The 109,324-nt window shown below is 64.7% G+C and carries 114 protein-coding genes, 3 tRNA genes and 1 pseudogene (2 of these 118 only partly in view); 61 read left to right on the forward strand and 57 right to left on the reverse strand.

Annotation, left to right across the window (positions count from 1 at the left end; genetic code table 11):
* Together lon and hupB are read left to right on the forward strand one after the other, a co-directional pair.
* A protein-coding gene (gene lon, locus FGU64_RS00565; protein ID WP_139950473.1) for an endopeptidase La crosses the window boundary here: on the forward strand, positions 1-1,001 show its end. Its footprint begins 1,411 nt before the window's first position; the window shows 1,001 of its 2,412 coding nt (coding positions 1,412-2,412); its start codon lies off the left edge, out of view; its stop codon occupies positions 999-1,001.
* A gap of 199 nt (positions 1,002-1,200) precedes the next feature.
* Entirely contained in the window at positions 1,201-1,473 is a 273-nt protein-coding gene (hupB, locus tag FGU64_RS00570) for a DNA-binding protein HupB (RefSeq protein WP_136358200.1), read from the forward strand.
* Between the two features lie 270 nt (positions 1,474-1,743).
* On the opposite strand, the gene FGU64_RS00575 is transcribed toward hupB, so the two are convergent.
* Positions 1,744-1,819, reverse strand: a tRNA-Val gene (locus FGU64_RS00575).
* 270 nt (positions 1,820-2,089) lie between these two features.
* Between FGU64_RS00575 and FGU64_RS00580 the strand changes: the two genes are divergently transcribed.
* Positions 2,090-2,166: transfer RNA gene (locus FGU64_RS00580), tRNA-Asp, on the forward strand.
* A 140-nt stretch (positions 2,167-2,306) separates the two neighbouring features.
* Here FGU64_RS00580 and FGU64_RS00585 read toward each other — a convergent pair.
* Both FGU64_RS00585 and FGU64_RS00590 read right to left on the reverse strand, forming a co-directional pair.
* A complete protein-coding gene (locus FGU64_RS00585) occupies positions 2,307-3,602 on the reverse strand; it encodes a M23 family metallopeptidase (RefSeq protein ID WP_139950474.1) in 1,296 nt (431 codons plus the stop codon).
* Positions 3,603-3,717: 115 nt separating this feature from the next.
* The gene (locus FGU64_RS00590) at positions 3,718-4,191 is read right to left on the reverse strand and encodes a peroxiredoxin (protein ID WP_139950475.1); all 474 of its coding nucleotides are present in this window, start codon (positions 4,189-4,191) and stop codon (positions 3,718-3,720) included.
* 112 nt (positions 4,192-4,303) lie between these two features.
* Between FGU64_RS00590 and FGU64_RS00595 the strand changes: the two genes are divergently transcribed.
* A complete protein-coding gene (locus FGU64_RS00595) occupies positions 4,304-7,705 on the forward strand; it encodes a DUF3971 domain-containing protein (RefSeq protein ID WP_139950476.1) in 3,402 nt (1,133 codons plus the stop codon).
* A gap of 147 nt (positions 7,706-7,852) precedes the next feature.
* Here FGU64_RS00595 and tyrS read toward each other — a convergent pair whose 3' ends face one another.
* Entirely contained in the window at positions 7,853-9,106 is a 1,254-nt protein-coding gene (gene tyrS / locus FGU64_RS00600) for a tyrosine--tRNA ligase (RefSeq protein WP_139950477.1), read from the reverse strand.
* A 100-nt stretch (positions 9,107-9,206) separates the two neighbouring features.
* Between tyrS and FGU64_RS00605 the strand changes: the two genes are divergently transcribed.
* Entirely contained in the window at positions 9,207-10,334 is a 1,128-nt protein-coding gene (locus FGU64_RS00605) for an anhydro-N-acetylmuramic acid kinase (RefSeq protein ID WP_139950478.1), read from the forward strand.
* A 47-nt stretch (positions 10,335-10,381) separates the two neighbouring features.
* Here FGU64_RS00605 and FGU64_RS00610 read toward each other — a convergent pair whose 3' ends face one another.
* Complete coding sequence (locus tag FGU64_RS00610) at positions 10,382-11,038, reverse strand: FMN-binding negative transcriptional regulator (protein ID WP_139950479.1); 657 nt, start codon at positions 11,036-11,038, stop codon at positions 10,382-10,384.
* Positions 11,039-11,128: 90 nt separating this feature from the next.
* On the reverse strand, positions 11,129-11,803 hold the full coding sequence (locus FGU64_RS00615; RefSeq protein ID WP_139950480.1) for an alpha/beta hydrolase: 675 nt from the start codon (positions 11,801-11,803) through the stop codon (positions 11,129-11,131).
* Between the two features lie 243 nt (positions 11,804-12,046).
* Here FGU64_RS00615 and FGU64_RS00620 point away from each other — a divergent pair, with 243 nt between their 5' ends.
* From FGU64_RS00620 to FGU64_RS00650, 7 genes are all read left to right on the forward strand, one after another.
* The gene (locus FGU64_RS00620) at positions 12,047-13,204 is read left to right on the forward strand and encodes a cysteine desulfurase family protein (protein ID WP_139950481.1); all 1,158 of its coding nucleotides are present in this window, start codon (positions 12,047-12,049) and stop codon (positions 13,202-13,204) included.
* A 198-nt stretch (positions 13,205-13,402) separates the two neighbouring features.
* Positions 13,403-14,938: a Fe-S cluster assembly protein SufB gene (sufB, locus tag FGU64_RS00625; RefSeq protein ID WP_136360135.1), complete on the forward strand. Its 1,536-nt coding sequence runs from the start codon at positions 13,403-13,405 to the stop codon at positions 14,936-14,938.
* Positions 14,939-14,962: 24 nt separating this feature from the next.
* Positions 14,963-15,718, forward strand: coding sequence for a Fe-S cluster assembly ATPase SufC (gene sufC / locus FGU64_RS00630; protein WP_139950482.1), 756 nt, complete (start codon positions 14,963-14,965; stop codon positions 15,716-15,718).
* A 4-nt stretch (positions 15,719-15,722) separates the two neighbouring features.
* Positions 15,723-16,988 carry a Fe-S cluster assembly protein SufD gene (sufD, locus tag FGU64_RS00635; RefSeq protein WP_139950483.1) on the forward strand — a complete coding sequence of 422 codons (1,266 nt, stop codon included), beginning with the start codon at positions 15,723-15,725 and terminating at the stop codon, positions 16,986-16,988.
* The gene (locus FGU64_RS00640; protein ID WP_139950484.1) at positions 16,981-17,373 is read left to right on the forward strand and encodes a VOC family protein; all 393 of its coding nucleotides are present in this window, start codon (positions 16,981-16,983) and stop codon (positions 17,371-17,373) included. The genes sufD and FGU64_RS00640 overlap by 8 nt, the downstream gene beginning before the upstream one ends.
* On the forward strand, positions 17,366-18,607 hold the full coding sequence (locus tag FGU64_RS00645) for a cysteine desulfurase (protein WP_139950485.1): 1,242 nt from the start codon (positions 17,366-17,368) through the stop codon (positions 18,605-18,607). Before FGU64_RS00640 ends, FGU64_RS00645 begins: the two co-directional genes overlap by 8 nt.
* A 5-nt stretch (positions 18,608-18,612) precedes the next feature.
* Positions 18,613-18,993: an SUF system Fe-S cluster assembly protein gene (locus FGU64_RS00650; RefSeq protein WP_136360130.1), complete on the forward strand. Its 381-nt coding sequence runs from the start codon at positions 18,613-18,615 to the stop codon at positions 18,991-18,993.
* Between the two features lie 51 nt (positions 18,994-19,044).
* Here the strand turns inward: FGU64_RS00650 and FGU64_RS00655 are convergent, their stop codons facing one another.
* On the reverse strand, positions 19,045-19,356 hold the full coding sequence (locus FGU64_RS00655; RefSeq protein WP_230978895.1) for a DUF1236 domain-containing protein: 312 nt from the start codon (positions 19,354-19,356) through the stop codon (positions 19,045-19,047).
* A 181-nt stretch (positions 19,357-19,537) separates the two neighbouring features.
* Here FGU64_RS00655 and sufA point away from each other — a divergent pair, with 181 nt between their 5' ends.
* The gene (sufA, locus tag FGU64_RS00660; RefSeq protein WP_139950486.1) at positions 19,538-19,939 is read left to right on the forward strand and encodes a Fe-S cluster assembly scaffold SufA; all 402 of its coding nucleotides are present in this window, start codon (positions 19,538-19,540) and stop codon (positions 19,937-19,939) included.
* A gap of 10 nt (positions 19,940-19,949) precedes the next feature.
* Entirely contained in the window at positions 19,950-20,477 is a 528-nt protein-coding gene (locus FGU64_RS00665; protein WP_139950487.1) for a DUF2199 domain-containing protein, read from the forward strand.
* Positions 20,478-20,483: 6 nt separating this feature from the next.
* Here FGU64_RS00665 and FGU64_RS00670 read toward each other — a convergent pair whose 3' ends face one another.
* Complete coding sequence (locus FGU64_RS00670) at positions 20,484-20,981, reverse strand: GFA family protein (protein ID WP_139950488.1); 498 nt, start codon at positions 20,979-20,981, stop codon at positions 20,484-20,486.
* Between the two features lie 113 nt (positions 20,982-21,094).
* Between FGU64_RS00670 and FGU64_RS00675 the strand changes: the two genes are divergently transcribed.
* The gene (locus FGU64_RS00675) at positions 21,095-21,418 is read left to right on the forward strand and encodes a TfoX/Sxy family protein (RefSeq protein WP_139950489.1); all 324 of its coding nucleotides are present in this window, start codon (positions 21,095-21,097) and stop codon (positions 21,416-21,418) included.
* Between the two features lie 201 nt (positions 21,419-21,619).
* Here the strand turns inward: FGU64_RS00675 and FGU64_RS00680 are convergent, their stop codons facing one another.
* Positions 21,620-22,534, reverse strand: a complete 915-nt coding sequence (locus FGU64_RS00680; protein WP_139950490.1) for a pseudouridine-5'-phosphate glycosidase — start codon at positions 22,532-22,534, stop codon at positions 21,620-21,622.
* Positions 22,535-22,585: 51 nt separating this feature from the next.
* Positions 22,586-23,530, reverse strand: a complete 945-nt coding sequence (locus FGU64_RS00685) for a carbohydrate kinase family protein (RefSeq protein WP_139950491.1) — start codon at positions 23,528-23,530, stop codon at positions 22,586-22,588.
* 253 nt (positions 23,531-23,783) lie between these two features.
* On the opposite strand from FGU64_RS00685, the gene recA reads away from it, so the two are divergent.
* Complete coding sequence (gene recA, locus FGU64_RS00690) at positions 23,784-24,869, forward strand: recombinase RecA (RefSeq protein ID WP_139950492.1); 1,086 nt, start codon at positions 23,784-23,786, stop codon at positions 24,867-24,869.
* Positions 24,870-25,091: 222 nt separating this feature from the next.
* On the forward strand, positions 25,092-27,758 hold the full coding sequence (alaS, locus tag FGU64_RS00695; RefSeq protein ID WP_139950493.1) for an alanine--tRNA ligase: 2,667 nt from the start codon (positions 25,092-25,094) through the stop codon (positions 27,756-27,758).
* 87 nt (positions 27,759-27,845) lie between these two features.
* Here the strand turns inward: alaS and FGU64_RS00700 are convergent, their stop codons facing one another.
* The 4 genes from FGU64_RS00700 to FGU64_RS00715 all read right to left on the reverse strand — a co-directional run bounded on the left by FGU64_RS00700 (position 27,846) and on the right by FGU64_RS00715 (position 31,409).
* Positions 27,846-28,814, reverse strand: coding sequence for a glycerophosphodiester phosphodiesterase family protein (locus FGU64_RS00700; protein WP_139950494.1), 969 nt, complete (start codon positions 28,812-28,814; stop codon positions 27,846-27,848).
* A gap of 83 nt (positions 28,815-28,897) precedes the next feature.
* Positions 28,898-29,524: a glutathione S-transferase family protein gene (locus tag FGU64_RS00705; protein ID WP_139950495.1), complete on the reverse strand. Its 627-nt coding sequence runs from the start codon at positions 29,522-29,524 to the stop codon at positions 28,898-28,900.
* A 6-nt stretch (positions 29,525-29,530) separates the two neighbouring features.
* Positions 29,531-30,742, reverse strand: a complete 1,212-nt coding sequence (locus tag FGU64_RS00710) for an NADP-dependent isocitrate dehydrogenase (protein ID WP_139950496.1) — start codon at positions 30,740-30,742, stop codon at positions 29,531-29,533.
* A gap of 130 nt (positions 30,743-30,872) precedes the next feature.
* Positions 30,873-31,409, reverse strand: a complete 537-nt coding sequence (locus tag FGU64_RS00715) for an ATP-binding protein (protein ID WP_139955216.1) — start codon at positions 31,407-31,409, stop codon at positions 30,873-30,875.
* 98 nt (positions 31,410-31,507) lie between these two features.
* On the opposite strand from FGU64_RS00715, the gene FGU64_RS00720 reads away from it, so the two are divergent.
* Genes FGU64_RS00720 through FGU64_RS00730 form a run of 3 tightly spaced genes read left to right on the forward strand, consistent with a single transcriptional unit; the run spans position 31,508 to position 33,469 of the window.
* Positions 31,508-32,395, forward strand: a complete 888-nt coding sequence (locus tag FGU64_RS00720) for an RNA methyltransferase (protein ID WP_139950497.1) — start codon at positions 31,508-31,510, stop codon at positions 32,393-32,395.
* On the forward strand, positions 32,388-33,236 hold the full coding sequence (gene murI / locus FGU64_RS00725; protein WP_139950498.1) for a glutamate racemase: 849 nt from the start codon (positions 32,388-32,390) through the stop codon (positions 33,234-33,236). Before FGU64_RS00720 ends, murI begins: the two co-directional genes overlap by 8 nt.
* Before the next feature lie 44 nt (positions 33,237-33,280).
* Positions 33,281-33,469 (forward strand): DUF3008 family protein, encoded by a 189-nt coding sequence (locus tag FGU64_RS00730; protein ID WP_136360116.1) that lies wholly within the window; start codon positions 33,281-33,283, stop codon positions 33,467-33,469.
* A 147-nt stretch (positions 33,470-33,616) separates the two neighbouring features.
* Here FGU64_RS00730 and FGU64_RS00735 read toward each other — a convergent pair whose 3' ends face one another.
* Positions 33,617-34,255, reverse strand: a complete 639-nt coding sequence (locus FGU64_RS00735) for an NAD(P)-dependent oxidoreductase (protein WP_139950499.1) — start codon at positions 34,253-34,255, stop codon at positions 33,617-33,619.
* A gap of 144 nt (positions 34,256-34,399) precedes the next feature.
* On the opposite strand from FGU64_RS00735, the gene FGU64_RS00740 reads away from it, so the two are divergent.
* From FGU64_RS00740 to ttcA, 6 genes are all read left to right on the forward strand, one after another.
* Positions 34,400-34,819 (forward strand): helix-turn-helix domain-containing protein, encoded by a 420-nt coding sequence (locus FGU64_RS00740; protein ID WP_139950500.1) that lies wholly within the window; start codon positions 34,400-34,402, stop codon positions 34,817-34,819.
* A 103-nt stretch (positions 34,820-34,922) separates the two neighbouring features.
* Positions 34,923-35,267 carry a metalloregulator ArsR/SmtB family transcription factor gene (locus FGU64_RS00745; protein WP_139950501.1) on the forward strand — a complete coding sequence of 115 codons (345 nt, stop codon included), beginning with the start codon at positions 34,923-34,925 and terminating at the stop codon, positions 35,265-35,267.
* Positions 35,251-35,742, forward strand: a complete 492-nt coding sequence (locus FGU64_RS00750; protein WP_139950502.1) for an SRPBCC domain-containing protein — start codon at positions 35,251-35,253, stop codon at positions 35,740-35,742. The genes FGU64_RS00745 and FGU64_RS00750 overlap by 17 nt, the downstream gene beginning before the upstream one ends.
* A gap of 121 nt (positions 35,743-35,863) precedes the next feature.
* Positions 35,864-36,160 carry a hypothetical protein gene (locus FGU64_RS00755; RefSeq protein ID WP_246671205.1) on the forward strand — a complete coding sequence of 99 codons (297 nt, stop codon included), beginning with the start codon at positions 35,864-35,866 and terminating at the stop codon, positions 36,158-36,160.
* 238 nt (positions 36,161-36,398) lie between these two features.
* Positions 36,399-37,016, forward strand: coding sequence for a 30S ribosomal protein S4 (gene rpsD / locus FGU64_RS00760; RefSeq protein ID WP_136360110.1), 618 nt, complete (start codon positions 36,399-36,401; stop codon positions 37,014-37,016).
* A gap of 103 nt (positions 37,017-37,119) precedes the next feature.
* Complete coding sequence (ttcA, locus tag FGU64_RS00765; protein ID WP_139950504.1) at positions 37,120-37,974, forward strand: tRNA 2-thiocytidine(32) synthetase TtcA; 855 nt, start codon at positions 37,120-37,122, stop codon at positions 37,972-37,974.
* 129 nt (positions 37,975-38,103) lie between these two features.
* On the opposite strand, the gene FGU64_RS00770 is transcribed toward ttcA, so the two are convergent.
* Positions 38,104-39,378: a multidrug effflux MFS transporter gene (locus FGU64_RS00770; protein WP_139950505.1), complete on the reverse strand. Its 1,275-nt coding sequence runs from the start codon at positions 39,376-39,378 to the stop codon at positions 38,104-38,106.
* Between the two features lie 117 nt (positions 39,379-39,495).
* Positions 39,496-39,831 carry a Grx4 family monothiol glutaredoxin gene (gene grxD / locus FGU64_RS00775; RefSeq protein WP_136360107.1) on the reverse strand — a complete coding sequence of 112 codons (336 nt, stop codon included), beginning with the start codon at positions 39,829-39,831 and terminating at the stop codon, positions 39,496-39,498.
* 191 nt (positions 39,832-40,022) lie between these two features.
* Here grxD and FGU64_RS00780 point away from each other — a divergent pair, with 191 nt between their 5' ends.
* On the forward strand, positions 40,023-40,814 hold the full coding sequence (locus tag FGU64_RS00780) for a phosphodiester glycosidase family protein (RefSeq protein WP_246671206.1): 792 nt from the start codon (positions 40,023-40,025) through the stop codon (positions 40,812-40,814).
* A gap of 157 nt (positions 40,815-40,971) precedes the next feature.
* Here FGU64_RS00780 and FGU64_RS00785 read toward each other — a convergent pair whose 3' ends face one another.
* From FGU64_RS00785 to FGU64_RS00795, 3 genes are all read right to left on the reverse strand, one after another.
* A complete protein-coding gene (locus FGU64_RS00785) occupies positions 40,972-41,205 on the reverse strand; it encodes a BolA family transcriptional regulator (protein ID WP_136360105.1) in 234 nt (77 codons plus the stop codon).
* A 14-nt stretch (positions 41,206-41,219) separates the two neighbouring features.
* Positions 41,220-43,445 (reverse strand): phosphoribosylformylglycinamidine synthase subunit PurL, encoded by a 2,226-nt coding sequence (purL, locus tag FGU64_RS00790; protein WP_139950507.1) that lies wholly within the window; start codon positions 43,443-43,445, stop codon positions 41,220-41,222.
* Between the two features lie 113 nt (positions 43,446-43,558).
* Positions 43,559-44,971, reverse strand: a complete 1,413-nt coding sequence (locus FGU64_RS00795) for a PLP-dependent aminotransferase family protein (protein ID WP_139950508.1) — start codon at positions 44,969-44,971, stop codon at positions 43,559-43,561.
* Positions 44,972-45,055: 84 nt separating this feature from the next.
* Here FGU64_RS00795 and FGU64_RS00800 point away from each other — a divergent pair, with 84 nt between their 5' ends.
* A complete protein-coding gene (locus FGU64_RS00800; RefSeq protein ID WP_139950509.1) occupies positions 45,056-45,295 on the forward strand; it encodes a DUF1127 domain-containing protein in 240 nt (79 codons plus the stop codon).
* Positions 45,296-45,311: 16 nt separating this feature from the next.
* Here the strand turns inward: FGU64_RS00800 and FGU64_RS00805 are convergent, their stop codons facing one another.
* The 6 genes from FGU64_RS00805 to FGU64_RS23155 form a co-directional block, all read right to left on the reverse strand.
* The gene (locus FGU64_RS00805) at positions 45,312-45,728 is read right to left on the reverse strand and encodes a hypothetical protein (RefSeq protein ID WP_139950510.1); all 417 of its coding nucleotides are present in this window, start codon (positions 45,726-45,728) and stop codon (positions 45,312-45,314) included.
* Positions 45,729-45,811: 83 nt separating this feature from the next.
* Positions 45,812-46,480 (reverse strand): phosphoribosylformylglycinamidine synthase subunit PurQ, encoded by a 669-nt coding sequence (gene purQ / locus FGU64_RS00810; RefSeq protein ID WP_139950511.1) that lies wholly within the window; start codon positions 46,478-46,480, stop codon positions 45,812-45,814.
* On the reverse strand, positions 46,477-46,737 hold the full coding sequence (locus FGU64_RS00815; protein ID WP_136360099.1) for a hypothetical protein: 261 nt from the start codon (positions 46,735-46,737) through the stop codon (positions 46,477-46,479). The genes purQ and FGU64_RS00815 overlap by 4 nt, the downstream gene beginning before the upstream one ends.
* Before the next feature lie 19 nt (positions 46,738-46,756).
* Positions 46,757-46,999, reverse strand: coding sequence for a phosphoribosylformylglycinamidine synthase subunit PurS (gene purS, locus FGU64_RS00820; RefSeq protein WP_139950512.1), 243 nt, complete (start codon positions 46,997-46,999; stop codon positions 46,757-46,759).
* Positions 47,000-47,010: 11 nt separating this feature from the next.
* Positions 47,011-47,802: a phosphoribosylaminoimidazolesuccinocarboxamide synthase gene (gene purC / locus FGU64_RS00825; protein WP_139950513.1), complete on the reverse strand. Its 792-nt coding sequence runs from the start codon at positions 47,800-47,802 to the stop codon at positions 47,011-47,013.
* Positions 47,803-47,915: 113 nt separating this feature from the next.
* Positions 47,916-48,080, reverse strand: coding sequence for a hypothetical protein (locus FGU64_RS23155; protein WP_168734607.1), 165 nt, complete (start codon positions 48,078-48,080; stop codon positions 47,916-47,918).
* On the opposite strand from FGU64_RS23155, the gene FGU64_RS00830 reads away from it, so the two are divergent.
* Complete coding sequence (locus FGU64_RS00830) at positions 48,070-48,393, forward strand: DUF1476 domain-containing protein (RefSeq protein ID WP_139950514.1); 324 nt, start codon at positions 48,070-48,072, stop codon at positions 48,391-48,393. The genes FGU64_RS23155 and FGU64_RS00830 overlap by 11 nt on opposite strands.
* A 108-nt stretch (positions 48,394-48,501) precedes the next feature.
* Positions 48,502-49,275, forward strand: a complete 774-nt coding sequence (locus FGU64_RS00835; protein WP_139950515.1) for an HpcH/HpaI aldolase/citrate lyase family protein — start codon at positions 48,502-48,504, stop codon at positions 49,273-49,275.
* Between the two features lie 42 nt (positions 49,276-49,317).
* On the opposite strand, the gene FGU64_RS00840 is transcribed toward FGU64_RS00835, so the two are convergent.
* Positions 49,318-49,866, reverse strand: a complete 549-nt coding sequence (locus FGU64_RS00840) for an alpha/beta hydrolase (RefSeq protein ID WP_139955217.1) — start codon at positions 49,864-49,866, stop codon at positions 49,318-49,320.
* Positions 49,867-50,065: 199 nt separating this feature from the next.
* On the opposite strand from FGU64_RS00840, the gene FGU64_RS00845 reads away from it, so the two are divergent.
* Positions 50,066-50,893, forward strand: coding sequence for a VOC family protein (locus FGU64_RS00845; protein ID WP_139950516.1), 828 nt, complete (start codon positions 50,066-50,068; stop codon positions 50,891-50,893).
* A 15-nt stretch (positions 50,894-50,908) separates the two neighbouring features.
* Here FGU64_RS00845 and FGU64_RS00850 read toward each other — a convergent pair whose 3' ends face one another.
* The 4 genes from FGU64_RS00850 to FGU64_RS00865 all read right to left on the reverse strand — a co-directional run bounded on the left by FGU64_RS00850 (position 50,909) and on the right by FGU64_RS00865 (position 53,810).
* Positions 50,909-51,097: a hypothetical protein gene (locus FGU64_RS00850; protein ID WP_139950517.1), complete on the reverse strand. Its 189-nt coding sequence runs from the start codon at positions 51,095-51,097 to the stop codon at positions 50,909-50,911.
* 74 nt (positions 51,098-51,171) lie between these two features.
* The gene (gene purB, locus FGU64_RS00855) at positions 51,172-52,479 is read right to left on the reverse strand and encodes an adenylosuccinate lyase (RefSeq protein ID WP_139950518.1); all 1,308 of its coding nucleotides are present in this window, start codon (positions 52,477-52,479) and stop codon (positions 51,172-51,174) included.
* A 60-nt stretch (positions 52,480-52,539) separates the two neighbouring features.
* Entirely contained in the window at positions 52,540-52,962 is a 423-nt protein-coding gene (locus FGU64_RS00860) for a hypothetical protein (protein ID WP_139955218.1), read from the reverse strand.
* A 116-nt stretch (positions 52,963-53,078) separates the two neighbouring features.
* On the reverse strand, positions 53,079-53,810 hold the full coding sequence (locus tag FGU64_RS00865; protein ID WP_139950519.1) for a DUF2259 domain-containing protein: 732 nt from the start codon (positions 53,808-53,810) through the stop codon (positions 53,079-53,081).
* A 125-nt stretch (positions 53,811-53,935) separates the two neighbouring features.
* Here FGU64_RS00865 and FGU64_RS00870 point away from each other — a divergent pair, with 125 nt between their 5' ends.
* Positions 53,936-54,187: a DUF2171 domain-containing protein gene (locus FGU64_RS00870; RefSeq protein ID WP_136360090.1), complete on the forward strand. Its 252-nt coding sequence runs from the start codon at positions 53,936-53,938 to the stop codon at positions 54,185-54,187.
* Between the two features lie 21 nt (positions 54,188-54,208).
* On the opposite strand, the gene FGU64_RS00875 is transcribed toward FGU64_RS00870, so the two are convergent.
* Positions 54,209-55,210 (reverse strand): P1 family peptidase, encoded by a 1,002-nt coding sequence (locus FGU64_RS00875; protein ID WP_139950520.1) that lies wholly within the window; start codon positions 55,208-55,210, stop codon positions 54,209-54,211.
* On the reverse strand, positions 55,210-56,286 hold the full coding sequence (locus tag FGU64_RS00880) for a branched-chain amino acid ABC transporter substrate-binding protein (RefSeq protein WP_139950521.1): 1,077 nt from the start codon (positions 56,284-56,286) through the stop codon (positions 55,210-55,212). Before FGU64_RS00880 ends, FGU64_RS00875 begins: the two co-directional genes overlap by 1 nt.
* 199 nt (positions 56,287-56,485) lie before the next feature.
* Between FGU64_RS00880 and FGU64_RS00885 the strand changes: the two genes are divergently transcribed.
* The 7 genes from FGU64_RS00885 (at position 56,486) to FGU64_RS00915 (ending at position 62,851) form a co-directional block, all read left to right on the forward strand.
* On the forward strand, positions 56,486-56,980 hold the full coding sequence (locus tag FGU64_RS00885) for a flavin reductase (protein ID WP_139950522.1): 495 nt from the start codon (positions 56,486-56,488) through the stop codon (positions 56,978-56,980).
* 29 nt (positions 56,981-57,009) lie between these two features.
* A complete protein-coding gene (locus FGU64_RS00890; RefSeq protein WP_139950523.1) occupies positions 57,010-57,939 on the forward strand; it encodes a MoxR family ATPase in 930 nt (309 codons plus the stop codon).
* Between the two features lie 31 nt (positions 57,940-57,970).
* The gene (locus FGU64_RS00895) at positions 57,971-59,194 is read left to right on the forward strand and encodes a VWA domain-containing protein (RefSeq protein WP_139955219.1); all 1,224 of its coding nucleotides are present in this window, start codon (positions 57,971-57,973) and stop codon (positions 59,192-59,194) included.
* A gap of 63 nt (positions 59,195-59,257) precedes the next feature.
* On the forward strand, positions 59,258-59,596 hold the full coding sequence (locus FGU64_RS00900) for an XdhC family protein (RefSeq protein WP_139950524.1): 339 nt from the start codon (positions 59,258-59,260) through the stop codon (positions 59,594-59,596).
* A 3-nt stretch (positions 59,597-59,599) separates the two neighbouring features.
* Positions 59,600-60,304, forward strand: a complete 705-nt coding sequence (locus FGU64_RS00905) for an XdhC family protein (RefSeq protein WP_139950525.1) — start codon at positions 59,600-59,602, stop codon at positions 60,302-60,304.
* Positions 60,301-61,914, forward strand: a complete 1,614-nt coding sequence (locus FGU64_RS00910; RefSeq protein WP_139950526.1) for a molybdopterin-binding/glycosyltransferase family 2 protein — start codon at positions 60,301-60,303, stop codon at positions 61,912-61,914. The genes FGU64_RS00905 and FGU64_RS00910 overlap by 4 nt, the downstream gene beginning before the upstream one ends.
* A 46-nt stretch (positions 61,915-61,960) precedes the next feature.
* Positions 61,961-62,851, forward strand: a complete 891-nt coding sequence (locus tag FGU64_RS00915) for an alpha/beta hydrolase (RefSeq protein WP_139950527.1) — start codon at positions 61,961-61,963, stop codon at positions 62,849-62,851.
* A gap of 7 nt (positions 62,852-62,858) precedes the next feature.
* On the opposite strand, the gene FGU64_RS00920 is transcribed toward FGU64_RS00915, so the two are convergent.
* The gene (locus tag FGU64_RS00920; RefSeq protein ID WP_139950528.1) at positions 62,859-63,899 is read right to left on the reverse strand and encodes a DUF1176 domain-containing protein; all 1,041 of its coding nucleotides are present in this window, start codon (positions 63,897-63,899) and stop codon (positions 62,859-62,861) included.
* Between the two features lie 115 nt (positions 63,900-64,014).
* Between FGU64_RS00920 and FGU64_RS00925 the strand changes: the two genes are divergently transcribed.
* Positions 64,015-64,521, forward strand: coding sequence for a DUF1993 family protein (locus FGU64_RS00925; protein ID WP_139950529.1), 507 nt, complete (start codon positions 64,015-64,017; stop codon positions 64,519-64,521).
* A gap of 30 nt (positions 64,522-64,551) precedes the next feature.
* Here the strand turns inward: FGU64_RS00925 and FGU64_RS23160 are convergent, their stop codons facing one another.
* Positions 64,552-64,716: a hypothetical protein gene (locus tag FGU64_RS23160; protein ID WP_168734606.1), complete on the reverse strand. Its 165-nt coding sequence runs from the start codon at positions 64,714-64,716 to the stop codon at positions 64,552-64,554.
* 194 nt (positions 64,717-64,910) lie between these two features.
* Here FGU64_RS23160 and FGU64_RS00930 point away from each other — a divergent pair, with 194 nt between their 5' ends.
* Both FGU64_RS00930 and FGU64_RS00935 read left to right on the forward strand, forming a co-directional pair.
* Positions 64,911-65,420, forward strand: a complete 510-nt coding sequence (locus FGU64_RS00930; RefSeq protein WP_246671207.1) for a hypothetical protein — start codon at positions 64,911-64,913, stop codon at positions 65,418-65,420.
* A 103-nt stretch (positions 65,421-65,523) separates the two neighbouring features.
* Positions 65,524-66,588: an aldo/keto reductase gene (locus tag FGU64_RS00935; RefSeq protein ID WP_139950530.1), complete on the forward strand. Its 1,065-nt coding sequence runs from the start codon at positions 65,524-65,526 to the stop codon at positions 66,586-66,588.
* A gap of 234 nt (positions 66,589-66,822) precedes the next feature.
* On the opposite strand, the gene FGU64_RS00940 is transcribed toward FGU64_RS00935, so the two are convergent.
* Genes FGU64_RS00940 through FGU64_RS00960 form a run of 5 tightly spaced genes read right to left on the reverse strand, consistent with a single transcriptional unit; the run spans position 66,823 to position 72,310 of the window.
* On the reverse strand, positions 66,823-67,857 hold the full coding sequence (locus FGU64_RS00940) for a histone deacetylase family protein (RefSeq protein WP_139950531.1): 1,035 nt from the start codon (positions 67,855-67,857) through the stop codon (positions 66,823-66,825).
* Positions 67,854-68,354, reverse strand: coding sequence for a GNAT family N-acetyltransferase (locus FGU64_RS00945; RefSeq protein WP_246671208.1), 501 nt, complete (start codon positions 68,352-68,354; stop codon positions 67,854-67,856). Before FGU64_RS00945 ends, FGU64_RS00940 begins: the two co-directional genes overlap by 4 nt.
* Entirely contained in the window at positions 68,351-69,286 is a 936-nt protein-coding gene (locus FGU64_RS00950; protein WP_139950532.1) for a 3-keto-5-aminohexanoate cleavage protein, read from the reverse strand. The genes FGU64_RS00945 and FGU64_RS00950 overlap by 4 nt, the downstream gene beginning before the upstream one ends.
* Before the next feature lie 25 nt (positions 69,287-69,311).
* Positions 69,312-70,658, reverse strand: a complete 1,347-nt coding sequence (locus FGU64_RS00955; protein WP_139950533.1) for an aspartate aminotransferase family protein — start codon at positions 70,656-70,658, stop codon at positions 69,312-69,314.
* Between the two features lie 11 nt (positions 70,659-70,669).
* A complete protein-coding gene (locus FGU64_RS00960; RefSeq protein ID WP_139950534.1) occupies positions 70,670-72,310 on the reverse strand; it encodes a N,N-dimethylformamidase beta subunit family domain-containing protein in 1,641 nt (546 codons plus the stop codon).
* 142 nt (positions 72,311-72,452) lie between these two features.
* On the opposite strand from FGU64_RS00960, the gene FGU64_RS00965 reads away from it, so the two are divergent.
* From FGU64_RS00965 to FGU64_RS00980, 4 genes are all read left to right on the forward strand, one after another.
* Positions 72,453-72,701, forward strand: a complete 249-nt coding sequence (locus tag FGU64_RS00965) for a ParB N-terminal domain-containing protein (protein WP_136360073.1) — start codon at positions 72,453-72,455, stop codon at positions 72,699-72,701.
* Between the two features lie 149 nt (positions 72,702-72,850).
* Complete coding sequence (locus FGU64_RS00970; protein ID WP_139950535.1) at positions 72,851-73,339, forward strand: SRPBCC family protein; 489 nt, start codon at positions 72,851-72,853, stop codon at positions 73,337-73,339.
* A gap of 172 nt (positions 73,340-73,511) precedes the next feature.
* Entirely contained in the window at positions 73,512-73,706 is a 195-nt protein-coding gene (locus FGU64_RS00975) for a hypothetical protein (RefSeq protein ID WP_139950536.1), read from the forward strand.
* A 281-nt stretch (positions 73,707-73,987) separates the two neighbouring features.
* A complete protein-coding gene (locus tag FGU64_RS00980) occupies positions 73,988-75,040 on the forward strand; it encodes a GH25 family lysozyme (protein WP_139950537.1) in 1,053 nt (350 codons plus the stop codon).
* Between the two features lie 36 nt (positions 75,041-75,076).
* On the opposite strand, the gene FGU64_RS00985 is transcribed toward FGU64_RS00980, so the two are convergent.
* Complete coding sequence (locus FGU64_RS00985) at positions 75,077-75,526, reverse strand: hypothetical protein (protein ID WP_139950538.1); 450 nt, start codon at positions 75,524-75,526, stop codon at positions 75,077-75,079.
* Positions 75,527-75,749: 223 nt separating this feature from the next.
* Between FGU64_RS00985 and yghU the strand changes: the two genes are divergently transcribed.
* Positions 75,750-76,622 carry a glutathione-dependent disulfide-bond oxidoreductase gene (gene yghU, locus FGU64_RS00990; protein WP_139955222.1) on the forward strand — a complete coding sequence of 291 codons (873 nt, stop codon included), beginning with the start codon at positions 75,750-75,752 and terminating at the stop codon, positions 76,620-76,622.
* 808 nt (positions 76,623-77,430) lie between these two features.
* Here yghU and FGU64_RS00995 read toward each other — a convergent pair.
* The 7 genes from FGU64_RS00995 to FGU64_RS01020 all read right to left on the reverse strand — a co-directional run bounded on the left by FGU64_RS00995 (position 77,431) and on the right by FGU64_RS01020 (position 85,277).
* Positions 77,431-78,192 carry a hypothetical protein gene (locus tag FGU64_RS00995; protein ID WP_139950539.1) on the reverse strand — a complete coding sequence of 254 codons (762 nt, stop codon included), beginning with the start codon at positions 78,190-78,192 and terminating at the stop codon, positions 77,431-77,433.
* On the reverse strand, positions 78,189-78,416 hold the full coding sequence (locus tag FGU64_RS23405; RefSeq protein WP_210239055.1) for a helix-turn-helix transcriptional regulator: 228 nt from the start codon (positions 78,414-78,416) through the stop codon (positions 78,189-78,191). The genes FGU64_RS00995 and FGU64_RS23405 overlap by 4 nt, the downstream gene beginning before the upstream one ends.
* A gap of 810 nt (positions 78,417-79,226) precedes the next feature.
* Positions 79,227-81,071: a TniQ family protein gene (locus FGU64_RS01000; RefSeq protein WP_139950540.1), complete on the reverse strand. Its 1,845-nt coding sequence runs from the start codon at positions 81,069-81,071 to the stop codon at positions 79,227-79,229.
* Between the two features lie 61 nt (positions 81,072-81,132).
* Positions 81,133-81,618 carry a hypothetical protein gene (locus FGU64_RS01005; protein ID WP_139950541.1) on the reverse strand — a complete coding sequence of 162 codons (486 nt, stop codon included), beginning with the start codon at positions 81,616-81,618 and terminating at the stop codon, positions 81,133-81,135.
* Between the two features lie 122 nt (positions 81,619-81,740).
* Positions 81,741-83,609, reverse strand: coding sequence for a DUF262 domain-containing protein (locus FGU64_RS01010; protein WP_180375602.1), 1,869 nt, complete (start codon positions 83,607-83,609; stop codon positions 81,741-81,743).
* A complete protein-coding gene (locus tag FGU64_RS01015; RefSeq protein WP_139950543.1) occupies positions 83,602-84,348 on the reverse strand; it encodes a hypothetical protein in 747 nt (248 codons plus the stop codon). Before FGU64_RS01015 ends, FGU64_RS01010 begins: the two co-directional genes overlap by 8 nt.
* A complete protein-coding gene (locus FGU64_RS01020; RefSeq protein ID WP_139950544.1) occupies positions 84,231-85,277 on the reverse strand; it encodes a hypothetical protein in 1,047 nt (348 codons plus the stop codon). Before FGU64_RS01020 ends, FGU64_RS01015 begins: the two co-directional genes overlap by 118 nt.
* Before the next feature lie 29 nt (positions 85,278-85,306).
* On the opposite strand from FGU64_RS01020, the pseudogene FGU64_RS23460 reads away from it, so the two are divergent.
* A pseudogene (locus FGU64_RS23460) lies at positions 85,307-85,530 on the forward strand (hypothetical protein); the annotation flags it as partial.
* A gap of 194 nt (positions 85,531-85,724) precedes the next feature.
* Positions 85,725-85,988, forward strand: a complete 264-nt coding sequence (locus FGU64_RS01030; protein ID WP_139950545.1) for a helix-turn-helix transcriptional regulator — start codon at positions 85,725-85,727, stop codon at positions 85,986-85,988.
* 251 nt (positions 85,989-86,239) lie between these two features.
* On the opposite strand, the gene FGU64_RS01035 is transcribed toward FGU64_RS01030, so the two are convergent.
* From FGU64_RS01035 to gpt, 3 genes are all read right to left on the reverse strand, one after another.
* Positions 86,240-90,046: a vitamin B12-dependent ribonucleotide reductase gene (locus FGU64_RS01035; RefSeq protein WP_139950546.1), complete on the reverse strand. Its 3,807-nt coding sequence runs from the start codon at positions 90,044-90,046 to the stop codon at positions 86,240-86,242.
* A 593-nt stretch (positions 90,047-90,639) separates the two neighbouring features.
* On the reverse strand, positions 90,640-91,101 hold the full coding sequence (locus tag FGU64_RS01040) for an NUDIX hydrolase (RefSeq protein ID WP_139950547.1): 462 nt from the start codon (positions 91,099-91,101) through the stop codon (positions 90,640-90,642).
* A 209-nt stretch (positions 91,102-91,310) separates the two neighbouring features.
* Positions 91,311-91,808, reverse strand: a complete 498-nt coding sequence (gene gpt, locus FGU64_RS01045) for a xanthine phosphoribosyltransferase (protein ID WP_139950548.1) — start codon at positions 91,806-91,808, stop codon at positions 91,311-91,313.
* A gap of 242 nt (positions 91,809-92,050) precedes the next feature.
* Between gpt and serS the strand changes: the two genes are divergently transcribed.
* From serS to FGU64_RS01065, 4 genes are all read left to right on the forward strand, one after another.
* Positions 92,051-93,373, forward strand: a complete 1,323-nt coding sequence (gene serS, locus FGU64_RS01050; RefSeq protein ID WP_139950549.1) for a serine--tRNA ligase — start codon at positions 92,051-92,053, stop codon at positions 93,371-93,373.
* Positions 93,373-94,131, forward strand: a complete 759-nt coding sequence (surE, locus tag FGU64_RS01055; protein WP_139950550.1) for a 5'/3'-nucleotidase SurE — start codon at positions 93,373-93,375, stop codon at positions 94,129-94,131. Before serS ends, surE begins: the two co-directional genes overlap by 1 nt.
* On the forward strand, positions 94,128-94,787 hold the full coding sequence (locus tag FGU64_RS01060) for a protein-L-isoaspartate(D-aspartate) O-methyltransferase (protein WP_139950551.1): 660 nt from the start codon (positions 94,128-94,130) through the stop codon (positions 94,785-94,787). The genes surE and FGU64_RS01060 overlap by 4 nt, the downstream gene beginning before the upstream one ends.
* A 157-nt stretch (positions 94,788-94,944) precedes the next feature.
* Complete coding sequence (locus FGU64_RS01065; protein ID WP_139950552.1) at positions 94,945-96,492, forward strand: peptidoglycan DD-metalloendopeptidase family protein; 1,548 nt, start codon at positions 94,945-94,947, stop codon at positions 96,490-96,492.
* A 113-nt stretch (positions 96,493-96,605) separates the two neighbouring features.
* Here FGU64_RS01065 and FGU64_RS01070 read toward each other — a convergent pair whose 3' ends face one another.
* Positions 96,606-97,481: an ATP-binding protein gene (locus tag FGU64_RS01070; protein WP_139950553.1), complete on the reverse strand. Its 876-nt coding sequence runs from the start codon at positions 97,479-97,481 to the stop codon at positions 96,606-96,608.
* A 228-nt stretch (positions 97,482-97,709) separates the two neighbouring features.
* Here FGU64_RS01070 and yajC point away from each other — a divergent pair, with 228 nt between their 5' ends.
* From yajC to FGU64_RS01090, 4 genes are read left to right on the forward strand one after another with little or no spacing between them, the layout of a single operon-like run.
* The gene (yajC, locus tag FGU64_RS01075; protein WP_136355230.1) at positions 97,710-98,045 is read left to right on the forward strand and encodes a preprotein translocase subunit YajC; all 336 of its coding nucleotides are present in this window, start codon (positions 97,710-97,712) and stop codon (positions 98,043-98,045) included.
* A 47-nt stretch (positions 98,046-98,092) separates the two neighbouring features.
* Positions 98,093-100,648, forward strand: a complete 2,556-nt coding sequence (secDF, locus tag FGU64_RS01080; protein WP_139950554.1) for a protein translocase subunit SecDF — start codon at positions 98,093-98,095, stop codon at positions 100,646-100,648.
* Positions 100,648-101,040 (forward strand): Mth938-like domain-containing protein, encoded by a 393-nt coding sequence (locus tag FGU64_RS01085; RefSeq protein WP_139950555.1) that lies wholly within the window; start codon positions 100,648-100,650, stop codon positions 101,038-101,040. Before secDF ends, FGU64_RS01085 begins: the two co-directional genes overlap by 1 nt.
* A gap of 1 nt (position 101,041) precedes the next feature.
* Positions 101,042-101,884: a phytoene/squalene synthase family protein gene (locus FGU64_RS01090; protein ID WP_139950556.1), complete on the forward strand. Its 843-nt coding sequence runs from the start codon at positions 101,042-101,044 to the stop codon at positions 101,882-101,884.
* A gap of 6 nt (positions 101,885-101,890) precedes the next feature.
* On the opposite strand, the gene trmFO is transcribed toward FGU64_RS01090, so the two are convergent.
* The 3 genes from trmFO to FGU64_RS01105 form a co-directional block, all read right to left on the reverse strand.
* Entirely contained in the window at positions 101,891-103,315 is a 1,425-nt protein-coding gene (gene trmFO / locus FGU64_RS01095) for a methylenetetrahydrofolate--tRNA-(uracil(54)-C(5))-methyltransferase (FADH(2)-oxidizing) TrmFO (RefSeq protein WP_139950557.1), read from the reverse strand.
* Positions 103,316-103,841: 526 nt separating this feature from the next.
* Positions 103,842-103,985 (reverse strand): DUF1127 domain-containing protein, encoded by a 144-nt coding sequence (locus FGU64_RS01100; RefSeq protein WP_136355241.1) that lies wholly within the window; start codon positions 103,983-103,985, stop codon positions 103,842-103,844.
* 46 nt (positions 103,986-104,031) lie between these two features.
* A complete protein-coding gene (locus tag FGU64_RS01105) occupies positions 104,032-104,172 on the reverse strand; it encodes a DUF1127 domain-containing protein (RefSeq protein ID WP_136355243.1) in 141 nt (46 codons plus the stop codon).
* 240 nt (positions 104,173-104,412) lie between these two features.
* On the opposite strand from FGU64_RS01105, the gene FGU64_RS01110 reads away from it, so the two are divergent.
* Complete coding sequence (locus FGU64_RS01110; protein WP_139950558.1) at positions 104,413-105,537, forward strand: DUF2157 domain-containing protein; 1,125 nt, start codon at positions 104,413-104,415, stop codon at positions 105,535-105,537.
* Positions 105,534-106,118: a GDYXXLXY domain-containing protein gene (locus FGU64_RS01115; protein ID WP_139950559.1), complete on the forward strand. Its 585-nt coding sequence runs from the start codon at positions 105,534-105,536 to the stop codon at positions 106,116-106,118. Before FGU64_RS01110 ends, FGU64_RS01115 begins: the two co-directional genes overlap by 4 nt.
* A 331-nt stretch (positions 106,119-106,449) precedes the next feature.
* Here the strand turns inward: FGU64_RS01115 and FGU64_RS01120 are convergent.
* Positions 106,450-106,525 (reverse strand) — tRNA-Thr (locus tag FGU64_RS01120).
* Between the two features lie 151 nt (positions 106,526-106,676).
* On the opposite strand from FGU64_RS01120, the gene FGU64_RS23165 reads away from it, so the two are divergent.
* Positions 106,677-106,844 carry a hypothetical protein gene (locus FGU64_RS23165; RefSeq protein WP_180375604.1) on the forward strand — a complete coding sequence of 56 codons (168 nt, stop codon included), beginning with the start codon at positions 106,677-106,679 and terminating at the stop codon, positions 106,842-106,844.
* 21 nt (positions 106,845-106,865) lie between these two features.
* Here the strand turns inward: FGU64_RS23165 and bhcR are convergent, their stop codons facing one another.
* Positions 106,866-107,684, reverse strand: coding sequence for an HTH-type transcriptional regulator BhcR (bhcR, locus tag FGU64_RS01125; RefSeq protein WP_139950560.1), 819 nt, complete (start codon positions 107,682-107,684; stop codon positions 106,866-106,868).
* 208 nt (positions 107,685-107,892) lie between these two features.
* On the opposite strand from bhcR, the gene gcl reads away from it, so the two are divergent.
* Positions 107,893-109,324 carry the 5' portion of a glyoxylate carboligase gene (gene gcl, locus FGU64_RS01130; RefSeq protein ID WP_139950561.1) on the forward strand. 350 nt of this gene lie beyond the right edge of the window, so 1,432 of the gene's 1,782 nt are visible here — the first part of the coding sequence; its start codon is at positions 107,893-107,895; its stop codon lies beyond the right edge, outside the window.

The following is a 109,324-nucleotide window of genomic DNA, read 5'->3' on the forward strand; positions in this document are numbered from 1 at the left end:
TGACGACGGCGAACACGCTGAACATCCCTGCGCCCCTGATGGACCGCATGGAGATCATCCGTATCGCCGGCTACACCGAGGACGAGAAGGTCGAGATCGCCAAGCGGCACCTGATGCCGAAGGTGGTGCGCGACCACGCGCTGCAGCCGAAGGAGTTCTCGGTTTCGGAGGACGCCATCCGCGGCATCATCCAGACCTACACGCGCGAAGCGGGCGTCCGTTCGCTCGAGCGTGAGCTGATGAAGCTCGGCCGCAAGGCGGTGACGGAAATCCTGAAGACCAAGAAGAAGGCGGTGAAGATCACCCAGGACAACCTGGCCGATTATCTCGGCGTGCAGCGCTACCGCTTCGGCATGGCCGAGACGGACGACCAGGTCGGTGTCGTCACCGGGCTTGCCTGGACCGAGGTCGGCGGCGAACTGCTGACGATCGAGGGCGTCATGATGCCCGGCAAGGGCAAGATGACGGTGACCGGCAACCTGCGCGACGTGATGAAGGAATCGATCTCGGCGGCGGCCTCCTATGTCCGCTCCCGCGCCATCGATTTCGGCATCGAGCCGCCGCTCTTCGACAAGCGCGACATCCACGTGCATCTGCCCGAGGGTGCCACGCCGAAGGACGGTCCGTCCGCAGGTGCCGCAATGGCCACGGCCATCGTTTCGGTGCTGACCGGCATTCCGGTGAAGGCCGACGTGGCGATGACCGGCGAGATCACGCTTCGCGGCCGCATCCTGCCGATCGGCGGCTTGAAGGAAAAGCTGCTGGCGGCACTGCGCGGCGGCATCAAGAAGGTGCTGATCCCGGAAGACAACGCCAAGGACCTGGCGGAGATTCCGGACAACGTGAAGAACGGCATGGAAATCATCCCGGTCTCGCGGGTCGGAGAAGTGCTGCAGCACGCGCTGGTGCGGGTGCCGGAGCCGATCGAATGGGTGGAGCCGGCCACGACGCCCGCTCCGGTCGATGCGGCCGAGGACGCCGGCAAGTCGCTCGCTCATTGAGTGTTTTGCGATGCTGCATTGCAACAAATGGAAAGCCGGGCTTCGCGCCCGGCTTTTTCATGTGAAAAAGCCCGGATTTCCGGGCTTTTTTCGCCTTCCGGCCAGCATTTCCGCTTGGTTGTCGGACCGCTTCTCCATAAAGTCCGGGCCCAGCCGGATGAGTCGACGTGTTCCGGCATTCTCATGGAAGGGAAACCTTATGAACAAGAACGAACTGGTGTCCGCCGTCGCCGATGCGGCCAAGATTTCCAAGGGTGACGCTCAGTCGGCGGTCGATGCGGTGTTTTCCGTCATCACCGGCGAGTTGAAGAAGGGTGGCGATGTCCGGCTGGTCGGCTTCGGCAATTTCAGCGTCTCGAAGCGTGCGGCTTCGACCGGCCGCAATCCCCAGACCGGCGCCGAGGTGAAGATCCCCGCGCGCACCGTGCCGAAGTTCTCGGCCGGCAAGGGCCTCAAGGACGCGGTCAACTAATATCGCCTTCCTTCGGTTCCATGCAGGAAGCCGGGCATTGCCCGGCTTTTTGTTTGCCGGGGCACGCGAAAGGGCGGGGCGGGAGGAGGTCACTCAGGCTGGAGCAGGCCGCGCCTGCGGCCCGGGCTTTCGCCCGCCCCGTCGGAAGCGTGAGCGAAGCGAACTGCCGTGAGATCAGGTAAAGAACCGGAACGAGGCCGCGACCGCGGCCCGGGCTTTCGCCCGCCCCGTCGGAGGCGTGAGCGAAGCGAACTGCCGTGAGATATAAAATGGTGGGCGATGACGGGCTCGAACCGCCGACCCTCTCGGTGTAAACGAGATGCTCTACCAACTGAGCTAATCGCCCGCGGGCCGGAGCTTTAAGCGGTTGATCTCCGCTTCGCAAGGCCAAATGCGGTGTATCCCTTGCGTGACGCCGCTGCCGCAGCGGTCGCACTCGCTTCTTTTCCGGGCGTGTCGGCCGGGTGAAAGGCGGATGCCGCGATGGGCGCGGAACGGCGTCGTGGAAAAAAGCTTCGGCCGGTGAGAATAGCGCCAAAGGTGCGCTTGACACCCAGCGGTGAACCCCTTATCCACCGCGCAACGACGCACCGGACGTGTCCTGTGCGCCGCAAGCGCGGGTGTAGCTCAGTCGGTTAGAGTGCCGGCCTGTCACGCCGGAGGTCGCGGGTTCGAGCCCCGTCACTCGCGCCATTCTTTCAAAGGCTTAGCGCAAGCCGCATCCCGTCAATTCAGACTTTTTCGTCGGCAGGTATCAAAGTTCCTGAAGCCGGTTCGTGTCGATGTCGGCGACCGGCGGTGCGTTCTGCAAGTCGTGCCGACCGCAGACGAAATCAGAGGTACTTCTGCACCTTCTTGCCGACGGCGAGGAAGCGCAGCGGATTGACCGCCTCGCCGTTGTGGCGCACCTCGTAGTGCAGGTGCGGGCCGGTGGAGCGGCCGCTGGAGCCTGTCTCCCCGACCTCGTCGCCGGCCTTGAGCTTCTGCCCGACCGCCACCAGGATCTTGCTGAGATGCCCGTAGCGTGTGGCGAAGCCGTTGCCGTGGTCGATCTCGACCATGCGGCCGTAGCCGCCGGCCCAGCCGGCGCGCGTCACCACGCCCGCCGCCGTCGTGCGCGCCGGCATGCCCCTTGGGGCGCGAAAGTCCATGCCCGAATGCAGCGCTGCCGTGCCGAGGATCGGATCGGTGCGCACGCCGAACGGGCTGGTCACCACATGGCCCGGGGCCGGATTGGCCAGCGGCAGGCGCCGCGCTTCGGACTTGAGGTGGTCCAGCGCATCCAGCGCCTCGTCCAGTTCCTTGACCTTGCTGTCGAAGATCGCGGCCTTGTCGAGCGGGATCAGCGGCCCGCCGACGTCGCTCTCGTCCTTGCCGAAGTTGCTGTCCACCGGCAGGCCGGCGCTGGCGAGCGCGTCCTTGATGGCGTCGGCGTTCTCGTAGGCGGTGTCGGCCAGCCGGCTTATGCGATCCAGCTGCTCGTTCTCGATGCTGCGCAGCGACTGGTTGATGGCGACGAAGAGTTTGTCGGCCCGGTCGGCCGAGGAATCGTCGGCCTTGATGTCGGTGCGGGTCGACCACAACGAGAACGGTTTTGTGTCGGCCGGGCCGAGGCTGGCCAGCGAGACGGTGGCGGCCCCACCATCGGCGGGAGCGCCGATCTCGGCGCGCACGTCCGGCTTCTGCTGCAGGGCCGGAGCCGCATCGGGTAGTTTGGCGCCGACTTCCTTCTCGGCCCGTTCGATCACCGAATCCAGCCGTCCATGGCGCTGGCTGAGCTGCGTCTGGCGCTCCAGCAGCTCGCTGACTTTCGTTTCCATCAGCTGTTGGTCGAGCAATTGGCGGCTGGTGATGCGGTCGACCTGCGAGCGCAGCGCCGAGATGCGATCCTCATAGGCCTGCTGCATGCGTGCCTGGCGTGCGGTGGCCGCGCCGATCAGGTCGTCGCGCAGCACGAGATAGCTGGTAGCCAGCAGGTAGCCGATGGCGATGGCGGCGAAGGCCGAGCCGATGATGGCCGCCATCCACGGACGCACCGTGAAGTGACGGATCTCGTCGCCATGGGCGATGATGACGGTATGCGGTTCCTTGCGCTTGCCGAAGACTGCGGACTGACCGGTTGCGTTCACGGGAGCAGGCTCTTGTTGCTATGCCGACGACGAGCCCGATTTAAACATTGTTAGGGTTAACAAAGCTTTTCCGCATGGCCGTCGAAGGTGATGTGCCCGCGTCGGTCCCGCCGGCTCAGGAGGGCAGGGTTCTCACCGCTTCCAGCACGGCTTCCGCGTGGCCCTTCACCCGCACCTTTCGCCAGACCTGGGCGATGCGGCCGTCCTTCCCGATCAGGAAGGTTGTGCGTTCGACGCCCATGTAGCGGCGGCCGTACATCTGCTTTTCGACCCACAGGCCGTAGGCTTCGATGACTTTTCGCTCCTCGTCGGCCACCAGATCGACGCCGAGGCCGTGCTTGGCCTTGAATTTGTCATGTTTCTTGGTGCTGTCGGGGGAGAGTCCGATGACCGCAGCACCTGCCTTCTCGAATTCCGGCCTGAGCCGCGAGAAGTCGATCGCTTCGGCGGTGCAGCTTGTCGTGTCGTCCTGCGGATAGAAGTAGAGGACGACGGGCCTGCCGCGGAAGCCGGAAAGCCGCAGCGAGCCACCGCCGTCGCGCGGAAGATCGAAATCGGGCGCCATGTCGCCCACGTCGAGATCAGCCATGCCGGGAGCCTTGTTCGAGGTTACGGGACTTTAAGGTTACGGGGCATGGCGCCACCGATATAGTGTCGAACGGGGATTCGTCCACGATCGAGTTCGCAAAACGGAAGATTGCGTGGATCAGGAGCTGCCACGGCACGAAAAGATCAGGTTCCGGCGCCATGAGATAACCGACCTCGGCGCCATGCCGTCGGCATGCATGGTGCCGCCGCTCGGGCAGGCGGCGATAGGCCGTGGGTTCCGCATCCTGGCCAGGATCGCCTTCGGCGCGGTCATGCTGGCCGTCGTCGTGGCGCTCGCCGTCTACGTTATCGGCGCCTCAGGCATCGGCTCCGAGCGATTGCGCGCGACGGCCGAGAAAGCCATCGAGGACCTTGCCGGCATCGACGTGAACATGGCGCTGGGGCCTGCGCGCATCACGCTGGACGGCTCCAGTTTCTTGGCGCTCGAGGTCGGTGACGTCAGCCTGAAGACGGCCGATGGGAAGCCGATGGTCGATGCCGCTTCCATGCGCTTCGGTGTCCGCTTCCTTCCCCTGCTGTCGGGCGAGGTGAGGCTGACCAGCGCGCGCATAGCCGACGCGCACATCTCGCTCGGTGCCATGCCGGCCGGCGACGGCGACTGGGCCGCGCATTTGCGCAATGCCGACGGATTGCTCGATCCCGACAAGGTGTCGGCCGCCGTGTTCGACGCGGTGCGCGAAGCGCTCGGTGCCGTTCGCCGGGACTCCTTGCGCGAAATCGGATTGACCGACGTCGAGTTCGCCCTGCCGGCCGGGACGGGCGTGCAGACCGTCCATGTCGCCTCCGCTATCGTCTCCCAGAGCGGGCCGGGCAAGATGAACGTCGTCGCCGAAGCGGCCGTCGACGGCCGTGCGCTTGCCCTCAAGGCCGCCGCCATGCGCGATCCGGCCACGTCCCATATCGACGACCTGAGCCTGGACGTCACCTTGGCGCCGCTGGCGTCTGCAGGCCGCGCGGACGACCAGGGGCTATCCGGGGGCAGGCTGGGCGAGCTTGCCCTGCACCTGACCGGTTCAGAAGGCAGCGATGACGCCGATTCCCGTCTGGCGGCCTCGCTGTCGCTTTCCGACGGCGCGCTGGATCTGGGCAAGCACGGCGTGATCGACGGCGACATCTCCCTCGACGGCAGCCTGATATCGGGCACCAACAAGATCTCGATCGACCGTTTGCTGGTGAAGACGGGACGCTCGACATACAACTTCGTTGGCTCGATCGGACCTAAGCCGAGGGATGCCGCGACCGGCGGGGAAGAGCCGTCCTACCGCTACGATTTCACCAGCGACGGCTCGACTTTGGCGCCGGAGGATTCGCCTGAACCGGCGCTCGCTTTCCTTGCCCGCGTCGCCGGCGAGTATCGGACCGAAAGCCGCAAGCTGGTCGCTGACACCATCGCGCTGCGCTCCGGCCCGGTCGGCGAAGTGCGTGGCGATGCGGCCGTCGCCTTCGTCGCCGGCGAGGCGCCCGGCGTGTCGCTGAATCTCAGCGTGCACGACATGCCGGTCTCGCACGTCAAGCAGCTCTGGCCATGGTTCTCCGCCCATGGCGCCCGCACCTGGGTGCTGCAGAACCTGTTCGGCGGCCGGGTGGTCGACGGCAACGTGCAGTATCACGTCGCGCCGGGCCGCGCCGGCAACGGCGTGCCGCTCGGACCCGACGAAGTGTTCGGCCGGTTCCGCATCGACGGCTCCCGCTTCGACACCGCCGGAACGATCCCGCCCGTGCGCGATGCCGTCGGCGCGGTCGAGTTCCACGGCAACAGCGTCGACATCACGCTGGATTCGGGCAGCGTCTACATGCCGAGCGGTCGCGTCGTCGCCGCGTCCAACGGCATCCTCAAGGTGCGCAACGCCAACGAGCCGCCTGTCGTCGGCGCGCTCGACATCGACGTCGAGGGTGATGCGCCGGCCATCGCCGAACTCGCCTCCTACGAGCCGATCAACGCCATGCGCCATGTTGGCATGGTCCCGGAGGACCTGTCCGGCACGGTCAAGGGCAACGTCAAGGCCGATATCCCCCTGCAGCACGGCGTCGACACCAGCAAGCTCGGCTTCCTGGTTTCGCTCACCTATCAGGACCTGGCGCTGGCCAAGCCCGTCGACGGCCAGATGGTGACGGAAGCCGATGGCACCATCGTCGTCGATCCCGACAAGGCGCTGGTCGAGGCCGACGCGAAGCTGAACGGCATCCCGGCTGAGATCGACATCACCGAGCCGCTGGAAGACAACGGCCCGCCGCGCAGCCGCAAGGTCCTGCTGGTGATCGACGACAAGACCCGCAACGCCGTCATGCCGGGCCTTTCCACGCTGCTTTCCGGCACGGTGAAGGTCGCGCTGGACAAGAACGACGACGGCAGCCAGGCCGTCTCGGCCGACCTGACGGCCGCCAAACTGATGATTCCCTGGGCCGGCTGGAGCAAGGGCGCCTCGGTGCCGGCCGACGTGACCTTCACCATGAAGGACACCGGCGCCACCACCACGCTGTCGGACTTCGATCTGTCCGGCAAATCCTTCCAGTTGGACGGCAAGGTCGTGCTTAGCGGCGGTCACCTCGTCTCGGCCGATTTCGACCGCGTGCGGCTCAACCGCGGCGACGACGTCGCCGTTTCGGTCAAGCATTCGGCCAAGGGCTATGCCGTCAGCATCGACGGCGATGCGCTGGACGCACGTCCGCTGATCAAGCAGTTCATGTCCGACAGCGGCACCGCGAGCACCGGCGCCGGCTCGGACCCCATTACCGTGAGCGCCAATGTCGGTTCGCTGACCGGCTTCCACGACGAGAAGCTGTCCAACCTGACGCTGAGCTACAGCACCGCCGCCGGTAAGGCGGCCGGCCTGCAGGCGAATGCGACGACGAGCGCGGGGGCCGCGTTCACCGTCAGCGATACGGGCGGGCAGGGCCGGTCGCTGTCGATGAAGTCGGCCGATGCGGGCGCGGTGCTGCGTTTCCTCGACATCTATGAGCACATGCAGGGCGGGGCGATCGCGCTGGCCTTGTCCGGCAGCGGCAAGGGACCGTTGACGGGAACGATCGACGCCCGCGATTTCCTCGTCGTGAATGAGCCGAAGCTCGCTTCCATCGTGTCGACCAGGCCGGCTAACGATACCCGCAGCCTCAACCAGGCCGTCAAGGGCAATATCGATACCTCGCGCGTCAGCTTCGAGCGTGGCTATTCGGAGGTCGAGAAGGGCGCCGGCTACCTGAAGCTGAAGAACGGCCTGCTGCGCGGGCCGACCATCGGCACGACCTTCCAGGGCACGCTCTACGACCAGAACAACGATATGGACATGACCGGCACCTTCATGCCGATCTATGGCCTGAACCGCATTTTCGGCGAATTGCCGCTGGTCGGCGCGCTGCTTGGCAATGGCCGCGACCGCGGCCTGATCGGCGTCACCTTCCGGCTGCGCGGCAACGCCAACAAGCCGGTGCTCGACGTCAACCCGCTCTCCGTCATCGCCCCCGGCATCTTCCGGTCGATCTTCGAGTTTAGGTGAGGGGCCAGGCTTCCTTCTCCCCGTTTACGGGGAGAAGGTGTCACGAAGTGACGGATGAGGGGCGGCGTAAACCTTCGCGAGGCAGGCGCCGCCCCTCACCTGCCTGCCGGCATCCTCTCCCCGTGAAGGGGGAGAGGAGAGCAACTCCTACACCGCCCTGACAAGAATGTGTTTTTTCTTGCCCAATGAGAGCTTTAGCGCGCCTTCCGGACTCAAGTCCCGAAGCGTCACAGCGCGCCGGTCGTCCGAAACCGGCTCGTCGTTGAGCCGCACCGCGCCGCCCTGCACATGCCGGCGCGCCTCGCCGTTCGAGCCGGCGAGCCCCGCCTTCACGAACAGCGCAAGGATGCCGATGCCGGCCTCCAGTTCGGCACGCGGCACCTCGACCGAAGGCAGGCTGTCGGCGGTCACGCCGTCCTCGAAGGTCTTGCGCGCCGTCTCCGCCGCCTGCTCGGCCGCCGCGCGGCCGTGCAGCATGGCGGTGATCTCGGTCGCCAGCACCTTCTTGGCCTCGTTGATCTCGGCGCCGCCGAGCGCCGCCAGCCGCGCCACCTCGGGGAGCGGCAGCGTCGTGTAGAGTTTCAGAAAGCGGCCGACGTCGGCGTCCTCGGTGTTGCGCCAGTACTGCCAGAAATCGTAGGCCGACAGCATGTCCGGGTTGAGCCAGATCGCGCCGCTGAGCGACTTGCCCATCTTGGCGCCGGAGGCGGTGGTGAGCAGCGGCGAGGTCAGCGCGAAAAGCTGCGGCGTGCCCATGCGGTGGCCGAGGTCTATGCCGTTGACGATGTTGCCCCACTGGTCCGAGCCACCCATCTGCAAGCGGCAGTCGGTGCGCTTGTTCAGTTCGACGAAGTCGTAGGCCTGCAGGATCATGTAGTTGAATTCGAGGAAGGACAGCGATTGCTCGCGCTCCAGCCGCATCTTCACGCTGTCGAAGGAGAGCATGCGGTTGACCGAGAAGTGACGGCCGACGTCGCGCAGGAACTCCAGGTAGTTGATTGACGTCAGCCAGTCGGCGTTGTTGATCATCAGGGCGTCCTTTGGCCCGTCGCCATAGGTCAGGTAGTTGGAGAAGACTCGTCTGATGCCGGCGATGTTGGCCGCGATGGTCTCGACGGTCATCAGTTGCCGCGCCTCGTCCTTGAAGGACGGGTCGCCGACCATGCCGGTTCCGCCGCCCATCAGCGAGATCGGCCGGTGGCCGGTCTGCTGCAGCCAGTGCAGCATCATGATCTGGATCAGGCCGCCGGCGTGCAGGCTGGGCGCCGTCGGGTCGAAACCGATATAGGCCGTCACGGTTTCCCTGGCGAGGAGGTCGTCGAGGCCGCTTTCATCCGAAATCTGGTGGATGAAGCCGCGCTCGGACAGGATGCGCAGGAAATCGGACTTGAAGGCGGGCATGGCTTCTACTTTCGGGACGGAACGGCCGCATGCGGCGGTGACAGCAACGATTGCGCGCGTTTAGCATCCTGCGGCAAGGAATCACAAGAACGGTGGAAAGATGAGCGAACTCTGCGCCATCGGCCTGATGAGCGGCACATCCATGGACGGCATCGATCTCGCCGTGCTGCGCACCGACGGCGAAAACGCGGTCGAGCGTGGCCCGTCCTTCTTCGTTCCCTACGAGGCGGCCTTCCGCCGCCGCATCGAGGCAGGGCTGGAGGATGCCAAACGGATCGGGAAAAGGGACGAACGGCCGGGCGACCTGGCAACCCTTGAGCGCGACCTGACGTTGCGCCATGCCGAAGCGGTCGCCGCGTTCCGGGCGAAGCTGCGGGACGATCCCCGCTGGAACGAACCGGACCTGATCGGGTTCCACGGCCAGACGGTGCTGCATCGCCCCCATATCGGCCTGACGGTGCAACTGGGCGACGGGCCGCTGCTGGCCGAAAAGACCGACCTGCGGGTGGTCTACGACATGCGAGCCAACGACATGGTTCACGGCGGGCAGGGGGCACCGCTGGTGCCAGCCTATCATGCGGCGCTGGCGCGCGCGTTGCCGGCGGTGGCGTCGTTTCCGGTGGTATTCGTCAACATCGGCGGCATCTCCAACATCACCTTCGTACCGGAAAAGGGCGATCCCGTCGCCTTCGACACCGGTCCCGGCAACGCGCTGATCGACCAGTGGGTGCAGCGCGAGGGCGGCGTGCCCTTCGACGCCGGCGGGGCGATCGCCAGCGAAGGCGGCGTGGCGCGCCCGGTGGTGGAGCGCTATCTGGAAAAATCGTTCTTCAAGCTGTCGGGGCCGAAATCGCTCGACCGCAACGATTTCACGCTGGCAGAGGCCGAAGGCCTGGCGCTGGCCGACGGCGCGCGCACGCTGGCCGCCGTCTCCGCCGAGGCGATCCTGCAATCGGCAAAACATCTGCCGTGGCCGCCGAAACTGTGGATCGTCTGCGGCGGCGGCCGCAAGAACCCGCATATCGTCGGCGATTTGCGGGAAGGCGCCGCGCGGCTGGGCGCCGAGGTGATGCTGGCCGAGGATGCCGGACTGGACGGCGACGCCACAGAGGCGGAAGCCTGGGCCTATCTGGCGGTCAGGGCGCTGAAAGGCCGGCCGCTGACCTTCCCGGCCACGACCGGATGCCGGGAGGCGGTCAGCGGCGGGGTGATTGCGAGGGCGGATTAGGGAGATGCGCGCCTGTCGAGGTCCAGGGCAGGGTTAAACCGCTCGCCCTACACCCCTTCCAACCCGCCGAACCTCCGCACCAGTCCCGCCATCTCCTGCGCCGCCGCATTGTCCTGCTCGGCCTCCAGCCCGGCCACCACGCCGGCGCGGTCTGCGACTGGCCGGTTCTGGCTGACCTTCCACTTGCCGTCGATGGCCGTGATGTCGATCTCGATGCCGACGATGCCCTTGATCTGCGAGGCGATGAAGGCGTCCGGCGCATCGGAGACCGCCCATGGCTCGGCGCGGCCGCTCTCGTGGCGCGTGGTCAGCGCGTGGATCTGTCCGGCCAGCCAGTCAGCGTCCTCGATGACGCGCGCCGTGCCGCGCACCTGCACCATGGCGTAGTTCCACGTCGGAACCACCTTGCCGGTCTCGCGCTTGGTCTCGTACCAGGACGGTGTGATGTAGGTGTTGACACCCTGGAACACGACCAGCACCGGCAGCGCCGGATTGTCCGCGATCTGGCGCCAGTGCGGATTGGCGCGGGCGACATGGGCGTTGAGCCGCCCGTGCGGGCCGGCATCGGCGTCGAGCAGGAACGGCACCGGATCGGCCATCGGTCCGTCCGGCGCAGCCGAGATCATCAGTCCGAGCGGATGGGCGCGGATCAGCGTATGCAGGATGTCGGGGCGCGTCTCGCGGAAAAGCGGCGGCTGGTACAAGTAAGCCTCCAGTGCAGGCCTTCAAAGGAAGGCCTGCACCATAGTCTCTACTGTGCCAATTTCTTGAGCCAGATGGCTCCCGCCGCTATCCTAGCGCAGCCGCTTCGGTCGCGGGTCGGCCAGTTCGCCGTTGAGTCGCCGGTCGAGATAGTCGGCGCATTCCTCCAGCAGCAGCGCCGAATCGTTCGAGAAGAAGTGGTTGGCGCCAGGAATGGTCTTCTGCGTGATGGTGATGCCCTTTTGCGTGTGCAGCTTGTCCACCAGCCCCTGCACGTCCTTGGCCGGCGCCACCTTGTCGGCGTCGCCGTGGATGATGAGGCCGGACGACGGGCACGGTGCCAGGAAGGAGAAATCGTAGATGTTGGGTTGCGGCGAGATCGAGATGAAGCCTTCTATCTCCGGCCGGCGCATCAGAAGCTGCATGCCGATCCACGAGCCGAACGAATAGCCGGCCACCCAGCAGCTTTTGGAATCGGGGTGCAGTGACTGCACCCAGTCGAGCGCGGCTGCGGCGTCCGACAGTTCGCCGGTACCGTGGTCGAATTCGCCCTGGCTGCGGCCGATGCCGCGGAAATTGAAGCGCAGCGTGGTGAAATTGCGCTTCTGGAACATGTAGAAGAGGTCGTAGACTATTCTGTTGTTCATCGTCCCGCCGAACTGCGGGTGCGGATGCAGGACGATGGCGATGGGCGCGCTCTTTTCCGTCGAAGGCTGGTAGCGGCCTTCCAGGCGTCCGGCCGGTCCGGCGAAAATGACCTCTGGCATCGAATACTCCACTTGGCATACACTGGCGGCGGCGCCTTCAACAATTCCGCCCCTGGACAATTCCGATCTGCGTCAGATCGGTTCTTGACGCAGGGCCAGCGCCTTCTTAGAAGCTAGTTTAGAATTGTTCAAAACTTTGGTGGACTGTCCACCAGTGCCGCGAACGCGTAGATAGGACGGCTCGCCTTGGAATTTCAAGGAAATAACGCGCTGTCCTGACGTTGCGACATGACAGGATGCCCGATGGCCGCACGCGCCTACTTCGACCATAACGCCTCCGCGCCGCTCTGCGACGCGGCGCGGGCGGCCGTGGTCGCGGCGCTCGGAGCGGCCAACCCTTCGTCGGTGCACAGCGAAGGCCGCGCCGCCCGCCGCATCGTCGAGGACGCGCGCCGCGCCGTGGCGGCCCTTGTCAACGGCAGGCCCGAGCACGTCGTCTTCACTTCAGGCGCCACCGAAGCCGCCACGACGCTTTTGACGCCCGACTGGCAGATGGGCCGTGCGGCACTGCGCATGAGTCGTCTTTATGTCTGCCAGGCCGACCATCCCTGTCTGCTCTCCGGTGGCCGCTTTCCGGCCGGGCAGGTGACGCGGCTCGGCGTCGGCGGCGACGGCATTCTCGATCTTGCCGCCCTTGAGGCAGCACTTGCCGCGCACGATAAGGCGGACGGCCTGCCGCTGGTGGCGATCCACGCCGCCAACAACGAGACGGGCGTAATCCAGCCGGTTGAGGCGATCAGCCGGATCGTCAAGGCCGCAGGCGGTGTTTTGGTGCTCGACGCGGTGCAGGCGGCAGGGCGCATTCCGCTCGACATTTCAGCCGGTTCCGTCGATTATCTGATTCTGTCCTCGCACAAGATCGGTGGCCCGAAGGGCGCCGGCGCCGTCGTCGCCGCCGCAGATCTGATGATGCCGAAGCCGCTGGTTGCCGGCGGCGGGCAGGAGAAGGGCCATCGCGCCGGCACGGAAAACCTGCCTGCCATCGCCGGCTTCGGTGCGGCGGCGAGGCAAGCGCTCGCTGCGCTGGTGGCGATCGAGGCGGTGCGTGCCCGCCGCGATGCCGTGGAAAGCGTCGTTTCCGAGCTGGTGCCGGATGCGGTTTTCTTTGGCGCCGGTGCGCCGCGTCTCGCCAATACCAGCTTCTTCGCCATTCCCGGCATGAAGGCGGAGACGGCGCAGATCGCCTTCGACCTCGCAGGCGTGGCGCTGTCGGCCGGCTCGGCCTGCTCGTCGGGCAAGGTCGGGCCGAGCCATGTGCTGAAGGCGATGGGCATCAGTGACGGGCAGGGTGCGCTGCGCGTGTCGATCGGCCCGGCGACGACCGACGAGGATATCGAGCTTTTCCGCACGGCGCTGGCGGGCATTGCCGGGCGCCGGGCGGGAACGGAAAAGGCGGCGTAAGCCGTCGGACGGCGGCCTTCGGGCCGCGTCCGGGGAGGAAAAAAGCCGGGTTTCGCCTGGCAGAGCGGTGCGTGTCGAATTGGCCGGGTGAATTTCCGGTGCGGACGCACTATATCGAACTTACTCCGTCAGTTTGGCTGGCGGTGCCAGAGTTCAAAAACGGCCGGGCCTTGAACCCGGCATGGATGGAGAACGCCGATGCCTGCTGTGCAGGAGACGATCGATCAGGTCCGCCAGATCGATGTCGATCAGTATAAATATGGATTTGAGACCGAGATTGCCGTCGACAAGGCGCCCAAAGGCCTGTCGGAGGATATCATCCGCTTCATCTCGGCCAAGAAGAACGAGCCGGACTGGATGCTGGAATGGCGCCTCGACGCCTACCGCCGCTGGCTGACCATGGAAGAACCGACCTGGGCGCGCGTCGAGTACCCGAAGATCGACTTCCAGGACATTTTCTATTACGCCGCGCCGAAGAACCAGTCCGGGCCGAAGTCGCTCGACGAGGTCGATCCCGAACTGCTCAGGACCTATGAGAAGCTCGGCATTCCGCTCAAGGAGCAGGAAATCCTCGCCGGCGTGAAGAAGGCGGCTCCGGCAGAAAGCGTGGACGACGAGGACGCGGATGCGGCCAACGACAACGTCTACAAGTCCGGCCGCGTGGCGGTGGACGCCGTGTTCGATTCCGTCTCGGTCGTCACCACCTTCAAGAAGGAGCTGGCCAAGGCCGGCGTCATCTTCTGCTCGATCTCGGAAGCCATCCGCGAGCATCCGGAACTGGTGAAGAAGTATCTCGGCTCGGTCGTTCCTGTGTCCGACAACTTCTACGCCACGCTGAATTCGGCGGTCTTCACCGACGGGTCTTTCGTGTTCGTGCCGAAGGGCGTGCGCTGCCCGATGGAGCTTTCCACCTATTTCCGCATCAACGAGAAGGGCACCGGCCAGTTCGAGCGCACCCTGATTATTGCGGAAGAAGGGGCATACGTCTCCTATCTGGAAGGTTGCACCGCGCCGCAGCGCGACGAGAACCAGCTTCACGCCGCCGTGGTCGAGCTGATCGCGCTGGACGATGCCGAGATCAAGTATTCGACGGTGCAGAACTGGTATCCGGGCGATGCCGAAGGCAAGGGCGGCGTCTACAACTTCGTCACCAAGCGCGGCGATTGCCGCGGCGACCGCTCGACGATCTCGTGGACGCAGGTGGAGACCGGTTCGGCGATCACCTGGAAGTATCCGTCCTGCATCCTGCGCGGCGACGACAGCCAGGGCAATTTCTACTCGATCGCCGTCTCGAACGGCTATCAGCAGATCGATTCCGGCACCAAGATGCTGCACCTCGGCAAGAACACCAAGAGCCGCATCATCTCCAAGGGCATCGCCGCCGGCTTCAGCCAGAACACCTATCGCGGGCAGGTCTCGGCCCACCGCAAGGCGACGAATGCGCGGAACTTCACCAACTGCGACTCGCTGCTGATCGGCGACAACTGCGGGGCGCACACCGTGCCCTACATGGAGGCCAAGAACTCGACCGCCCAGTTTGAGCACGAAGCCACCACCTCTAAGATTTCCGAGGACCAGAAGTTCTATGTCATGCAGCGCGGCATTCCCGAAGAGGAAGCCATCGCGCTTATCGTCAACGGCTTCGTCAAGGACGTCATTCAGGAGCTGCCGATGGAGTTCGCCGTCGAGGCGCAGAAGCTCATCGGCATCTCGCTCGAAGGCTCCGTCGGCTGACCAACGAATTTTCAGGAAGAACAAATGCTTGAGATCAAGAACCTGCACGCCCGCATCGCAGACGAGGGCACCGAGATCATCCGCGGCCTGAACCTCACGGTCGCCAAGGGCGAGGTCGCCGCCATCATGGGCCCGAACGGCTCGGGCAAGTCGACGCTGTCCTACATCCTCGCCGGCCGCGAGGACTACGAGGTCACCGAGGGCGACATCCTGTTCAACGGAGAATCCATCCTGGAGATGGACCCGGCCGAGCGCGCGGCGAGCGGCATCTTCCTCGCCTTCCAGTATCCGATGGAGATACCGGGCGTGGCGACGATGGAATTCCTCAAGGTGGCGATGAACGCCCAGCGCAAGGCGCGCGGCCAGGAGCCGCTGAAGGTTCCGGAACTGCTGAAGAAGGTGAAGGACGCCGCCGGCACGCTGCAGATGGACATGGGCATGCTGAAGCGTCCGCTCAATGTCGGCTTCTCCGGCGGCGAGAAGAAGCGCGCCGAGATCCTGCAGATGAAGCTCCTGGAGCCGAAACTGTGCGTCATGGACGAAACGGATTCGGGCCTCGACATCGATGCGCTGAAAATCGTCTCCGACGGCGTTAACGCGCTGCGCTCGCCGGACCGCGCCATCGTCGTCATCACGCACTACCAGCGCCTGCTGGAGCACATCGTGCCCGACAGCGTGCACGTTCTCTACAAGGGCCAGATCATCAAGTCCGGCGACAAGTCGCTGGCGCTCGACCTCGAGGCCAACGGCTATGCCGGCGTGATCGGAGAGGCTGCGTAAGGCCATGAACATCCAGACGCCCATCAAGAACACGCCGGCGGAGCTGGCGCTGATCGACGCCTTCGGCGAGCGGCTGGCGCTGCTGCCGGGCGATGGCGAGGTCATGCTGAAGCGTGACGCGGCGATCGAGGCGATCAAGGCCGGCCTGCCGACGCGCCGCATCGAATCCTGGCACTACACCGACCTGCGTCGCCTGCTGACCAAGGTTCCGGCCTTCGACGCCGGCCTTGAGGCGAAGCCCGTCGCGCCGCTCATCGAAGGCTCGCCGGTGCTGACCGTGCTCAACGGCGTCGCCGGCAAGCCTGTGACGGTCGAAGGCGTTACCGCGACCCCGGTGGCCGAGAAACTCGGCGACGGCACCTATGCCGCCGCACTCGGCGCGCAAGGCGCGGACGACGCCATCGGCGCGCTGAACAGCGCCTTCGTCGCCGACGGCTGGCTGCTTGAGATCGCCGACGGCACCGTGCTCGAAAAGCCGGTCGAAGTGCAGAATGTGCAGGCCGGCGGGCAGGTCCACACGCGTTTCGCGGCGAAAATCGGCAATGGCGTGACCGCCACCATCGTCGAACGGCAGACCGGCAGCGGCGATGCGCTGGTCTCGTCGGTCGACAACGTCGTCATCGGCGACGGCTCCGAGGTGACCTGGCTGATCGTGCAGGAACAGCCGGATACGGCGACGCATTTCGGCCAGTTCAACGCCTGGATCGGCAAGGACGCCAAGTTCACCCTGTTCGTCATGAACGCCGGCGGCAAGCTGGTGCGGCAGGAAATCCGCGTCGTCACCAAGGGCGAGGGCTCGGACTTCCAGTTGCGCGGCGTTGACCTCCTGCATGGCGACACGCACACCGACGTCACCATGGTGCTCGACCATGCCGTGCCGCATACCGGCTCGCGCGAGATCATCCGCAACGTCGTCACCGGCAAGGCGCGCGGCGTCTTCCAGGGCCGCATCAACGTGCATCAGGTGGCGCAGAAGACCGACGCCAAGATGGCCTGCAACACGCTGCTCTTGTCCGACGACGGCGAGTTTTCGACCAAGCCGGAACTAGAGATCTTCGCCGACGACGTCGCCTGCGGCCACGGCGCTACTGTCACCGAGATCGACCACGCGCATCTGTTCTACCTGATGGCGCGCGGCATCGACGAGAAGACGGCGCGCGGCCTTCTGGTGAAGGCCTTCGTCGCCGAGGTGATCGAGGAACTGGAGGACGAGGCGCTCGTCGAGGCGCTGGAAGCCAGGCTCGACGGGTGGTTCGCGGAACATGGCTGACCTGCCGGTATCGCTCGATCACAGTGTGATCCACGTTTCCGACTGGGATCGGGCGAAGGCGTTCTATACCAAGGTCATCGGCGCCGAAGCGATTGCGCGCGAAGGCGGTGCCTACGTTTTCCGGTTGGGAAGCCAGCAGTTGAACTGCCACGGGCCGGGCGTGAAAGCCGAGCCGTTGGCGCGTATCCCGGTCCAGCCCGGAAACAGCGATCTCTGTTTTTGCTGGAACGGTTCGATCGAGGACGCGGTTGAGCATTTGCGCGCCAACGATATCGAGATCGAACTCGGCCCGGTGCCGCGTTTCGGCGGTCAGGGCAAAGGCACCAGCGTCTATTTCCGCGATCCGGACGGATCGCTCATGGAGTTCATCAGCTACCATGGATAAGGCGGTCGAAACCCTTCCTTATGACGTCGAGGCGATCCGCCGCGATTTTCCGATTCTCGCGCGCGAGGTGTACGGCAAGCCGCTCGTCTATCTCGACAACGGCGCTTCCGCGCAGAAGCCGCAGGTGGTGCTGGACGCGGTCCAGCACGCGTACTCGCAGGAATACGCCAACGTCCATCGCGGCCTGCACTTCCTCTCCAACGCCGCCACCGACGCCTATGAAAAGGCGCGCGAATCGGTGCGCCGCTTCCTCAACGCGCCGAGCGCGGACAACATCGTCTTCACCTCCAATTCGACCTCGGCCATCAACACGGTGGCCTACGGCTGGGGCATGCCGAACATCGGCGCCGGGGACGAGATCGTCGTGTCGATCCTCGAACACCACTCCAACATCGTGCCGTGGCATTTCATCCGCGAGCGGCAGGGCGCGAAGCTGGCGTGGGTGCCGGTGGACGACCTCGGCGCGTTGCATGTCGAGGATTTCGAGAAGAGCCTGACCGATAGGACAAAGCTGGTCGCCATCACCCATATGTCGAACGCGCTGGGCACGATCACGCCGATCAAGGAAATCTGCCGCATCGCGCATGAACACGGCATTCCGGTGCTGGTCGACGGCTCGCAGAGCGCCGTCCATATGCCCATCGACGTACAGGACCTCGACTGCGACTGGTTCGTCTTCACCGGCCACAAGGTCTACGGCCCGTCCGGCATTGGTGTGCTCTACGGCAAGAGGGAGCGGCTGGAGGCCATGCGCCCCTTCATGGGCGGCGGCGAGATGATCGAGGAAGTGACGCAGGATGTCGTCACCTACAACGACCCGCCGCATCGCTTCGAGGCCGGCACGCCGCCCATCGTGCAGGCGATCGGGCTCGGCGTTGCGCTGGACTATATGGAAAGCGTCGGCCGCGAGCGCATCGCCGCCCACGAGGCCGACCTGAAAAAATACGCCCACGAGCGGCTGCGCTCGATCAATTCGCTAAAAATCTTTGGCGATGCGCCGGACAAGGGCGCCATCGTCTCCTTCGAGTTGCAAGGCATCCACGCGCACGACGTGTCGATGGTCATCGACAGGCAGGGCGTGGCGGTCCGCGCCGGCACCCATTGCGCCCAGCCGCTGTTGAAACGCTTCGGCGTCACCTCCACATGCAGGGCGTCGTTCGGCATGTACAACACCCGCGCCGAGGTCGATGCCCTTGTCGATGCGCTGGAAAAGGCGCGAAAGTTCTTCGGATGACGACCATGGATGAGACGACCCTTTCCGAGCAGACGCCGGCCAATGTTCCGGTCACGACTTCGACCATTCCCGCCGACGAACTGGCGCGACTGACCGACGACATCGTTTCGGCGCTGAAGACGGTTTACGACCCGGAAATCCCCGCCGACATCTACGAACTCGGCCTGGTCTACAAGATCGACATCGAGGACGACCGTTCCGTCAAGATCGACATGACGCTGACGGCGCCCGGCTGCCCGGTCGCTGGCGAGATGCCCGGCTGGGTGGAAAATGCCGTCGGCGCCGTGGAAGGCGTGTCCGGCGTCGAAGTTTCGATGGTGTTCGATCCGCCGTGGACGCCCGACCGCATGTCGGAAGAGGCGCAGATCGCGGTGGGGTGGTACTGAAGACAGGCAAACAGCGCCGACATCGCTGCCGGCGCTGCTCTGTGTCTGGCGTCAGTTGAGAATCTCGACGATCTCGCGCGTTTCAGGGTCGACCAGCACGTCATGGCCGTCGACGACCATGTAGTCGTAGCGTTTTTCAAGGCCCGGCGCGTCAAGCGGGCTGACCATCACGCTGTCGGGGACGACGGTGCCGACGGCGAGGTTGAAGTCGTCCGGCAGCACGACCGGAGCGGGCGGTTGCTTGATGATGTATTCGCGCACGACGGTTCTTTCTTCCGGCTGAAGGACGACCGTTTGGGCAAAGGCGGCCGAAGCGGTGGTGGCGAGCAGGGCACCCGCGATAAGAAAATTCCGGATCAGCATTTTAGCCTCCATTGATATGACCCGAACCCAATGCCGGGGAGGGGAGGCGGTTCCGCAAAAGTGAAAAGTGTTACGGACGATCACCAAAAGGAATAGCCCTTGCGACGTGGCACAAACTTCACCATTTTAGGCAAGGATTGGTCCGGCAGGCCTTGAACCTGCACAGGATGGAGAATTGAGCATGGGACGCTTCGCCGTCATCAGCATGACCGAGAAGGCCGCGGATCGCGTGCGCGAAATCGTCGCCAGCCGCGACGATGTGAATGGTCTCCGGGCCCACGGCATCCGCCTTGGCATCAAGAAGGGCGGCTGCGCCGGCATGGAATACACGGTCGATCTGGTGACCGAGCCCAGTCTCAAGGACGACCACATCGAGCGCGACGGCGCGCATGTCTATGTCGCGCCGGAAGCGGCCCTGTTCCTGCTCGGCACCGAGATGGATTTCGAGGTGACGACACTGCGCACCGGCTTCACCTTCCGCAACCCGAACCAGTCTTCCGCCTGCGGCTGCGGCGAATCGGTGGAACTGAAGCCGGCCGACCTCAAGGCGCTCGCCGAAGCGCGGGCCGCGAACGCGGCTTGACGGATTTGCCATGAGCGCCGAAGCCTACCGATGGCGGTGCTCATGTTGCGGCGAGGAGCAGATCGGCCTGCCCATGGCGATGGGCTTCGAGGGGCCACGTCCGTGGGAATACTTTGACGACGCCAAGCAGGCCGAATCGTTCCTGAACAGCGACTTCTGCAAGATCGTCCGGTTGAACGGCGAAATCGAACGCTATGTTCTTGGCATGCTGATTTTGCCCGTGCCGGAGATCGATGCTGAATTCCAGTTCGCCGTTTGGGTATCCGTCTCCGAACGGAGCTGGGATATCTACAGCGCTGGCTATGGCGCCGGTGAATACAAAGCTAAAGGCTGTTTCGGCTTTCTCGCCAATGCGATCCCCGGTTATGGAGAATCGAGCGGGCTCCACGCAGACGTCTGGTTTCAGCCGGATGGCCTACGGCCCTTGATCGCTTTGCATGATGGCGACCATCCACTGATCTCGGCTCAGAAAGACGGCGTCGATCTTGCGCAGGTAGAACAATGGGCGGCTGGCATACACCGGAATGCCAGCGGTTGATCGACATTACTCCACCCACATGCCCGTCCGTTTGTGCCAATCCGCGATCGATTCCTCCGGATAGACGTCGAACGCCTTGTCGCCGTCGGCGATAGCCGGCTCCACCCAGTTCGCCTTGTATTTCAGCATCAGGTGCGTGCGCTCCTTCGGTATCGGCAAGTCGGTGTCGACCGCCGAGGCGAAGGGATGCACCAGCTCCGGCCATGTCGGATCGTAGAGCCACAGCGCGGTGCCGCAGCGGGTGCAGAAATTGCGCTCGCCGGTCGAGGTTTCGCAGGCCGGATGCTCGTCGTCCTGGATTTCCGCGCGGTAGACGCCAAGGTTTTCCCGGCCTTCGATCTTCAGTGTGTCGTTCATGGCGCCGAGGTTGATGGCGTATCCGCCGCCGCCCTGCTGCTTGCGGCAGATCGAGCAGTAGCAGAGCTGGTAGGGCGCGGGCGTGTGGCTCTGGACCTCGAAGCGTACGGCGCCGCAGCGGCAGGAGCCTTTGAGCAGCATAGGCATGGGTGGATCTCCTTGGATTGGGGCACACGATAGCACGGGATCCATCGTCAACTTGTCAGCAGCGTTTCGGTTGCCGGCATGACAGCAGCCAAGCCGCGTGAGATGATCGCCCCATGGACGACGAACGCATCCGCGAACTTTTCGACGGGCTGGGGCCGGTCTCGATCCGCCGCATGTTCAGCGGCAAGGGCATCTACCACAACGGCGTCATCTTCGCGCTGATCTTGCGTGGCGAGCTGATGCTGAAGGGCGACGACGAGATCGCCGCCGAATACGAGGCGGCTGGCGGCCGGCACTGGACCTACCTCAACAAGCGCCACGGCCGCGAGGTCGCCATGCCCTACTGGACCGCGCCCGAAAGCGCGCTGGACGACCCCGACGAGATGGCGCTATGGGCACGCAAGGCCTACCAGGCGGGACTGCGGAGCGAGAAGTAGGGCCGGTTCACCGTGCGTCCTTCGAGGCTCGCTCCGCTCGCACCTCAGGATGAGGGAAGTGGTGCAATGGTCGCCAGGCAAAGATTGGTGTACTCCCTCCCGCTGAGATTCGCCTAAGACGGTTCTTCAGTGAGAATTGGCCAAAACGGTCCTCATCCTGAGGTGCGAGCGGAGTGAGCCTCGAAGGACGCACGGCAAACCCTACAGCGCCTTCGCCACCCGTGCCGCGACCCGCGCATTGTTTTCCACCAGCGCGATGTTGGTCTTCAGGCTGCGGCCGCCGGTGAGTTGGAGGATTTTCCCCAGCAAGAACGGCGTCACCGCCTTGCCGACGATCTTCTGCGCCTCGGCCGCTTTCTGCGCCGCTTCGATGTAGCCGGCCATTTCGGCGGCCGGGATTTCGTGGTCTTCCGGCACCGGGTTGGCGACCAGCATGCCGCCTTCCAGCCCGAGCGCCCGTCGGACATTGAACAACGCGGCGATCTTTTCGGGCGAATCGAGCACCAGCGGCGCGCGGAACGGCGACTGCCGGGACCAGAAGGCCGGCATCACCTCGCAACCGTTGCCGATCACCGGCACGCCGCGCGTCTCCAGCACCTCCAGCGTCTTTTCGATGTCGAGGATGGCTTTGGCGCCGGCGGAGACGACGATGACGGGCGTGCGCGCCAGTTCGTCGAGATCGGCCGAGATGTCGAAGCTCGTTTCCGCCCCCTTGTGCACCCCGCCGATGCCGCCGGTGGCGAACACCTTGATGCCGGTGAGCGCGGCGCAAATCATGGTGGCCGCGACCGTGGTGCCGCCGGTGCGCCCTTCGGCCACCGCGAAGGCGAGGTCGGCGCGCGAAAGCTTCATGGCGTCGACCGTCATGGCCAGCGATTCGCGCTCGCCGTCCGACAGGCCGATCTTGATGCGGCCGTTGACGACGGCGATGGTGGCCGGCACGGCACCCTCTTCGATGATGATCTTTTCCACGTCCGCCGCCATCGCACCGTTGTCGGGGTAGGGCATGCCATGGGTGATGATGGTCGATTCCAGCGCCACCACCGGACGCTTGGCGGCAAGGGCTTCCGCCACCGGCGGGTGGATGTCGAGGAAGGGACGGGCGCTCTCAAGCATGGTGAAATCTCCAGTGGCGGGCACGGCGGCGCCGGCTTCGCTTGTCCAGCCTCATGCCATTTCCTGCGGTTCGGGCACAAGGGCCAGCGCTGCGGCAAAGTCCGCCGCCGTGAAATCCGGCACCGCATGCGGGCTTTCGATGGCTAGTAGCGCCGCCGCAGCGCCTTCGCGCAGCGCCTTCCGCAAGGCCTGCCCGCCGAGCACGGCCGCGACCGTGGTGCCGGCCAGCGCATCGCCCGCGCCGGTCACGTCGGCAACATGGCGCGGGGCGGGCGGCACAATGGTGAAGGCGCCTTTCGCGTCGAAGCCGATCAGCGGCCCGTCGCCGGCGCTGATGACCCCACCGGGGAGGCCGAGGGCACGCAATCCGGCCACGAGATCCGCCGCCGGCGCTTCCTTCTGCAATCCGGTCAGGGCTGCAGCCTCGCGACGGTTCATGAACAGCAGCGTCAGCCGGTCGAGAACCGGTTTCAGCCGCACCGCCTTGGCCGGCGAAATGGCGATGGCGAAGACCGGCTGGCCGCCGGCCGGCGGTACCAGCCGCTCAAGCGCGGCTTCCGGCAGGTTGGCGTCGAGGAACAGCGCATCCGCCGTTGCCGCCGCCTCGCGCAGCTTGGCGCGCCGCACCTGCTTGGGGAAGGCGAGATCGTAAAGCCCCATGTCGGCAAAGCCGACGACCAGTTCGCCTTCGGCGTCGAGGATGGCCGTATAGCTCGGCGTCGTGCGGTCGAGGAAAACGGCCGACAGGTCCTCGATGCCGGCTTCGGCGATGGCGCGCGCCACCGTTTCGGCGGCTGCGTCGCCGCCGCGCAGCGACCCCAGCGAGGCGGACGCGCCGCGCCGCACCGCCGTGCGCAGCGCGTTGAAGACGCCGCCGCCGACGTCCTCGCGCATCGTGCCGGGGTTGGAGGCGGCGGCTATATAGGTGCCGCTCACCTGGCCGCGCCGGTCAATATGCGCGCCGCCGACGGCGAGGATATGCGGCGCGCGCGTCATGCCGGGCACCGGTCCCGCCCAGCGGCGATCATGGCGCCAAAGCCGAATCGCCCCTGGCCGGAACGGCCGTCGTACCCTGCGCGGCATATGGATACATTCGAAGTAGAATAGGTAAAACAAAAAAAGAACAAAATAGAATCATCCTTTTTTATCAAATATATACGACCCTTGCCAAAATGGAACAAAAGCGGTACATATTCGCAGGGTCCACCGGGCTCTCCGGCCTTCATTGACGACCAAGGGGTGATGTATCATGGCTCAGAACAGTTTGCGGCTTGTAGAGGATAAATCGGTGGACAAATCAAAGGCGCTGGACGCCGCTCTCTCGCAGATCGAGCGCGCCTTCGGCAAGGGCTCGATCATGCGCCTGGGCGCCAACGAGCAGGCGGTCGAGATCGAGACGGTGCCGACCGGTTCGCTGGGGCTGGACATTGCGCTCGGCGTCGGCGGCTTGCCGCGCGGGCGTATCGTCGAGATCTACGGGCCGGAAAGCTCGGGCAAGACGACGCTGGCCCTGCATACGGTGGCCGAAGCGCAGAAGAAGGGCGGCATCTGCGCCTTCGTCGACGCCGAACACGCGCTCGACCCCGTCTATGCCCGCAAGCTCGGCGTCGATCTGGAGAACCTCCTGATCTCGCAGCCCGACACCGGCGAGCAGGCGCTGGAGATCTGCGACACACTGGTGCGTTCCGGTGCCGTCGACGTGCTGGTGGTGGATTCCGTAGCGGCACTCACGCCGCGCGCCGAAATCGAGGGCGAGATGGGCGACGCGCTCCCGGGCTTGCAGGCCCGCCTGATGAGCCAGGCGCTGCGCAAGCTCACCGCCTCCATCTCGCGCTCCAACACCATGGTCATCTTCATCAACCAGATCCGCATGAAGATCGGCGTCATGTTCGGTTCGCCCGAGACGACCACTGGCGGCAACGCGCTGAAATTCTACGCCTCGGTGCGTCTCGACATCCGCCGCATCGGCTCGGTCAAGGACCGCGACGAGGTCGTCGGCAACCAGACCCGCGTCAAGGTGGTCAAGAACAAGCTGGCGCCGCCCTTCAAGGTTGTCGAGTTCGACATCATGTATGGCGAGGGCGTGTCGAAGACGGGCGAGCTGATCGACCTCGGCGTCAAGGCCGGCGTGGTGGAGAAGTCCGGCGCCTGGTTCTCCTACAACTCCCAGCGTCTCGGCCAGGGGCGCGAGAACGCCAAACTGTTCCTGCGCGACAATCCCGAGCTTGCCCGCGAGGTCGAGATGGCGCTGCGCCAGAATGCCGGCCTGATCGCGGAAAAATTCCTCGAGAACGGCGGCGAGGGTGACCTGCCCGACGAAGCCGCCGAGATGTAGGCTTGGCTCCTTTCCTCGCCCCCACGAAGTGGGGGAGAGGTGGCTCGGGCGAAGCCCGAGACGGAGAGGGGGCTGCTGCCATTTAAAGATAACTTGGACCGCCGACCATGGGCCGGCGGTTTTGCCGTTTTCCGGCTCCGCCTTTTCTGGACAGCGCCATGAGCCGCCGTTAAGAGAGGGCGTTTCGCCGGGCCGGCCGGCATTTCCTGCAAGGACAGACGAATGAGTGGCGTCAACGATATCCGGTCGACCTTCCTCGATTATTTCAGGAAGAACGGGCACGAGGTCGTGGCGTCCAGTCCGCTCGTGCCGCGCAACGACCCCACCCTCATGTTCACCAATGCCGGCATGGTGCAATTTAAGAACGTCTTCACCGGGCTGGAGAAGCGTCCCTATTCGCGCGCGACGACCTCGCAGAAATGCGTGCGCGCCGGCGGCAAGCACAACGACCTCGACAATGTCGGCTACACCGCGCGCCATCTCACCTATTTCGAGATGCTCGGCAACTTTTCCTTCGGTGACTACTTCAAGGAACGCGCCATCGAGCTTGCCTGGAATCTGATCACCAGGGATTTCGGCCTGCCGAAGGACAAGCTGCTGGTCACCGTCTACCACACCGACGACGAGGCGGCTTCGCTGTGGAAGAAGATCGCCGGCTTTTCGGAAGACCGCATCATCCGCATCCCCACCTCTGACAATTTCTGGGCGATGGGCGATACCGGCCCCTGTGGCCCGTGCTCGGAGATTTTCATCGATCGCGGCGAGCACATCTGGGGCGGCCCGCCCGGTAGCCCGGAAGAGGACGGCGACCGTTTCCTGGAATTCTGGAACCTCGTCTTCATGCAGTACGAGCAGGTGACGAAGGATCAGCGCACTGACCTGCCGCGCCCGTCCATCGACACCGGCATGGGACTGGAGCGTATGGCTTCCATCCTGCAGGGCGTAGAAAGCGTCTTCGAGACGGACCTGTTCCGCCACCTGATCGAGGCCACCGCCTCGGCGCTCGGCAAAGGTCCGGACGCCGAGAACACCGCGTCGTTCCGCGTCATCGCCGACCACCTGCGCTCGTCCGCCTTCCTCATCGCCGACGGTGTTTTGCCGTCCAACGAGGGCAGGGGCTACGTCCTGCGCCGCATCATGCGCCGCGCCATGCGCCACGGCCAGCTGCTGGGCGCGGCCGAGCCGCTGATGTTCAAGCTGGTGCCGGCGCTGGTGCGCGAGATGGGCCAGGCCTATCCGGAACTCATACGCGGCGAGGCGTTGATCACCGAGACGTTGAAGCTGGAAGAGACGCGCTTCCGCAAGACGCTGGCGCGCGGCCTGACGCTGCTCGAAGATGCGGCTGGCGGGCTTTCCGCCGGCGACATGCTGGACGGCGAGACCGCCTTCAAGCTCTACGACACCTATGGTTTCCCGCTCGACCTGACGCAGGATGCGCTCCGCCAGCGCTCCATCTCCGTCAATCTCGACGGCTTCAACGACGCCATGCAGCGTCAGCGCGCCGAGGCGCGCGCCAACTGGGCGGGTTCCGGCGAGGCGGCGACCGAGACGATCTGGTTCGGTCTGCGTGAAAAGTTCGGCGCTACGGAATTCCTCGGCTACGACACCGAGAAGGCCGAGGGCGTCGTGCAGGCGCTGGTCCAGGGCGGCAAGGAGGTGGATAGTGCTGCCGCCGGCGAAACGGTCGCTGTCGTCGTCAACCAGACGCCGTTCTACGGCGAGTCCGGCGGCCAGATGGGCGACACCGGCACCATCGCCGGCGACGGTTTTTCCATCGATGTCACCGACACCCAGAAGAAGGCCGACGGCCTGTTCATCCATCTCGGCAAGGTCGCCAGGGGCACGGTGAAGACGGGCGCTGCGGTCGAGCTCGCGGTCGATCATGCCCGCCGCTCGAAGCTGCGCGCCAACCATTCGGCCACGCACCTCATCCACGAGGCGCTGCGCGAGGTGCTGGGCACGCATGTCGCGCAGAAGGGCTCGCTTGTAGCGCCCGACCGCCTGCGCTTCGACATCTCGCACAACAAGGCGATTTCGCATGACGAGCTCGAACAGGTCGAACAGATGGCCAACGAGATCGTCGTCCAGAACGGTCCGGTGACCACGCGGCTGATGTCGGTCGACGACGCGCGCGCCGAAGGCGCCATGGCGCTGTTCGGCGAGAAGTACGGCGACGAGGTGCGCGTCGTCTCGATGGGGACCGCGCTCCACGGCGAGAAAGCCAACCGGCCCTATTCGATCGAACTGTGCGGCGGCACGCATGTCGGCGCCACCGGCGACATCGGACTGGTGCGTATCCTGTCCGACAGCCCGGTCGCCGCCGGCGTGCGCCGCATCGAGGCGCTGACCGGCGAGGCCGCGCGCCGGCACCTGGACGATCAGGACAGGTTGCTGAAGCAGGTTGCCGCGACGTTGAAGATTTCGCCCGCCGACGTTCCCGCACGCGTCGAGGCGCTGGTGGAAGAACGCCGCAAGCTGGAGAAGGAGCTTTCGGAAGCGCGCAGGAAGCTGGCGCTCGGCGGCGATTCCTCGGCTGATGCGCCTGCTGCGAACGAGACGATCGCCGGCGTCGGCTTCCTTGGCAAGGCAGTGTCCGGCGTGTCGCCGAAGGACCTGAAGCCGCTGGCTGACGCCGGCAAGAAGTCGCTGGGCTCGGGCGTCGTCGTCTTCGTCGGCGCCGGTGAGGACAACAAGGCGAGCGTCGTGGTCGGCGTCACCGACGACCTGACCGGCCGCTTCAGCGCCGTCGACCTCGTGCGGGTGGCTTCGGCCGCACTTGGCGGGCAGGGCGGCGGCGGCCGGCCCGACATGGCGCAGGCCGGTGGCCCGGATGCCTCGAAAGCGCAGGCCGCCATCGACGCGGTCAAGACGGCGCTGGCCGGAGCCTGAGGCGATTCGTCCGAAGCGCGACCGTTTCAGATTTGGCTCAAGGGTACGGCAGACCTGAAGGATCGCGCTGGGCCTTGGGGCGTTGGCCTATTGTTTGACTGCCGGGCCGATCCTGTCGATGCGGTTCGTCCAGATCGCGCCGTCGAACCGGGCAGGCAGATCGGCCAGAGCCTCGATATCGTCGACGCCGGATGAAAAGCCGCTGCCATCATAGGCGCCGAGCAGCACCAGCGTGCTGTTTTGAGCCTTGAGCCGCGCCGCCAGCCTGTCGGGGTAACCCCAGACGAAGGGCGCGATGTTGGCGGGCAGCATGAACAGCGTGTCGCGGCAGTCCCGCGGCACATACCCGCTCCAGCCCAGCGCCCAATAGCGCAGCAGGCAGCGTTTCACGCCGTCGGTGTCCAGCACCGGGGCGTCCGGCAGCGCCGCGGCATAGGCGGCCATCGCGCTGCCGCCGCCATAGACGGTTATCAGGTTCCGGCGCTCCGCCGGCAGCGCGCCGACCGCCGCGGCCAGCCGTTTGCCTTCCTCGTCGTCATTGCTCTTGATGTTGATGAGGAAACGCCTGTCGGGGAAGGCCGCCAGAACCTCGTCCAGGCTCGGCATCAATCCCACGCCCTTGCCGCGGAACGGGAAGGTCTTGCCGCCGTCGGCGGTGTAGCCGTAGCCGATGTCGAGCGCCTTGAGCGCCGCCAGGTCGTGCTCGCGCGTGACGCCGTGGCCGTCGGTCCGGCAGTCCAGCGTCCAGTCGTGGAAAACGACGAAATGGCCATCCGTCGTGGGGTGGATGTCGAACTCCACGACATCGGCACCGGCGTCGAAGGCAGCGCGGAAACCCGCGATGGTGTTCTCGAGATAGGGATGCTCCGGGGCGAAGATGCGTTTCGCCGTGCAGGTTTCGCCGGTCAGGCCTTCGCGGTGAAAGGTCTGACCGAGGCCGCGATGCGCGATTAGCAGCGGTCTGGCGTCGGAATGCGAGAACAGCGAGGTGTTGCCGGCCCACAAGGCGGCCGCGGCAAGGCCGAGCGCCAGCAGCACTTTCATTCGTTTGCGCATGGACGATCCCGAATCGAAGCTGCGAGGGGATTCGTTTGTTCCGCCTCCGCGCGGCGAAAACATGACGTGCCCTGCGGCTGTCGTCAGTCGGCCTTTTCGGTGGCGGCAAAGCTCGGCCGCGCGCTGATTTTCTTCCACCAGTCTTCGATGGACGGAAAAGCCTTGAGCAAGCTGCGGCCTTCTTCCGTCCTGAGGAAATAGCCGATCACCGGCGCGACGTGCAGGTCCGCCAGCGTCAATTGGCTACCGAGCAGCCAGTCTCCGGTTCTCTTCAACGTCGCCAGCGCCTTCAAGGCGGTTTCGGCGACGTGGAGACCACCGGCGATGCGTGCCTCGTCCGGCGGATTGTTTTCCAGCCGCTCGACCGCCACGTCCCAGACCATGGCGCGACAGGCGTAGGAATCGACGAGGCCGACGATCTGGTTCATCACCGCGCGCCCGCGCGCACCGGCAGGCTGCAGGGGCGGGCCGTCGAACGCCTCGTCGACATAGCGGGTGATGGCGCTCGTCTCGAACAGTCGGAACCCGTCATGCTCGAAGGCCGGGATGCGCCCGAACGGGTGGCGCTCCAGATACCATGCCGGCGGACCGCCTTCGGCAAAGATGTCCACCGGCACGAGGTCATAACCGATCCCCTTCTCCTCCAGCGCCATGCGCGCGATGCGCACATAGACGCTGTAGTCCGCACCATAGAGGGTGGGGCGGCTCATCAGGCCTTAGGCCATCGCCTTCTGCAGGTTCTCGTCCACCTTGTCGAGGAAGCCCGTGGTGGAGAGCCACGGCTGGTCGGGGCCGATCAGCAGCGACAGGTCCTTGGTCATGAAGCCGGACTCGACGGTCTGGATGCAGACCTTCTCCAGCGTGTCGGCGAATTTCTTCAGGTCAGCGTTGTCGTCCAGCTTGCCACGGTGCGCCAGGCCGCGCGTCCAGGCGAAGATCGAGGCGATGGAGTTGGTCGAGGTCTCCTCGCCCTTCTGGTGCTGGCGGTAGTGGCGGGTGACGGTGCCGTGCGCGGCCTCCGCCTCGACGGTCTTGCCGTCCGGCGTCATCAGCACCGAGGTCATCAGGCCGAGCGAGCCGAAGCCCTGAGCCACCGTGTCGGACTGCACGTCGCCGTCGTAGTTCTTGCAGGCCCAGACATAGCCGCCCGACCACTTCAGCGAGGAGGCCACCATGTCGTCGATCAGCCGGTGTTCGTACCACAGCTTGCGCGCCTTGAACTCGGCCTCGAATTCCTTCTCGTAGACCTCCTGGAAGATGTCCTTGAAGCGGCCGTCATAGGCTTTCAGGATGGTGTTCTTGGTCGAGAGATAGACCGGATAGTTGCGCAGCAGGCCATAGTTCAGCGAGGCGCGGGCGAATTCGCGGATCGATTCGTCGAGGTTGTACATGGCCATGGCCACGCCGGCGCCGGGCGCGTCGAACACATCGTGCTCGATCACCTTGCCGTCCTCGCCGACGAACTTGATGGTCAGCTTGCCCTTGCCGGGGAAGCGGAAATCGGTCGCCTTGTACTGGTCGCCGAAGGCATGGCGGCCGACGATGATCGGCTTGGTCCAGCCCGGCACCAGGCGCGGCACGTTCTTCATGATGATCGGCTCGCGGAAGATGGTGCCGCCGAGGATGTTGCGGATCGTGCCGTTGGGGCTCTTCCACATCTTCTTGAGCTTGAATTCCTCGACGCGCGCCTCGTCGGGCGTGATGGTGGCGCATTTGACGCCGACGCCGTGCTTCTGGATGGCATGGGCGGCATCGATCGTCACCTGGTCGCCGGTGGCGTCGCGGTGCTCGATGCCGAGGTCGTAATAGTCCAGCTTGAGGTCGAGATAGGGGTGGATCAGCTTGTCCTTGATGAGCTGCCAGATGATGCGGGTCATCTCGTCGCCGTCGAGTTCGACGACCGGGTTCGCCACCTTGATCTTCGCCATGGAAAATATGCCTCGCTGCTGGGATAGGGCCGCGCGCGGGCACGGCCTTGAAAGGATGCGGCCCCTATATCAAAGCGATGTGACGTGCGCAAACGCGACGAAGTGCGAAAGCCGCCGTCCCATCCGGCGGCTAGGGATGCAGGCGGAACCGGTCTCTGTCCAAGGCTGCGATAACGGCCGCCAGCGTGTCGCCGCGGCTTTGTCCGTCCGTTCGCAGCACATGCGGCTCCAGGTCTCCGAGATCGGAGAATTGCCGGTGCAGGTCGCCGATCGGCCCCGGATCGCTCAGCGTGTCGCCGCCTCGTTGCCGGCAGCGTTCGATCGCCACCTCGAGCGGCGGCCGAAGCACGATGTAGTGGAGCGGTACGGCCAGCGCCCTGAACGGCGGCAGGAACCAGGGGCCGACGATGCCGTCGAGAACGACGAAGTAGCCGCCCTTGGCATAGGCTTGCGCCGCCCCGGCCAGCACGTCGATCACCACGCCGTTCTGCCTGTCGGCTTCGGGCAGGTAGGGCGCGATCGCGCCGTTTTTGATGAAATGCCAGAAGTCGTCGGTATGGAGATGCACCTTCGGTGCGCCGGGCTCCGCGGAAAGGGCGCGGGCCGTGGTGGTTTTGCCGGAGCCGGGCGGGCCGGTCAGGATGAGGATTTCACCGCCGTGGTCGATCATGCTTTCCCGTAACACGGATCGAGGACAAAGTGCGGCGCTTCATTTCCTGCGCCGAATGTGCCAGTGAAGGTTGGAAAAAACGCCAACGAACAGCCATGCAAGACACTGAAGACACCACCGCCGCCGGCGGCCCGGCCATCGTGCTGGTCGAGCCGCAGCTTGGCGAGAACATCGGCATGGTCGCCCGCGCCATGGCGAATTTCGGCCTGACCGAGCTTCGGCTGGTCAATCCGCGCGACGGCTGGCCGAGCGAGAAGGCGCGCGCCGCCGCCAGCCGCGCCGACCACGTCATCGACGCCGTGCGCGTTTTCGACGACCTTCCCTCGGCCATCGCCGACCTGAACTTCGTCTTCGCCACCACGGCGCGCCAGCGCGACGGCTTCAAGGAGGTGCGCGGGCCGGTGGAGGCAGGCAGGGCGCTGCGCGCGCGCACCGCAAGCGGCGAGCGCACCGGTATCCTGTTCGGGCGCGAGCGTTTCGGCCTCAACAACGAGGAGGTCGGGCTGGCCGACGAGATCGTCACCTTCCCGGTCGATCCGACCTTCGCCTCGCTCAACATCGCCCAGGCGGTGCTTTTGATGGCTTATGAGTGGCGCAAGTCCGGCCTCGCCAACGAGACGGACACGAATTTCGCCGGCCCCGACATGGCGCCCGCCACCAAGCAGCAGTTGCAGGGCCTGTTCGATCATCTGGAGGCGGCGCTCGAGACGCGCGGTTATTTCCGCCCGGCGGCGAAGAAGCCGAAGATGGTGGAAAACTTGCGCGCCGTGCTGACGCGCGCCGGTTTCGCCGAGCCGGAACTGAAGGTGTTGCGCGGCGTCGTCGCCTCGCTCGACTATTTCTCGCCGAAGGAGCCGCGCGGCGCGGGCTACCCCGAGCGCAAGGCGAAGGCCGACCGCGCCGCACATACGGCGCCTGCGGACGACGACAACGACGCCGGCGAGCTTCCGCCTGCCGGTGGCCGGGGCATGGACAATGACTGAGACGCCGGCGGAGGCGGCGGTGTCCGGGCCGCAAGCCCGGCCGGTGCTGATGTTCGATTCCGGTATCGGCGGCCTGACCGTACTGCGCGAGGCGCGCGTGCTGATGCCCGACCGCCGTTTCGTCTACGTCGCTGATGACGCCGCCTTTCCCTACGGCGCCTGGGAGGAACCGGCGCTGAAGGCGCATATCCTCACCCTGTTTGCCGAGCTTTTGCAGCGCTACCGCCCGGCGATTTCGGTGATCGCCTGCAACACCGCTTCCACGCTGGTGATCGAGGCGCTGCGGGAAGCGTTTCCCGGCCATCCGTTCGTCGGCACCGTGCCGGCGATCAAGCCGGCGGCCGAGCGCACGCGCTCCGGCCTTGTCTCGGTTCTGGCGACGCCGGGGACCGTCAAGCGGCAGTATACGCGCGACCTGATCGGCACCTGGGCGCAGAAATGCCATGTGCGGCTGGTCGGCTCGGACCGGCTGGCGGCGCTTGCCGAAACCTATATGCGCGAGGGCTTCGTCGACGAGGCGGCCGTGCGGGCCGAAATCGCCCCCTGCTTCATCGAGCACGACGGCCGCTTCACCGACATCGTCGTGCTGGCCTGCACGCACTATCCCTTCCTGGTCAACCGCATGCGCAAGACCGCGCCCTGGCCGGTGGACTGGATCGATCCGGCCGAGGCGATCGCGCGTCGCGCGCTGTCGCTGCTGACGGCAGTGGACGGCAAGGGGGCTGGCCCGCGCGGTGAGGAGCCGGACCTTGCCGTCTTCACCTCCGGTCGGACCGACTTCGCCACGCGCCGGCTGATGCAGGGATTCGGCCTCGTCGTGCCGGAAACGGCCGGAACATAGCGCAGGTGGTCGCGTTCCTTTCTCCTGAAACTGGAGGAAAGATCATGCCTGCTACATCCAAGGCTCAGCAGAAGGCTGCCGGCGCGGCGCTCTCGGCCAAACGCGGCGACACCAAGAAGAGCGAGCTCAAAGGCGCATCGAAGGGTATGTACGAATCGATGAGCGAAAAAGAGCTGGAGGACATGGCCTCGACCAAGCGCAAGGGCAAGCCCGAGCATAAGTCGAAGGATTGAGCGGAAACGTCCGGCACCCGCCTTCATCATGCCCGGTCCATTTCGGGCAATTGTCCACTCGGCAACAAAGTGCCCCGCTATTTCCTGTTGCCGGCAGATCCTCGGGCGAGGCCCGAGGAAGACGGGACGCTACCGCCAGCGAAACGCTCAGTAGCCCACGGTAAAGCGCTTGCCAGAATGTTTTGGCGTCTCCGCCTCGTCGAGGACCGCGACGGCGAAGTCCTCCACCGAGATATGGCTCTCGCCCTTGGTGTCGAAGACCGGATTGTCGGCGCCGAGGCGATAGTGGCCGGTGCGCTGGCCGGGCGCCAGCATGATGGCCGGCGAAACGAGGGTCCAGTCCTTCCAGTCGCCCTGTTGCAGCGCCGTCAGCGCGTCGCGCGCGGCGCGGGCGCCGTCCTTGTAGGCGGCCGGAAATTCGGGCGAATCGACAAGCTGGCTGCCGTCCGGCGCATGGAGCGAGCCGGCGCCGCCGATTTCGATCAGCCTGACACCCGCTGCCTTGGCCGCTGCCGCGATGGCTTTCGAGCCGGCGATATGCTTGGCGTAGATGTCCGGATCGCCCCAGCCGCCGTTGAAGGCGGAAACGACGATGTCGTAGCCCTTCAGCAGGGCGGCGAGCGCCGCGGCGTCGGTGACGTCGGCCTGGACGACGGACACACCCTTGGCCTCGGCGATCTTGCCTGGATTGCGCACGATTGCCGTGACCGAATGACCGCGCGCGGCGGCTTCCTTGAGCAGCGCGCTGCCGACGAAGCCGGACGCGCCGATGAGGGCGATCTTCATGACTGTCTCCTTCTGCCGCTTTCCTCGCGGCTAAATTGTAGGTATGATCCGTAATCAGGTTACGACAAGTAACCATATAGCCACCTTGCCGCGGCGCGAAAAGAACGCATGATTTCGTGCCCAGGTTACAGGGAAGGAACTGCCATGAACGCCAGAGCGGAACCTCGGGCTGCCTCGAATACGCCGCTCCTCCACACCGCGCCCGGCTTCGAGCCGGACGGGCGGGGTAATTGCCCGATGCGGGAGGTGCTGGACCGGGTCGGCGATACGTGGAGCCTGCTCGTCGTCATCAACCTGCAGGAGAGGCCGGTGCGCTTCAACGCGCTACGCCGTGCCATCGAGGGTATTTCCCAGCGCATGCTGACGGTGACGCTGCGCTCACTGGAGCGCGACGGGCTGGTGGCGCGCACGGTCCGACCGACCACGCCGCCGGAGGTGGAATATGCGCTGACCGAACTCGGCCATTCCATCGCCGGGCCGATCGGCGCGCTCGGCGCCTGGGCTGCCGAGAACCGCGACCGCATGCGGGCGGCCCGCAATGCCTTCGACGCGGCCGCCGCGTGACGGACGCCGCCCGCGGTAACGCCAACGCAAGATAACGACATGGAGTTGACAGGCCATGCGTCGCTTATTATTTAGCTGCTATGTTAATTAACGGAATGGCTAAATGACAGATCCATTGAGCCGGACGCTTTCGGCGCTCGCCGATCCGACCCGCCGCGCCATCCTTGCCCGGCTTGCCACGGGCGAGGCGACCGTCAACGAACTGGCCGAGCCTTTCGACATCAGCCTGCCGGCGATCTCGCGCCATCTGAAGGTGTTGGAAACGGCAGGGCTGATTTCCCGCGGCCGCGAGGCGCAGTGGCGCCCGTGCAGGCTGGAGCCCGGGCAACTGAAGGCGGTGGATGGCTGGCTGGAGCGTTACCGACGTTTCTGGGAGGATAGTTTCGACAGGATGGATCTGTATCTGGCTTCATTGCAGAAAGGCGGAACTGATGGCGAGCCGAACTGATCCCGGGCGCCTGCAGGACGACGAACTGCTGATCGTGCGCACCTTCGAAGCCCCGGTCGCACTCGTCTTCCGCGTCTGGCAGGTCAGGGATCACATGATCCGCTGGCTCGGACCTAAGGATTTCACCTGCACGCATCTGGAGATGGATTTCCGGCCGGGCGGCAAATGGCGCGCTTGCATCGCCTCCGCTAACCACGGCACGTACTGGATGAGGGGTGAATACCGCGAGATCGAGCCGAACAGCCGCATTGTCTACACCTTCCTTTGGGAAGACGGCGACGACCAGCCCGGCATCGAGACGCTGGTCACCGTGACCCTCGCCGAAAAGCAGGGAAAGACCGTGCAATCCTTTCATCAGGCGCCATTTCTCTCCGTCGAATCCCGAGACGGCCATGTCGGTGGCTGGAGCGAATGCTTCGAGCGAGAGCGGACTTATGCGGAGCGGCTGGCAAGGGAGGGGAACTGGGATGCTTAAGACCTACAGGGGAAGCTGCCACTGCGGTTCGGTCCGCTTTGAATGCGAGGTTGACCTCGCTCAAGGGACGCGCCGTTGCAATTGCCGCTTCTGTGGCAAGTCGCGGCTGTGGAAGGTGTTCGTGCTTGGCGATGCCTTTCGCATCGTCTCCGGGCAGGAGATGCTGCGCGACTACCGTGGGCCGGAGTCGCAATGGCCGCAAGGGCACGTCCACCACTACTTCTGCGGTCACTGCGGCTTTCGCGGCTTCAGCAAAGGCTATCTGGAGATGGAACCGTTCGACGGCTGGTTCCATGCCGTCAACGTCGCGGCGCTGGACGGCGTGTCCGACGAGGAATTGGCGGCGATCCCGATCCAATATGAGAACGGACGCGAGGACGACTACGATCACCCGCCGGCGGTCGTCAGCCATATGTAAAAGCGCGCGTTACTGGCTCTTAGGTGTCCGCCGCTTGACATGAAACCCCGATCCCTCTAGGGAACCGGCAACGCGCCGGGCTAAAAGCCCGGTCGTGTTGTTTGACGTGTCCCGTGGACATCTCCGCAAAGCGTGCGTGGGTTGTCCTGTCAGGCTTCGAAAACGGAGGCCAGAGGAGGGCGCGTTTCCTTCACCCGAGACGTGAGGTTTCGGGTGCATTGTTTTGAAAGGGAATGCGATGAGCAAGCGCGAATCCGCGAAATACAAGATCGACCGCCGTCTCGGCGAAAACATCTGGGGCCGCCCGAAGTCCCCGGTCAACAAGCGTGAGTACGGCCCCGGCCAGCACGGCCAGCGCCGCAAGGGCAAGATGTCCGACTTCGGCCTGCAGCTGCGTGCCAAGCAGAAGCTGAAGGGGCACTACGGCGACGTTTCGGAAAAGCAGTTCCGTAAGACCTATGAAGAGGCCAACCGCCGCAAGGGCGATACCTCCGAGAATCTGATCGGCCTGCTGGAATCGCGTCTCGACGCCGTCGTCTACCGCGCCAAGTTCGTGCCGACGATCTTCGCCGCGCGCCAGTTCATCAATCACGGCCATGTCAACGTCAACGGCCGCCGCACCAACATCGGCTCGTACCGCTGCAAGCCAGGCGACGTCATCGAGGTGCGCGAGAAGTCCAAGCAGCTCGTCATCGTGCTGGAATCGGTCCAGCTCGCCGAGCGCGACGTGCCCGACTACATCGAGGTCGATCACAACAAGATGGTCGCCACCTACCAGCGCGTTCCCGGCCTTGCCGACGTGCCGTTCGCCGTCCAGATGGAACCGAACCTGGTGGTCGAGTTCTACTCGCGCTGATCCTATCCGCAGCGAGACATATCGAAGGCCGCCTCCGGGCGGCCTTTTCTTTGCGCGCCTGCTCGGTTAAGCCGTCCCTACTCATATTTTCGGGCTGCCGATCATGAACATCCATGCAGACGCCATGACCGAACTTTCGGAGCCGGAAGGCGGCTGTCATCCGCTTTTCCGTGAAGCGCCGTCCTCGGTCGAGTTCAACAAGCTGCGCAAGCGGCTGCTGCGCCACGCACGCCAGGCCATCGAGGATTTCGCTATGGTCGAGCCGGGCCAGCGCTGGCTGGTGGCGCTGTCGGGGGGTAAGGATTCCTACGGCCTGCTGGCGCTGCTGCTCGAGCTGAAATGGCGCGGCCTGCTGCCGGTCGACCTGCTCGCCTGCAACCTCGACCAGGGTCAGCCGAATTTCCCGAAACATATTCTGCCGGAATACCTGACGGCCAACGGCATCGCCCACCGCATCGAATACCGCGACACCTATTCGATCGTCACCGATAAGCTGCCGGACAACAGCACTTACTGCTCGCTGTGCTCGCGGCTCAGGCGCGGCCATCTCTACCGCATCGCGCGGGAGGAAGGCTGTTCGGCGCTGGTGCTCGGCCACCACCGCGAGGATATTCTCGAAACCTTTTTCATGAACCTGTTCCACGGAGGCCGGCTGGCCGCCATGCCGCCGAAACTGCTCAACGACGAGGGCGACGTGCTGGTGCTGAGGCCGCTTTCCTATTGTGCGGAATCGGATCTGGAGAAATTCGCAGCCGGCATGCGCTTTCCCATCATCCCCTGCGACCTGTGCGGCTCGCAGGACGGCCTTCAGCGCAACGTCATGAAGGCGATGCTGGACGACATCGAAAAGAAGATGCCTGGTCGCAAGGACACCATGATCCGCGCGCTGACCAACGTGCGGCCATCGCACCTGCTCGACCGCAAGCTGTTCGATTTCGCGGCGCTGGCTAAAGCATGATGCCGAAAAGTTGCAGACTTTTCGGAAAACAGCATGCTTCAAAAACAAAGGGCTAGAGCGAAATGCCGGTTCAGGGAAACGGCATTTCGCTCTAAGGAGCCGGACCTGACCTGACCGCGCGCCGGCTTCCTACTCGCTGAAGCCGCCGGGCGTGACCGGGGGGTTGTGCGCCTGGAACAGCCTGCCGCGTTCGGCCACCAGCACGGCAGCCAGCGCCGCTGCCGTGACCAGGCAGAAGCTGGCTGCCAGCGGCATCACGGTGCCGTCATAGGCCTGGCCGATGGCAGTGCCGAACACCCCGCCGACGAAGGTCTGCATGAAGCCGAGCACCGACGAGGCCGTGCCGGCGATAGCACCCAGCGGTTCCATGGCCAGGGCGTTGAAGTTGGAGCCCAGCATGGCGAAGGGAACCATCGCACAGCAGTAGATAATGATGAACAGCCACAACGGGATCGGCCCGGCCAGCGAAAGCGCCAGCCAGATCAGGCTGATGGTGAGGAACGCCAGCAGCGCGCTGTGCGAGAGCCGGCGCATGCCGATGCGCCCGACCAGTCGCGAATTGGCGAAGTTGGACACAGCGATCACGCCCGCCATGCCGGCGAAGATCAGCGGAAACAATTCGCCTACTCCGTAGAGCCCGACATAGATCTGCTGCGAGGAGGTGATGAAGCCGAACATCGCCGCGAAGATGAACGTGCTGGCCAGCGTGTAGCAGAGCGCTACACGGTTCATCAGCACGATGGCGAAGCCCTTGAGAACGGCATCGAGGGTGAACGGGCGACGGTATTCAGGGTGGAGTGTTTCGGGCAGGCGCAGCCACATCCAGCCCAGCACGGCCAATGCGCCCGCCGCCATGACCACGAAGATGAAATGCCAGCTGGCGAACAGCATGACGAACTGGCCGACGCTGGGCGCGACGATGGGCACCGCCATGAACACCATGAAGATCAGCGACATGACCTCCGCCATGCGCCGGCCCTCGAAGGTGTCGCGCACTATGGAAACGGCGATCACGCGCGTTGCCGCCGCGCCGACGCCCTGCACCAGGCGGCAGGCCAGGAGAAGCGCGAAGGTCGGCGCAACCGCCGCCGCCGCTGCCGCCACGATGTAGACGATCAGCCCGGCGACCAGCGGCGGGCGTCGGCCGAAGCGGTCCGACAGCGGGCCGAAGAACAGTTGCGCCACGCCGAAGCCGAAGATGTAGGCGGGGATGACGTATTGCCTGTGGTTCTCGTTCTCGACGCCGAGCGACGCGCCGATCTCCTGCAGGCCCGGCAGCATGACGTCGACGGCGAGCGCATTGACCGCCATCAGCGCCGCGCACAGCGCGATGAACTCCCAGCGCGGAATGCGCAGCGCGCCTCGCAGCGTCTCTGGGTGCGGCGCCGGCTTCTGCTGGTCCATGGCAAATCCAGTCCCTAAATGAAAATGCGTCGGCAGGCCGACGCATTGGCTCTTGTCGGTCCCGAAAACCGGGACCGGCGGGGGTTGCCGGGTTAGGGGGCGTGCCCGGCTGTGCGCTCAGGCCGTGCTCTTGGCACTGACGCCCTTTTCCTGGAGGAAGGCCTGCAATTCGCCGGCCTGGAACATTTCGCGGATGATGTCGCAGCCGCCGACGAACTCGCCCTTGACGTAAAGCTGGGGGATGGTCGGCCAGTTGGAATAGTCCTTGATGCCCTGGCGCAACTCGTTCGAGGTCAGCACGTTGATGCCTTTGTAGTCGACGCCGACATAGTCGAGAATCTGGACGACCTGGCCGGAGAAACCGCACTGCGGGAAGCCGGGCGTGCCCTTCATGAAGAGCACCACGTCGTTGCCCTTAACTTCGCTGTCGATGTAGTCGTTGATGCCGGTCATGGAGAATCCTTTCGCCTGCGCAAGCAAGGCCATAACATGACAGTCAAATAGCCCCGCAGTCGACCCGAAACAAGCCATTTGCCGGGATGCCTTTGAAATGGCGCAAACAATGACGTGAATTGGACCAGCATCATGCGACCTGTCTCGCGCATCAAACGAACGGCCTCGATGGCATGCGCATGAGACCGCGAGTGGTCCTTGCGATCGTGGTTGGCCTGCTCGCCGTCGCGGCGGCGGTCTTCTTCTTCTGGCCGCGTCCGGCCCCGAAGCCGCCGCTGGTGGTCGGCGAACTGCCGCCGTTCTGCCACGACCTGAGCTTCGAGGGTGTCGTCCATGCGGTGTGCGAAGTCGATCCGAAGGGCTACGCGGTTTTCGTCGCCCGCGCCGATGCGGGCGGCAAGCCCTATGGCTCGATCCAGGCGTTCGACAAGGCGGTTGCCGCGAAGGGAGCGGCGGTGCAGCTCGCGATGAACGCCGGCATGTATCACGAGGGGCTCGGGCCGGTCGGCCTGTTCGTCGAGGCCGGCCGGCAGGAGACGCCGCTCAATCAGGCGGACGGGGAGGGGAATTTCTTCCTCAAGCCGAACGGCGTGTTCTTCGTGCGCAAGGACGGCAGCGCCGGCGTGATGGAAACAGCCGCCTATGAGGCCGCGCATCCCGAGGGCGACCCTGACATCGCCTACGCCACGCAATCCGGGCCGATGCTGGTGATCGACGGCAAGATCCACCCGCGCTTCGAGCCGGACGGCACCTCACGCTTCATCCGCAACGGGGCGGGTGTGCGCGGCGACGGCACCGTGGTACTGGCCATCTCGCGCCAGCCGGTCAGCCTCGGCTCCTTCGCGCGGCTGTTCAAGGATGAGCTTGCCTGCCCGAACGCCCTGTTCCTCGACGGCGCGATTTCGACCCTGTCGGACGGCGACCGCATCCTTGTCGGCGGCAAGGACCCGGTCGGGCCGATCCTGGCGGTCAGGAAGAGGTAAACACTTCTTCCTTCTCCCCGTTCACGGGGAGAAGGTGGCCCGAAGGGCCGGATGAGGGGCGGAGCCGGCTTGCCGAGGTTGGCGCTGCCCCTCACCCTGCTTCGCTCGCAAGCTCGCTTTGCTTCCCTCTCCCCGTAAACGGGGCGAGGGCAAGGCGCTACTCCGGCACGCTGGTCTGCAAGGCCAGCGCGTGCAGCACACCGCCCATATTGCCTTTCAGCGCGTCGTAGACCATCTGGTGCTGCTGCACGCGGCTTTTGCCGCGAAAGCTCTCGGCCACTACTTCGGCGGCGTAGTGGTCGCCGTCGCCGGCGAGATCGCGGATCGTCACCCGTGCGTCCGGGATGCCCTGTTTGATGAGCCGTTCGATGTCGTGGGCGTCCATGGCCATGGTGCTGTCCTCGTTCAGGTCCCCATGAAGCGAGGAAACCAGGATTCGTGCGCGGTGGTCAATTCAGCCACAGATATGGCACGCGCCTCGCCGAGTTTCAAATCGCGCCCGCCGGTGGAGCCGATCCACGGCGCGAAGATGCCGAGCGCCTTGGCTTCGTTCCAGACGGCGTCGATTTCTTCCTCATGCGGGTCGAGGGCGAGCGTCACGAGATAGCGCCCCTGATCCTCGCCGAACCAGACCGGGATCGGATCGAGATCGACAAGGCCGGGGACGGTCGCACCGATCCCCGACGCCATCGCCATCTCGGCCAGCGCCACGGCCAGTCCGCCGTCGGAAACGTCGTGGCAGGCGGTGACGACGCCCGAGGCGATCAGCTTGCGCACGAAATCGCCGACCTTTTTCTCATGGGCGAGATCGACCGGCGGCGGCGGGCCTTCGGCGCGGCCGTGGATGTCGCGCAGGTAGACGGACTGGCCGAGATGCGTGCCCCATTCTGCCGGTGCGCCGACGAGCAGGATCGGCTGGTTTTCGGCGGCAAAGCCGATGCGGGCCATCTTGCCCCAGTCGGCCAGCAGGCCGACGCCGCCGATGGTGGGGGTGGGCAGGATTCCCTGGCCGTTCGTCTCGTTGTAGAGCGAGACGTTGCCCGACACGATCGGGAAATTGAGTGCCCGGCAGGCCTCACCGATGCCTTCGATGGCCTTGACGAACTGGCCCATGTTTTCGGGCCGTTCGGGATTGCCGAAATTGAGGTTATCGGTGGCCGCCAAGGGCAAGGCGCCTGTCGCCGTCAGGTTGCGCCAGCATTCGGCCACCGCCTGTTTGCCGCCTTCGTAAGGATCGGCCTCGCAGTAGCGCGGCGTCACGTCGGAGGAAAAGGCCAGCGCCTTGGTGGCGTGACCGTCGACGCGCACCACGCCGGCGTCGCCGCCAGGCCGTTGCAGCGAATTGCCCTGGATGAGGGTGTCGTACTGTTCCCAAACCCAGCGGCGCGAGGAAAGGTCGTGGCTGGAAAGCAGCTTCAGCAGGGTGTCCGCGACGTCCGCATGCGGCACGTCGCCGGCCTTCAGCGCTGCCGGCTTCTTCGGCTCGACCCATGGCCGGTCGTATTCCGGCGCCTGGTCGCCGAGGTCCTTGATCGGCAGGTCGGCGACTTCTTCGCCTTGATGCAGGACGCGAAAGCGCAGGTCGTCCGTGGTGCGGCCGACGATGGCGAAGTCCAGCCCCCACTTGACGAAGATCGCCTCGGCTTCCTTTTCCTTCTCGGGGCGCAGCACCATGAGCATGCGCTCCTGGCTTTCCGACAGCATCATCTCGTAGGCCGACATGCGCTCTTCGCGCACCGGCACCTTGTCGAGGTCGAGTTCGATGCCGAGGTCGCCCTTCGCGCCCATCTCCACCGCCGAGCAGGTCAGCCCCGCAGCGCCCATGTCCTGGATGGCGATGACGGCGCCCGAGGCCATCAGTTCGAGGCAGGCTTCCAGCAGGCACTTTTCGGTGAAGGGATCGCCCACCTGCACGGTCGGGCGTTTTTCCTCGATCGAGTCGTCGAATTCGGCCGAAGCCATGGTGGCGCCGCCGACGCCGTCGCGGCCGGTCTTGGCGCCGAGATAGACGACCGGCAAGCCGACGCCTTCCGCCTTGGAATAGAAGATGGCGTCGGTCTTCGCGATGCCGGCGGCGAAGGCGTTGACGAGGATGTTGCCATTGTAGCGGGCGTCGAAATTGACCTCGCCGCCGACCGTCGGCACGCCGAAGGAATTGCCGTAGCCGCCGACGCCGGACACCACGCCGGCAACCAGATGCCGGGTCTTAGGATGGCCTGGATCGCCGAAACGCAGCGCGTTCATCGCCGCCACGGGCCGCGCGCCCATGGTGAAGACGTCGCGCAGGATGCCGCCGACGCCGGTCGCCGCACCCTGGTAGGGTTCGATGTAGGAGGGGTGGTTGTGGCTCTCCATCTTGAAGATGACGGCCTCGCCGTCGCCGATGTCGACCACGCCGGCGTTCTCGCCCGGTCCCTGGATCACGACTTCGCCCTTGGTCGGCAGCGTGCGCAGCCATTTCTTCGAGGACTTGTAGGAACAGTGTTCGTTCCACATGGCCGAGAAGATGCCGAGTTCGGTGAAGCTCGGTTCGCGGCCGATCAGGTCGAGGATGCGCTGGTATTCGTCTGGCTTCAGCCCGTGCGCGGCAATCAGTTCGGGCGTGATCGTGACGGTGTTGGAAGTGGTCATCGGTGGCGGCGGCTCCGAAAGCGCGTGTCGAGGTCGCTATAGCCGATGCGCCGCGATCTTACACCCCATGAAAGCCGGGGAATCGGCCGAAAATCACAGGCGCGGCGGTTCCGTCAGCCGAAGCTCTCGTAGCCGGCGCGGCCTTCGTCGAGCAGGCGGCGGATCACGCCGATGCCGGCTTCGACCTGCTCGCGCCGGTGCGGCTGAGAGATGCCGAAGCGGATGCGGTGGAAGACCTTTTCCGAGCGGCCGGCCTTGAACTCGTCCTCGTCGTCGATGAGCACGCCGTTCTGCCGGGCCGCGTTCTTGAACGTGCCAGAAAGCCAGGGCTCGGGCAGTGTCAGCCAGACGAAGGGAACCCGCGCGTGGCTGTTGAACCTGAAGCCGGCGAGCCTGTCGCGCACCATCGCCGTGCGCGCCTCGATCTCGGCGAGGATCTGCGTGCGGATTTCGGCGGCGCGGCCTGACAGCACCAGCCGGGAGCACAGTTCCGCTGACAGGAAGGGCAGGCCGCCGGTCAGCATCTTGTGGGCGACGCGGATGCGGTGCCGGTAGGCGGGCGGGCACGACAGCCAGCCGCCGCGCACGCCCGCCGCCACCGACTTCGACAGGCCGCCGGCGACGATGGCGCGCTCAGGTGCATATTCGGCCAGAAGCGGCGTCGTATCGCCTGTCATGGCGCCGTAGAGATCGTCCTCGATCAGAAGCACGTTGTGCTCGCGCGCGATGTGGGCGATCTCCTGCCGCCGCGCGGCCGACAGCGTGGCGAGCGTCGGGTTCTGCATCGTCGGCATCAGGAAGATCATCTTCGGATGCTTCTGCGCGCAGACATGGGCGAAATCCTCGGGGTCGAGGCCTTCGCCGTCGGCCGCGACCAGCGCCACCCGGCGACCGATCAGTCCGGCGCTGCGGGCGATCTGCGAATAGGTCAGGTGCTCGAAGGCGATGGTGTCGCCGGGTGCGGTCAGCGCCGAGATAGCGGAAATGACGCCGGCATGGGTGCCGAGCGTCGGCACGATCGTATCCGGGGCAGGGCGGAAATCGTTGCGCGCCAGCCAGCGGCTGCCGGCTTCGAACCAGCGTTCGGGGAAGTCGCGCGTATAGCTGGAAATCTCTGAGGGATGGTCGGTCGCGATGCGTGCCAGCAATTCGCCGACGGCGACGCCCTGGCCGATGTCCGGCGCGGCCGTGCTGTCGAAGCGCAGCTTGTCGGGTGGCGCTTCGAAACCGCGCGTGCCTTCATAGGACAGGGGCGCCGTCTCGATGCCGGGTTGAGCGTCGTCGTGCCGCTTCAGGACATAGGTGCCGCGGCCGACCTCGCCGCTGACCAGCCCGCGCTCGCGCAGCAACTGGTAGGCGCGCCCCACCGTGCCGACCGTCGCGCCGATGTCGTAGGCGAGGTCGCGCTGCGGCGGCAGCTTGAAGCCGGCCGGCATCGTGCCCCGGTCGATGCCGGATTCGATGCGATCCGCCAGCCGCTGGTAGAGCGGGCCGGGACCGGAAAGGTCGGAAAACCAATTTGTCATGGTGACAATTTTCTACATTGCACCGTTTTGAAAGTCAATTCATAGAGATTGCACCCCGGTAGCTTGATCAATCCAGGTGCAATCATGAAGACAATCGATGCAATCATCACGGATTCTGATGGTTTGCGGTTCCTGCCGCCGCGCGCCTCCTTCGTCAGGCGCATCACGGTTGTCATTCGTTCGCTCTACGCTTGGCTCGACTACCTGGCGGATCGCCGGCGCAGCCGCCTGGCGCTGCTCGAAATGACCGACGAACAGCTCAAGGACATCGGCATTTCCCGCGCCGACGCCTATCGCGAGGGTATTCGCCCTCCCTGGGAATGATTGATCGCGGCGCGCTTCAGGCGGCAGTGCCGCAGTCGCCGGAGCCGGTCTGCCAGCGGGCGATGTCGGCGCCGATGCGGCTGCCGAGCGCGCCGTCCATCAGCGGGCCGTAGACGTCGACGCGGCTGGAATTGCCGCTCGCCTGCACCACCAGCAGCGGCTTGCCGCCGTAGTGCTTGGCCGGCACCAGCAGGAAGCGCGGCGTGCCGCCGAAATTGTTCAGTTCGTTGGCCATCTGGTACGCCCTGAAAGCTGGGTCCTTCGAGGCGATCCAGCATTTGTGCGCGGCGATCGCCACCTGCTCCATGGCCCTGAGCGATGCGCTCTTGCCACCGCCGCCGGACGCGCCGTTGTAGGACTTGGACTGGCAGGCGGCCAGCGCGAGGCCGGACAGGGCGACGAGGGCGCAGGTGGCGGCAAGGCGGATCGTCATGCTCTCATCCGTCGATTCGGGTTCAGCTTGCAGCAGGATTTCAGACTTTTCCGCGCCGCGCCAGCGGCTCGCAAGCCACGGCGTCAGGCCGCCAGCCCCAGCGCGCCCTCGAACAGCGCGCGCCCGTCGCTGCCGCCGTGTGCCGCCTCGATCAGGTTTTCCGGGTGCGGCATCAGGCCGAGCACGTTGCCCTTGGCCGAGACGATGCCGGCGATGTCGTTGACCGAGCCGTTCGGGTTGGTGCCCTCGGCATAGCGGAATACCACCTGGCCTTCGCCTTCGATGCGCGCCAGCGTTTCGGCGTCGGCGAAATAGTTGCCGTCGTGATGCGCCACAGGACAGCGGATGACCTGATGTTGCCGATAGCCGCGGGTGAACGCCGTGTTGGCATTGGCGATCTGAAGCTTCACCTCGCGGCAGACGAATTTCAGCGAGGCGTTGCGCATCAACGCGCCGGGCAGCAGGCCGGCCTCGACGAGGATCTGGAAGCCGTTGCAGACGCCGACGACCATGACGCCCTTGGCCGCCTTCTCCGCCACCGCGCGCATGACCGGCGAGCGCGCCGCGATCGCCCCGCAGCGCAGGTAGTCGCCGAAGGAGAAGCCGCCGGGAATGGCGATCAGGTCGACGTCGGGGATTTCCGTGTCGGTCTGCCACACGGTCGCGGGTGCGGCGCCGGAAATCTTGGTCAGCGCCGCGATCATGTCGCGGTCGCGGTTGAGGCCGGGAAGGAGGACGACGGCGGATTTCATTTGGGCGGCTCGTATGGGGTCTGGGATTTCTCGGCCAGTTCGCGCAGGTCGAGGCGATGTTCTATGCGTTCGAGGCGTTCGTCGTGGCGGGCAAGGACGCCGTAGATGTTATGAATATCGTTCTGCATGCCCATCTGGTTGAGCCGCAGCGAAACGATTTCATGTCGGATCTCACCGATGCCGGCATCGATCTTGTCGAGTCTGCCCTGAATGCTTTTGAGGATTTCGTAGATCAGATCGCCATCGACTTCCGCCATCCTACCCTCCGGTACAACCTCAGGTAATGGCTACACTATAATTCTCAATCACCGTATTCGCCAGAAGCTTGTCGCACATGGCCTTGAGGTCGGCTTCGGCCTGTGTCCTGTCGGCGCCATCGATCTCGATGTCGAACACCTTGCCTTGCCTGACGGCGCCGACGCCGCCGAAGCCGAGGCCGGTCAGCGCGTGCTCGATCGCCTTGCCCTGCGGGTCGAGGACACCGGTCTTGAGGGTTACGGTAACGCGGGCCTTGATCACGCGGTGGGTCCTCAGTGCTTGGTGGTCTTGGGGTCGCTGGAGGAGACCAGCACCGGGCCGGTCGGGCGCGGCGGCTCGTTCTCGTTCATGATGCCGAGGCGGCGCGCCACTTCCTGATAGGCTTCGACCAGCCCGCCCATGTCGCGGCGGAAGCGGTCCTTGTCGAGCTTGTCCTGCGTGGCGACGTCCCACAGCCGGCAGGAATCCGGGGAAATCTCGTCTGCGACGACGATGCGCATCATGTCGCCCTCGAACAGACGGCCGCATTCGATCTTGAAGTCGACGAGCTGGATGCCGACGCCGAGAAACAGGCCGGAGAGGAAGTCGTTGACGCGGATGGCCAGCGCCATGATGTCGTCGATTTCCTGCGGGCTCGCCCAGCCGAAGGCGGTGATATGCTCTTCCGACACCATCGGGTCGTCGAGCGCGTCGGCCTTGTAATAGAATTCGATGATCGAGCGCGGCAGCACCGTGCCTTCCTCGATGCCGAGGCGCTTGGCCAGCGAGCCGGCGGCGACGTTGCGCACCACCACTTCCAGCGGGATGATCTCGACTTCCTTGATCAACTGCTCGCGCATGTTGAGGCGGCGGATGAAATGGGTCGGGATGCCCATGCGGTTGAGATGGTTGAAGATGTGCTCGGAAATGCGGTTGTTGAGCACGCCCTTGCCGTCCACCACTTCGTGTTTCTTCTTGTTGAAGGCGGTGGCGTCGTCCTTGAAGAACTGGATCAGCGTTCCCGGCTCCGGTCCTTCGTAAAGGATCTTGGCCTTGCCTTCGTAGATGCGGCGGCGTGACTTCATGGGGTGTTTTCTCTGGCTGGAAGGGCAGGCGTCAAGCGACCGGTCCCTTTCTTGCGCGCATGATGCGGCGTGGGAGGTTTCAATCGCGGTCCTACCTCAATCGCAGCCTTTGCTCAATGAGCAATACGGCCAATCAACCGATTTGAAACCGGAATGTCGCGGTGCAGCATGGGAGCTTGCATATTGACCGATCCGCGCCCATTTGGTTTGTGCTCGGCGACGACATATTCACCGGCGATGACTCGCTTTTCCACCGGAGGGAATGCCATGACCAGCATGAAGGACCGCCAGGAAGGCTTCGAGCGCAAGTTCGCGCTCGATGAGGAACAGAAATTCCGGGCAGTGGCCCGCCGCAACAAGGCGCTCGGCCTGTGGGCTGCGGAAAAACTCGGCAAGACCGGCGCCGACGCCGACGCCTATGCCAAGGAAGTGGTCAATTCCGATTTCGAGGAAGCCGGCGACCACGACGTTTTCCGCAAGATCCGCAAGGATTTCGACGCCGCCGGCGTCGACCAGTCGGACCACCAGATCCGCCGCACCATGGACGAGTTGATGGCGGCCGCGGCCGAGCAGGTGAAGAACGCCGATTGATCGGACGCTTCTCGTGGACCAATCGACCGCCCGGCTTTCCGGGCGGTTTTTCTTTGCCTTTCGAGGCATTTCCGGCTGAAACTGGATTCAGCCAATGAGGATGGACTGATGTCGCTGAGAACGCGCCTGGAGGCTGACGAAACCCTGATTTCCGCTTGGTCCGGCGTGCCGGACGCGCTGACGGTGGAGATCGTCGCCAGGCAGGGCTTCGACTGCGTCACGCTCGACATGCAGCACGGCGGCCATAACGAGGACAGCGTGCTGCGCTCCATCGCCCCGGTCCTGGCAGTGGACAAGCCGGCGATCGTGCGCATCCCGGTCGGCCGCTTCGACATGGCCAGCCGCGCGCTGGATTTCGGCGCCGAGGCGGTCATCGCCCCGATGATCAATTCGGTCGCCGACGCCAGGGCCTTCGCCGAATCGATGAAGTATCCGCCGCTGGGCGGGCGCTCCTGGGGGCCGACCTACGCCTTTCCGCGCCATGGCAAGGGCGACTACGCCGAATGGCTGGCGACGAGCAATACTCGCACGCTGGCCTTCGCCATGATCGAGACGCGCGCCGCGCTCGACGCGCTGGACGGCATTTTGGCCACGCCCGGCATCGACGGCATCTTCCTCGGCCCGTCGGACTTCTCCATTGCCTGGACGAAGGGCGCCAAGGTGGATTCGACGCTCGAGGACATGATGGAGACGGTCGGCGCCGTAGCGACCCGGGCGCGCGCGGCCGGCAAGCACTGTGCCATCTACATCATCGATCCGAAGATGGCCGGCCGCGCCGTCAAGATGGGCTACCGGCTGCTGGCCGGATGTTCCGAGCACGCGCTGATCGCGCTCGGCGCCAAGACCCTGATCGGCAACATCAGGGAAGCGATCGGGAAATAAGAGAGTGGCGGATAGAGGGTAGGGCTATCCCTGCTCGCTACCTTACAGCTTACTCATGAACTGCGCGAAGGTCATCGAGCCTTCCGGCCACGGTCCGTGGCCGGATTCGCTGTTGAGGTGGCCGGCCTCGCCAGCGTCGATGAACAGCGAGCCCCAAGCCGAGGCGATATCCTCGGCGACCTCGAAGGCGCAGTAGGGATCGTTGCGGCTGGCAATGGTGATCGACGGAAAGGGCAGCGGATCGCGCGGGTAGGGTCCGAATGTCATCAGGTGGCGCGGCCTGACCTCGGGATTGGCGACGTCGGGCGGCGCGACGAAGAAGGCGCCGGCCACCCTGTTGCGGAAGTGCGGCAGCGCCTGCACGACGCTCGGCACGCCGAGCGAATGCGCCACGATCACCACCGGCTTTTCGGCCTCGTTGACGGCCTTCGCCACTGTCGCCGTCCAGTCCTCGCGCACCGGCTTCGACCACTCCGCCTGCTCGACTCGGCGGGCGGTGGAGAGCTTCGCCTCCCAGCGGCTTTGCCAGTGGTCGGGGCCGGAATTGGTGTAGCCCGGCACGATGAGGATATCTGCGTCCTTGACTTTCATGGCCGGCATGTAGCGAGCCGCACCGTGGCGCGCAACCGCGTCGGTCGATGGAGCGTAGTCAAAAATGTGAACACGATGTTCGCATTTATCTATCTTGTGTGAACGATGGCGATAGACGATCTGTAGGGCAAGGAAGTGCCACATCTGGATGCGGCGCACCACACAAGCGCGGCGACGTGCGCCGCCCAAGGAGTTCATGATGAGCGAACTGCCCTTTGCCGCCACCACGCCAATCAGCGTCGCCCGCGTCGGTCTGAAGGCCCGCGAGGCCGACAAGCTGGCCGATTTCTACCGCACGATCGTCGGCCTACAGGAACTGTCGCGCGACGGTGAGACGATCACGCTGGGCTCGCCCGGCCGCCCGCTACTGGTGCTGGAGCGCGACGCCGCCGCCAAGCTGGACGATCCGCGCGCCGCGGGCCTCTTCCACACGGCCTTCCTTTTGCCCAGCCGCGCCGACCTCGGCCGCTGGATCAACCACGCCATCGCCGATCGTATCCAGATCGATGGCGCCTCCGACCATATCGTTTCCGAGGCGCTCTACCTGACCGATCCGGAAGGCAACGGCATCGAGATCTATGCCGACCGGCCGCATGAAGGCTGGGCGTGGGAAAACGGCATGGTCAAGATGGCGACCGCGCGCATGGATATACCAGGCGTTGTCGGCTCGGTACCGGAAGGCGACGCCGCCTGGCAGGGCATGCCGGAAAACACCGTCGTCGGCCATGTCCATCTGCGCGTCGGCGACCCGCGAGCGGCCGAAAGCTTCTGGAACGAGGCGTATGGCTTCGACACGGTGGCGCGCTACGGCACGCAGGCGGCCTTCATGTCGTCCGGCGGCTACCACCACCACATCGCCGGCAACACCTGGCAGAGCCCCGGCGCCGGTCGCCGCGATCCGTCCCGCAGCGGCTTGTCGTGGGTCGAGTTGCGGTCTTCGCAGGCGTCGGCGGCAAGCGAGAAGCAGGATCCATGGGGCACGCTCATCCGGCTGGTGCCAGACAAGGCCGTGGCGACGGCTGCCTGAGACCGGCCGTGCCGTCTATTTCCCGACGATGATCGTGCGCGTGTCGTCATGGCTGGCGACAGCGCTGCTGGAATAGTCCTGATAGACGAGGAAGGCGCCAAACAGCAGCGCCGCCACCACGAAGCCGCGCAGGAACCAGCCGATATGGCCGTGCCAGCCGGAAGGCTCCTGCGTATGGATCGGCACTTCTTCAGGTTCGGGCATTCGCACCGTCTTCGGCATGGGCGCTCCAGCGAAAATTCGCCATTAAACGCCGATGCGAAGCTGGCGGTTCCGCCTCAAGCTTCTCCGAACACCCGCCTGAAGATCGTATCCACATGCTTGGTGTGGTAGCCAAGGTCGAATTTCTCGCGGATTTCAGCCTCTGGAAGGGCGGCCGTGACCTCCTTGTCGGCCAGGAGTTCTTCGAGGAAATCCCTGCCCTGTTCCCACACCTTCATGGCGTTGCGCTGGACGAGCCGGTAGGCGTCCTCGCGCGACACGCCGGCCTGCGTCAGCGCCAGAAGCACGCGCTGCGAGTGAACAAGCCCGCGGAAGCGATTCAAATTCTTCAGCATATTGTCCGGATAAACCAGCAGCTTGTCGACGACGCTCGTGAGCCGCACAAGCGCGAAATCGAGCGTCACCGTCGCGTCCGGGCCGATCATGCGCTCGACCGACGAGTGCGAGATGTCGCGCTCGTGCCATAGCGCCACGTTCTCCATCGCCGGCATGGCGTAGGAGCGCACCATGCGGGCAAGGCCGGTCAGGTTCTCGGTCAGCACTGGATTGCGCTTGTGCGGCATGGCCGACGAGCCCTTCTGGCCGGGCGAGAAATATTCCTCCGCCTCCAGCACCTCGGTGCGCTGCAGATGGCGGATCTCGATGGCCAGCCGCTCGATGGACGAGGCGATGACGCCGAGCGTGGCGAAGAACATGGCGTGGCGGTCGCGCGGGATGACCTGCGTCGAGACCGGCTCCGGCTTCAGGCCGAGCTTTTTCGCGACGTGCTCTTCCACATAGGGGTCGATGTTGGCGAAGGTGCCGACCGCGCCGGAAATGGCGCAAGTGGCGATGTCCTCGCGCGCATGCACCAGTCGCTCGCGGGCGCGGGAAAATTCCGCATAGGCTTCCGCCAGCTTGACGCCGAAGGTGGTCGGCTCGGCATGGATGCCGTGGCTGCGGCCGATGGTGATCGTGTCCTTGTGCTCGAAGGCGCGGCGCTTCAGCGCCGCCAGAAGCGCGTCGATGTCGGCGAGCAGGAGGTCGCTGGCGCGGGTCAATTGCACGGCGAGGCAGGTATCCAGCACGTCCGACGAGGTCATGCCCTGATGGATGAAGCGCGCGTCCGGTCCGACGAATTCCGCCAGATGGGTGAGGAAGGCGATGACGTCGTGCTTGGTGACGCGCTCGATCTCGTCGATGCGCTCGACGTCGAAGGTCGCGGCGCCGCCCTTTTCCCAGATGGTCTTGGCCGCTTCCTTCGGGATGACGCCGAGTTCGGCCAGCGCGTCGCAGGCATGCGCCTCGATCTCAAACCAGATGCGGAAGCGCGTCTCCGGCGACCAGATGGCGACCATTTCCGGCCGGGAATAGCGTGGGATCATCGGGCGGTCCTGCCGTGTGTGGGAATTGTCGCCGCCTCCTAACAGAGCCGGGCGGATTCCTCAACGCGCATGGCGGACAAAGCGCAGGCTCATCAGCGCGCCGACGAACAGGGCGGCGAAGCCAAAGGGGAAATAAAGCCGCAGACCCAGGACGGCGAACTGGTACACCGCGCCCGCTGCCGTATGGACGAACTGGATCGCCCAGAACCGGGTTAGTGTCTCGGCATGCCATTGCGCGTAGTAGCTGCGATAGTACAGCGCGAAGAACAGGGCGGTGAAGCCGATCGTCGCCGCCGCCAGCGAGACGAAGGCGGCCGCGAAGGCAGGTTCCGCCCGCGCGCCGATGGCGAGCAGCCGGGCGACATAGAGCGCGACCGGAAAGCCGACCGCTCCGCCGCCTGCGAACAGGACAACGACGGTGCGGATCGACGCCGGCGTTTCCCAACGGTCGATGAGCAGGGCCGCAAGCGCGCTGGCGCCCATGGCGAGCCCCCACAGCAGCGCGCCGGCAAGCGCTGCCCGCCAAGGCGGCAGGGCCAGCGCGAAACGGGCGACAAGCCGCACTCCCGGATGCGGCGCGTTTTGGGAGGAAAGGATCGTCACAGGCGGCCGGTCACGGCGATCCAGCGATGGTCCGGGCCCTCGAAGCCGTATTGCCGTACCGAGATCAGCACGGCGTAGGCGCTGAGCTTGTCTTTCGAGAACGTCTGCACGCCGCCGATGCGGTAGCCGTTCGGACAGCCCCGGCTTTGCGGGATCGTCTTGTCCTCGTGCAGGACTTTCGTCCGGCCACCGTCGCTGGCGTCGATGCTGGTCAGCCGGAAGCCGTTGATCGCGCCCTGGCTGTTGCAGGTTTCCATGCCGGGCAGGTTGTTGAGAGCGACTTCTTGCAGCCGGAATTCCAGCGGCGGGTCGATGGCGGGGAAGACCGGTCGCGGGTTGACGACCATGCGGTGCGGATCGGCCGAAAGTTCGGTGATCGCGTTGAACCCGGCCGTGAAGCCGCGATTGGCTGCGAGTTCGTCTTCCTTGATGATCGCTTCGCCCTTGGCGCGTGCCTCTTTGCGGGCGTCGGCCAGCGAGGCGTTTTCGTCGTCCAGCCGCACCTTGACCGGCGTACCCTTCACGAAAGTGTCGGTCGCCGTATCGATGTAGTAGCGGTTGGCATAGGGAAAGCCGGACCCGTCCTGCACGCCGTATTCCTCAAAGGCGAAGACGCCGCCATCCTTGGAGAAACCGAGGATTTCCAACTGCGCGGCATCGCCGGCTAAGGCCGGTGCCGCCGATAGCGCGGCCAGAGCGGCGGCGAACAGGGCGGGTCGTATTTCCATGGAATCCCTCGCTTTGCCTTCATGATGGCAGGAGCCGGGCGGCAGTGCACCAGAAATATCGCTGCGGCGAAGCATCCAAACGGCCGGTCGGCCGTTTTGCGTTCCTGCCCAAACGGAGAATCGCCATGAACAGCAATATCCGCGAACATATGGAAGTGATCGGCGCCGACGGCGTGCATATCGGCACCGTCGACAGGATGGAGGGCGACCGCATCAAGCTGACCAAGGCCGACAGCGGCATGGGCTCGCACAAGGGGCATCACCATTACATTCCGGCGAGCCTCGTGGCCGGCGTCGAGGGCGACAGGGTGCGCCTGTCGGCGAACGCCGATGTTGCCGTGGACGAGTTCGAGGAGGAAGAGGGCGACCCGACGTGAGGTCCTGACGGCGAACGGCGGTCAGCCGTGGCGCCGGGACCACGCCGGCAGCAGATCGCTGGGAGCCGGCGTGGCGGCGAAGACGCCGCGTGCGATGGCCCTCGCCATGGTTGCGCCGGCGGCGGCATAGAGGTCGATCGCTTGGTCGGGCGAGGGGGCGATGCCGCTGGCCCCCGTCGCCAACGCAAAGACGAGGTCGCCGTCCATCGGCGTGTGCGCCGGCCACAGCGCCCGCGCGAAGCCGTCATGCGCCGAAATCGCCAGCCGCTTGGCGGCCGCCTTGGTCAGCACCGCGTCGGTGGCGATGACCGCGATGGTGGTGTTGGCCATCTCCTGGCGGATTTTCAGCCGGATGGCGGTGGCGTCTTCCGGCTGCGCCGCCGGCAACCCAAGCCCGCCGAACTCCGTGCCGATCTCGAAGGGCGCTGCCCAGAAGTGCCGGCTCGATCCGATCGTTGCCGAACCGACCGCGTTGACGGCGACCAGCGCGCCGAGGGTTATGCCGCTGGCCAACGCCGTCGAGGCCGAGCCGAGGCCGCCTTTCAGGCCGGCCACCAGCGCGCCGGTCCCGGCGCCGGCGCTGCCCAGCGAAAAGTCGGCAGCGGCGGCTTGCACGGCCGCATAGCCGAGTTCGCGATAGGGCGGGTAGCGGCCCCAGTCCTTGTCGCCGCCGTTGATGAGGTCGAACAGGATCGCCGCCGGCACGATGGGGATGTGGTGGCCGCCGACCTCGAAGCCTATGCCCTTTTCCCGCAAGGCCGCCTGCACGCCGGAGGCGGCGTCGAGGCCGAACGCAGACCCACCCGAAAGCACCACGGCGTTGACGGCTTCCACCGTGTTGTGCGGCTCCAGAAGGTCGGTTTCGCGCGTGCCCGGCGCGCCGCCGAGAACCTGCACGGAAGCGACGGCCGTCGTCTCGCACAGAACGGCGGTGATACCGGATTTCAGCCTGGCGTCCTCGGCGTTGCCGACCTTGAGGCCCGCGACGTCGGTGATGAGGTTCTTCGGCCCGGTGCGGAACATTACTGATTTTCCGGTTGCGGCAACGGCACAAAAGCCCCGCCTTCGAAGCGAAAGGCGCGGTAGGGGTTCTGCGTCAGGTCGCCCTTGGCGTCGAAACGGATCGACCCGATGGCGGTGGCGAAATCCTGGCCGCCGAGCACATCGGCCAAGGGGCGTCCGGCAGCCTGCGCCGCCGCCGCCTTGACGATCTGCACGGCGGCATAGACGGGCAGGGCATAGCCTTCCGGGATGACGTCGGCGGCGCTGAAGGCCTCGAGCGTATCACCATCGGCAATATCGGCCCATTCGGGCTCGGCGATCATCAGCGTGCCGTCTACATAGGGCACGTCGGACGGGGCGGCGCGCAGCGCCTCGCCCCCGGCGACGGTGATGCCGGCGTCCAGCTTGGCCGCGTCGCGCCCGAGGATCGCAACGTCGTCGCCGTCGCCGCCGACGAAAACCTGTTCGGCCCCCGCCTTCTTCAGCCGGCCGGCAAGGCCGATCTGGTTGTCCATGTCGGGTCGGTAGGTGTCGATGAAGACGGGTTTCAGCGCCGCCTGCTCGGCCGCGTTGCGCACCGTCTCGGCCAGTTCGCGGCCGTAGATGGTGCCGTCGTCGACGATGGCGAAGGGCTGCGCGCGCCAGAGTCTCGTCAGGATCGTGGCGGCCGCGTTGCGCTCGTCGTCGCCGCGCGGCGCAAGCCGGAACACCGACCAGCCGGTCTTTTCGCGCCGGTCTGTGAGACTTTCGGTGCGTACACCGACGGTGATGACCGGAATGCCGGCGTCCTTGAGGATGGGCAGGGCCGCTTCGATCGATTCCGTGCACAGGAAGCCGACGACGGCGGCGACCTTTTCGGTCGCGAACTGCTTAGCAGCCGCAACTCCGCCTTCCGCCGTGCAGGCGTCGTCAACGGTGCTGACCTGCACGCCCAGCGCCTTGGCGGCGACAGCGGTGCCGGCCTCGACCTGGCGGCCTAGCGGCGCGGATGGTCCCGACAAGGGCGCTGCCACGCCGATGGCAAGGTCCTGCGCGCCCGCAGGACCGCTCCAGGTGAGGGCGGCAGCGACGGCAAGGTTGGCGGCGGTTATGCGCATACCTGTCAGAAAGATTCCCTTCGCCGGCTGAGCCCGGTTTTCCGCGCCAGTCGTATAGGCCTGCCCCTGGCTTCGCAACTCGCGAAAGGCCACAAGCCGCCTTAACGCTTCCTTGCAGCCTATGGTGTTCACTCATACATGCGGAATAGGCCATGCCATCCGGGGTCAGCGTGGCGGGAACAGGCGACGGAATTCAATCGTGCTGAAGATGAACGACATAGGGCCTCAGGCCTATCGCGATGCCATGAGCCATTTTGCCGGCCATGTGCACGTCATCACCACCGACGGCCCCGCCGGCCGGCGCGGCACGACCGTGATCGCTGCCTGTTCGGTGTCGGATTCGCCGCCCATGGTGCTGGCCTGCCTCAACCGCGAGAACCCGCGCAACGAGCCTTTCGCCGCCAACGGCCGCTTTGCGCTCAACACACTGGCCTCGCATCACCACGATCTGGCGGCCGGCTTTTCCGGCCAGACCGGCCTGTCGTCCGAAGAGCGTTTCGCGCTGGCCGAATGGGACGTCATCTCCACCGGCGCACCGGCGCTGAAGGACGCGCTGGCCGTCTTCGACTGCGAACTGGTCGAGGCCAAGGACATGGCCACGCATCGTGTGCTTTTTGGCAAGGTGACAGGCCTGCGCCTCGGCGATAACCTGCATCCGCTGATCTATCACGACCGCGGCTATCATATCCTGTGACGTGCCCGGCCGCAGGCACGGAGCACAAATTGACTTCACCTGTCCCGCGTCCCTTGCCGGGGACGATCGATGAAACGCTCGACCTGCTGACCGGGGCCGACTATGTCGCCGACCGCGCGCTGGCGACGGTGCTGTTCCTGTCGCTGCGCATGCAGCGGCCGCTGTTCCTGGAAGGCGAGGCCGGCGTCGGCAAGACCGAGATCGCCAAGGTGCTGGCTTCGGCGTTGGGACGCCGGCTCATCCGCCTGCAATGCTACGAGGGGCTGGACGTTTCCTCGGCCGTCTACGAGTGGAACTACGCCGCCCAGATGATCGAGATCCGCATGGAGGAGGCGGCGGGCTCGGTCGAGCGCTCGTCCATGGAGAAGAACGTCTTTTCCGAAAAATACCTGATCCGCCGCCCGGTGCTCGACGCGCTGACCGGCAAGACCGGTGCCGCGCCTGTCTTCCTGATCGACGAACTCGACCGCACCGACGAGGCGTTCGAGGCCTACCTTTTGGAAATCCTCTCCGATTTCCAGGTGACCGTGCCGGAACTGGGCACCATCAGGGCGGAGGAGCCGCCCATCGTCATCATCACCACCAACCGCACACGTGAGATCCACGACGCGCTGAAGCGCCGCTGCCTTTACCACTGGGTGGACTATCCGGACGCTGAGCGCGAACTGGAGATCGTCGGCCGCAAGGTGCCGGGCGCCAACCGGCGGCTGTCGGCCGAGGTCGTGGCCTTCGTGCAGCGGCTGAGGCAGATCGAACTGTTCAAGGCGCCGGGCGTCGCCGAGACGATTGACTGGGCCGGCGCGCTGACCGAGCTGGACAAGGTGGCGCTCGACCCCGAGACGGTGTCGGACACGATCGGCGTTCTGCTGAAATACCAGGACGACATCGCCCGCATCGGCCAGGGCGAGGGCAAGCGCATCCTCGACGAGGTGAAGGCCGAACTGGCGGCCGCGGAGTAGGGCGGTGATCGAGGCGCGGGACGACGGCCGCATGGCCAACAACATCGTCTATTTCGCCCGCGCGCTGCGCAAGGCGGGTTTGCGGGTCGGTCCGGCCTCGGTCAAGGACGCCATCGAGGCGGTGCTGGCGGCCGGCATCGGCAGCCGCGACGATTTCTACTGGACGCTGCATTCGGTGCTCGTCTCGCGCCGCGAGGACCACGCGACCTTCGACGAGGCGTTCCGCCTGTTCTGGAAGTCGCGCGAGCTGATCGAGAAGATGCTGGCGATGTTCTCGCCGGTCGCGCCCGACAACCGCGAGAAAGCGAAGCCGCGCGCGGCGGAGCATCGCGTCAGCCGGGCGCTGTTCGAGGGACATGAAAAGAACCAACCGCTCAGCGAAATCCCCGAGATCGAGATCGACGCCCGCTTCACCGTTTCCGGCAACGAGATGCTGCGCGGCAAGGATTTCGCCCAGATGAGCGCCGAGGAACTGCTGGACGCACGCCGCGCCATCACCGAGCTGAAGCTGCCGTTCGACCGCGTGGAGACGCGCCGCTTCCGGCCCGACCGCCAAGGCAGCCGCATCGATCCGCGCGCCATGATGCGGGCGGCGAGCCGCACCGGTGGCGGGCTGATCCTGCCGAAATTCCGCTCCCGGCGCGAAGTGCATCCGCCGCTGGTGGTGCTGGCCGACATTTCCGGCTCGATGAGCCAGTACACCCGCATCTTCCTGCATTTCCTGCACGCGCTCGGCGAAAAGCGCCGCCGCGTCCACGCTTTCGTCTTCGGCACGCGGCTGACCAACCTGACGCGCCAGATGCGCCATCGCGATCCCGATCAGGCGCTGGCCGACTGCTCCGCAGCCGTCAAGGATTGGTCCGGCGGCACCCGCATCGGCGAGGCGCTTGGCGAGTTCAACCGGCTGTGGTCGCGCCGGGTGCTCGGGCAGGGCGCCGTCGTGCTCTTGATAACCGACGGACTGGAGCGCGACGACATCGGCAACCTTGCCGAGGAGATGGAGCGGTTGCACAAATCCTGCCGCCGGCTGATCTGGCTGAATCCGCTGCTGCGGTTCGACGGTTTCGAGGCGCGCGCCAGGGGGGTCAGGGCCATGCTGCCGCATGTCGACGAGTTCCGCCCGGTGCACAATCTCGACGCGCTGGCCGACCTCGTCGCGTCGCTCGACAGCCGCGCGGCCGCCCATGTCGATCCGCGCCGCTGGCTGGGGCATCTGGCACAAAAGTCGGGGGTTGCAAGCGGTCGTGTTGCGTAGCCATATATAACGGTGCCCCGATGCGGGGGATGCCCGCCATCGAGGATGCAAGGAGGTTCCGTCATGGACAACCCAGCGCAAATCGATGAAATCCGCGACCCGTTGCAGATCGCGGAGAACTGGGTCGGCGAGGGCAGAGACGTCGCGCTCGCCACGGTGGTCGAGACATGGGGTTCCGCACCGCGTCCGGTCGGCAGCCATCTGGTCATCGACGCCGAAGGCAATTTCCATGGGTCCGTCTCGGGCGGCTGCGTCGAAGGCGCGGTGGTGACCGAGGCGATGGACGTGCTGGAGAGCCGCAAGCCGCGCATGCTGGAATTCGGTGTCGCCGACGAGACCGCCTGGCAGGTCGGCCTCTCCTGCGGCGGCCGCATCAAAGTCTATGTCGAGCGCCTGGCCTGACCCATGGACCTTTCCGCGCTCAGGGAGCTGAATGCCGACCGCCGCGCGCGTCGCGCCGCTGTTCTGGTCACCGATCTCGATGACGGCTCCAGCCGTTTGCTCCATGAAAACGATACGGTCGGTGGCGAACTGGCCGATGCGCTCCGGCGGGTTTTCCAGACCGGCAGGTCCGGCTCCGTCGAGGCGGACGGGAAGAAGCTCTTCCTCAACGTGCATCTGCCCAGCCCGCGTATGGTGGTGATTGGCGCCGTCCATATCAGCCAGGCACTGGCGCCGATGGCGAAGGTCGCCGGCTTCCCCGTCGAGGTCATCGACCCGCGCACCGCCTTTGCCACCGCCGAACGGTTCCCGGACGTCGCGCTCGATGCCGAGTGGCCGCAGGACGTGCTCGCCCGCAAGCCGCTGGACAGCTACACGGCGCTCGCCGCCGTCACCCATGATCCCAAGATCGACGATTTCGCGCTGAAGGCCGCGCTCGACGCCGGCTGTTTCTACATCGGCGCGCTGGGTAGCCGGAAAACCCACGCCAGACGCGTCGAGCGTCTGCTGGCGCTCGGTGCCAGCGCCGACCAGATCGGCCGCATTCATGCGCCGATCGGCATCGACATCGGCGCCGCCAGCCCCGCCGAGATCGCCGTTGCGGTGCTCGCCCAGATCATCCGCGCCTTCCGCACCCGCGGCCTCGAAGCGAAGGACGCGGTGGCGTGAAATTCGGTCCCGTTCCGCTGGAGGAAGCAGAGGGCGCGATCCTTGCGCATTCGACCGTCGCCGGGCAGGCGCGTTTCAGGAAGGCGCGGCTGCTTTCGGCCGAGGACGTCGCCGTTCTGCGCGATGCCGGCTTCAAGGAGATCATCGTCGCCACGCTGGCACCCGACGACGTCGAGGAAAACGAGGCGGCCACCCGCATCGCGGCGGCGCTTCGCTTTTCCGGCATCGAGGCGCGACCGGCGGCGACCGGCCGGGTAAATTTACACGCCACACGAACCGGTATCTTCGCCGTGGACAAGCCGCTGGTCGATGCCATCAACCTTGTCGATCCTGACATCACGCTGGCCACCATGCCGGCCTTCGCGCCGATGGTCGAAGGCCAGATGGTCGCGACGATCAAGATCATCCCCTTCGCGGTGCCGGAAGCGACGCTGCAAAAAGTGCTGGCGCTGGCCGCCACGCGCGAGGCGTTCGCCATGCACGCCTACCGGCCGATGCGGGTGGGCGTGGTGCAGACCGTGCTGCCCTCGATCAAGGCGAGCGTGCTGGACAAGACGCTGCGTGTCACCGAGGAGCGGCTGAGCCGCACCGGCAGCACGGTGTCCGGCGAGATTCGCACGCCGCATGCCGCGCCCGAGGTGGCGCAGGCCATCCGCGATCTTGCCGGCGACAGCGACATGGTGCTGGTGTTCGGCGCCTCGGCGATGAGCGATCCGGACGAGGACGTCATCCCGGCGGCGATCCAGTCTTCCGGCGGCACCGTCTTCCGCTCGGGCATGCCGGTCGACCCGGGCAACCTGTTCGTGCTCGGCGAACGCGACGGCAAGCCGGTGCTCGGCGCGCCGGGCTGTGCTCGCAGCGCGCGGCTGAACGGCTTCGACTGGGTGCTGGACCGCATCGTCTCCGGCATCGGCGTGACCAAGGAGGATATCGCCGGCATGGGCGTCGGCGGTCTCCTGATGGAAATCCCCACCCGGCCGCAGCCGCGCGAACCCGCGCCGGCCCCAGCCGCCGGTACGGTAACCGCCGTCGTTCTGGCCGCCGGCCGCTCCAGCCGCATGGGCGGGCCGAACAAGCTGATGGCGCTGTTCGACGGCAAGCCGCTGGTGCGCCGCACGGTCGAGCGCGCGCTGGCCTCTAGGGCGAAAAGCGTCATCGTCGTAACCGGCCACCAAAGCGAGCGGGTGAAGGCGGCGCTGGACGGTTTGCCCGTCGCCTTTGCCGATAATCCGGCCTTCGCCGAGGGCCTGTCCACGTCGCTGAAGGCCGGCATCGGCGCGTTGCCGGCCGCCGCGGCCGGCGCGCTGGTGGTGCTGGGCGACATGCCCGGCGTCTCCGCCGCCGACCTCGACCGGCTGATCGAGGCGTTCCACAAGTCCGGCGACCGGGCCGTCGTGCGTGCCGCCCATGAGGGTAAGCGCGGCAATCCCGTGCTTCTGCCGAAGACGTTGTTCGAGGCGGTGACACATCTAGAAGGCGACACGGGCGCCCGCCATCTCGTCGAGAATGGCGGTGTGGAGGTGCTGGATATCGACATCGGTGCCGGTGCCGCCATCGACGTCGATACGCGCGAGGCGTTGGAAATCGCCGGCGGCGTGCTTCAGGATTGATCGCCGGCTGTTGACAAGGCCGCGGCGAAGCAAGCAAGCCTGCAGGATGGTTTCGCCGTTTTCGCTCCCCAAAACCCTTCTGGCTGCGTTCGCGCTGTTCGCCCTCGTTGCGCCCGCCTCGGCCCAGGCCCTGAAACCTTACAAGGACGATCTGTTCGCCTATCCGGCGCAGCTCGCGTCCGAAAAGGGCGATCTCTACCGCGTGATCGACTACCGCGAGATGCGCGACATCAACGGCCGCGACGAGGTGCCGGAAAAGCGCGTTCACTCCCAGTACGTCTCGCTCGGCGTCCGCTCGGTCCAGCGCGATCTCGTGCTGAAGACGGATGCCGGCGCGATCCGCCATTTCGCCGTCGGCAAGACCGAGGGCGCTTCCGTCATCGTGCTTTACCTGCACGGGCAGGGCGGTTCGCGCCGGCAGGGCGTCGACGACTTCACCTTCGGCGGCAACTTCAACCGCATCAAGAACCTGATGGCGGCGAATGGCGGCCTTTATCTCTCGCCGGACTTTACCGATTTCGGCGATACCGGTGCCGCGCAGGTGGCGGCGCTGATCGGGCATTATGCCGAGCAGTCGCCGCAGGCAAAAATCTATGTCGCCTGCGGCTCGATGGGCGGGGCGCTGTGCTGGAAGCTGGCCGGCCGCAGAGACACCGGCGCCCGCCTGAACGGCCTGCTGCTGCTCGGCTCGTTGTGGGACGAAAGCTTTTTCTCAAGCCCCGCCTTCAAGCGCCGCATCCCGGTGTTCTTCGGCCAGGGCAGCAAGGACCCGGTCTTTCCCGTCCAGAATCAGGAAGCCTTCTTCCGCTCGATCCTGGCGAAGGCGCCGGGTTACCCCACCCGCTTCGTGCGCTTCGAGACGGGCACGCACGGCACCCCGATCCGCATGACCGACTGGCGTGAGACGCTGAACTGGATGCTGTCGCTGGCCAAATAGGCCCCGCTCAAGGTGGGGTGTTGTAGTCCACCACCGTCTCGGGGTTCGCCTCGCCGTCGTAGGAGGCGTCGACGTCATATTGCACCAGCGCGAACCGGCCGTTGCGGAACAGGTAGGTGCCGGCGGACGAGGCATCGCCCACGCCGCGCCACAGGGCATGCGTCGAGATGGTCCGGGTCGCCTCGTCGTAGGCGGAATTGATGGCCGTGTCCTCGGTCTGGAAGCCGGTGACGGTGATCGAGTCCACCTTGCCTTCGTGGTCGTCGTTCTCGTAGCGGATGTCGAGTTCCGGCACGGCGAACTGCAATTGCCGCACCCCTGTGACGGTGTCGGCCACGTAGTAGACGGCGCTCTCGTTGTAGGCTGCCATGTGGCAATAGAAGCGGAACAGCCGCGCTTCGCGGTCCGGTTCTCCCTCCGCCGCGTCCTTGTCCTTGTAGTGGATGGAATAGGCCGCCGGCTCGCTGATCGGCTTGTGCTCCGGCGTTTCCTTGTCGCACTGGTCGCCATAGGCGGTGAGGAATGCCTTCTTGGCCTGTTCGAGCACAGCGTCCTTCTTCGGCGGTGGCGGGCCGTCGCCGCAGCTTTCCGGCACGGCCTCGTCCAGTGCGGCCGTTGAAGGTTTCAATTCACCCTTGTCGATATGGATGGGATTGAACGGGGGTTCCTGATCGGCGTTGACCTGTCTCAGCGTGTAACAGCCGGCAAAGACCCTTTGCTCGCCCTTCTTGTCCGTCGCGAGGATGGCGACGGGGACGCCGTAGTAGATGGAGCCCGCGGCCCCTTCCTCCGAGATGCTGCCGACCCTGAGTTCGATACTATCGGTGTTCTCGTAGCCCTTGGCGAAGCTGTCGAAATCCTTGGCCGGCTTGACCTCGCCGAAATAGCCCCAGGCGCGGGCATAGTCGTGCCGGTCGATCGCGTTGTAGAGCGAGCGCACCACCGCTTCCGGGCTGGAACGGTCGTCCAGATAAGGGCCGTCCGCGGCCCTCGCGGCCTGGCCGCAGCAGGCGACGGCGAGAGCCGTCGCGATCAGGGCGTTCTTCATGACGAATCTCCCCTTGTCTGGACGAATGCTAGCACCGAATGCGGCGCTGCCGTGGCGCTTGTGGAATCGTCGGGCGCGGCGTTAGTTCGTCACGACAACAGCAAGGAGAAATGACGTGCCTATCTCGATGTACGATGCGTCCGTGGCGGTGTTTCAGGCGCGACTGAAAGCGCTGGGCGGAGTTCTGGCGGCGGGCGAGCAGAACGCGACCGAACGCAAGATCGATCCGTCGGTGTTCCTGAACGCGCGGCTGGCGCCGGATATGTTCACGCTGACGCGGCAGGTACAGATCGCCACCGACCACGCCAAGGGCGCGCCGTCACGGCTGGCCGGCCGCGAGGTGCCGAAATTCGAGGACAGCGAGGCGAGCTTTGCCGACCTCCAGGCCCGTATCGCAAAGACGCTCGACCATCTGGCGACCTTCTCGGCGGCGGATCTGGAAGGGTCGGAGGAACGGACGATCAACCTGAAGGTCGGCGGGCGCGACATGGCCATGCCCGGTCTGCAATACCTGTTCAACTACGCCACGCCGAACTTCTATTTCCACGTCACCACCGCCTACGACATCCTTCGCCACAACGGCGCGCCGCTCGGCAAGGTGCTGTTCATCCGCGGACATTGAGCGAGCCGCCAGGGCAAGGGGCCCCAAACCTCAGCGCATCGCCATTTCGCAGGCGATGCGCCGGAAGTCGATGGGCTTGGCGGCCGTCCCGATGCGGTCGGAATTGTTGATTGTATCGGCAATCGCGAGCGCTGCACGATAGCGCGACTGCTCCGTCGGGCGCGGGCGGGAGAACATCTCGGTCAAGAACCCCATGGTCAGGCTCTCCAGTTGGTCCTCCCGGGACGCATATAGGTGATTCATGACGGATTGTGCAGTGCAGCATTGCCGTGTGCGGCAATTTTTCCCGACAGGGGCTGCTTTGCCCGGCCGTGACTTGCGCATCGGCTAAATTGCCGTCGATCGTGGGCAATCATTTTTAACGCCCCGCCGCTATGGTGGCCGCAAGTTTGCGTGTTTTTTGGGAGGTCGCCATCGCTACCGGAGCCAAGCGGGATTTCGCTTCGCTGCTCGACGACCTTTTCGCCGCCTCTGATGCTGGCGGGGAGGCGGCGGCCGCGCCGTCCATCCCGTTCGACTATCTGGCGGTGGTCGACGAATTGCATTCCGGACGCATCAGGGTCGCAGGCGAGGCGGTCGCCGCTGAATACCGCGAGGCGGGCGCCGACATGGCGGCCGAATTCGCGGCCCTGCTCGAGCAGGCGAGGGCGGCGCTCGCCGACGAGCAGCCCCTGCCGCAGGAGGTGCTGCCGCCCATCGATCCCGATGCGATCGCCGCGGAACTCGGCCTCGACGGGTCGGCCCCGGCTGCCGATCTCGGTCGCCTGCGCCGCAGCTTCGCCTTTGCCAACCATCCCGACCGGGTGGCGCCGCATCTGCGCCAACGCGCCATGATCCGCATGCAGGTGGCCAACATGCTGATCGACGAGGCCCAGCGCAAGGCCGGCGCTGGGCGCTGAACGGCGCTTCTCATCGCGGGGCTTGGAGATCGCGGCATCCTTTTCTATGCTGATGCCGTCCTGCCGCGCGCCTTCAGTGCCGGCCTCCCATCGGAGTTGCATCATGGAAAAACGCCGCCTTGGGCGCACGGACCTTTTCGTCTCGCGCATCTGCCTTGGTTCGATGACCTGGGGCCAGCAGAACACCGAGGCCGAGGGCCACGCGCAGATGGACATGGCCTTCGGGCGCGGCGTCAACTTCATCGACACGGCCGAGCTTTATCCCATCCCGCCCAAGGCCGAGACGCAGGGGCGAACCGAAAAGATCATCGGCAGTTGGATGAAGGCCAAAGGCAACCGCGACAAGGTGATCCTTGCTTCCAAGGTCGTCGGCCGCACCGCCAACGAATGGTTCCGCGGTGACCGCCCCTCGACGCTGGTTCGCGCCGATATCGTCGATGCCGTGGAAAAGTCGCTGGCCAAGTTGCAGACCGACTATCTCGACCTTTACCAGATCCATTGGCCTGACCGCGACATTCCTTGGGGCTCGAACCCGACCCGGGTCGGCGCCCCGAGACGGGCGGACGCGGCGGCGGTCACCGCTCCCGAAACGCCCATTGCCGAGACGCTCGCCGTGTTCGACGAACTTGTGAAGGCGGGCAAGATCAGGCATTTCGGCCTGTCGAACGAAAGCTCGTGGGGCGTCATGCGCTTCCTTTTCGAGGCGGAGAAGGGCGTAGGCCCACGCGTCGCCTCGATCCAGAACGCCTACAATCTCCTCAACCGCACCTTCGAGGTGAACCTGGCGGAAGTGTGCGAGCGCGAGGAGGTGTCGCTGCTCGCCTATTCGCCGCTGGCGCAGGGCTATCTCACCGGCAAGTACGACCACGGCGCACGCCCGCAGGGTTCGCGCACGCAGCTTTTCAATCGCGGCCAGCGCTACGAGACGCCGAACGCCGCCGAAGTGCAGCTCGAATATAACGAACTGGCGCGCTCCTTCGGGCTGGAGCCGGCCTCCTTCGCCGCCGCATTCGTGCTCAACCGGTCTTTCCTGACATCGAGCATCGTCGGCGCGACCACGCTCGGCCAGCTGGAAACCGCGCTGTCGGCCATTGACGTCAAGTGGATCGACGAGATGCAGACGGCGGTGGACGCCGTGCACCAAAGGGTGGGAAATCCCTGTCCGTGAAGCAATGGTGACCGGTACTAGCGCTCGCTTTCCCAACGTCTACGCCGCCCCTCACCTGCCTGCCGGCATCCTCTCCCCGTAAACGGGGCGAGGCGCGCTGTCACCGCCGCTTCCGCCAATCTTCAACGGTGGAGAACGAGCGGCAAGGGCGCAGCCATCCCTCCTCGCCCCGTTTACGGGGAGAGGATGCCGGCAGGCAGGTGAGGGGCGGCGCTGATGGATGAGAGAAAAGCGTCACCCCACCCGGTGCTTCCCGCCGAACCCCGTCAGGAACGCCGTCAGGTTGTCGCCCAGCGCATCGCACAGATAGCCGCCTTCCTGCACGATCACCGTCGGTAGGCCGAGGCCGGCGATAGCCTCGCCGATGCGCGAAAAGCCCGGAGTCGAGACCGACAGGCCGCCGAACGGATCGCCCTCGAAGGCATCCAGCCCCAGCGCCACCACAAGCGCTTCCGGCGCGAAGGCGCGGATGCGCCGGAACGCGACGTCTAGCGCTTCGAGGAAGGCGGCGTCGCCGGACTTGCGCGCCAAAGGCAGGTTGAGATTGTAGCCGAGGCCCGGCCCTTCGCCGCGCTCGTCGGCATGGCCCCAGAAGAAGGGATAGAAGCGCACCGGGTCTGCATGGAGCGAGACCGTCAGCACGTCGCCGCGCGCATAGAAGATGCCCTGCGTGCCGTTGCCGTGATGCAGGTCGACGTCAAGGATGGCCACCCGCGCCGCCTGTTTGCGCAGCGCCTGTGCGGCGACCGCCGAATTGTTGACGAAGCAGAAGCCGCCGGCGACGTCGGCGAAGGCGTGATGGCCGGGCGGACGGCAGAGCGCATAGGCGGAAGGCGCGCCACCCATCACGGCTTCGGCGGCTTCCACGGCGCTCCATGCGCTCCACAGTACGCTGTCCCAGGTCTCGGCCGAGATCGGGCAGGCGGTGTCGGCCATGTGGTAGCCGGCCTGTCCGACCGCCGAGGCCGGATAGGCGCCGTCGCGCGCCAGCGGATGGATGTTGGGGATGACCTCCTGGGAGGCGCCCTCGATGCGCTGCCAGCGGACGAAGATGTGCTCGAGGAAATCGAGATATTCCGGCGTGTGCACCGCCGCCACCGGGCCGAGCCCATGATTGCGTGGCCGCTCGACCGTGCAGCCGGCCGCCTTGGCGCCGGAAAGCAGCCGCTCGACGCGCTCCGGCTGCTCCGGATTCGGCTGCTGTGCGCCGCTGGACAGGAACATCTTCGGGTCGTGCCGTTTCTGCTCGGCGGCGTAGAAGGCTTTCATGCGGTCTCCTCATCATCCTCTTTACCGGCAAAGGCCGTCAGCGAATCGCCCATGAACTGGTAGACGTGGTCGGCATCCCGCTTCATGCCGATGCGCTGGTAGAAGCGTTGCGCACTGACGTTACCGGCATCCACCTGCAATTCGATGTAGCCGCCCCCTTGGTCCCGAACCGCCCGCGCCAGATGCCTGAGCAGCCGTTCGCCGATCCGCAAGCCGCGAAAGTCCTTGGCCACGAAAAGGTCCTGCACATAGGCGCCCGGCTGCCCCCTCCATGTGGAATAGATGGGGAAATAGAGGCACATGCCGGCGAAGCTTGAATCGATTTCCGCGATCAGCGTGTGGAAATGGGCATGCGGGCCGAAGCCGTCGCGGCGGATGTCGTCCGGCGTGCTCGTCATTTTGTGCAGTTCGCCGACCGTCTCGGCGATACCGACGAGAGCGGCATGGATGTCGTCTGCGTCGTCCAGTCGGGCAGGGCGGATGATGAGGCCGGTCAAAACGCCACCCGGTCGCCGCCCTTCAGCGCCAGCATCTCCCGCGCTTCGGTCGGCGTCGCGACCTCCAGCGACAGGCCTTCGATTATGCCGCGGATGCGTTTGACCTGGTCGGCATTGGACTTCGCCAGTCCCCGGCCGTCGTAGAGCGAATCCTCCAGCCCGACGCGCACGTTGCCGCCCATGGCTGCGGCCATCGAAATCAGCGGCATCTGCGCCCTACCGGCGGCCAGCACCGAGAAGCGGTAGTCGGCGCCGAACAGTTTGTCGGCGATGCGCTTCATGTGCATGAGGTTTTCCGGATCGGCGCCGATGCCGCCGAGGATGCCCAGCACGAACTGGATGAACAGCGGCCCCTCGACCAGCTTGCGGTCGCGGAAATGCGCCAGCGAATAGAGGTGGCCGACGTCGTAGCACTCGAACTCGAAGCGCGTGCCGCAGCCTTTGCCGAGTTTGTCCAGGATCGTCTCCATGTCGGCAAAAGTGTTCTTGAAGATGGTGTGGCGCGTGGCCTCAAGCAGCTTCGGTTCCCACTCGTGCTGCCACTCGCGCGGCCGGTCGAGCATGGGAAACAGGCCGAAATTCATCGAGCCCATGTTGAGCGAGCACATTTCCGGCTGTGCCTGAAGCGGTGCCGCCAGCCGCTCCTCCAGCGTCATCAGCGAGGAGCCGCCGGTGGTGATGTTCACCACCGCGTCGGTCGCCTGCTTGATGCGCGGCAGGAACTGCATGAACACGGAAGGATCGGCGGTCGGTCGGCCATTTTCCGGGTCGCGGGCGTGCAGGTGCAGGATCGAGGCGCCGGCCTCGGCAGCCGCGATGGCGTCCGATGCGATCTGGTCCGGTGTCACCGGCAGGTGCGGCGACATGGTCGGGGTATGCACGGAGCCGGTGACGGCGCAGGTGATGATGACTTTTCGTGGCGCTGACGCCATTTTCTTCCCTCAGCGGTTGCCTTGGCTAGCGATTAACGGGCAGGTCGAGTTCGGCCGCCAGCGCTTCCAGCGTGTCGCCGAGCAGGCCCATGATCTCGCCGATCTGCTCGCGTGTCACGATCAGCGGCGGGGCGACCATGAAGTTGTCGCTTTCCGGCCCGCCCTTCACGCGCCGCGAATAGACGATCAGCCCGCGCTCGAAGGCAAGGTCGATCAGGCGCACATTGGCGTTCAGCTCGCGTGGCAGCGGCACCTTGGCGACCGGATCGGCATAGAGTTCCCCGCCGAGCAACAGCCCCTTGCCGCGCACGTCGGCGACGAAGGGGAAGCGCGCCGAAAGTCCTTCCAGTTCGGCTTTCAGCACGGCGCCCATGGCGGCAGCGTTGTCGATCAGGCCGAGCCGGTCGGTTTCGGCGAGCACCGCGCCGCCGGCGGCGCAGGCCACCGGATTGCCGCCATAGGTATGACCGTGCAGGAACCCGCCCATCTCGAGCACCGGCCCGACGATGCGCTCCGACGCTGCCAACGCCCCCAGCGGCGCGTAGCCTGAGGAAAGGCCCTTCGACAGCGAGACGATGTCCGGGCGGCAGGCCCAGTGATCGCCGCCGAGGAAGGCGCCGGTGCGACCGATGCCGGTCATCACCTCGTCATGGATGAGCAGGATGCCGTACTTGTCGCAAATCTCGCGGATGCGAGCGAAATAGCTGTTCGGCGGCACGAGAGCGGCGGTCGCGGCACCCCCGATCGGCTCCATGATGAAAGCCAGAACGCTTTCCGGCCCTTCGGCCAGGATCTTTTCCTCCAGCATGTCGGCGTAGCGCAGGCCGCGCTGTTCCAACGATAGGTTGTCGCGGTCGCGATGGACCATCGGCGCCGGGATCAGCGGCATCGCGTGGCCCATCGCCTCGAAGGCTGGCGTCAGCACACCGTCGCCGGTGACGCCGAGCGAGCCGATGGTGATGCCGTGATAGGATGGCATGCGACCGATGATCTTCCAGCGGTTCGGCTGGCCGGTAGCCACCGCCCATTGCCGCGCCAGCTTCAGGCAGGCCTCGACGGCTTCCGAGCCGCCGGAGACGAAATAGATGCGGTCGAGGCTGGGCAGGCGGGCGGCGAGCTCGCGCGCGAGGTCCAGCGCCGGCTGGTTCTCGAAGTGGATGGTGTAGGCGAAGGAGACGCGATCCATCTGCCGCTTCATGGCGTCGATGACGGTGCGGTTGCCGTGGCCGATATTGACGTTCACCGCGCCCGACGAGCCGTCGATGTAACGCTTGCCGGTGGCGTCCCACATGTAGATGCCGTCGGCCCGGTCGATCAGTGGACGCGGCGCGCGGGTGAAATGGAAAAGGTTGGGCTTGGTCTGGACGTTCATTCGATCCTCGTTCACGAACGGCCGAGATAACGGTCGAGCACGTTCTTCGTCACCTGTTCCACCATGGCATCGCGCCGCAGCAGCCCGGCCACCCATTCGCAGGTGCCGGCGTGGAAGACCTCGCCCTTGCCACGCTTGAAATTGACGATCATGCCGTTGGAGTAGCGCACTTTCTCAAGGTTTTCGTCGCTCGCTTCGCCATACAGCGTCTCGGCGACGAAGCGGCCGTCCTCGTCGCCGAAGAACTGGTCTTCCAGCGGCACGTCGGGACTTTCCTCGACTTGGCAGGCCATGCCGAGCGCCAATATCTCCAGCCCGTCCGGCGCGCCGCTGGTGGCGCTGGGGTAGGGCAGGCCGTGGCGCATCTCGTAGTCCAGCCCGTCCACCTCATAGCCGAAGACGTGACTTTCGGCGCCCAGTATGTCGCCGTAGTAGAGCCCGGTGCCGGCGAAGGCCCAGTGCTGCGGCCGGTAGACGGGGAAGCCGCGCGCACCGCGCGGCGCGCAGCCGCCCCAGCCGGCGTAGATGCCGTTCGAGGCATTGAGGCCGAACGTCTTGCAGCCGGCACGGCCGATTTCCGGCGCTTCCCATGAGTTCGTGGCGCGCGTCACGTCGCCGCCGCGATAGGCGGGGTCTTCGGCGCGCGCACGATATTTATAGCAGACCTGTTTTCGCCCCTCGTCTTCCAGCCGGGTCTGCCACATGAAGTTGCCGGCGAAGCGCGCCGCATGCCCGCCCTGCTCGACAAAGGCGTCGACCGCGTCGCGCATCTCCCACGTCCAGTATTCGTCGTGGCCGACGAAGACGGCGCAGTCATAGTCGAGCAGGATTTCCGGCGTGAAATGCAGATCATGCTGGCTGGCCAGATCCACCTGATAGCCGGCGCGTTCGGCGAAGCGGAAGAAATGGCTGTCGTAGCTGGCCCAGCCCGCCGAGGCGTATTTCTTCGAATGGCCGGTGGCGTAGGCCCATTCCATATGCGGATAGCGCGGCACGGTGCCTGGCGGCATCGCCACCTCCAGCGGCACGCGCGGCGCGTCGGGTGGCTTTACGACAAAGCCGCGGCACCATGGGCGCTGCGTCGACACGACCGGCGAATATTGATTGCGCTCCGGCCCGGTGATGCCCTCGTAATGGTTCGAGCCGCCCCATGTGTTGTAGGCGAGCCATGTGCCGGTTGCCGCGACTTGCAGGATACGTCCCTGCTTGCGGCCCGGCTTCGGCAGGACGATCAGTACATGATGGCAGCGGATCGGCTGCCCATCGCGGCCTTCGGCCGTAAGCGTCAGCCGGTAGCCGCCCGACGGCCACTCATTGCCGATCCTGAATTCGAAGCTTGTCTCCCAGCCGCAGCCTTCGACGGAGCAATCGTCCGGCGTGTCCTGCCAGCGCGCCGCGATGTCCGATTGCGTCAAGACGGTCGATTCGTTGCCGCTGTCGCGCACGATATCGAGCGTGAATCGCGACGCGGTCGAACTCACCTGCAACCGCACCGTCTCGCCGGGGCGGTAGGAGAAGCGGTCGCTGTAGCACCAGATCTCGCCGCGCGCCCCGTCCATGCCCGGTCGCTCGTAATAGTGGCTGCGTACGGCGAGCCTGCGCTGCTCGTGCGTCAACCCGAAATCCGGAAATTCTGTCGGCAGGCCGGTCATGGTGATCCTGAAACGATGCGCCGTCATTTCGGCCAAGCGCGGGCCGGGCGTCAAGCGAACCCATCGGGCCAGCGCGCGGGCTTCGGTTGGCCGAACCATGGCAAGCCGCTATATGTGACGACCACGCTGCGAGGGAGGCACGATGCTGCGGATCCAGAAGGTCAGAATAGCCGACATCTACGTGCCGACGGCGCGCCGCAAGCTGCTGCATCCGGAAACGGTGCGCGCTCTCGCCGAAGACATAGTGGAAAACGGCCTGAAGACGCCGATCCAGGTCCGCGAGGACGGCAAGCGCTTTGTTCTCGTCGAAGGACAGCATCGGCTGGAGGCGATGAAATGGCTGGGCGAGGAGGCGATAGACGCCTATCTGGTCCACGCCCGGCGGCATTGAATCGGTTTCGGAGCTCCTTGCCGCAAGACGCTGGCATCCCGGCGAAATTTCCTCGGCGCGAAGAATTTCACGGGCTGCTGTCGGTTTCGTCCAGGAGCGGCCGTCCTTGAGGCGGTTACCGACGCCCAAACCGAACACGAGGACTTGTGATGACCACCACGATCGATATCGCCCCTTCCTCCGACCGCGAACTGGTGCTCGCCCGCATCATCGATGCGCCGCGCGCCAATATCTGGCGCTGCTGGACGGAGCCCGAACTCGTCACCCAATGGTTCGTGCCGAAGCCTTGGAGCGTGCCGCGTGCCGAAATGGACGTGCGCCCCGGCGGCTCTTCGCTGATCGTCATGGCCGACCCGAATGGCAACGAGTACCCCAATCCCGGTGTCTATCTGGACGTCGTGTCGAACGAGAAACTCGTTTTCACCGATGCGTTCACGTCGGCCTGGCAGCCGTCCGGCAAGCCGTTCATGGTCGGCATCGTCACCCTCGAAGATGAGGGCGAGGGGCGCACGCGCTATGTCGCGACCGTTCGGCACTGGACGGTCGAGGATCGCGAGCAGCACGAGAAGATGGGTTTCCACGAGGGCTGGGGCATCTGCGCCGAGCAACTCGAGGCGCTCGCGAAAAGCCTGTCCTGAGCGTTTTGCGTCCCTTCGCGGTTGCAAAAAAAGCGCAGCCACGAGGGTTCGCGGTGCTGCGGTGCAGCACATTTTTCTTGTCTTTGCCGCAAGATAGCCGCCAAACGATCATTGGCGTGTCACGATGGTCTTCCTATCTAAGGGTCGAGGCGGGCCGACGAGGAGTCTATTCATGACCGAGGGCGCAAGAACCCTGGACGAGTTGCTGGACGATCCGACGATCCAGCTTGTGATGGCGCGCGATGGCTGGCAGGCGGACGACGTCCGGCTTCTGCTGGAGCAGGCGCGTGACCGTGCCGCCGAGCGCGAACTGATTCCGCCGGCGCATGTCATCAAGACCTGCCTGATGCAACGTCTGTGCCTCTAGCGCGCAGGCTGCCGGCCTTGTGAGCGGCCGGGACGAACCGCCGCTTCCGTGCGGCCGCCGGCGTTTGCCGGGCTTTCCTATACCCCTCAGACCTGCGATGCGGCACGCCTTACCGGCGTGACAGCCGCGTGCCGCCTCGCGCTTTCGGGTTGTGCCGGCTGGCATCGCGGACAATTTTTCAGGCATTTATGGTTTGTTGGTAATTTCTCGTTAGCAATTGCCTTGGCGCCGCCCGCGAATGGGTGTCGTTCGATCTGTTTTGTTGTGCGTACAGGTTCGATATGCGTCTGCCGGGCTTCGCTGCCGTCCTTTTCGCTTGCCTTGCCGCCGGTTGCACCTCCAGCCGCGGTATCGAGGATATCGTGCCCGGCCCGTCGATGGAGACGACCAGCGCGATTTCTCGTCCGGCCGCGCCCGTGCGGGCGGTCGAGCCGAAGGCCGAGGTCGCCTCAGTCGAAAGCCGGACCGTTGCCGACGCTGCCTTCTCCATGCCCGAGATGGGCGCCGACGTGGAGCCCGACGCGCTGGTCGGCGACACTCCCCAGCCGGTGAGCCTTGCCGCCGTCATGCCTGCGCCCAGGCCGGCCGTGCGCGCCGCCGACCAGGCGAAGCCGGCCGTGGACCACCGCATCCGCGAGCGCCGCTTCCGCGACGCCAAGCCGATCAACTTCGGCCGCCATTCGCCGAAGAAGCTGGCCGTGCATGGCGTCGACGTCTCGCGCTGGCAGGGCGACATCGACTGGTCGAAGCTGCGCGAGCAGGGCGCGAACTTCGCCTATATCAAGGCGACCGACGGCGGCGACCACATCGACCCGATGTTCCGCCGCAACTGGAAGGGCGCCGGCGAGGCGGGCCTTGCGCGCGGCGCCTATCATTTCTTCTACTGGTGCCGCACGGCGGGCGAGCAGGCCGACTGGTTCATCCGCAACGTGCCGAGGGTGCGCGGCGCGCTGCCGCCGGTCATCGACGTGGAATGGAACCACCAGTCTTCCTGCAAGCGCAGGCCCTCGCGCGCCACGGTGCTGGAGAAGATGCAGGTCTTCATGGACAAGCTCGAGGCCCACTACGGCCAGCGCCCGGTCATCTACACCTCGCCGGACTTCTATGCCGACAACCTGAGGGGCGCCTTCCCGAACCATCCGTTCTGGCTGCGCTCGGTGGCCCGGCATCCTTCCAAGGTCTATCCCGGCCGCGACTGGCTGTTCTGGCAGTATTCCGGCTCCGGCCTGTCGCACGGGGTGAGCGGCCGCATCGACCTCAACGTCTTCAACGGCACGGAATCCCAATGGCGCGCTTGGCGCGGCGGCGGTTCGATCATGGCCGACGCCGAGTAATCCGCCTTCCGCAAGTCGCCGGCCGGTTCGCTCCCCTCAGGCCGCGCGGGCGAGCAGCCCTCGGAAACCACTGACGAAGGCGGCGCGGCGCCGTGACCACCACGCCCGCCGCCTCAGGCTTGCGGCGAGCCGCGCTCCCGTCATCGCCCCGTTGTAGTGGCAGTCGCAGAGCAGGCGGTGCGCGGCGCCCTCGCTCAGGCCGAAGAAATCCATGATGTCGCCGAGACTGTCGCCGGCAAGGCCGGCCCGGCGCAGGGACTCGTCGGCGAAGGCGACGGCGAGCGGGGTGTTGTCGCGGCGATAGGCCCGCAACTCCGCGCGCTGCAGGTATTCCAGCCGGTAGAGCGCGCTGAGCGGACCGGCATGGCGCTCCAGCGCGGCTGCCCACAGGTCCAGGCGCGCGCCAAAATCCTTTGCCGCGGGCCTGTCGATCATCGGTATCAGTTCGGCGGTCGAGATGATCTTGTCGGGGATCTGGTGTTTCATCGCAATCTCCTCTCGTATGAGATCAATAGAAAGGTAGCGCTCCGGCCGCCTGCGACAGGGGGGTGCGCGAGGTTTTTTTCTCGCGATCCGAGCCTCCGGCGACACCGCGCGGGTGCGGTCGCGCTGGACCAGTCGATTGGCAACGCTCGACGTGGCGAAGAGCGCCGACGCCACCTATCTGCCCAGTGGAACTTCTTCCGTCACACGCTGGAGAAAGCGCACGATGACCGATACCCCCTATACGCCGCCGAAAGTCTGGACCTGGGAAAAGGGCAACGGCGGCACCTTCGCCAACATCAACCGCCCGGTCGCCGGCCCCACGCACGAGAAGGTGCTGCCCGTGGGCAGGCATCCATTCCAGCTCTATTCGCTCGGCACGCCGAACGGCCAGAAGGTCACCATCATGTTCGAGGAGCTGCTGGCTGCCGGCCACAGGCAAGCGGAATACGACGCCTGGCTGATCCAGATCGGCGACGGCGACCAGTTCGGTTCCGGCTTCGTCGAGGTCAACCCGAACTCGAAGATCCCGGCGCTGCTCGACCGCAGCGGGCCGACGCCGATCCGCGTCTTCGAATCCGGCGCGATCCTCATGCATCTGGCCGAGAAGTTCGGCGCCTTCCTGCCGACTTCGCAGCCGGCCCGCGCCGAGACGCTGTCGTGGCTGTTCTGGCAGATGGGCTCCGCCCCCTTCCTTGGCGGCGGCTTCGGCCATTTCTATGCCTACGCGCCGGAGAAGATCAAATACGCCATCGACCGCTATGCCATGGAAACCAAGCGCCAGCTCGACGTGCTCGACCGGCGCCTCGCCGACAACGAATTCATCGCCGGCTCAGAATACACCATCGCCGACATGGCGATCTGGCCCTGGTACGGCGGGCTGGTGAAGGGCTGGCAGTACGGCGATTCGGCGACGTTCCTGTCCACCCACGAGTACAAGAACGTCAACCGCTGGGCCGACCAGATCTTCGCCCGGCCTGCGGTGACGCGCGGCCGCAAGGTCAACCGCACCTCCGGTGATCCGTCGAGCCAGCTTCGCGAGCGCCACGACGCTTCCGATTTCGACACCAGGACGCAGGACAAGGTGGCGGCGGAGTAGCGCCGACTTCCCCTTGAGGGGGAGAAGCGGTCCGCGTAGCGGATGAAAAGCCAATTGCTTGGCTTTTTGAGCTTCGAACACCCGGAGCGACAGCGAAGGGCGGTAGCGCCGTCGTTCCCCTCCCCCTTGAGGGGAGGGTGGCAGGCCACAGGCCTGACGGGAGGGGTCACCTCAACCGCTCCGACTTTATCGCTATAAAGCCCTCGCTCTGCGGTCAACGACCCCTCCCACCGCCCTGCGGGCGTCCCCCTCCCCCTTGAGGGGGAGGGGGAAGTCGGCGCACTTCTTCATCGCCACGCCCGGAATCTCTTCCGTCTGGCCATTGTCAAAGAACAGACCTCGATTGCTGAGGTCGGGAAGACGGCGGTCGTCGAAACGCTGCCGAATTTAATGAAACTGCGATCCGAAGACCGCCGTCCGGCGATTTCTGTTCCCGTCCGTTCCGCTTCGCCACGGCACACGATGAAGGCATTTGCGCCGCCACCGGCCGAAGTTTGCAGCGCTCGTCCAGCGCACGGGGACCGTAATATCCCCAGGGGAACCCTTGGACGGAACCTCCCCGGGTGGTTGCTTACGTTGAACAACCACCGGAGGCGCCGGCTCCCCGCCACGCAATCACCGTCATGACCGGTGTTCCCGCGCGGGAAGCTGGGGTGAGTATGGGACGGGTTCGGGAGAGGTGGATAAGTTTCGGGAAGATTCTCGCGAAGATCACCTCAGCTCGCCATCCATGGGCAAGCCTTACTCCCGGCGGCGTGAGACGCCGCCAAGCTCTTTCGTTTGCTAGTGGTCCTCTTACCTATCCGGTTTAGCCCAAAGTTGGGGCGGTGGCGGTAGGAGATATTTCGACTTTCGAATTGTTATTTTTTTGACGCGAACGATGAGAGTTTCCACGCGAAAAGAAAAGTAGAAGTTGAGACTGGAATTTCGTTTCCAATCTTTTTAAGTCTTTTCGCGAAAGAGAGTTTAAAATTTCTCGTAACCATTTTTTGTCGAATTCTCTATCGGTACATGCAGTTCGCGTACGAATTCTTTTTATATGATTAAATATCCTAACGCCATTGTTTAAGGAGACGTCATATTTTTCGACAATATCATTAGGCGATTTTATGTTCTTCAATATCGATGATGGATAAAGTATTGAAAGTGCAAACGAGGCCGCTTGCCATTCTGCGCTGTTTGCCAAAGGTGTATTTTTTATCCTGTCTATATAGGGTTGAGCCGCGCTATTAAGCCCCAGTTTCGCGTATCTATAGTGAAGGATCAAATGTCCGACTTCATGCAAAATTACTTCTTGAGAAAATAGACAGCCATTAGAAGCACCTTCATATGTACTTTCCGAAACTACTATTCCTAAGGGCCGCTCAACGACAAACGCCCGGCGCAAACCCATTTTATCGTCAGATTCGATATGGATGTAGATGCTGGGAAACAGCTTAGGAAGATCAATTTCTACAAATCTGATTGTATCGAAGTCCTCATTGTTCGGGGATAAAGTTGTTCTTACCCATTCGGCAAGAAGGTTAATTTGAGTAGATGAGGCGCTTCGAGCAACATATACATTCTTCATTGTTGCGAACCATATCGAGGCTGGGTAACGCGGGTGAGACGATATGCTGGGTATTGAGCTGCTAGGGCCACTTCCACGTCGTCTTTATCCAAAGACAGAATGCTTATGACGAGGAGAACGTAGTGAGCGCTTGGCTCCTTTTCTCCGCGTTCGATTCTGGCGATATCAAGCGGCGTTGTACCTACAAGCTTTGCCAATTCAGGTCGGGTCATCGTCATCGCCATCCGCCCTTCGGAGCATAGTTGTCCAAAGGGCGTCAGGCGATATTGGCTTGCGGCGGGATCGTCTCCGTGATCGACTGGTCGCGCACCTAAGGTTTGTCCTTGATTGCCTGTAAGCCATTGAATTTACTTTATCGCTTTTCGAAATCGGCATATTAAATGTCGAGAAGGTAGATAAGGTTCGTCCTGAGCTGCGCATGCCACAACGGGAGGTGAACCTGGGTTCGCGCGCAAAAAAAGCCCGCTCAGAGGCGGGCTTGCACAAGACAGATTTTGAGATCGTAGCAGGAGGCAATGCTCTCCTGGAGAGAGCATCTTAAAGGCAGCGAGGCTTTATCAGTCGACCACGGTGGTCATGCGCCTTCGTCATTTGTCTTGGCTTGAAGGAGATAGCGGGCGGTGGCCCTCATCGCCATGGAGGCGAGGGCGGCGTCCAGCGATCAACAGCGCAATAGCGACGATGTAGACCAATCCCTTGGTGGGTGTCTGGTGCACGAAATGAAGTCGCCAATCTGCATTGAGAGCGACGGCTTACAGGCGCGATGTTTTCCGCGGAGCCTGCTGCACAGATCAGAGGCCGCATGACGGCTTTCGTGGACCAGAGGAACCTGATCGGAAAAGCGCTTCACATCAAAGAGGCGCACAGCAAAAATTTCGATGGTAGTCATGTCCAGGCTCCTTCGCGCAGCAAATAGGTGACGTAAGCGGCTTGTAGCCGCTCGATAAAGTCACCGGGTTATGCGCGAAGTCCTAACCATGTGCCGGGTCATAACTGACCAATTCAGAGAAGTCGATCGGAAGAAATGGCAGTGGTTAATCGGCGGCTTGGCTGAGAATGGATCCTCGGCCTGCTTCAGGAGATTGGGCGATCTGGGCAACATCTGATCGCCGATAAAAGGTCGCTGCGTTGGCCCCAAGTTCAATGGCGGGATCGATGCCTTCGTTCTCAAACGACCGCTTAAGATGTCCGATCTGCGATTTTCGTTCTTTCGCAAGCTCGGATAGCGAGACATACGTTTCTTTGAATCTCTTCAACTCGTCCGGATGCACGATCTTTTGCGGTCGGCGGTTGATAGGATTGATAACCGTATCGCAGGCAAGGTGGCCGTGCTGTGTGAGCGCTCTCACGGTAACGTCAGTTGTTTTCAGAGCCGCTTGTACCTGAGCCAAACTGTTGCCTCCGTGGCCGGGCTGATGGGCTAGCTCGCGAAGTTCGGTCCCGGAAATGAGGATGCTGCAAAAATCACGTCGGTTCCGGACAGTACCTACGAATTTCATTCGTCCGTCGAGGATCAACTGTACCGCGTCGACCACTGAACACCGAGCTTTCCGCACCGCCTCGAGAATACCGCAGGCATCGGTTGGTCGGGCCCCGACCGAACATGTCATTCTGTCCATAAAATCATCGAGGTCGGTTCGGGGGTAGACCTCGTAACAATGGCCATCCGCAGTTCGCTCCATAACTGGCGTGAACACACCTGCCTGAACGAGAACCTGCCAGGTCACGCGCCGGATCCCCGTGTATTGGCGTGCCGCCTCTGACGACATTGCCTGCGTGAGGCTTTCAAACACGGTTGCGGACGCTACGGCGTCGAAGAGGAGGCGATCGTCCGTCAGTTCGGGATTGTTGTCAGCCAGTCCAAGCTGGATAACGGTTCTTCGAACCCGTTTGGGGTGAAGGCCGTACTCTTTTGATGCTGATTGAACCGAATGCAATTTGCGAGGATACCCGGTCAAAAAGGGATTGTTGGCAGGCCCCACGGGCAGGTTTTCAGCAGCATGGTCTGCCGCCAGGTGACGAAATTCTGGTCTATTGCGCAACCAGTCGAGCAAGGTGCCGTAAATTGATTGGCCGCCTGCAGGCCCTTCTGTTTCCATGAAACGGCGTGTTAGGGTCGTTAGATGATCGATGATGCCCTCTTTGCCGTGCCGAGTGGCGCGGTAGCCCTCCCGCCCAGCCGCAAATAGGTCGTCTTCCTGCAAGCGAGACATTGGCACACGGTGCCCGAAGAGGATCTGCGCACCGATGATCTCGGTAAGCTTCACTGCGATATGCAGGGGCAGGCCATCTAGGTAAGAATTGCCGTCGTTTTGCCCGTTAAGTCGACCTTGGACATAGGCTTCAAAATCGGATTCGGGCAAAGGCTCGCCTTCGTCGACAAGCTTGCGAAGTTTCTCCGGCGAGTGTCTGACAAGTGCTGAAAGATCGCTCGCGATATACGGAACCCCGACTTCCAGTCGAACAACGCGCATGTTGTGCGTGGGGCAGGACCGGACTGACCTGCAAAGCCAAGCCACTCTCAGGTAGGGCCTCGTCGACGGCTTTCCAGATCCTTTTTCCAGATCGTCCAGCAGGCATGCCGGACATACAAACAAGCCGCGGCCAGGATGCCGGATGAATCTCTTTGTCAGCACCTCGCCGCCAATATCGTAGTGGTCCTTTTTGGCAATCAATGCTCTCGAGCTTAGGTCACTGACATCTACTCCGCCCAGATTTGCAAAAGCCGTCAACGCCGAAGAATCGGGATTGATGAGCGACATGTACGGAACGTCGACATGCTTGCAGAAATCGCGGAGGGTGGGAGCGCCATAAGCTGCCGATAGCCGCGAACAGTATCCGATTGCAGCCTCGCTGGGTTCCAGCGCCAGGCGGGTCATCTAGCTGTTTTCCGGCCGCTGCTCACAAGAATCTGGCGGTCATGACGTTCGGTCAAATCCTTCAGTGAGTTCGAAGGAATGATTGTCTTCCAGTCTTTTGCGGTGAAGATGTTCTGCTCACGGATCGCGCCATCAAGTCGATCGCGCGGGCAGGACTTCTTCCCTTTCGCCAAGTTGCGGCGACTACACGGAGCGGGAAAGTGGCAATCTTCTCAGCCTGCTCGTCGGTGAGGCTCTGTTCCAAGAGGAGCTTTGCACCTCCGCGGACATGCCTCATATGGGGCGGCTGCAGTTCAACGATTGCGTCCGCAACGAACTCAATACCGTCCGGCAGAAGATCACGTGATGCTGCAATAAGAAGGAGCTTTTCGTATTCGGCCGCCACTTGAAACAGATCAAAGCTCCGCCTGCCTTTGCCTCGTTGCTGGAAAATCTCAACCCGCACATCGTCGGACCGAATTCTGGGGTCCGTGTTCTGAATATGCTGGCTGACGCACTGAGCGGCTTCCTCGTAAATGGCGATGTCTTCCGAAAGCGGGATGATCACGCCTAAAATGATGGGACCGTTGTTCCAAAGCGCATGCTGGTGCCTTAGAGCGCCGCAACAGCCTTCTGGATCGGGGTCTTGGCCATCGTCATTCCATCACTATAAATATTTTGAGCATGAGTTTATGCGGCATCGGCGGTCTCGATCTCATCCAGGAGAGCGTCGTCGGGAGCTGTCGTTTCCTCGAAAGCGGCCGCGTCAACGCTGGCCTTGCCCATGGCCTTGCCAGCCAATCCGGCGAGCATCGTCATTCGCGCGTCGAAGAAAGCCTCGAAATCATCTGCCCGCAGATGTTCGACGGGGATCAGGTGCGTCTTCAGGATCGCGTCGAGTTCAGGAGCCGAAATCTTGTGATCCTGCTCGATCCGTTTCAGATATACCGAGGGTGCATCCCCGCGGACGATGTAGCGGTTGGTTGCTGCCGAGAGCGGTGTTTTGTTGACGATGGAATCGTACTGCTCGAGCGCCTTGCTGTTATTGCGGCACCATGACTGCGGGAAGATGTGGTGTACGTCGACTGCCTCGCTCCAGAGCGTCATAAGGTCGAATGCCTTGCCCGATACGAAGTCGCGGCATCCCTCCCGCATCAACAATGCGTGGAAGCCCTTGTAGGCCGCCGATTGGCGGCGACGCAGGCGCGTCAACTTGTTCGACACGAAGGTAACGTCTTCGAATATGGTTGGGGCCGCCTGGTTCTTCTCTAGCCAAGCAATCAGTTGAGGAACATCGCGAGCAATCTTTGTTTCAGTGCCGCCGCCGTAGTGTTCGCCCAGAACGCCCGCCCAGAACCACTTCGAAAGATTGGCGCGTACGGTCGCATTGTTGATGGACGTGGCGGGAAGGCTGGCGAAGAGTGCCGCCAAAGCAACCAGCTGCGGCGGATACGGCAGATCGCGCTGGTAGACGATGTTCTGCTCCGCAAGGAATTTGCCACCCTCGATAAATCCAACTTCGACCCTGTCCGCATAGCCCTGATAGGCGGAGAGCGGTAGGGCAAGAAGGGCGTCGCGCTTGCAGGTAATCTGCGGCAGTTGCGTTCCGGGAATGGGGTTTTCTTCGCGCTGCCGACGAACTTCCATCGTGTGCAACAGCGTGCAGGCCTGCAGGAAGTCTGTGCTAGCAAGCTTTGCGAAGACCCCGTCCGGCTTGGTGTTGGCACGGATGCGTCCCAGGCGTCCGTGCTGGGATTTCGTTCCCCACCAGTCTTCGCGCAAGTCGAAGCCCTCGCCGGTGCCCGCAAAAATGGCGGTAACCAGTTCGAAGGCATCCAGTTTGACCCCGCCGACATTGACCTTTTCGAAGATGGTGCAGACGGCTTCCCGTCCGTTGTCCTTGGTCAATTTGATGATGGGCATCTCATAGCGCTGGATACGGTCGAGTATTTGCCGATCGAACGCCTTGTCCATCTCATAGATGTCAACGCCCTTTGCCTTCCAGTGATCGCGCCAGCCGTAGACCCAGTCCTTCTCGTCGAAGCATCGGTTCAGCGGGAACAAGTGCTGCTCGAATTCTAACGAGGAAGTAGAAACATCGATGTCGACTTCCCGCGCAAACACCTTCATGCGGATGCGAGTAGCGGGAACCGTTTCGATTGCATCCTCGAAATCGCCGTTAGCCAGGGCCTTCCTGAGATTGAGGTAGAAGTACCGTTCAACGACGTCGGATTGAGCATTCTTAACTTTCGCAGGTCGATCCGAATATGCCGACTGATAGAGCGAAGTCATGCGTTGCTGGCCATCCAGCAACAGTGCTTCGGGGTTTGCATTTTCAACAGTCGTGCCTTCGACCGGCCGAAATTTGAAATTCACCTGTCCTCCACGCTCGAGCGTCAACAGAGCGCCGACCGGATAACCTTTGGCGATGCTTGCCAGCAGGCTGACGACGGCATCTTCATTCCAGACGTATCCTCGCTGGAAATCGGGCAGCTGGAGTTTGCCGTCACGCACCTGTTCAAGAAGCGTCTTGAGCGTCTGCTTGGTACTGTCAAACATGGAGACTTTCCCCCGTTGGGACCGCCAGCTCCTCCACCAGCTTCTCCCATTCCTCCCCGATCGCGAACGCATCGCGAAATTCCGCGAAACGCCAACGGCCGAAATTCTTCAAATTGTTGACACCCGGGACCCAGAGCGTCTCCATTGTCTGCGCCTTAAGTTGGGCGTCGAGGCCGCGGAATCCTTTTACCTCCACCACGAGGTTGAGCGGGTCGTCGACGCCGCGACCGTCATCGACCTGGACGATGAAGTCGGGCAAATAGCGGCGGGACACCGAGCCGGCGAGATAAGGCACCTCGAAACCGAGTGCCTGATTCTTCACATAGGCGATTGTCGCGGGATGGCTTTCGACGACGCGGGCAAGTTCGGCTTCCCAGTCGGAATCAAGCACCACGGCGTTGATGTGGCATTTGTCCGGCGCGGTCCATTGCACGGGCTTGGTGGTGTTGAAGGCGACGTGATTGGTCGAGCCGCGCGGATTGTAGGGATCGAGCATTGCCTTGACGATGGGTTCGCCGCCGGCGTTCGCCTCGCGCACGATGCCGGCATAGATCAGGTTCGCCGCCTTGTCCGCGATCTCGGCATAGGTGAGCATGCCGATCTTCGTGCCGCCTGTCGTCTTCAGATGATCCCTGATCCAGCGCCGGGTGATCGGCTGGATGAGATTGAACAGATAGTAGGGCGGGTCCTCGTTGCCGTCGCGGAAATAGCGTTCGACCAGCCGTTTTGTGAGGTGCATGGCAACCTCCGCCGAGCGCATCTCGTCCAGCGCGTCCGGAGAGATGTCGTGGCCTTCTCCGACGAGTCCTTCCAGCCGGGTTTCGCAGGGGCCGACCGTTCCGGGGTGAGCGTCAGGGTCGAGTCTGCATGGAAGGTCGCCTGGATGCGGTCCGGCGGCAATTCTGTGCGGTATCCAGCGACGCGAGGGAAGCTGATGGCAAGCCTCTCGCGCTCGCGCAATGCGGCAACACGGGTAACCGGTTTCGGCGGCTTCTTGGTGACCTTCTGCGGCTCGGTCGCGAAGTCGAACGGAATGCCGAGAATGTCGGCATACTCGGTCTCGAACAGTCCGGTTTCGGGATTCAGTTGGTAGGACTGGCGGCGCAGGCCGCGCCCGATCACCTGTTCGCACAGGAGTTGGGTGCCGAAGGCGCGAACACCAAGGATGTGGGTGACGGTGTTGGCGTCCCAGCCTTCGGTCAGCATGGAAACCGAGACGACGCAGCGGATCTGCTCGCCGAGACGGCCCTTCTGGCCAACCGTGTTCATCACTTCGCGCAGGAGTTCGCTGTCGGAGATGGCGCCTGCCGCCGCACCCTCGCGCTCCTGTTTCTCACGCCGGAACTGTTCGATTTCTCCCTTCGCCATTTCACGGAAATTGGCGTCCAGGGCCTCGCCGGACTCGATCTGCTCGGAATCGATCAGCAACGTGTTCATGCGGGGCAGGGGGTTGCCGTACTGGTCGAAATTGCTGAACAGCCCGAGATGGCCGCGATGGATCATCTGCATCTCGCCTTCGCGCTCGCGTTGCCAGCCGGACACCCACTCGTAGACGAGCTTGGAACTGGCGGTGTTGTTGCACACCACGATGAAGACCGGCGGCACGCCGATGGCGGCGCGTTCCCATTCCTCGAATTCCTTCTCGTAATGGCTGTAGAGCGAGATCAACGCGGTCTGGAGCTGCGCCGGGATCGACAGTGGATCAAGGTCGCCGGACTTGCCTGCGCCCTTCTTCTTCACCCAGACGCTCGACCGCCCGGACCTGGCGCGTCGGCTTGTCAGGCTGGCGCATCCGCGAAAGCTACCCGTGGTGTTGAGCCGCGACGAGGTTGCCCGGCTGCTCAACGCCACAACCTGCCTCAAACACCAGGCCGCGCTCTCGGTCGCCTATGGTGCGGGTCTTCGTGTTTCCGAGGTGTCGACGCTGTCCGCCCAAGGATCCGCTGCATTCGGATCCTTGCGATTCGCTGGAATCAGCGGGACAGACATACGGCGTCGTGCAGTCGGCGTCCATGGCGTCGATTGTGGCGTCCACGACGCCACACAAAGATTCCCCTATGGATTGCCGCCGGCACCATCTGGAGTGCCGAAGGGGCGGGCGCTAGGAATGGGGCCATGGATGTCCCCAACGAACTCCTCCGGGCCGCACGTGTCGCCCTCAACATCGGCCAGCGAGAACTCGCCAAGCTCTCGGGCGTAGGGCAACGCACAATCCTGCGCATCGAGCGCAACGACGAAACGGTCACGCTGGAATCACGCCGCCGCCTGCAGGATGCCTTCGAAAAGGCTGGCGTAACGTTCGTTCCCGATGACGGGGCGTCGGGTCCGGGCCTGCGAATACGCAGGGATCTCATTCAGCAGGGCAATTTGAGGTTCTGACTCCAAGGCGGCGCTGAAACTTCCTACTGGGGGCGACAGTGAATTCAGCGTCCCCGTCGTAGACCTCGGACTTTCAAAGCCCGTCCTGCGGACGGGTCCGGGAGCGTGGCATCAACGTAATCACTCACCTGTAGAGCGTACACCACGCAGTCACAGTCGGGGGCGGCTACGGCGCTATTGAGGGCGCGCCGCCCCCGACTGCTCAGGCTGTTAAGCGCCTCAAGAAGTATGCCAACCATGCGGTCGGCATATCATGAGCAGCCCGATGTACTTCCGCAAGTGTCACACTTCTCGCACGTCCCGTTCCGCACCATCGTGAAGTTGTGGCACTCGGAGCATTCGTTGCCGGTGTAGCCCTGCATCAGCGACTGTTGCCGGCGGGTGGCGGCGAGCGTTTTGGCGGCGGCGGCGTCGGCTTCGGCCTTGTCGGTGAACAGCGCCGTGGTGGCGGACGGTTCGTTGCTCTCGAACAGGTCCGGCGGGCTGTCTTCCTCGATCTCCTCGGCCAGTTCCTTCGCCCGCTCCTCGTAGTCGCGCTTGAAGGCGAGCGCGTCCTCCGCCGCCGGCTTCAGCGCCAGCACGTTGGAGCCGGAAAACGCCGCCGTGGGCGCCGCGCGGGCAGGGGTGGCGGTCCCGGAGGGGGCCGAACCCCCGCCGAAGCCTTTCGGCTCTCCGGTCGCGCCCGACACCAGCTTCACCGGCGAGGCGCCGCGATAGAGGCCGCGTGAGAACGGCGTCGCCTTGCCTTCCGAAATGCCACGGCCAAGTGCCGTCTTGTCGAGATCCGACTGGTCGACATGGGCGAGGTCGTTGCGGCTGAGGTAGGAGACGGCAAGCTCGCGGAACACGTAGTCGAGGATCGACGTGGCGTTCTTGATCGCGTCGTTGCCGATGACCATGCCGGCCGGCTCGAACTTGGTGAAGGTGAAGGCCTCGACATATTCCTCCAGCGGCACGCCGTATTGCAGGCCGAGCGAGATGGCGATGGCGAAGTTGTTCATCATGGCGCGGAAGGCAGCACCTTCCTTGTGCATGTCGATGAAGATCTCGCCGAGCCGCCCGTCGTCGAACTCGCCGGTGCGCAGATACACCTTATGCCCGCCGATGACGGCCTTCTGGGTGTAGCCCTTGCGGCGGTTCGGCAGCTTCTCGCGGTCGCGGTAGAGCCGCTCGACGATGCGCTCGACGATCTTCTCCGTCACCTGCACCGCCTTGGCGGCGGCCGGTGCCGCGACCAGCGTCTCCAGCGCCTCGTCCTCGTCGTCCTCGTCGTCGGCGATCAGCGAGGCGTTGAGCGGCTGCGACAGCTTGGAGCCGTCGCGGTAGAGAGCGTTGGCCTTCAGCGCCAGCTTCCAGGACAGCATGTAGGCGTTCTTGGCGTCCTCGACGGTCGCCTCGTTCGGCATGTTGATGGTCTTGGAAATGGCGCCCGAGATGAAGGGCTGGGCGGCCGCCATCATGCGGATGTGGCTCTCGACCGAAAGGTAGCGCTTGCCGATCTTGCCGCAGGGGTTGGCGCAGTCGAACACAGGATAGTGCTCGGCCTTCAGGAAGGGCGCGCCTTCCAGCGTCATGGCGCCGCAGACATGGATGTTGGCGGCCTCGATCTCCTTGCGGGTGAAGCCGAGCGCCGGCAGCATCTCGAAGGAGAAGTCGTTGAGCTGCTCGTCGGTGAAACCGAGCGTCGTCTTCACCCAGTCGGCGCCGAGCGTCCACTGGTTGAACACGAACTTGATGTCGAAGGCCGACTTCAGCGCCGCGTTGAGCGCCGCGATCTTCTCGTCGGTGAAGCCTTTTGCCTTGAGCGTCGAGGGGTTGATGGCGGGCGCCTGGTTCAGGTTGCCGTGGCCGACGGCATAGGCGTCGATCTCGGCGATCTGGCTTTCCGAATAGCCCAGCGTGCGCAGCGCCTCCGGCACCGCGGCGTTGATGATCTTGAAGTAGCCGCCGCCGGCCAGCTTCTTGAACTTCACCAGCGCGAAGTCGGGCTCGATGCCGGTGGTGTCGCAGTCCATGACCAGGCCGATCGTGCCGGTCGGCGCGATCACGGTCGCTTGCGCGTTGCGGTAGCCGTGTTCCTCGCCGAGCTCGATGGCGCGGTCCCAGGCGGCCTTGGCATGCTCGCCGAGTTCGGCCTGCTTCAGGTCGGCATGGACGAGCGGCACCGGGTCGACCGACAGCTTCTCGTAGCCGGCCTTGTCGCCATAGGCGGCGCGGCGGTGGTTGCGCATGACGCGCAGCATGTTGTCGGCGTTGCGGTCATAGTCCGGGAAGGCGCCGAGTTCGGAGGCCATCTCGGCCGAGGTGGCATAGGCCGTGCCGGTCATGATGGCGGTGAGTGCGGCGCAGATGGCGCGGCCCTCGTCCGAATCGTAGGGGATGCCGGAGGTCATCAGCAGGCCGCCGATGTTGGCGTAGCCGAGGCCGAGCGTGCGGTAGTCGTAGGAGAGTTTTGCAATTTCCTTCGACGGGAACTGCGCCATCATCACCGAGACTTCCAGCACGATGGTCCACAGGCGAACGCTGTGCTCGTAGGCGGCGATGTCGAACGTGCCGTCTGCCTTGCGGTAGGGCAGAAGGTTGATCGAGGCGAGGTTGCAGGCCGTGTCGTCAAGGAACATGTATTCCGAGCACGGGTTGGAGGCGCGGATGGCGCCGGCCGCCGCACAGGTGTGCCAGTCGTTCATCGTCGTGTTGAAGTGCAGGCCCGGATCGGCCGAGGCCCAGGCGGCGTAGCCGATCTTCTCCCACAGCTCGCGCGCCGGGATTTCCTTGTGCACCTTGCCGTCGATGCGGCGGATCAGCTTCCACGCCTCGTCCTTCTCGACGGCGCGCAGGAAGTCGTCCTTCAGCGAGACGGAGTTGTTCGAGTTCTGGCCGGAAACCGTGAGGTAGGCTTCCGAATCCCAGTCGGTGTCGTAGGTCGAGAACTGGATGGTGGTGTAGCCCTGGCGCGCGAACTGGATGACGCGCTGGACGTAGTTCTCCGGCACGGCGTCCTTCTTGGCCGCCTTGATGGCGCGCTTGAGCGCGGTGTTGATGGCCGGGTCAAAGCAGTCGTCGTCGCTGCCTTCGCAGTTGACGCAGGCCTTCATGATGGCGTCGAGGTGCTTCTTGACGATCTTGGAGCCGGTGACGAGGGCGGCGACCTTCTGCTCCTCCTTGACCTTCCAGTCGATGAAGGCCTCGATGTCCGGGTGGTCGGCGTCGACGATGACCATCTTGGCGGCGCGGCGCGTCGTGCCGCCCGACTTGATGGCGCCGGCGGCGCGGTCGCCGATCTTCAGGAAGCTCATCAGGCCGGAAGACTTGCCGCCGCCCGAAAGCCGCTCGCCTTCGCCGCGCAGGTGCGAGAAGTTGGAGCCGGTGCCGGAGCCATACTTGAACAGGCGCGCCTCGCGCACCCACAGGTCCATGATGCCGCCCTCGTTGACGAGGTCGTCGCCGACGGACTGGATGAAGCAGGCATGCGGCTGCGGATGCTCGTAGGCCGACTTCGACTTGGTCAGCTTGCCGGTGAAGGGATCGACGTAGAAATGGCCCTGGCCGGGGCCGTCGATGCCATAGGCCCAGTGGAGGCCAGTGTTGAACCACTGCGGCGAGTTCGGCGCCACGCGCTGGGTGGCGAGCATGTAGGCAAGCTCGTCGCGGAAGGCCAGCGCGTCGTCCTCGCTCTTGAAGTAGCCGCCCTTCCAGCCCCAGTAGGTCCAGGTGCCGGACAGCCGGTCGAAGACCTGCCGCGCGTCGCGCTCGGAACCGTAGCGCTCGGCCTCGGGCAGCTTGGCAAGCTCAGCCTCGTCGGCCACCGAGCGCCACAGGAAGGAGGGGACGTCGTTCTCCTCGATCTTCTTCAGGCGCGCGGGCACGCCGGCCTTGCGGAAATACTTCTGCGCCAGGATGTCGGCGGCGACCTGGGAAAACTGCGCCGGCACGTCGATGTCGTCGAGGCGGAACACCACCGAACCGTCGGGATTCTTGATCTCCGACAGGGCCTTGCGGAATTCGATCTCCGCATAGGGAGATTGGCCCGCCTTGGTGAAGTGCCGCTCGATGCGCATCGTCGTCGTGTCCCTTTGTCTATATATAGCGCTTTTTGCGGCGGATTTCCCGTCTTCCGTACCGCAAGGCGCAGGTCCGCCGTTCGCCGGATGCGCCAAGGCCCATCCGACCCTCCATTCGTGCCGGTTCCGGTGCCCTGGCCGTTCGGCGTTTCATCGCCTTTGCGGGGTAGGGCAAGGACCCGGCGGGTCCCTCAAAACTGAAAACTGTGCCCGACGTCATGTCGAAGCCGACTTACTTTATATGGTGTCGAACCTACCCGCAAACACTAAATATAGTGTTAACAGACAATTTATTCCAGTCCGACAATCCTCCTTTTCGCTGTCGCCAAGGCACCAAATCCCCACGCTCTCGCCGGCCTCGTGAACGGGCGAAAATGCGGGAAAACGCACTGAAATCTGGAAAAAAGACCGGGCTCTGAACTTTCCGGTCGCGTCCTCAACAAGGGCGCGTGACCTATAAAAGGCGACTCGCCCCGGCTCGTCAAGGAGTCGTTTTTATCGAATTTGTGACCCCAACATATTGTGTGTCACGCATGTGGATAACGGGGATGGAATCTGCCCGCCGCGTCCGCCGGCGGATGGGCCTGGCTCTATGCCGCGAACGCTGCCGGATCGGCCGAGAATCGGGCGATGATCCGGCCGAGGTCCGGTTCCTTGACCATGCCGGCCGCTTCCGGCGCGCCGACCCAGCGCCGCTCGCGCTCGTGGCGTTCCTTCCACTTGCCGGCCATCGCGTCGACCTTGAGCGGAAACACCAGCACCTCGCACGGCACTTCTTCGCCCGAGGCCAGTCCCTTGGCGTAGAAATAACGCCCGGCCTCGATGTGGGAAATGGTGCCGGTCAGCCCGGCTTCCTCAACGGCCTCGCGGGCGGCGGCTTCGCTGAGCGGCTCGCGCGCTTCCGGCCAGCCTTTCGGCAGCACCCAGCGCCCGGTATCGCGGCTGGTGATCAGCAGGATCTCGACGCCTTTTCCATTCATGCGCCAAGGCAGGGCGGCGACTTGGAGCCGGCATGGGACCGAGCCGAACAGTTTGCGCACCCGCTCGGCCATCTGGCTTTGCTCTGCTGGCTGACTGTATGTCCGAGGTTCCCGCATGCGAGCTGCCCAGCCCGGAAAATGATTTGCCGTCTTACGAATCGTAGCCGCAATTATATGCAGAGAAAGTAAAAAATTGCACGAATCGCAGGCTTTTCGCAGCATAGGCGACAAGCGTCGCGCTTTTGCGACAGTTCCGTGACGTGTCGGGGGGTAGTGAGGATTTAGCCGGCGTGGTCGTCGGCGATCGGCTTCTGGTAGGTGAAGCCCATGTCCCACGGGAAGTAGATCCAGGTGTCCTGGCTGACCTCGGTGACGAAGGTGTCGACCAGCGGCCGGCCTTTCGGCTTGGCGTAGACGGTGGCGAAATGCGCCTTCGGCAGCATGGCGCGCACCACGCCGGCGGTCTTGCCGGTGTCGGTCAGGTCGTCGATGATGAGCACGCCTGCGCCCTCGTCGGCCAGAAGGGCAGGGGTGATCTCCTTCAGCACCTGCATCTGCCCCTGGCTGGTGTAGTAGTGATAGGAGGCGACCGAGACGGTCTCGATGACGCGGATGCCGAGTTCGCGTGAGATAATGGCAGCCGGCACCAGCCCGCCGCGGGTAATGCACACGATCGCCTTCCACTGGCCGTTCTGGCCCGCCAGCCGCCACGCCAGCGCGCGCGCGTCGCGGTGAAACTGGTCCCAGGAAACGGGAAAGGCCTTTTCGGGAAGGGACATCGCTCGGCACTCCCGCGCGGACGCCGCGCGATCAGGTTGGGAATGCGGGCGGAATTAGCCGGAAAGGCAAGCGTTTGGCAAGGTGGGCGCTCGACGAAGCGCCGGCTTCGGGCGCAGTTTTCCACTGCCGCGACGCCGGCTTGCGCTTCGCCTCCCGCGCTTGCCCCACGGAATGCTCTGGCTCTTGCATCGCCAGCCGTTGCGGTTTACCCCGCAGGGCGCCAATTCAGGACGGTTTTCTCATGCTCGACATCAAATGGATTCGCGACAATCCGCAGGCTCTGGCCGACGCGCTGGCCAAGCGCCCGTCCTATGCGGCGTCGGCGCAGTCCACCGTCGACGACGTGCTCGCCAAGGACGAGGCGCGCCGCGCGCATCTGGGCGAACTCCAGGCCAAGCAGGAGCGCCGCAACGCCGCCTCGAAGGAGATCGGCAATGCCATGCGCGACAAGAACATGGAACTGGCCGAGACGCTGAAAGGCGAGGTCAACGAGATCAAGGCCTTCATCCAGAACGGCGAGGCGCGCGAGCGCGAGCTGGACAAGGCGCTGAACGACGCGCTCTCCGTTCTGCCCAACGTGCCGCTGGACGACGTGCCGCTCGGCGCCGACGAGCATGACAATGTCGAGGTGCGCCGCTTCGGCGAGGCGCTGATCGCCGAACGCCAGCCGCGCATGGGCAACAAGCCGAAGGAGCATTTCGAGATCGGCGAGCGGCTGGGCATGATGGATTTCGAGCGCGCCGCGAAGCTTTCCGGCTCGCGCTTCACCGTGCTGTCCGGCAAGCTGGCGCGGCTGGAACGCGCGCTCGGCCAGTTCATGCTGGACACGCACACCACCGAGCACGGCTATACGGAAGTGCAGCCGCCGCTGATGGTACGCGAGGAGGCGCTCTACGGTACCGGGCAGTTGCCGAAGTTCGAGGAAGACCTGTTCTTTACCCCGCACGGCGAAAGTCGGCTCGGCCTCATCCCCACCGCCGAGGTGCCGCTGACCAACCTCGTCCGCGAGGAGATCACCGCGCACGACAAGCTTCCGCTGCGTTATACGGCGCTCACGCCGTGCTTCCGCTCCGAGGCCGGCTCGGCCGGGCGCGACACGCGCGGCATGCTGCGCCAGCACCAGTTCTATAAGGTCGAACTCGTCTCGATCACCGACCAGGAAAGCTCGCTCGCCGAGCACGAGCGCATGACCGAATGCGCCGAGGCGGTGCTGAAGAAGCTGGAACTGCCGTTCCGCACGGTGGCGCTGTGCACCGGCGACATGGGCTTCGGTGCGCAGAAGACCTACGACATCGAGGTCTGGCTGCCCGGCCAAAACAGCTATCGCGAGATTTCGTCCTGCTCGGTCTGCGGCGATTTCCAGGCGCGCCGCATGAACGCCCGCTACAAGGACAGGGACGGCAAGGGCAACCTCTTCGTCCACACGCTGAACGGCTCCGGCACAGCCGTCGGCCGCGCGCTGATCGCCGTCATGGAAAATTACCAGAACGAGGACGGCAGCGTAACCATTCCTGAAGCGCTGCGTCCTTACATGGGCGGGCTGGAAAAGATCGAAAAGAACTGATGCGCATTCTGCTTACCAACGACGACGGCATCCACGCCGACGGACTTGCCTCACTGGAGCGCGTCGCGCGCCAGCTTTCCGACGATGTGTGGGTGGTGGCGCCGGAAATGGACCAGTCGGGCTATGCCCACTCGCTGTCGCTGTCGGAGCCGCTCAGGCTGCGCCGGGTCGGCGAACGCCATTACGCCGTGCGCGGCACGCCGACCGATTGCGTCATCATGGGCGCGAAGAAAGTCCTGCCCGGCATGCCGGACCTGATCCTGTCGGGCATCAATTCGGGCGCCAACCTCGCCGACGACGTGACCTATTCGGGCACTGTGGCGGGCGCCATGGAAGGCGCGCTGCTCGGCATCCGCTCCATCGCCGTCAGCCAGGCCTACACTTATGTCGGCGAGGACCGCCACGTGCCTTACGAGACGGCCGAGGCGCTGGCGCCGGCTCTGCTCGACAGGCTGGTTTCGACGCCGCTGCCGGACGGCGTGCTGCTCAACGTCAATTTCCCCAACGTCGCGCCGGAAAAGGTCGCCGGCACCGTCGTCACCTCGCAGGGGCGGCTGGTCCACAGCCTGTGGCTGGACGAGCGCCGCGACGGCCGCGGCATTCCCTATTACTGGATGCGCTTCGGCCGCGAGCCGGCCGAGAGCAAGGCCGGCTCCGACCTGGAGGCGCTGCGCAACGGCTTCGTCTCGGTGACGCCGCTGCATCTCGACCTTACCGCCTATGAAGTGAAGGACCGCTTGGCCAAGGCGCTCTCATGAACCAGGGAACCACGATCGAGGATCGGGAGGGATTTGCCGCGTTGCTTTTGCGGCTGCGCGGCAAGGGCAGCGTGCCCAAGGCGCTGATCGCCGCCTTCGAGGCGACGCCGCGGCGCGGCTTCCTCGACGGGCTCTACCATTCGATCGCCTGGAGCGACCGCATGCTGCCGATCGAGTGCGGCGAGGCGATGGAGGGCGCCGACCTGCAGGCGGCGGTGATCGCCGCGCTGGCGCTGGAGCCGGGCAACCGCGTGCTGGAGATCGGCACCGGCTCGGGTTTCACCGCCGCCGTGATGGCGAGGCTGGCCGGACGCGTGGTGACCATCGACCGCTACAAGACGCTGGTCGAACAGGCGAGGCAGCGCTTCGAGGCGCTGGGCATCGCCAATGTCGTCGCCCGCCAGGCCGACGGCACCAACGGCTTGCCGAACGAAGGGCCGTTCGACCGCATCGTCGCCTGGGCGGCGTTCGACAGCCTGCCGCGCTTCCTGCTCGACCAGCTTTCCAGCGGCGGCACGGTGATCGCGCCGATCGGCCCGGAGGAGGGCGAGCAGGTGGTGGCCAAGCTGACCAAGGTCGGCTCGCGCTTCGAGCGCGAGGACATCGGCATCGTGCGGCTGCAGCCGATCCTGCCCGGCGTCGCCGCCGTGATCTGACTAACAAGTCGCCGCCGTGATCTGACCGAACAGCCGCCGCCGTGATCCGGACAAAACTTTTAAGAAAATTTCGCTCGATTCCGGGCGTTTAACCGACCGGTAACATTAACGCGCTTTAATCATGCCCAGTCTGTACCGGGTATGCGGGTAAAGTGCGATGCGTTTCAGTGTCTTGAGGGTGAATGGACGCAATCTGGCGCGCGGCTGCGCCGTCTTGATGGTCGCCGGCGCGGTTTCGGGTTGCAGTTCGCAGGTGGCGCGGTTCAGCGACGGTCTCGATCCCGTCGCCACGGCCTCGACCCCCAACCAGCGCGCCATCATCGACAAGCAGCCGACCGCCCAGCCTTATCCCGGCGATACCATTGCCGCCGCGCCGGTGGACGGCAGCTATTCCCAATCGATCAGCCGGTCCAGCATTCAGCCCGTCCAGGTCCAGGCGCTGCCGCCGGTCGCCGAGACCGCTCCGGCGGCCGCCAGGCAAGTCAAGACCGCGGCGACGCAGAAGCTCGACAACACCGTCACCGGCACGGTCGCTCCCGCCAACACGCTGAAGCTGCCCGGCAAGGCCGAGGCGGCGAAGGTGGCCATCGAGGACGGCGAGCCGAAAGGCTGGTCGCGTGCCGGCGGCACCCAGATCACCGTCCGAGATGGTGAAACGGTCTACAACCTGTCGCGCCGCTACGGCGTGCCGGCCAACATCATCATGAAGACCAACGGCCTTGCTTCCGCCGACGGCCTGCAGGCCGGTCAGAAGCTGGTCATCCCGACCTATGTCTATTCGGCCAAGGCGCCGGTTTCCGCTCCCGACAACAATCCGAAGGTGGCGGACGCCAAGTCCTCCAGGGGCGTGAAATCCGATATTCCGGCCGAGAAGCTGCCGGTCCCGGTCAGCGCCCCGACCAAGGTCGCTGTGCTGCCGCAGCAGCCGAAGGTCAAGGACGGCAAGGCGCCGGCCCAGCTCGACGCCTCGGCCGCCTCCGACACCAAGACGAAACCCGTCAAGACGGCCGCTGCCGGCACCTATACGGTGCAGCAGGGCGACACGCTGTCGGCGATCGCCCGCAAGACCGGCGTCGGCGTCACCGCGCTGAAGCAGGCGAACGGCATGAACGACGGCCTGATCCGCATCGGCCAGACCTTGAAGCTGCCGGCCGCGGGCGCCGCCGCAACGACGGTCGCCGCCGCCGCGCCCGCCAAGGTCGATCCGGTCAAGACCGGCTCCACGCCGCCGCCTGCCGAGGCGACGCCGAGCGAGAAGGTTGCCGCCTACACGCCGCCGAAGCAGGCCGCCAAGGTCATCAAGCAGGCAGAGAGCGAGGACGTCGACGCGCCCGATTCGACAGGCATCGGCAAGATGCGCTGGCCGGTCCGCGGCCGCGTCATCTCCGCCTTCGGCTCCGGCAAGGACGGCATCGATATCGCCGTGCCGGAAGGAACGCCGATCAAGGCAGCCGAGAACGGCGTCGTCATCTATGCCGGCGACGGCCTGAAGGAATTCGGCAACACGGTGCTGGTGCGCCATGACGACGGCCTCGTCACCGTCTACGGCCACGCCTCGTCGCTTGAGGTCAAGCGCGGCCAGAAGGTCAAGCGCGGCCAGGAGATCGCCCAGTCGGGCATGAGCGGCGACGCCAAATCGCCGCAACTGCACTTCGAGGTGCGCAAGAACTCGGCACCGGTCGATCCCCGGACCCTGCTGGAATAGAACAACAACAACCGTTGCACAGCGCCTGACCTCCAGTCCGCTGCGCAGGCTTCGCCCGCCCTGCAAGGGGCGGGCCTTTTCGCTTGGTCGGCGGTGGAAAGGGCAGGGGGCTCTCAGCCCTGCAGCGCCTTGCCCCGGCGGCCGGCCAGGTCCTGTGTGAACTGCCAGGCGACGCGGCCGGAGCGGCTGCCGCGCGTCGTCGCCCACTCGAGTGCCTCGGCGCGCAGGGCATCCGCATCGATCTCCAGCCCGTAGTGCCGGACGTAGCCCGACACCATGTCGAGATAATCGTCCTGCGAGCATTTGTGGAAGCCGAGCCACAGGCCGAAACGATCCGACAGCGACACTTTCTCCTCGACCGCCTCGGACGGGTTGATCGCGGTGGAGCGCTCGTTGTCGATCATGTCGCGCGGCAGGAGATGGCGGCGGTTGGAGGTGGCGTAGAAGATGACGTTCTGCGGCCGCCCCTCGACGCCGCCTTCAAGGGCGGCCTTGAGCGACTTGTAGGACGTGTCGTCGTGGTCGAACGACAGGTCGTCGCAAAACAGGATGAAGCGGAAGGGCGCCGCCTTCAGGATCGCCATCAGCTTCGGCAGCGTGTCGATGTCCTCGCGGTGGATTTCGATCAGCTTGAGCGGCGCTCCGTGCCTGCCCGAGGCGTTGATGGCCGCATGCGCCGCCTTGACCAGCGAGGACTTGCCCATGCCGCGCGCGCCCCACAAAAGCACGTTGTTGGCCGCATAGCCGGCGGCGAAGCGCTCGGTGTTGTCGACGAGGATGTCGCGGACGTGGTCGACGCCACGGATCAGGTCGATGTCGACCCGGTTCACCCGTTTTACCGGTTCGAGGAAGCCGGTCTCGGCCTGCCAGACGAAGCAATCGGCCGCTTTGAGATCGGTGGCCGGAGGGGAGGGCGGTGCCAGCTGCTCGACGGCGTGGATCAGCCGGTCGAGCTTTTCGGACAGCGCTTCAAGGCTTTTGTCTGACATCGTGCCACCCTCGTTCCGCATCGGCGGACAGTCCCTTCATCCGGATATGTACCGTACCGTACGGTTCTGTCACGGTGCCGCCGGTTTGGCAAGGGCGCTTGCAATCGGCGGGCAAACCCTCCACAAGCGTGCGGTAACACGCCGTAGACCGGTTGCAATAGACGCTTTACCGACTATATTCCGGCCAAATTTTCGGCCGGTAGCGGCTTTCCCTCGCAGGAGTTTTCGATGTTTGTCACACCGGCATACGCCCAGGGCGTCGGCGCCTCGCCTGATGTCTTCATCAGCATTCTGCCGTTCGTCCTCATCTTCGTCATCATGTATTTCCTCATCATCCGGCCGCAGCGCACGCAGATGAAGAAGCGAGGCGAGATGCTGGCGGCGATCCGTCGCGGCGACACGGTCGTCACCGGCGGCGGCCTCGTCGGCAAGGTGACCAAGGTGGTCGACGACAACGAGCTGGAAGTCGACATCGGCGGCGTCAAGGTGACGGCGCTGCGTTCCACCATCGCCGATGTGCGCGTCAAGGGCGAGCCGGTGGCGAACCAGAACGCCAAGAAATAACCGCAATATAGGCGGATCGCGCTCGGCGCGGCTGAACGGACACACGTATGCTTTATTTTTCGCGCTGGAAGACGATCGGGGTCTGGGCAGTGGTCCTGCTCGGCTTGCTGTTCGCCGCCCCGAATCTCTTTTCCCAGTCGGTGCTCGACAAGCTGCCGGACTGGTTGCCGAAGAAGCAGATGACGCTGGGCCTCGACCTCCAGGGCGGCTCGCACATCCTGCTCAAGATCGACCAGAACGACCTCATCAAGGACCGGCTGAACACCAGCCGTGACGAGATCCGCACGCTGCTGCGAGACGCCAAGATCGGCTATACCGGCCTGTCCGGCTCGGGCAGAGTCGTGCAGGTGCGCATTCGCGACACCAACCAGGTCGACGCCGCCAAGGAAGCGCTGAAGTCGCTCACCGCGCCGGTTTCGTCGGGCCTGTTCAGCGGCGGCTCCGTCACCGAAATGACGTTGGACGAGCCGGAGCCCGGCCTGCTGCGCTTCACCATGACGGATGCCGGCATCCAGTACCGCACCTCGACGGCGCTGGCGCAGTCGATCGAGGTGGTCGGCCGCCGCGTCAACGAACTCGGCACCACCGAGCCGATCGTCCAGAGGCAGGGCAACGACCGCATCCTGGTTCAGGTGCCGGGCCTGCAGGACCCGAAGCGCCTGAAGGACATTCTCGGCCAGACCGCCAAGCTGACCTTCCAGATGGTCGACTCGTCGATGCCGGTGCAGGACGCCATCAACGGCCGTCCGCCGGCAGGCTCGACGGTCATGTATTCCAAGGACGATCCGCCGGTTCCCTATCTGATCGAGAACCGCGTGATCGTCTCGGGCGAGAATCTCGTCGACGCGCAGGCGACGTTCGATTCGCGCACCAACGAGCCGGTCGTCTCCTTCCGCTTCGACGGCAAGGGCGCGACGCGCTTCGGCCAGGCCACGCAGCAGAACGTCGGCAAGCTGTTCGCCATCATCCTCGACAACCACGTCATTTCGGCGCCGCAGATCCGTGAGCCGATCCTCGGCGGCACCGGCCAGATTTCCGGCAACTTCACCCCGCAGAGCGCCAACGACCTTGCCGTGCTGCTGCGTGCCGGCGCATTGCCGGCGACGCTGACCGTCATCGAGGAACGCACCGTCGGCCCCGGCCTCGGCCAGGATTCGATCCAGGCCGGCAAGATGTCGGCCATCGTCGGCTCGGTGCTCGTCGTCGCCTTCATGGTCGGCGCCTACGGCTTCCTCGGCTGGCTCGCCAACCTGGCGCTGTTGGCGAACGTCGCCATGATCGTCGCCGTCCTGTCGCTCGTTGGCGCGACGCTCACGCTTCCGGGCATCGCCGGCATCGTGCTGACCATGGGCATGGCGGTCGATTCGAACGTGCTGATCTATGAACGCATCCGTGAGGAGCGACGGGATGGCCGCTCCGTCCTCCAGGCCTTCGACCTCGGCTTCCAGCGGGCGCTGGCGACCATCCTCGATTCCAACATCACCACGCTGATCGCGGCGGCGGTGCTGTTCTTCCTCGGTTCCGGCCCGGTCCGCGGCTTCGCCGTGACGCTGGCCGTCGGCATCCTGACCACCATCTTCACCGCCTTCACCCTGACCCGCTGGTTGTCGGCCGAGTGGCTGCGCCGCCGCCGCCCGAAGGAAGTGCCGAAGGGATATTTCCGGCTCGTTCCGGAAATCACCAGCATCCCCTTCATGCGGGTGCGCCTGCAGGTCTTCATCGTCTCCATCCTGCTGTGCGTCGCGTCGGTCGGCCTTCTGGCGACCAAGGGGCTGAATTTCGGCATCGACTTCACCGGCGGCACGCTGATCGAAGTGCGGGCGAAGTCCGGCACCGCCGATGTCGGCGACATCCGCCAGCGGCTGTCGGCGGCCGGCGTCGGAGAAACCCAGGTCCAGGGCTTCGGCGACAAGAGCGATGCGCTGATCCGCATCGGCGCCGTCACCGACACCGGTGAAGGCGAGGGCGACGCCGTCGTCAAGAAGGCGCAGGACAGTCTGGCCTCCGACTACGACATCCGCCGCACCGAGCTGGTCGGGCCGACGGTCTCGGGCGAACTCGCCTGGGCCGCGATCATGGGCGTGCTCGCCGCCATGGGCGGCATCCTGATCTATGTCTGGGTGCGGTTCGAATGGCAGTTCGCCATCGGCTCCATCGTGGCGACGATCAATGACATCACGCTGACGCTCGGCTTCCTTGTCGTCACGCAACTCCAGTTCGACCTGTCGACGGTGGCGGCGATCCTCACCATCGTCGGCTATTCGCTCAACGATACGGTCGTCATCTACGACCGTGTGCGCGAGAACCTCAGGCGGTTCAAGAAGATGCCGCTTGGGCAATTGCTCGACCTGTCGGACAACGAGATGCTGGCGCGCACGACGATGACGTCGGTGACGACCTTCCTGGCGCTGCTGTCGCTGTTCCTGCTCGGCGGCGAGGTCATCCGCTCCTTCGTCGCCTCCATGCTGTTCGGCGTCTTCATCGGCACCTTCTCGTCGATCTTCATTGCGGCGCCGGTGCTGATCCTGTTCCATCTCAGGCCGACGACGCAGAAGGAGATGGTCGAGCAGGAGCGCGCGGCGCATCAACTGCCGGCCAAGTGATGGCCGGCAGCGGCATCGTCATCCGCGCGGCCCACTATCCGGGCCGCGCGCCGATCGAGGCCTACGGCAACGGCGGCTTCCGCTTCGCCGACATGTCGCATCGCGGTTCGCTGCTGTGCCTGCCTTCCGGCATCCATGGCTGGCAGCCGGCTGACCCTGTCGCTTTGACGGCGGCCGACTTCGACAAGGTCGTCGCCGAAGCCGAGGGGATAGAAATCCTGCTGGTCGGCACCGGCGAGGAGATCCGGCCGCTTTCGAAGACACTGCGCGCCGCCTTGAAGGAAGCGGGCATCGCGGCCGATCCGATGTCGACGGGTGCCGCCGTGCGCACCTACAACGTCCTTCTGGCCGAAGACCGCGCGGTCGCCGCCGCCTTCGTCGCCGTCGACTGACATGGCCGCGAACGGCAATCCGGTGGTCGGGGCGGTGCGAGCCGGCGATCCCGACCGTTATCTCTCGGCCCTTTATGCACCTGCCGACAAGCGCGAGGCGCTTTTTGCGCTCTACGCTTTTAATGCCGAGATCGCCGGCGTGCGCGACCGCATCCGCGAGGCGCTGCCGGGCGAGGTGCGGCTGCAATGGTGGCGCGACGTCATCGCGGCCGAGGGCGAGGAGGCCGGCGCCGGCCATCCGCTGGCCGAGGCGCTGCGCCGGGCGATCGCCGCATACGACCTGCCGAAGCAAGCCTTCGACAACTATCTCGAAGCCCGCATCTTCGACCTCTACGACGACCCGATGCCGTCGCGCACCGATCTCGAAGGCTATTGCGGCGAGACCGCTTCGGCGCTGATCCAGCTGGCGGCGCTGGTTCTCGATCCGGCGGCGGCGCCGGGCGTCGCGGAGCTTGCCGGCCATGCCGGCTGCGCGCAGGCGGTCACTGGGCTGCTGCAGCTTTTGCCGCTGCACCGGTCACGCGGGCAATGCTACATTCCCGCCGATATCCTGGCGTCCGTCGGCTCCTCGCCGCAGGAATTCCTCACCGGCGACGGCGGTCCGAACGCCGCCCATGCGCTTGCGGCGATGATCGCGCTGGCGCGGGATCATCTCGCCGCCTTCGAGCAGGGGGCCGGCGCCTTGCCGGAGAGCTTGCGGCCGGCCTTCCTGCCGCTGGCGCTGACGCGCGCCATGCTCGGCCGGGTCGAGCGGGCGGGCGTGTCGGTTCTGCGGGAAAGCCCGCGCCTGCCTCACTGGCGCCGGCACTGGCTGTTGTTTCGCCGCGCCACGCACGGCTGGTGAGGCGGATTATTCGGCTGCAGTCGCCCGCGCTTCCAGCCCCAGCCAGGCGCGGCAATCCGCCAGCGCGCGCGCCGTCATCGCCTTTTTCTTGGCGACGGCCTTATCCTTGCCGCGGAAACGGCCCTCGAAACCTTCCGGCTTGAGCTTCGTGCCGGCTTCCAGCGGCGGGAACAGGCCGAAATTGACGTTCATCGGCTGGAATGAGCGTTTGCCTGGCTCGTCGTCGGAAACGATATGCCCGCCGGTGATGTGGCCGAGCAGCGCGCCGAAGGCGGTCGTCGCCGGTGGGGCGGCGAGAGGCCGTCCGAGCCGTGCGGCGGCGGCGAAGCGTCCGGCCAGGAGCCCGATGGCGGCGCTTTCGACATAGCCCTCGCAGCCGGTGATCTGGCCGGCGAAGCGAAGGCCCGGCCGCGACTTCAGTTGCAGCGTGCCGTCGAGCAGGGTGGGGGAGTTGATGTAGGTGTTGCGGTGCAGGCCGCCGAGGCGCGCGAACTCGGCGTTCTCCAGCCCCGGAATGGTGCGGAAGACGCGCACCTGCTCGCCGTGCTTCAGCTTGGTCTGGAAGCCGACCATGTTGTAGAGGGTGCCCAGCGCATTGTCCTGGCGAAGCTGTACGACGGCATAGGGTTTCGTCGCCGGATCGTGGGCATTGGTCAACCCCATCGGCTTCATCGGGCCGTGGCGCAGCGTTTCCACGCCGCGCTCCGCCATCACCTCGACGGGCAGGCAGCCGTCGAAATAGGGCGTTCCTTCCCACTGCTTGAACTCGGTCTTGCCGCCCTCCAGCAGCGCCCGCACGAAGGCCTCGTACTGCTCGCGATTCATCGGGCAGTTGATGTAATCCTTGCCGGTGCCGCCGGGCCCGACCTTGTCGTAGCGCGACTGGAACCAGCAGGTGTCCATGTCGACCGTCTCGAAATGGACGATGGGCGCGATAGCGTCGAAGAAGGCCAGCGCGTCGGCGCCGGTCTCCGTGCGGATCGCCTCGGCGAGCGACGGCGCCGTCAGCGGGCCGGTGGCGACAATCGCCTGGTCCCATTCGGCGGGCGGCAGGCCGGTGACTTCCTCGCGTACGATCTTCACCAGCGGATGCGATTCGAGCTTCGCCGTCACGGCGGCCGAGAATCCGTCGCGGTCGACGGCGAGCGCGCCGCCCGCCGGCACCTTGTGCGCGTCGCCGCAGGCCATCACCAGCGAGTTGCCGAGCCGCATTTCGGCATGCAGCAGGCCGACCGCGTTGGTCTCGGCGTCGTCGGAGCGGAAGGAGTTGGAGCAGACCAGTTCAGCCAGCCCTTCGGTCTTGTGCGCGTCGGTGCCACGCACCGGGCGCATTTCGTGCAGGACGACGGGCACGCCGGCAAGTGCTGCCTGCCATGCGGCTTCCGAGCCTGCCAGCCCGCCGCCGACGATATGGATGGGATCGATGCTCATGGAGCGGGAGATAGTCCGTTGCCGCCGCCGATGCAATCGCCGGGCGTGTCCGGCCGACAGCGGAATGTGCGTGAAGGGTCCCTGAAACGACAACACCCGCCGGGGGAGGAGGTCCGGCGGGTGTCGTTTTGCTGGTCGGTCTCAGGGAGGAGGAGGAGACCGACCTATTCGTCGTCGCCGGGGAGGAGGTCGGCTCTGACGAAATTCCTTTCGCCATTTGAAAGGGGGCGAAACCCTTTTCCGGCAACAACGCCCGCCGGGGGAGGAGGTCCGGCGGGCGCCGTTTCGGTGGCCAACCTCCGGGAGGAGGATGAAGGTTGGCCGTATTCGTCATCGCCGGGGAGGAGGTCGGCTCTGACGAAATTCCTTTCGCCATTTGAAAGGGGGCGAAACCCTTTTCCGGTAACAACGCCCGCCGGGGGAGGAGGTCCGGCGGGCGCCGTTTCGGTGACCAACCTCCGGGAGGAGGATGAAGGTTGGTCGTATTCGCCGGGGTCGGGGAGGAGGTCGACCCTGACGAAATTCCTTAGGCTATCGCCTTGCGGGCGACGGTCCTGATCTCGTCACGCAGGATGCCGAGATCATGAAGCTGGCGGTTCGACAGGCGATCCAGTTCGGTCACCGTGTCGCGATAAGCGCGCCAGTTACGGTAATTGCGGATCAGGTTCATCGTTCGTCTCTCAGGTAACTGCCGGGATCGTCGAGGATCCGGTAGATCAGGCGGCCTTGCGGGCCACGAAAGGGATGTCGCCGCGGCTGATGCCCAGGTCGCTCAGTTCACGGTTGCTCAGGCGGCTCAGCTCGGAAACGGTGTCCCGGTAGCGGCGCCAGTTGCGGTAGTTGCGGATCAGGTTCATGGTACTAACTCGTTTCGTCTTTGGTTCGGATCGGTTCGTCTGTTTGTATGACCCGAAGATAGGTGCGCCCATATCGATTTAAAAGCGCCATTGGTGCATGGCAGCAATGCGTTTTGTGCAATGCAATATGGCTACCCTTTGGCGCTTTCGTCACAAAGAAACCCGAATCGGAAAGTGCCGTCGCGTCAACGATTTACACCCGTCCTCTGGTAATTCGACTAAATTTATAGGAAAGACCTCATGGCCAGTTATTCGACCAGGGTCAGGCAGGACATTGCACGCTGGGCAGAAAACGGGCTGATCGACGCCGCGACGGCCGATGTGCTGGCAAGGGACGTCGAGGCCAACGATCGCCGCTCCCTCAGCTTCGGCTTCATCCTGGCGATGATGGCAGCACTTCTGTTCGGCGCCGCGATCCTCATCTTCGTCGCCGCCAATTGGGAAGCCATTCCGCGGCTGGCGCGGGTGGTTGCGCTGTTCGCCGTCATCCTTGCCGGCTATGTCGGCGGCGCCGTCATCAAGACGCGCGGCCATCCGGCCATCGGCGAGGCGCTGTGGATCGTGGCGGCTGCGGCGTTCGGCGGCGCCATCGCGCTTGTCGGCCAGATGTACCACCTCGCCGGCGACGAATCCTCGGCGATGTTGACATGGTGCGCCGGTACGGCCCTGGCTGCGGCGATTCTGCGTTCCAGCCCGCTGACGGTGGCGGCGGTAGGCATCGCCGTCGGCTGGCTTTTCCTGATCTTGTTCCATGGCTTCAATCTGTTTGAGTCGACCGAATTCCCGCATTTCTTCGTCGCTATCGTCGCGGCGCTGTTCCTCCTGTCTTATTGGACCCGCAGCCAACCGACGCGTCACCTCGTGCTGTTGTCGCTCATTCTCTATACGGCACTGGTCGTGGCCGATCACAATCTGATCGGAATAGCACTGGCATTGGCGGCGGTATCTGCGGTCTGCTTCGCGGCCGGGGCACTGGCGCCCGGGCCTGTCGATCGCGTCGTGCAAATTGGCGGCCGCCTGCCATTGCACGGACTGATCGGCTTCCTGACCGGAATGCTCATGCTGCAGTTCGATGCAGCCGATGACGCGGGGGGCAATTTCGCCATCGTTTCGGCCGTAGCGCTTGCCGGCATTGCCGCTGCGGTCGTGCTGGCGGGGCGCGAGAGCAGGGGGCTGCGCTGGATCGCTTATCTCGGCTTCGCCTTCGAACTTCTCATGATCTATGTCGTGACCATGCAAAGCATGCTGGGCACCGCCGGCTTCTTCCTCGCCGCCGCCGTCATCCTGGGCCTGCTGGCCTTCATCATCATCCGTATCGAGAAGCGGATGAAACCGGCCATGATCGAAGGAGCAGTGACGCCATGAGCGGCAAACGCCTGATCGCGGCGGCACTTGCAGTCGCAATTCTCCAGATCGGTTTCCTCAGCTGGATCATCGCCGGCCGAGCGGCGATCCTGCGCAACGGTCAGGAAGTCTTGCTCAAGGTCGAACCGGTCGACCCTCGCGACCTGCTGCGCGGCGACTATGTCGTCCTTGGCTACGAAATCTCGAATATTCCCGTAAAGCTGATCGCCAATATCCCGGAGGGCAAGCAATCCAGCGACGAACAGTCCCTGGTCGTACGTGTCAAGAAGGGCATAGATGGCTACTGGCACCCGGAAACCGCCTGGCTCGATGCCGCCCCGGTGCCGACCGGAACCGACGAGGTCGATATCGTCGGCCGTATCGGCCCGGGCTGGGATTTGCGCGAAAGCGCCACGACGACGGTCTCGCCATACTACGGCATCGAGCGCTTCTACCTGCCTGAAGGCGAGGGGCAGGCAATCCAGAACGACATGCGCGTACGGCCTTTCGGCGTGAAGGTGGCGGTGACGAAGAACGGCAAGGCACAGATCAAGGCGCTGATGGACGGCGACACGATGCTGTTCGAGGAACCGCTTTACTGAACACAAGGGCTCAATGCCCCGCTCCGCGTCCAGCGGCGGAGCAGGGCATGATGCGCGACGAACAGGCTGCTGTTATTTCGCCGAATCTTCCAGTTCAAGCCTCAATGCGCGAAGCCGCGCAGTCTTGCGCTCGCGTTCGCGCTTCTCGGAAAGGATAAATTCCCTGGCAATCCTGTCGGCTCTGACGTGCCTGTCTTCCGGTTTCTCCCGATGTATTGGCGTGGTCATTTCTGTTCTCCATGTTGCATTACCAACATGGTGATTTTTCTTGCGAATTAAAGCCGAGGCGACGAAAGGTCGCCCCATGCGATGCCTGTATCTGTTCTTGAGATGGTGCCCTCGGCAGGGATCGAACCCGCGACCTTCGGTTTACAAAACCGCTGCTCTACCAGCTGAGCTACAAGGGCACAGCCTCCGGTTAGCACATCTGCCACGGCAGTAAAGACAATTGTCCGAACGGGCGGGCGTCGATCCGGCCGGAGATTGCCGTGTACCTCTCAAAAAAGGCTGCATCCTTCCTAAATACAAGAAAGGGACGTCGTGCTTGGAGGTCGATCCATGATCCGGCTCGTGGCCGTGGCATTGATTGCCGTTTTCGTCTGGGCGCTGCTGGTCAGGCTTGTTGCCGTCATTCGGCGCGGTACCATCGACTGGACGGGTGTCACCGCCTTCGTCGGCTTTGTCGTTCTGGCGGTCTGGCTGCGGCATGTGACCGGCATCGGTTGACGGACGCGGCCGAAGGCATCGTCAGGGGCGCTTGCCGCCGATCATGGCGGTGATCTCGTCGGCAGCCGCAGCGACGCGCGGCCCGATCTCGCCGAGCCGCTCGGGCGTAACGCGCACCGTCGGCCCGGAAACGGACACACCGCCCACCGGTTCGCCAAACTCGTTGAAGATGGCGGCCGCCACGCAGCGCATGCCTTCGTTGCGTTCCTCGTCGTCGACCGACCAGCCGCGGCCGCGAATCTCGGCGAGATTGCCGGCCAGAGCGGGCAGGGTAGACAGCGTCTTCGTCGTAAAAGCCTCCAGCCCGGCCTTGCGGGCGATGGCCGCCACCCGGTCCGGCTCCAGATGCGCCAGCACCGCCTTGCCGATGCCCGACGCATGGAAGGGGCTGCGCGTGCCCGGCCGGAAGAAGGCGCGGATCGCCTGGTGCGTTTCCACCTGGCTGACGAAGACGACGCAATCGTCCTCGGCGACGCCGAGATTGGCCGTCTCGCCGGTCTTCTCCATCAGGTCCTGCATGACGATGCGGGCTCGGTCCACCAGCTTGCGGCTGCGCAGGAAGGCCGAGCCCATGCGGTAGGTTTCGACGCCTATGGACCAGAGTTGGCCGGTCTTGTCGAACTCGACCATGCCGTGGTTTTCCAGCGTGGTCAGCATCCGGTAGGCGGTCGGGGCAGGGACCCCGGACGCATTGGCGATCTCGCTGAGCGACAGGCCGGCACCCTCCGCCACGATGGCGAGGATGCGCAAAGCCCGGTCGAGAGACTGCACGGAAGCCGTTTCCTGCGGGGCGTTGAAGGCGCGCGGGCGGCCGCGCTGGCGCTTTTCGGTCTGGTCCATGGCGGCAGTCTCGCCGAACGGCCGCAAAAGGCAATGAAAAAATTTTCCGTAATTTTTCCGCAGTGTAAATTGAAAAACAGAAAATCGATGAAAATCAAAGCATAATGAGAAAAATACAATAATGAAAAAATATTTTGAAAAAATTGAAAAATAGCCTGCCTGCTGGCACATTGCAGCCATCAACAGACAACCGGCAGGAGGCTGGATCATGGCCAGGATGCGCGCCGTCGACGCGGCAGTTCTCGTTCTCGAAAAGGAAGGCATCACCTGCGGCTTCGGCGTGCCGGGAGCTGCCATCAACGGGCTTTACTCGGCGCTGAAGGCGAGGGGCACCATCCGCCACGTCCTCGCCCGCCACGTCGAGGCCGCCTCGCACATGGCCGAGGGTTACACCCGCGCCGCACCCGGCAATATCGGCCTGTGCATCGGCACCTCCGGTCCAGCCGGCACCGACATGATCACCGGGCTTTATTCGGCGGCCGCCGACTCTATCCCGATCCTGTGCATCACCGGCCAGGCGCCGCGTGCGCGGCTGAACAAGGAAGACTTCCAGGCGGTCGACATCGCGGCCATCGCCTCGCCGGTCGCCAAGTGGGCCGTCACCGTCATGGAGCCCTATCTGGTGCCGATGGCGTTGCAAAAGGCCTTCCACCTGATGCGCTCCTCGCGTCCCGGCCCGGTGCTGATTGACCTGCCGGTCGACGTCCAGCTTGCCGAGATCGAGTTCGACATCGATGCCTACGAACCGCTCGCCGCCTTCAAGCCGGCGATGACGAAGGCGCAGGCCGAAAAGGCGCTGGCCATGCTGAACGCGGCCGAAAAGCCGCTGATCGTCGCAGGCGGCGGCATCATCAATGCCGATGCGTCCGATCTGCTGATCGAATTCGCCGAAATCACCGGCGTTCCGGTCATCCCGACGCTGATGGGCTGGGGCTCGATCCCCGACGACCACCGGCTGATGGCCGGCATGTGCGGGCTGCAGACCTCGCACCGCTACGGCAATGCCACCATGCTGGCGTCGGATTTCGTGCTCGGCATCGGCAATCGCTGGGCCAACCGCCACACCGGTTCCGTCGATACCTACACGAGGGGGAAAAAGTTCGTTCACGTCGACATCGAGCCGACGCAGATCGGCCGCGTCTTCGCCCCCGACCTCGGCGTCGTTTCCGACGCGGGCGCGGCGCTGAAGATGCTGCTCGACGTCGCCACCGAATGGAAGACGGCCGGCAAGCTGCGCGACTGGTCCGGCTGGGCGAAGGAATGCGCCGCGCGCAAGAAGACGATGAAGCGCAAGACGCACTTCGATCAGGTTCCGATGAAGCCGCAGCGCGTCTACGAGGAGATGAACAAGGCCTTCCCGCGCGACACCACCTATGTCTCGACCATCGGGCTGAGCCAAATCGCCGGCGCGCAGTTCCTGCACGTCTACAAGCCACGCAACTGGATCAACTGCGGCCAGGCCGGCCCGCTCGGCTGGACGCTGCCGGCGGCGCTCGGCGTGCGCGCCGCACGGCCGGACGCCAACATCGTGGCGCTTTCGGGCGACTACGACTTCCAGTTCATGATCGAGGAACTGGCCGCCGGCGCGCAGCACAAGCTGCCCTACATCCACGTCGTCGTGAACAATGCCTATCTCGGCC

This window comes from Mesorhizobium sp. 8, assembly GCF_006351905.1.
In the GTDB taxonomy this organism is placed as follows: domain Bacteria; phylum Pseudomonadota; class Alphaproteobacteria; order Rhizobiales; family Rhizobiaceae; genus Mesorhizobium; species Mesorhizobium composti.

Coding starts and splice junctions, on each gene's coding strand:
- hupB (WP_136358200.1), top strand. CDS start 1,201: ATGAACAAGAACGAACTGGTGTCCGCCGTCGCCGATGCGGCCAAGATT.
- FGU64_RS00590 (WP_139950475.1), bottom strand. CDS start 4,191: ATGGCTGATCTCGACGTGGGCGACATGGCGCCCGATTTCGATCTTCCG.
- tyrS (WP_139950477.1), bottom strand. CDS start 9,106: ATGCCCGCCTTCAAGTCCGATTTCCTGCGCATCCTGTCCGAGCGCGGC.
- FGU64_RS00605 (WP_139950478.1), top strand. CDS start 9,207: ATGAGCGAACTCTGCGCCATCGGCCTGATGAGCGGCACATCCATGGAC.
- FGU64_RS00615 (WP_139950480.1), bottom strand. CDS start 11,803: ATGCCAGAGGTCATTTTCGCCGGACCGGCCGGACGCCTGGAAGGCCGC.
- FGU64_RS00620 (WP_139950481.1), top strand. CDS start 12,047: ATGGCCGCACGCGCCTACTTCGACCATAACGCCTCCGCGCCGCTCTGC.
- sufB (WP_136360135.1), top strand. CDS start 13,403: ATGCCTGCTGTGCAGGAGACGATCGATCAGGTCCGCCAGATCGATGTC.
- sufC (WP_139950482.1), top strand. CDS start 14,963: ATGCTTGAGATCAAGAACCTGCACGCCCGCATCGCAGACGAGGGCACC.
- sufD (WP_139950483.1), top strand. CDS start 15,723: ATGAACATCCAGACGCCCATCAAGAACACGCCGGCGGAGCTGGCGCTG.
- FGU64_RS00640 (WP_139950484.1), top strand. CDS start 16,981: ATGGCTGACCTGCCGGTATCGCTCGATCACAGTGTGATCCACGTTTCC.
- FGU64_RS00645 (WP_139950485.1), top strand. CDS start 17,366: ATGGATAAGGCGGTCGAAACCCTTCCTTATGACGTCGAGGCGATCCGC.
- FGU64_RS00650 (WP_136360130.1), top strand. CDS start 18,613: ATGGATGAGACGACCCTTTCCGAGCAGACGCCGGCCAATGTTCCGGTC.
- FGU64_RS00655 (WP_230978895.1), bottom strand. CDS start 19,356: ATGCTGATCCGGAATTTTCTTATCGCGGGTGCCCTGCTCGCCACCACC.
- sufA (WP_139950486.1), top strand. CDS start 19,538: ATGGGACGCTTCGCCGTCATCAGCATGACCGAGAAGGCCGCGGATCGC.
- FGU64_RS00665 (WP_139950487.1), top strand. CDS start 19,950: ATGAGCGCCGAAGCCTACCGATGGCGGTGCTCATGTTGCGGCGAGGAG.
- FGU64_RS00670 (WP_139950488.1), bottom strand. CDS start 20,981: ATGCCTATGCTGCTCAAAGGCTCCTGCCGCTGCGGCGCCGTACGCTTC.
- FGU64_RS00675 (WP_139950489.1), top strand. CDS start 21,095: ATGGACGACGAACGCATCCGCGAACTTTTCGACGGGCTGGGGCCGGTC.
- FGU64_RS00680 (WP_139950490.1), bottom strand. CDS start 22,534: ATGCTTGAGAGCGCCCGTCCCTTCCTCGACATCCACCCGCCGGTGGCG.
- FGU64_RS00685 (WP_139950491.1), bottom strand. CDS start 23,530: ATGACGCGCGCGCCGCATATCCTCGCCGTCGGCGGCGCGCATATTGAC.
- recA (WP_139950492.1), top strand. CDS start 23,784: ATGGCTCAGAACAGTTTGCGGCTTGTAGAGGATAAATCGGTGGACAAA.
- alaS (WP_139950493.1), top strand. CDS start 25,092: ATGAGTGGCGTCAACGATATCCGGTCGACCTTCCTCGATTATTTCAGG.
- FGU64_RS00700 (WP_139950494.1), bottom strand. CDS start 28,814: ATGCGCAAACGAATGAAAGTGCTGCTGGCGCTCGGCCTTGCCGCGGCC.
- FGU64_RS00705 (WP_139950495.1), bottom strand. CDS start 29,524: ATGAGCCGCCCCACCCTCTATGGTGCGGACTACAGCGTCTATGTGCGC.
- FGU64_RS00710 (WP_139950496.1), bottom strand. CDS start 30,742: ATGGCGAAGATCAAGGTGGCGAACCCGGTCGTCGAACTCGACGGCGAC.
- FGU64_RS00720 (WP_139950497.1), top strand. CDS start 31,508: ATGCAAGACACTGAAGACACCACCGCCGCCGGCGGCCCGGCCATCGTG.
- murI (WP_139950498.1), top strand. CDS start 32,388: ATGACTGAGACGCCGGCGGAGGCGGCGGTGTCCGGGCCGCAAGCCCGG.
- FGU64_RS00730 (WP_136360116.1), top strand. CDS start 33,281: ATGCCTGCTACATCCAAGGCTCAGCAGAAGGCTGCCGGCGCGGCGCTC.
- FGU64_RS00735 (WP_139950499.1), bottom strand. CDS start 34,255: ATGAAGATCGCCCTCATCGGCGCGTCCGGCTTCGTCGGCAGCGCGCTG.
- FGU64_RS00740 (WP_139950500.1), top strand. CDS start 34,400: ATGAACGCCAGAGCGGAACCTCGGGCTGCCTCGAATACGCCGCTCCTC.
- FGU64_RS00745 (WP_139950501.1), top strand. CDS start 34,923: ATGACAGATCCATTGAGCCGGACGCTTTCGGCGCTCGCCGATCCGACC.
- FGU64_RS00750 (WP_139950502.1), top strand. CDS start 35,251: ATGGCGAGCCGAACTGATCCCGGGCGCCTGCAGGACGACGAACTGCTG.
- rpsD (WP_136360110.1), top strand. CDS start 36,399: ATGAGCAAGCGCGAATCCGCGAAATACAAGATCGACCGCCGTCTCGGC.
- ttcA (WP_139950504.1), top strand. CDS start 37,120: ATGAACATCCATGCAGACGCCATGACCGAACTTTCGGAGCCGGAAGGC.
- FGU64_RS00770 (WP_139950505.1), bottom strand. CDS start 39,378: ATGGACCAGCAGAAGCCGGCGCCGCACCCAGAGACGCTGCGAGGCGCG.
- grxD (WP_136360107.1), bottom strand. CDS start 39,831: ATGACCGGCATCAACGACTACATCGACAGCGAAGTTAAGGGCAACGAC.
- FGU64_RS00785 (WP_136360105.1), bottom strand. CDS start 41,205: ATGGCCATGGACGCCCACGACATCGAACGGCTCATCAAACAGGGCATC.
- purL (WP_139950507.1), bottom strand. CDS start 43,445: ATGACCACTTCCAACACCGTCACGATCACGCCCGAACTGATTGCCGCG.
- FGU64_RS00795 (WP_139950508.1), bottom strand. CDS start 44,971: ATGACAAATTGGTTTTCCGACCTTTCCGGTCCCGGCCCGCTCTACCAG.
- FGU64_RS00800 (WP_139950509.1), top strand. CDS start 45,056: ATGAAGACAATCGATGCAATCATCACGGATTCTGATGGTTTGCGGTTC.
- FGU64_RS00805 (WP_139950510.1), bottom strand. CDS start 45,728: ATGACGATCCGCCTTGCCGCCACCTGCGCCCTCGTCGCCCTGTCCGGC.
- purQ (WP_139950511.1), bottom strand. CDS start 46,480: ATGAAATCCGCCGTCGTCCTCCTTCCCGGCCTCAACCGCGACCGCGAC.
- FGU64_RS00815 (WP_136360099.1), bottom strand. CDS start 46,737: ATGGCGGAAGTCGATGGCGATCTGATCTACGAAATCCTCAAAAGCATT.
- purC (WP_139950513.1), bottom strand. CDS start 47,802: ATGAAGTCACGCCGCCGCATCTACGAAGGCAAGGCCAAGATCCTTTAC.
- FGU64_RS00830 (WP_139950514.1), top strand. CDS start 48,070: ATGACCAGCATGAAGGACCGCCAGGAAGGCTTCGAGCGCAAGTTCGCG.
- FGU64_RS23155 (WP_168734607.1), bottom strand. CDS start 48,080: ATGCTGGTCATGGCATTCCCTCCGGTGGAAAAGCGAGTCATCGCCGGT.
- FGU64_RS00835 (WP_139950515.1), top strand. CDS start 48,502: ATGTCGCTGAGAACGCGCCTGGAGGCTGACGAAACCCTGATTTCCGCT.
- FGU64_RS00840 (WP_139955217.1), bottom strand. CDS start 49,866: ATGAAAGTCAAGGACGCAGATATCCTCATCGTGCCGGGCTACACCAAT.
- FGU64_RS00845 (WP_139950516.1), top strand. CDS start 50,066: ATGAGCGAACTGCCCTTTGCCGCCACCACGCCAATCAGCGTCGCCCGC.
- FGU64_RS00850 (WP_139950517.1), bottom strand. CDS start 51,097: ATGCCCGAACCTGAAGAAGTGCCGATCCATACGCAGGAGCCTTCCGGC.
- purB (WP_139950518.1), bottom strand. CDS start 52,479: ATGATCCCACGCTATTCCCGGCCGGAAATGGTCGCCATCTGGTCGCCG.
- FGU64_RS00860 (WP_139955218.1), bottom strand. CDS start 52,962: ATGGGCGCCAGCGCGCTTGCGGCCCTGCTCATCGACCGTTGGGAAACG.
- FGU64_RS00865 (WP_139950519.1), bottom strand. CDS start 53,810: ATGGAAATACGACCCGCCCTGTTCGCCGCCGCTCTGGCCGCGCTATCG.
- FGU64_RS00870 (WP_136360090.1), top strand. CDS start 53,936: ATGAACAGCAATATCCGCGAACATATGGAAGTGATCGGCGCCGACGGC.
- FGU64_RS00875 (WP_139950520.1), bottom strand. CDS start 55,210: ATGTTCCGCACCGGGCCGAAGAACCTCATCACCGACGTCGCGGGCCTC.
- FGU64_RS00880 (WP_139950521.1), bottom strand. CDS start 56,286: ATGCGCATAACCGCCGCCAACCTTGCCGTCGCTGCCGCCCTCACCTGG.
- FGU64_RS00895 (WP_139955219.1), top strand. CDS start 57,971: ATGGCCAACAACATCGTCTATTTCGCCCGCGCGCTGCGCAAGGCGGGT.
- FGU64_RS00900 (WP_139950524.1), top strand. CDS start 59,258: ATGGACAACCCAGCGCAAATCGATGAAATCCGCGACCCGTTGCAGATC.
- FGU64_RS00905 (WP_139950525.1), top strand. CDS start 59,600: ATGGACCTTTCCGCGCTCAGGGAGCTGAATGCCGACCGCCGCGCGCGT.
- FGU64_RS00915 (WP_139950527.1), top strand. CDS start 61,961: ATGGTTTCGCCGTTTTCGCTCCCCAAAACCCTTCTGGCTGCGTTCGCG.
- FGU64_RS00920 (WP_139950528.1), bottom strand. CDS start 63,899: ATGAAGAACGCCCTGATCGCGACGGCTCTCGCCGTCGCCTGCTGCGGC.
- FGU64_RS23160 (WP_168734606.1), bottom strand. CDS start 64,716: ATGGGGTTCTTGACCGAGATGTTCTCCCGCCCGCGCCCGACGGAGCAG.
- FGU64_RS00935 (WP_139950530.1), top strand. CDS start 65,524: ATGGAAAAACGCCGCCTTGGGCGCACGGACCTTTTCGTCTCGCGCATC.
- FGU64_RS00940 (WP_139950531.1), bottom strand. CDS start 67,857: ATGAAAGCCTTCTACGCCGCCGAGCAGAAACGGCACGACCCGAAGATG.
- FGU64_RS00950 (WP_139950532.1), bottom strand. CDS start 69,286: ATGGCGTCAGCGCCACGAAAAGTCATCATCACCTGCGCCGTCACCGGC.
- FGU64_RS00955 (WP_139950533.1), bottom strand. CDS start 70,658: ATGAACGTCCAGACCAAGCCCAACCTTTTCCATTTCACCCGCGCGCCG.
- FGU64_RS00960 (WP_139950534.1), bottom strand. CDS start 72,310: ATGACCGGCCTGCCGACAGAATTTCCGGATTTCGGGTTGACGCACGAG.
- FGU64_RS00965 (WP_136360073.1), top strand. CDS start 72,453: ATGCTGCGGATCCAGAAGGTCAGAATAGCCGACATCTACGTGCCGACG.
- FGU64_RS00970 (WP_139950535.1), top strand. CDS start 72,851: ATGACCACCACGATCGATATCGCCCCTTCCTCCGACCGCGAACTGGTG.
- FGU64_RS00975 (WP_139950536.1), top strand. CDS start 73,512: ATGACCGAGGGCGCAAGAACCCTGGACGAGTTGCTGGACGATCCGACG.
- FGU64_RS00980 (WP_139950537.1), top strand. CDS start 73,988: ATGCGTCTGCCGGGCTTCGCTGCCGTCCTTTTCGCTTGCCTTGCCGCC.
- FGU64_RS00985 (WP_139950538.1), bottom strand. CDS start 75,526: ATGAAACACCAGATCCCCGACAAGATCATCTCGACCGCCGAACTGATA.
- yghU (WP_139955222.1), top strand. CDS start 75,750: ATGACCGATACCCCCTATACGCCGCCGAAAGTCTGGACCTGGGAAAAG.
- FGU64_RS00995 (WP_139950539.1), bottom strand. CDS start 78,192: ATGAAGAATGTATATGTTGCTCGAAGCGCCTCATCTACTCAAATTAAC.
- FGU64_RS23405 (WP_210239055.1), bottom strand. CDS start 78,416: ATGGCGATGACGATGACCCGACCTGAATTGGCAAAGCTTGTAGGTACA.
- FGU64_RS01000 (WP_139950540.1), bottom strand. CDS start 81,071: ATGACCCGCCTGGCGCTGGAACCCAGCGAGGCTGCAATCGGATACTGT.
- FGU64_RS01010 (WP_180375602.1), bottom strand. CDS start 83,609: ATGTTTGACAGTACCAAGCAGACGCTCAAGACGCTTCTTGAACAGGTG.
- FGU64_RS01015 (WP_139950543.1), bottom strand. CDS start 84,348: ATGCACCTCACAAAACGGCTGGTCGAACGCTATTTCCGCGACGGCAAC.
- FGU64_RS01030 (WP_139950545.1), top strand. CDS start 85,725: ATGGATGTCCCCAACGAACTCCTCCGGGCCGCACGTGTCGCCCTCAAC.
- FGU64_RS01035 (WP_139950546.1), bottom strand. CDS start 90,046: ATGCGCATCGAGCGGCACTTCACCAAGGCGGGCCAATCTCCCTATGCG.
- FGU64_RS01040 (WP_139950547.1), bottom strand. CDS start 91,101: ATGGCCGAGCGGGTGCGCAAACTGTTCGGCTCGGTCCCATGCCGGCTC.
- gpt (WP_139950548.1), bottom strand. CDS start 91,808: ATGTCCCTTCCCGAAAAGGCCTTTCCCGTTTCCTGGGACCAGTTTCAC.
- serS (WP_139950549.1), top strand. CDS start 92,051: ATGCTCGACATCAAATGGATTCGCGACAATCCGCAGGCTCTGGCCGAC.
- surE (WP_139950550.1), top strand. CDS start 93,373: ATGCGCATTCTGCTTACCAACGACGACGGCATCCACGCCGACGGACTT.
- FGU64_RS01060 (WP_139950551.1), top strand. CDS start 94,128: ATGAACCAGGGAACCACGATCGAGGATCGGGAGGGATTTGCCGCGTTG.
- FGU64_RS01065 (WP_139950552.1), top strand. CDS start 94,945: ATGCGTTTCAGTGTCTTGAGGGTGAATGGACGCAATCTGGCGCGCGGC.
- FGU64_RS01070 (WP_139950553.1), bottom strand. CDS start 97,481: ATGTCAGACAAAAGCCTTGAAGCGCTGTCCGAAAAGCTCGACCGGCTG.
- yajC (WP_136355230.1), top strand. CDS start 97,710: ATGTTTGTCACACCGGCATACGCCCAGGGCGTCGGCGCCTCGCCTGAT.
- secDF (WP_139950554.1), top strand. CDS start 98,093: ATGCTTTATTTTTCGCGCTGGAAGACGATCGGGGTCTGGGCAGTGGTC.
- FGU64_RS01085 (WP_139950555.1), top strand. CDS start 100,648: ATGGCCGGCAGCGGCATCGTCATCCGCGCGGCCCACTATCCGGGCCGC.
- FGU64_RS01090 (WP_139950556.1), top strand. CDS start 101,042: ATGGCCGCGAACGGCAATCCGGTGGTCGGGGCGGTGCGAGCCGGCGAT.
- trmFO (WP_139950557.1), bottom strand. CDS start 103,315: ATGAGCATCGATCCCATCCATATCGTCGGCGGCGGGCTGGCAGGCTCG.
- FGU64_RS01100 (WP_136355241.1), bottom strand. CDS start 103,985: ATGAACCTGATCCGCAATTACCGTAACTGGCGCGCTTATCGCGACACG.
- FGU64_RS01105 (WP_136355243.1), bottom strand. CDS start 104,172: ATGAACCTGATCCGCAACTACCGCAACTGGCGCCGCTACCGGGACACC.
- FGU64_RS01110 (WP_139950558.1), top strand. CDS start 104,413: ATGGCCAGTTATTCGACCAGGGTCAGGCAGGACATTGCACGCTGGGCA.
- FGU64_RS01115 (WP_139950559.1), top strand. CDS start 105,534: ATGAGCGGCAAACGCCTGATCGCGGCGGCACTTGCAGTCGCAATTCTC.
- FGU64_RS23165 (WP_180375604.1), top strand. CDS start 106,677: ATGATCCGGCTCGTGGCCGTGGCATTGATTGCCGTTTTCGTCTGGGCG.
- bhcR (WP_139950560.1), bottom strand. CDS start 107,684: ATGGACCAGACCGAAAAGCGCCAGCGCGGCCGCCCGCGCGCCTTCAAC.